Genomic DNA, 115,343 nt, shown 5'->3' on the forward strand with positions numbered 1-115,343 from the left:
ATAGTTCAACGCAGTAAAACCGGCTGCAACCGCACCGGACGAAATCAGCACCACTTCATGGCCTTGTTGTTTTAATTTAGCTAATGCCCGAACATGGTCCGCCAGTTTTTCCCGGCAAATACCGCCCATCGCGTTCGTTAATGAACTGCTTCCGATTTTCACCACAATCCGTTTTTTTCGCACGAGTTCTCCCTCCAATCCGCAAAAATCAAAAAGCCATTCTGTCCTCTAAAAGGACGGAATGGCTCGATTCCGCGGTACCACCTTTATTGGCAGGATCAAAATGATCAATGCCCGCTTTGAAACCTGTAACGAAGGTTAACGCTTGGTTTTATGACAAGAGCTCCCGGGCAGGTTCAACAGCCTCTAAGACGAGGAATCTTCCAGCCTGCGGATTCCACTCTCTATCGCCTGAGCATCTGTTTACTAGTCCCTTTCATCGCCGTTGACATTTGTTTTTTTAAAATTATGCACCACATTTAAACGGGCTGTCAAGAAAATCTTTTCTAATCATAATGAGGGCGCTAAAACCGATGATGACCAATGCAACTGTAAATCCTTAAAAAGTGAGGCAATCTTAGCAATTCTCCGTCTTTAACTCGGTTTTAACCAAGTTCACTACTTTATACGGATATGGCGATCCTCATCCGGCCTCACTCATTGCCATAAACTTGTCCCTTTCGTAAAACCGTTCATTCTAAGATCGGTAGATTAAAGCAAGTCATCTACAGAAACATATTTATAATTTAAATCGCGCGCTACGGACGCATAAGTCACTTGCCCTTTAAATGTATTCACTCCGGCCTTTAAAGCGGGATTGTCCAAAATTGCTTGTTTAAAACCTTTATTGGCCAATTGCAATGCGTAAGGGATCGTAACGTTCGTTAAGGCGATTGTCGAAGTTCGGGGAACAGCACCCGGCATATTGGCAACAGCGTAATGAACAACTCCAAATTTTTCATAAGTTGGGTTGTCATGTGTCGTGACTCGATCCACTGTTTCAAAAATTCCACCTTGATCGACGGCGACATCGACCACTACCGCTCCGTTGGACATTTCCTTGACCATTTCTTCTGTGACAAGTTTTGGTGCTTTGGCTCCCGGAATAAGTACCGCTCCTATCACTAAATCAGATTCTTTTACAGATTCCGCAATATTATAAGAATTCGACATTAACGTTTGAATATTGCCGCCAAACATCACTTCCAATTCCCGTAAACGATCCGGATTCAAATCAATCACGGTTACATCCGCACCGAGACCTATCGCAATTTTTGCAGCATTCGATCCTACCATACCCCCGCCAATAATCGTGACTTTGCTTTTCTTGACTCCCGGAACTCCCCCAAGCAGCACTCCTTTTCCACCATATTGTTTTTCAAGAAACTGTGCTCCGATCTGCGCTGCCATCCGTCCAGCCACTTCGCTCATAGGAGAAAGAAGCGGCAAAGTCTTATTGACAGAGACCGTTTCATACGCAATTCCCGTTACGCCGCTTTTCACCAATTCTTTTGTCAGTTTTGGTTCCGCAGCTAAATGAAGATATGTAAAAAGAAGCAAATCTTTTCGAAAATACTGATATTCACTTTCAACAGGTTCTTTGACTTTGAGAATGAGTTCGGAATTTTCCCAAACTTCGGATGCGTTTTTCTCGATATTTGCCCCTACATTTTTATATTCTTCATCAGTAAAGCCGCTTCCAAAACCGGCGTTTGTTTCAACCAACACTTTGTGGCCGGCTTTTACCAGTTGAAGAACACCCGCAGGAGTAATCGCCACTCGATTTTCATTGTTTTTGACTTCTTTTGGTACACCTATGATCATCATTACATCTCCCATCCATTATTTTGTCATAATTCACGCTGTAGATGTGAACGATTGAAACGAAGGAAAAATGAACCTGAAAATACTTTTTCTGTAATTCAATAGTATCAATTGTAGAAAAAAGGTGCAAGCCAAGAAAAAAGCAGGCATTTCTGATAGGTACTTACTCAGAATCAGCCTGCGATACAAGATGGGATATTTATTCTCTATGCGTGGCATCCATTTACATGGGGATCTTCTAACGAAATGAACAAACAATGGGATAGATTTGAAAAGACAGGAAAATATCGCAGAACATGGGAAAAGGGATCTAGCAAACTGAATTTAATACTTTCTGGTGGAGCAGTTTGGACAAACATAAATATCTTCCGCATCCAAAACATCGCCGCGTTTCGTTTGTTCCAAGATTACAATTTGCTGACGAAGGTCTGCCCGTAAACCTTCCCAACCACAATCGCACTTAATGACGTTAAAAGATCCAAACTTATAAACACCATACTTCAATAAAACCACCTCTTTTAAATTTTTTTGAAAAATTACTACAATTGTATTTTACTATATTTTCAGTAAATTGCCCATAACAAAATTGTGAATTCTCACCATTTACCTATAAAAAAACAGAAATTGCTGCCCATTCCCCCATTAAATGCGCCTTTTTCCACATTCATTTTTTGACCCCGCGAATAAGATGATGAAAAGGCAGGTTGACGATCGCGATTCGTTCAAACGATAGTCTGCTTGTTTCAGAGCCAATATGCCTTTTCCCTACATTTTGTTTAACGTCTTTATATCCTTCACAATTTCATTAAAAGGAACGTCTTGATTTCCGCTATAACTTTTTACCACAGTCCCTTTCTTATCCACAAGATAAAAGCTAGTCCCATGCATGATTTGATCACTATTCGGTTGAGGAACAGCAATGGTTTTAAACGACTTTTCCGCTAATTTTTGAATTTCTTTTTGGTTATAACCTGTTAAAAGCTGCCAATGAGATTCATCCGCATCAAACTTATGAATATATTCTTTTAATTTTTGAGGAGTATCTTTTGTAGGATCCACACTGAAAGAGACAATCAAATAATCTTGAACACCTGCTTTTTTTAATTTTTTTTGCAGCTGCGTCAAATTATAGGTCATAGGAGGACAGACCGTTTTGCAGTTCGTAAAAATAAAATCTGCTATCCATACTTTCCCTTTTAAATCTTTTAAATTTACTTTTTGATTATTTTGGTTCACATAAGAAAAATTTTGTACCTTGTCATTCATGTTTCCTCTAAAATCATCATTGCTGCAGCCAGTCATAGTAAAGAAAAGAATGAAAAAAATAACGGCAAACTTTTTTTTGGTGTACAAATTGTATCCTCCTCTTTTAACATCATTTCGATATTTTATCCAAGTAATTCTGATAATGAAGCGCTTATTTTTCAATCTGTTTTTAGGCAAACATCTGCAGAAGCAATTTTCAATATCATGGATCTTTTCAATGCTGCTGGTTCTCTAAAACGATGATGCCTTTATGTGGAATGAATGAACCGGAAGAATCATTTTTTCGTGTTGTGTGGAGATAAAGTTCCGCGAAGCAGATCTTTCCATTGGATTTAAGTTATGTTTCTTACTTAATGTAACAGAAGGGGGATCTAAAGGAATCCCCATCAGCCAATTTCTAGTTGTTTTTCTTTCTTTGTTTCCATTAAGATGCTTAAACTTATGAGGGTAATGATGATGGTAGCTCCCATGTCGGACATGATGGCGATCCACAGTGTCAGCCAGCCGGGAATCGTAAGCAGCAGTGCCACCAATTTTAAGCCGAGCGCCAATCCAATATTCAATTGAATGGTTCGATTGACTCTTTTGGAAATCGCAATCGCAGACGGCAACTTCCCGAGATGATCTTGCATTAAGACGACATCTGCCGTTTCAATGGCACTATCAGAACCTTTTCCCATCGCAATACCGAGATCCGCAGCTGCCAGAGCAGGAGCATCATTGATTCCGTCTCCAATCATAGCTGTTTTTTCATGTTTAGATAGTTCTTGGATCACGGCTAGTTTCTCGTCCGGCAAAAGCCCGGCGTAAACTTCTTGAATTCCAGTTTGTTTTGCGACTTTTTCTGCCGTTCCTTTATGGTCCCCTGTTAACATCACAACCTGTTTGATGCCGGCTTGGTGCAGTTTGGAAACAAGAGTGTGACTTTCCGGACGAATTTGGTCGGTAACACCCATCATCCCAAATACTTTGGATTCATCAGAGACCATGACGATGGTATAACCATGTTTTTTCAAATCCTCAAGATCTTTTTGGATAGATTCCGATAGCTGAAGGTGACCGGCGCTTTTTTCATTGCCGACAAAATAAGATTTTCCGGTTATGACCGCTTTCACGCCTTTTCCAGGCAGCGTAATGACTTGTTCAGGCTGTGCCTTTTGAGTTGTTTGTTTGCACGCCGCTTCGTAAACAGCTTTAGCTAAAGGGTGTCCAGATAATGATTCAACGGATGCTGCAATGAAGTAAAATTGGTCATCATATACTATTGTTTTTTCGACAACCGGTTTTCCTGCTGTCAATGTCCCCGTTTTATCCAATGCAATCGTTTTGATTTTACCTAGTTGTTCTAGAAACACGCCGCCTTTCATTAAAATTCCGTTTCGAGCATTTCTCGTAATCCCTGAGATTAATGCGATTGGAGAAGCCAACAAAAGAGCACATGGGCATCCTACAATTAAGACGGCTAATCCTTGATATAGCGAGAATTTCCATTCCCAATTCAAAAAGAGAGGAGGAAAAAGGATCACGAACAAAGAAATGAGCAAAATCAGCGGAGTATAATATTGAGCAAAACGATCCATAAATGTTTCAATCGGCGTTTTCTTAGACTGAGCCTCTTCTACTAAACGGAGGATTTTCGCTATAGAGGAATCGTTATATAACTTAGTCACTTTTACTTTTAATACGCCCTCGTTGTTGATGCTTCCTCCAAATATTGGATCGTTTGTTGATTTTTCAATTGGCAGAGATTCTCCTGTAACAGCAGCTTCATTCACCGAGCTTTTTCCTTCAATGACCACTCCATCGGAAGGAATCTTTTCTCCCGATTTCACCAAAACGATATCTCCAATCTTCAGTTGATCGATCGGGATCACCCGTTCTTCTCCGTTCACCAACAATACGGCTTCTTTTGGAGCGGCACGCAGCAGCGATTCCATGGAGCGGCGTGCCTTTTCCATTCCCAGCCCTTCCAAATATTCATTTAATCCGAATAAAATGGCGACAAATGCAGCTTCTTTCCACTGACCAATACAATAGGCACCGATCAAGGCAATGGTCATGAGAGTATTCATGTTAAATTTGAAATGGAATAAATTTTTCATCCCTTTTATAAACGTCTCATGTCCACTAACGGCAGCTGCGGCTAAATAAAACAGTACAGGCATGTAGCTGGGAGATTTGTTTTCTGCTAACAACGCCAAAACATACAGGACAGTTGAAATAAAAAGGAGAAGCTTCCAATTAGAATCGCTGTCCTGATGATCATGTTCTTTTTCTTTATCATTTTGAATGATGGAAGCCCCATCTGAGGCCAAAATTTTTTCCACTTTGGATATATCGATTTGGTCCGATATCTGTAGTTTTCCAGTATGATATAAAATTTTTGCATCTTCCCCATGGGGGAGTTTTTGAATTTCTTCTTCCAATTCTTGTGCACAACTGGCGCAAGAAAGGCCCTTTATTCGGTACTCCGCCATTATGCGGCACCCCCATCTATTCGTTCCAAATTTTTCTTTTATTTTAGCATACCATGATATGCTCATATAGAATGATATGCTTCTATCTTAAAATCATTTTTTAAACTTTCTCCTGATCAAAATGGGTTGAATGCATACTAATCGAAACGTAACACAGCGAATCAAACTCGGTTATTTTGAATGGATGAACGGTGTTGATCCATTCATTCTAAACAGGAATGATCGTTCTATCAATGGAGCCTTACTGAAAAGAACTTCAATTCAACAGCAAGGCTCTTTTTGGAGATTTTAATAGAAAATATGAAACTTTGTATGACTTCCGTTTTGTGTTGAAATCACTTCTAATCTTGCATCGATTCGTTCTTTTAATTCAGGCACATGGGAAATAATTCCAACCAGACGTCCACTGTCTTGAATATCCATCAAAGCTTCGATCGCTTGATCTAAAGATTCAGGATCCAGTGTTCCAAATCCTTCGTCAATAAACATCGTTTCAAGAGAAATTCCGCCGGCATAGCTTTGAACAACATCCGCCATGCCTAATGCAAGTGATAAAGACGCTTTAAAACTTTCACCTCCTGATAGCGTCTTTACATGGCGCGTCTGCCCTGTATATTGATCGTAAATCAATAATTCCAATCCACTTTGGACATTGCCTTTTGATCGATCTCTTTTCCGCAGCATCCGGTACCTTCCACCCGTCATTTTTGCCAGTCTTTCATTGGCTGACAGCAAAATATCATCAAGAAATGCAGCTAATACATACCGTTCAAATGTGAGCCTGTGCGGATTTTGTCCCTTTGTTATTTCATAAAGATGGCCAAATGTTTTATATTGTTCTTCCAGTTGCTCCAGTTCTTTGTTAATGTCCGTCACGTTTTGATAAATCATCTCATTATTTTGGATCGTTAAAAGAGTGGAAGTTCTTTTTTCATCCAGTTGGGCTAGTTCTTCCATTATTTCGTTTAATTTTTGATTGAAACGATTCAAATCGGGAATTTGGATACCTGCTAACACTCGTTCAAGTTCATCCATACGAGAAGAGACATAGCGATAACGTTCCCAAAATTCCTGGATGGTATTTTCCAGCATTTTGATTTCCTCTTCTGTTCGTTTGGCCTTTTCGTAATGCCGATAATCGGGAAATCCTTCTTCTTTCAGCATCTGTTTAAATGTATTTCTTTCCAAGTCCATCTGTTTCATTTTTTCTAATAATATATTGGTAACTTCCTCCACACGGGATTGTAATTTTACCATACTCATGTTCAGTTCTTGATATCGTTTTTGAGCCTCGTCATAAGACTTTTGCAAAGATTCCTGATACTGGATCCGCTTTTGTAAAGCTTTTTGAAACGACGACTTTGAACGCAAATTCTCTGGTATTTGTGTGTTCATTCGTTCAATATTGGCTCGTTTCATCATCATTTGCTTTTCGATTTCATCTACAGTTTCCAAGCATTTTTCCAGAGCATTTTCCACTTGTTGTTTTTCGACTGTCAATTGCTCCGCTTCGGTTTTCAGCTCTTGTTCTTTTCGTAGAGCTTTTTTATCCTGCTGCTGCCGAAGTTTCAACTCTTGCAAACTAGATTGCTGCGAACGGATATCGGATGATAAAGACTCCTCCGAGAAATTCGGAAAAAGGTTTTCTAGTTCCTTTTGAATTTCTTCTTTTGAGTTTTCGATCGTTTTCATTTCGAGTTGTAGTTGAAGGAATCTTCTTTCCACTTCTTGTTTGCGCCGTTCTACCTCGGCAGCCTTTTCTTTCGCGGAGTTTAGATCTTCTTCGGAAGGTAATTCCTGTTTATATTGCGCCGGAGCAGGGTGGTGAACAGATCCGCAAACAGGGCAAGGCTCATGTTCTTGCAGTTTTTGAGCCAATATTCCCGCTTGTCCATCAAACCACTCTTTTTCTAAATGCCGAACGGTCGCTTTTGCATCGAGAAGCGCTCTTTCGGTTGCCTGAAGCTGCTCATTAGCCACCGCTAATGCTGAAAGGATACGCTCTTTTCGATGTTGTTCATCTTGATATTTTAACAGCCGATTGACAATCCTTTCTGTTTTTTCGATCAAACGTTCACGCTGTAATAGGGCTAATTTCGTTTGTTCGAGTTCACTCAGCAAAGTATTTTTTTGTTCTAACCTTTCTTCGATTTTTTCCAATTGATCTGAATAGGTTTGTTTCTCTTGTTGCAGCTCTTTCCATTGGGCCTCCATCTTATCGAGAGCAATCGTTTCTTCTTCATACGATTGGATATCGTTTTCAAGGGCTTTTAAACGACTCACTGCTTCTACCGCTCTTTTTCTCTCTTCTTCTTTCGCTTGTTCTTCTTCCCAATTCTTTTGAGCTGCTGCCAGCTTAGGCTCTATTTTCGATAGTTGGTTCTGAAATATTTGTTTTCGCTTTTCAAATTCTTGAATTTCAGCATGCAAGCGTCGACACTGATTTTCTTGTTGATCCAGTTTGGCCGCTTTTTTCGCTCTTTCGACTTCCAATTGCTGTTTTTCCACTTCTTCGATTTGACGTTCAAGCTTTGTTTTTTCTTCTTCCAACTGGCGCTTTAAAGTAAATTGATCAAGGATCGCTTTTCCTTGCGTGATTTGTTCTTTCAGCTGATCACGTTGCACTTGCTTTTCCGAAATTTCACTTTTAATCGACTCATATTGGCTTCTCCACTCTTTTAACTCCGATGAAAGCAGGTCTAATATGCGTTGTGGATCCACTATTTCCTGATGAAGTGCTTCAAGAAGTTCGCTGTTTTGAGTGCGAATGCTTTTTAACAGCCGTTCTTGTTCCTGTTTTCTCTGCTGAACGATTGATTTTAGCTGGTCCGCTTCTTCTTTTAATTTTTCTTCAATTTTTTTATACAGTTCTGTATGAAACAATTTCTGCAAAATCGCTTCTTTCTCTTTGCTGTCCGAAACAAGCAGCTTGCGAAATTCTCCTTGGGGAATCATCAAAATTTGTCGAAACTGATGGGCATCCAGCTGGATTAATTCTTTGATCTTCTCCTCCGTTTCCCGAACATTGGAAGCAATGATTTGTTTCTCCCCTTGATCTGTTATACGGTAAAGCTCTGCCTTAGCATTTACTGTCGTCATACCGTCTCCTCTTGCTTTCTTCTTTTCTTGCTGAGGCGATCGGACAATGTAATAAGTTTGTCCACGCAGCGAAAACAATAAAGAAACTTCCGTCAAAGTCTCTGGATCGGCAAAATGGCTGCGAAGATCGGTTCCGCTCCGATCTTCTCCGCTCGCCTTTCCATAAATAGCAAAACAAATGCCGTCAAAAATCGTTGTTTTCCCTGCTCCTGTTTTCCCGGTTATTACAAACATGGTTCTGTTTCCCAATTTCGTGAAATCAATCACTTCTTTTCCCGCGTACGGTCCAAACGCTTGTAAAGTGAGCCGAAGAGGCCTCATGGTCACAGCACCTCCTTTTTGACGCTTTCTATGATGGTTTTCATTATGGATCTTTTCTCATCTGTAAACGGTCTAGTAGTCATCTGTTCATAAAAGCGCTGAAACAACTCTAATTCTGATACTTCTTTTTCTTTCATAATAAAATATTGTTCTTTCCTTCTTTCGTCCAAAAAATCTACTTTTCTCTCTAAATGGAGAACATTAGGATATATTTTTCGCAATTTCCCAATTGGGTCAATTAATGCTCCTTCATCCAACAGGGTAATTTTTAAGAAATCATCCGTTTTTTGCTGTTGATAAAAAGCAGGATCAAGCAGTTCATCGAGATATCCTTCCAATTCTCTTAAATCGAATTTTGGAGTCAGTTTTTCTTCTCTGATCTCAAACTGTCCGTTGTCATCCAATTCGATGATCGTTACACTTTTCTTTTGATTCGCTTCTGAAAACGAATATTTCAACAATGAACCAGAATAACGAATGGTAGGATGAGAAAGAGCGTTTGGACTGTGCAAATGTCCAAGAGCGGTATAATGGAACGGAGAAAATACATCTGCAGAAATACAACCAGAGCCGCCGACAGCTAACGTCCTTTCTGAGTCCGTCGTTTTCCCTCCAAGAACGAAAGCATGACCTATTAAAATATTGATCTCATTCGGATTTAATTGTTTTTCAATTTCTCCGATGATCGCTTTCATGGCGTCTTCATGCGTATGTATCGAATCATCACCCAATAATTCCCTCACGATTCCAGGTTCGCTGTAAGGAATTAAATAAAAATTAACCCCTTCTATCCGAACAGGCGTAAAATCCGTTGTGAGTTTTCCCTTTAAATAAAACTGACTGCGCCGGAACCAAGATGAACCAAATGAAAGACGTTCAGCGCTGTCATGATTACCGGAAATAGCGAGTACCGGCACTTTTAATTCAACATTGAGTTGGTATAACACTTCGTTTAACAGTTCGACCGCCTCTGTCGGTGGAACGGATCGGTCATATAAATCGCCAGCGATCAATACGGCATCCGGCTGTTCTCTTTCTACTAATTGAACAAATTGCCTTAACACTTCTCTCTGCTGTTCTGTCATATAAATTCCGTGAACAAGCTTTCCTAAGTGCCAATCGGCAGTATGAATCAATTTCATGATATCGATCACCTTTTCCTCGTTATAACTCCAAAGAAATAAAAACGTCCGCTCTTAATTGTGTTTGATAGCGGGTAAAAATGTTTCTTTCTCACAGTCGTTTTTGCCTCTAATATTCATACGAGTTTCATTGATTTCATTATAACAAAATTTCTTTCCGCCATTCTCTCACAAGGAGTGAACGAACTCTCTTAATGGAGGAGAAAAGTTGTAGTTTTTCCATTCTTTGTCTATAATGATATCAATCAATGTTCGAATGTTGGAGGTAGTCTATGCTTGTCGGCTGGTTTTCTTATTTTATTTTGCTGTGGGGAATCTTTTTGATTATAACCATTTCCATCGGCGGTTTTTTCATGTTTCGCAAATTTTTGAAACGGCTTCCGAAAGCGGACGGTAAATCCGACATGGACTGGGAAGAATATTATGTAGAGAAGACACGCCATTTATGGGATGACACCCATAAAGCCATTTTGGAAGAGCTTGTCAGTCCGGTTCCTGAACTGTTTCGAGATGTCGCCCGTCATAAAATTGCCGGCAAAATCGGAGAACTTGCTTTAAATGAACAAGCCGAACGGATGAACATGGACTTAATTATTCGGGGTTATATCATGGCCACTCCAAAAAGAGATCACAAATTTTTAAGAAAAAAGCTGACGGCAATGAATGTGGATTTATCAAAGTACGAACATTTCTTTTGAACATAGAGGAAAGGCTGGCTCTATCAGGATTGAATCCTATGAGCCAGCCTCTTTTTTGTAAAACTTTAACAGAAAAATTCATCGAACAAAATTCTCTTTTTACAGGCTATTCGTTTGAATGGGGCCATCGTTTAATTGATTCAGCATCTTTTTATACTGAATGTACATCGCAATTCTCCAAGGAACAATCATCGAAAATGCCAGCAAGAAGAACATTCCGCTCAGCTGACCTACATGAATAGTAGTACTTAAAATGGCTTTTACGATCAATCGAACAATTAAAAGCGTCACTAAAATATAAACGAAAGCTTTTGATCGTTTTAAATAAATTTCATTATCACGAATTTCAAATCTCGACGTTTTAATTAAAATAATGGAACAAAGCATTCCAAGCATAATGGATTCCATCATTTCCATTGGTGTTATCCGAAATTGCGGAAACAAATACATCAAACTGCCAGTGCTCATAAAAATCGGCGGCAAAATGATTTTCTTAACGGATGTTGGCTTTTTAGCTGCTTTTAATCGAATCATGATGACGGAAACACCCATCACTACAGCAAAGATAGATGAAGCGATTAACCACATCTGAATCACCTTTTTTCAAATTTTTAAAACGTTTTTTTCGTACAAACTATATGAACAATGATCGGTTTTGATTCACACGCTACATTTCTTTCAGTTTGTCGATAAGAAATTTTTTTATGAATGGAGATTTGCACGAACTATTATATAACATTTTGATGATGAAAACAAAAAATTACCTTATTTTTCAATTCATTCTTTTTTTATAGGTACCGTCAAGAATTTTGTGTAAGAGAGTATTCTCAGATACGTTTTTTTAATCTTGGAGGAGGTGTTTAGTTGTCTTATATGAGACTGAATATTCAGTCTCATATAAGACAACTTAGTCTCCCTAGACTCTGTTCTTCATGAACAAAATTTGGTCTTTCAGTATCTTTCTTCAAACATATCTTGAAGTGCCTTGTATGCCGTAGAAAACCCTTTAAGTTTTCTAGTGGACCATTTTTCATTCAAGTCCTGTACCGTTAAGAACGTGATTTTTTCTGCTGCTTCAATACTGGTTAAGCTGTTCATCGTTTTGAGTCGTTTACGTATATCTTTAATCGTTCGTTCAATAGCATTGGTCGTGTAGATGACACTACGAATACTGGTCGGATATTTCATGAATGTTAGGAGGACATCTAAATCTTGTTCCCAAGATTGGACTTCTCTAGGATACTTTTTAGACCACTTGTCTTTAAACTCATGAAAGGCTTGAATGGCTGCGGATAGATCAGCTTTAGGTCTTCAGCCACTTCAAATTGGTCTTTTTTCCTTACCTTGTTTAACGTATTTCTTACTTTGTGGACCACACATCGTTGAACATCGGCTTTCGGATAGACGGCTTTAAAGGCTTCTTCAAGACCTGGGAGTCCATCAAAAACACCAAGTAAGACTTCATGAGCACCGCGTGTATAAAGGTCTTGGAGAATCTCTTGCCAGCCATGCGCGCTTTCTTGACCTCCAACGTAAAAGCCAAGAATTTCACGATAACCTTCTTCATTGACACCAAGAACAACGTAAATGACTTCTTTGGCATACGTATCACGACGAACTTTTATATAAAACCCATCAAGATACAACACAGAATACCGTTTGTTTAATGGACGTTGTTGCCATTTTTGAATATCCTCCAACGCGGCATCTGTAATATGACTAATCGTGGTAGGAGAGTAGGTTGAACCAAGAATTCTTTCGATAAACTTCCCAATTTCTCGAGTGCTCATCCCACTTTGATACATTTTAATAATCGCCTGTTCCAGCCAGCCGTCTTGACGTTGATAAGGCTCAAACAGTTGAGTCTGGAAATCCCCGTTGCGATCTCTTGGAACCGTAAGAGCTTCTATTTTCCCGTACTTTGTATCAAGAGTACGGTGATAATAACCATTTCTTGAGTTTTGAACGTGTTCCTGTTCCACTTGGAGGAAATTTTTGATTTCTTCTCTCATGATGAATTCAAGCTTTTCTTGAACAAAATCTTTTATCATATTTTCCAGTTGATTTGCGAAATCTGAGTTGAGTATACTATTACTCATAAGGTAGGGTATCTCCTTTCAGTTTTGTTTGGTCGCAAATCTGAGAATACCCTGCCTTTTTCTTTTTTTCTAGTAGAAAAATTTGCTTACACAAAATAATTTACATCATCTTTTTATACCTCTTTTCAAGAACGATGAATCGTTTTTTCAAATGATAGCTATTAAAATTAGCACCATTTTTTGGCTAAAATCCTTGAAACGTACCAAAAAGCTGATTAAACACCATGATGATTTTCGTCAACCAGTCAAAAAACAAGAGCACCCCCATCAAAATCATCAAATGTCCACCCACTTTGACGATCCATCCACTATGTGTCCGCATCCATTTCAATCTGCCGATAAAGAATGACAAAATAAAAAACGGAATAGCGAAACCAAGCGTATAGGCAGACATATAAAGGAATCCAGATTCCGGATTGGAGGCTGCTAAAGCGATGACAGACATTAAAATGGGGCCCGTACATGGCGTCCAGCCGGCGGCAAAGGCCATCCCTATCAAGATGGAGCCTAAGTAGCCAGAAGGCCGGTTTTTAAATTGAAAGCGCCGCTCCTTCATGAAAAATTCGGGTTTCAATAGGCCGGCTACGATCAAACCAAAAAAAATAATGCATAAAGCGCCAATTTGTCGGATGAGATCTTGATAGTTGCGAAAAAAGGATCCAACAAAGGAAGTGGCAAATCCAAGTGAAATAAAAATAGCAGAAAATCCGACTAAAAAAAAGAAAGTATGGAGCAAACTTCTCTTTTGCAACATCGCGTTTTCTGTTTTTAACTCATTGACACTCATTCCTGTTATATAGGATAAAAAAGCAGGATATAAAGGCAGACAGCAGGGAGAAATAAAACTTAAAAACCCCGCTCCAAAAGCCAGCAGCCCATTTACATCGGTCAATCGTTCCACTCCCTTTCTTTCGTTCTTCCATTTTAGCAGAGACGCAGACGAAATTTCCGCCTGAAAATTTGAACATTTTGTGGCAAGCTGATCGAGTTTCAAGAAACTATTAAGAAAACTTTTCGCATCCTAACATCCATTTTTTTCTTTCTTCCGGATTATATCATCAGCAAAATGTTTGCTTAAACAAAAAGAAATTATTCACAATCACACTGATTCATTAGCGGGATGATAGATTTCTTCACTAGTTCAATAAAGGCACGTACTGTCGGGGATAGATTGCCGCTTTTCCAAGCAAGAGCGGTCGTAGTATATGGATGATTCCGAATGTTACGATAAATGACTTTATTTTTAAAAATGCTTTGTATGGAAGCTGGTACAAGAGCAACGCCCATTCCCGATGAAACAAGCGATAGAACCGTAGATAATTCTTTTGTTTCTTGCACTACCTTTGGACTAAATCCTGCCTGATAACATAATTTTATCAATGTATCATAATGTCTCTGATTTGCCTTTCTTCCCGTCACTATGAATGGATCATTGGATAAATCGTTAAGATTGATCGAAGATGTTTCGCGTGCTAGTGGATGATCCTTTGGTAAAGCGATCACCATAGGCTCTTGTCGAATGACTTCAAAAAGTACGTTGTCATTTTCAATAGGATGACATAGTATGCCCACATCAATACGTCCTTCGTGTAAAGCTTTCACTTGTTCTTCTGTCGTTAACTGTAGTAAATCAATATGAATATTAGGGTATTTTTTTCGATAATGCTGAATAATGGCTGGAAGAATATCATAGGATGCGGATGAGATGAAACCGATTGCTATTTCTCCGATCTCACCACGGTTCACCATTCTGACTGTTTCAATTGCGTCCTCTAAATTCTTCAAAATCAGATAAACTTTTTCTAAAAACACCTGCCCTTCTTTTGTTAACTCTACCTTCCTTTTCGTTCGATGGAAAAGCGGCACTCCTATTTCTTCTTCTAATTGGCGAATTTGAGAACTTAGCGGGGGCTGTGCCATATTTAAACGAGCAGCAGCTTTTCCAAAATGTAATTCTTCAGCAACTGTTACGAAATATTTTAAATGTCGTAGTTCCAACACTTTCCTCTCCTTATTAATACTTATTATGTATTAATGTATCCTTAAATATATATTAGACGTATAAAAATGATTCTTGTAAAGTGAAATTACGAAGGTTCCATTCAAAAAGAATGATTCAATGAAAATGGAGGTTAGTATGCGACAAATTCTTCTCCTCACAATAGGTATGTTCACTCTTGGATTTGACGCCTATGTAATAGCTGGTTTGTTGCCGGATATCGGGAAAACGCTTAGAATAAGCGCATCACAAACGGGACAAGCGGTAAGTGTCTTCACACTTTGTTATGCATTAGCTGCACCCATTTTTGCAACATTGTTGTCCGGAAAATCAATACGCAGAATCTTAGTATGGGCACTAGCAGTTTTCTCATTAGGAAATGGGGCTAGTGCAATAGCTTCGAGTTTCTCCATGCTGCTTATAGCTCGTGCAGTTGCAGGAATTGGAGCTGGTCTTTATTCCCCTTTGGCCGCAACTGCTGCTGCTTCCCTCGTTTCCAAAAAGAAACGCGGTCGAGCTCTGGGTATGATGCTAGGCGGCATGAGCACAGGAACCGTTGTAGGAGTTCCGCTTGGATTGATCATTGCTGAACATCTCGATTGGCATGCAACTCTTTGGTTTATTACTGTTTTAGGTCTTGTTGCCATGTTTGGAATCATGATATGGTTTCCAAGTTTTCCAGCTTCGTCTCCACCATCACTTCGTCAACGTGTTGCCATGATAGCAAATGGACGGAATGCGGCAATTATTAGTATCACTTTTTTGACCAGCACTGCCAGCTTAGGTCTCTACACGTATACTGCATCCATATTGCAAAATGTGGCAGACATTCAATTCATCACACCCTATCTTTGGGCATGGGGGATCGGCGGCGTTGTTGGGAGCTTTTCCATTGGTGCTCTAATCGATCGAACAGGACGGCCAGACATACTTATGATCTGTATTCTAGCCACTATGGCTTTCGCCATGTTCAGTCTGCCATTTGGTCTGAAACTTCCTTCACTTTCTTACCTTTCTTTCATTCTCTGGGGAGCGATGGGGTGGGCTTCACAATCGCCACAGCAACATGCATTACTTCAATTGCATCCGAATCATGGTGCCGCTTCTGTTGCATTAAATAGTTCCGCCAATTATTTAGGTAGCGCTGTAGGTTCCGCTCTTTTTGGATTTGCAATGCTATCAGGATTGACACCTTCTCAAATTCCGTTTGCTGCCGGTTGTCTTGTGTTAGTCACTTTACTAGGGCAATGGGGAATTATATCAAGTAATAAAAAATATAGGAAATATGCGAAAAGAAAGAATAACCACCTAGATTTGTAACAAATATGGATTAATAAAAAAGAATCTCTGTTTGCACTTTTCAGGAAACGGAAAAAATATTCTTATAGCAAGATGTCGTAAAATCAAAGTATAGAAAGAAGCTTTTCAAATCAAACGAATAGCCACCGGATGTTCCTGGGTGGCTTACTTTGAATGTTTTCAACTATTCATTTCCGATTGTTCCTCAAAAATGATGTTTGTTAAAACATTAGTCGCTCGAACGTCCTAGGCAATCGGTGTACCATTTTTAACAGGTTCATCCGGTTTTAAGAGTACCACATCCCCTTCTTCCGGAATACCGCCAAGCACCAAAACCTCCGATTTAAAACCTGCAATTCGTCTGGCGGGAAAGTTTACTACTGCGACTACTTGACGTCCAATAAGCTGTTCCGGTTCATATCTCTTTGTAATTTGGGCTGATGAACGTTTAATACCCAATTCCCCAAAATCAATTTCTAATTTTATAGCGGGTTTTCGTGCCTCTGGAAAAGATTCTGCCTTAATGATCGTACCAATACGAATATCTAACTTCAAAAAATCCTCTATTGCCGCCATGATAAGACCTCCCATTTTTTATAAAAAAGTGATTAGAGACTTTTCTTAAATAGGAACGATCAAAACCACAAAAGTCGAAGGAAAAACGAGAGCGATAAGTCGAAATAATCTGATAACAAAAAGAGTAGCATAGCTGTCTCGCCCTGTCTAGGAAAACGTAAAATCTGCGGTAAAGACCCGAACGAATCAAAACACCATTCACATTTGAAAGAATCATGATTTATCCGGAAATGCGACCGATTGCAGCTTGCTAGACAGTTTACAATCTATGGGTTTGCTTATACCAAATAAATAAAAAAGACTACTCCTTTCTTTGGTCACGTTTCCATAGAAAAGAATAGTCTTTACTTAAATAGGAAAAATTAATCTGATAAAAATGGAAAATTCCGATGAAAAATTAACCAATTGATGCTCTTAAGTTTTGAAATTCACTTGAACGTGAACTCAATAATACAGAAATCCTTTAGATGTCCAAAGCATTTATTGTTTAAACTGTTTGTTCATCGCGTTCATCATTTGATTAATTTTCTTTTGGGAAAAAATAATAGATAATATATCAACATCATTTAAAAACATTGATATATCAACGTTTTTAATATAATCCAAAACCACTTTTCCCGTTAAGAAGAATATACATTATGTAAGACTATTTTTCAAGGAAGATTTAAATGTTTGATAAAAAAATGATTAATCTTTCTTTATATTTTTATGGATTTGTCTTTTGTCAAAAGATTAATAGACATAAAAAGAACCCTACCATACATGGTTGGTAGGGTTGAGAAAAGTTTAAAAGCTCATAGTGGTCAGTATTTAATCTTGAAATGAAGTCACTTCTCCATTCTCAACATAAACGTAAATATCTGGATAAACCCATTGTTCGCTTGAGCCGTTTGATGTAACTGTACGGTTAATTTCGATTGGCACTCCACAAGAAATTAATAAATCTTTTTCAGACATTCCTATGTCAACTTCATTGGAATGCCATAAATTTAATAATGGATTTATTTTTTTGTCTATTAAACGATCTAAATATTTATACTTTCCATTTGCATTGACTTTATTATTAATTATATTCTGGATTCTCATTGAAATGGCTGAACTTATATTATCATTAACACTGATTTCATTATTTTCAACGATTCTATCTAAGTAGTTGTTTAATTCTCCATAATTAAAAAGTAAATCACTTTCGTCTTTCGGAAGATTCTTGTCAGTGACAAGTTCAGTAGTATCAGTGTCCCCTTCTAACATATTTTTGGCAATCTGATCAATCTTGCTAAGTTTTTCTTCTTTATGTTTTGTTTCAGAATTTTGTTGAGTAGTAACTTTATCACTACTGCAACCTATTAATAAAATAGAAAAAATGATAACAATTAAACCAATCTTATTCACTAATTAAACCATCCTTCCTAGTTCTTTTGATACAATACTATCACAAAAAACTAGAAAATTGCCCTAATTATGGTAAAATCCATTTAATAAAAAGGCATAAAAAAGCCCCATCCAGACTGTCGGCAAATCCGAAACCGGGATTTGCCGACAGCTTTTTTCTGTGAAAATAATTTCCTAGGTTTCCTCGTATATTACGGGCGGAAGCAGGCAAACCTAAACAAAGACCGAAAAAAGTCAATAAGAAAGCAGAGCTACCTGTGGGAGGTAACTTTGTATAAATCTTTTTGACTTTGGTTATACTAGTTAATTTGCTTTTCTTTAAAAGCCTCCTTGTTGATAAGCATGGAGTAAATGATCCGAAGCATTCGATGCGATGTGGCAACGAGTGCTTTTTTCTTTCCTCTTCGTGCTGCCAATGACCAATATTTTGCTGCTAACCATCTGTTTCGGCATCTTGACACTGCCCAAGCCGCCTCGCACATGGCGGATTTGATATGTGGATTCCCTTTTACCGTCCTTGTACTATACCGTTTTCCTGCACTTTCTTTGTTCCCTGGACACACTCCCGCCCATGATGCTAAATGTTGTGATGTAGGAAACTGACTCATATCTACACCCATTTCGGCGATAATGACGGCTGCTGTGTCTTTCTTAATGCCGGGTATCGTTAGAAGTAATTGAAGTTCTTCCTGATATTTCTGTAATAAAACATCAATTCTTTGTTCAATTTCGGTGATGAGGGATTCCAAATATTCAATGTGCTGCCAGGACTGACGAATCAGAAAAAGCTGATGCTCGTTTATTGTTCCAAATAAGGAATCCGCAATCTGCTGCTTTTTCGAAGCCATTTTCCCATGAATTCTTTCTTCAACATCCTTTACATCTACATATCCTTTTTCGATGAGGCGATTGAGCAGCTTTCTTCCTGAAACCCCAAACACATCTGAAATGACCGTACTTAATTTAACATTTGAGGCTTCCAATACTTTCTGAATCCTGTTCTTCTCAGAAGTTACGTGGCCAATCCATTTCTTTCTCAGCCTTGTTAAATCACGCAGCTCCCGAATATCTACCGGAGGGACAAAACTCTTTTCAATTAATCCATGGCGCAATAATTTTGCAATCCATTCAGCGTCAGAAACATCCGTCTTCCTTCCAGGTACGTTTTTAATCCTCTGGGCGTTCGCCAGGGTTATATCGAAGAAGTCCTCTAAGATATTGAACACGGGTTTCCAGTAGACTCCCGTACTTTCCATCGCAATGTGGGTCACATCATGGTCTTCGAGCCATTTTAACAACCGGAATAAATCTTTGGTCAAAGTCGGAAAGGTTTCTGTTTCCTTAATTAGTTCATCATCCTTTGAACCAATCAGAACACAAGCCACTATGGTTTCTGAATGAACATCCAATCCTGCACATCTTTCAATAAATACTTCCATCCAATCACTCCATAAAGATAGGATCACAAACAGTGAGTGAATTTGAAAATAAGCATTTTTCTGTACGTAGTCATCCTTCCATTTGGAAAGAGCTAACAAAGGGTTGAACACCAAATTCACTCAAACAGTTTTGTGTTCAGGGTCGAACCACCAAAAAAAGCCACGTATTATGAACTGTTTGTGTCTTTACCAATATGGACGGGAAGGAACTATTTTCATGCACGGGTTGGGAGAGAGACGATCATGAATGTTTTGTGTGTCATTAAAAAATAGAGATGGATGAAATGCTGGCAAAGATACTTTTGCTGCAATGAATTTGAAAAAGATGGCTTGCTGGACATGGAAAAGTCCAGCAATAACATAAAATAGACCCCTGGAGGGGTCTATTCCAAACATTTGAAAGCATAAAAGTGACAAAAGGCATCCGAAAGCGCACATTCGGATACCTTTTGTCTACACTCTGGCCCCATCCTCAATTGGATGGGGTAAAAAAAGAGAATCTAAAAATATGCTAAAATCACTTACCTTGAATAAGCCCACGATCTAACGCCACATAAAGCAACCCAATTAAATCATCTAGTGAAATTTCACCGTTTTGAGCCTTTTTGTACCAATCTGGACTAATCCCATTTGGGTCTTTCTTAGACAATCTTCCTAATACTCTCAAAGTTGCTTCCATCATTTCGTTATTTGAAGGCTGATACATCTTTGTCGCTCCATTCTTTGTATTATTTTTTTGTGTGGTTGTTGCTGTTGCTTGCGCTTGCTTACCAGTAAACCATTCTAATGGCTTAGAACCGTTCAGTAAGTTCAAATCAACAAAACCATCATACCAAGCTACCTTGCATTTCTGGCTGTATTGCCAAAGGTCACAAGGATAAGCAGGTTTTGTTTGTGGTGTACCGTTATCACTTCCATATCTCGGTAACCATAAGAAGTCAGCTTTAACTTTATCCATTCCATACTGCTTGTATAGTTCATGGCTTACATAAAGACCGACTTTAAACCCAGCTTTTTTACATGTATCAATAAATGCTTGGCTGGCTTGTGCAAGGTTTTTAGTTCCACATGCTTTAACCGTATCCTTTTCCACATCTAATACTAAGAATTTAGCTTCTTTATCTGCACGTTTTAAAAAGTCATTTGCTTCAACAATTGCATCATTTACACTTACGAAACAACCATAAGCGTAATGCCCGAATGGAATACCGTACTTTTTAGCATTTGCCACATGGTTTTTGTGTTCTGTATCTTCATCCTTAGAACCGTATTGCACACGAATTATAGCCAGATCAATGTCTTTAGAAGCCAAAGACCAATTTATTTTATTAGAAGGCTGATGGTGCGATAAATCTACAATCTTGCCCATTCTTATTACTCCTTTTACTCTTTGTTTTCGTCAGATTCTTTTAATGTCTGCCCCTTATCTTTTAAAACGAGAAGATATTTCTTAACAAAAGCAGGAAGTGGAACGCCCATCTGCCCTAAGTTTTCTAATATGCTCAAGCCTTCCATACCTATGTAAAACGATAATACTGCTGATTTCACAACAGGCATTCCGCCAAACATTGCAATGTCAATCATGTTTGCAATGATCAAAACAACAAAAATCATTGCTTTTCTGATCATGCCCTGCGACATTTTTCTGCTTCTTAATGCCTTGTCATAAAAGCCTTTTGTGATTCCTGTAATGATGTCAAGGGCAATAAAAACTAATAAAACACCCATTAGTGGCGTCCATGTGCCGAATAAAAAAGCTAATGGAACACCTATGAGTGTTGTAATAAGTCCAAGTTTAAACATTTTCTTTATCTCTCCTTTACGACAAAAAAGAAGGTGTTGTACATTCACCTTCTTTCACCCCCTTTTTTATTCATTTAATAGAAGTTCTTTTAGCTTTCTAACGTTTGTTCTATTAATTTGCTCATCCAGTGGCATTAGTTCTAGTGGATAATCTTCTTGTTCATCTGGAAGATTCATGTTAAAAATTTCGATAACGGAACAGTTTGGGCATATAACAGCATAATTCTCATATTGTTGAAATTCTTCTACATAGTTTAGCTTTTTGCCTGTAATGTTGTCTTGATATTTATGGTTGCAATTATTACATACGATAGTGATTGTTGTGTCATTAACTTCTTTAAGCACTGTATGTCCCCCTCCAATATCTAAAAGCACTTGTTGCCTGCTGATTTGTAATATATAACCAAAAGCCATAAATTGTTATGCTGGTGGTCAGAATACCTGTTGAATTTGTTAGGTTGCTGTCTCCTGTTGTCAGATTGATAGCCGATGGCGTATAGGTTTTTTTCACTCTGAATGGTTGCCATGTACCTGCAAAAACGCCAGAAACAGCAGGATTCCAGCCACTAACACCGCAATTTCCGATTTCAACCATGTTAGTTACAAGTTTGTTAGGGTCAACATAGACGTTGTTGCTTGATGCTGTGACAGTTCCGTTTATGGTGGCATTACCAGAAACATTTATTCCGCCATCTACATTTACTTTGCCATGTGTACCTTGATTTGGTGTAATCCAAATATCGTCAGCACCTATTGTTAACCCCATTCTGCTTAAATTGTCATCTCGGCTTGTGTTAATTCCGTCAGAATTAAATTTAATAAAGCCAATACTTTTCCCATTTTCGTATGTTTCAATTTCCACACGCCCATCAGTCAATCTTGCAACGTGTTGCACACCATCCGCATTAACTGGGCTTGTTGCAACGACATCACCGTTGAAGTTGCCATTTGCACCGTTTAAATTTCCTTTAAAGGTTACGTTGCCACTTGAGTCAACAACGAATTGATTATTAATGTTCAAACCGTTTAAAGATTTGATGGAACTAGCAGTAAGATTTTTAACTGTTACTTTATCTGCATCTAACGTGCCTGTTGTCATTTTGGATGCACTAACACTTTGAATCATTGCATCTTTAATGACTGCATTATCAATGGTTGTTTGACCAGTAATATGCACCTTTTTACCGTCAATCAATATACCTTCTGTTGATACATTGATTTGATTAATAACATCATTTTTTTGTACTCTCAAGTTAATATCATTAGAAAGCTGACTGATTTGGGAATTGGTTGAAGATTCAAAGTCGTTTAAATCCTCTTGAACACTATTAATTGTACTTGTTAAGCTATCAGCCGTTTGGGTTAGCTGTGATTGGGTAGCATATTTAGCATCTGCATCTGTTTTACTTACTTTTGTATCTACTACACTAGCCAATTGTGTAACGGTTGATTGATCTGCTTTATTTGCAACGGTGCTTTGTAAGCCTTGTACGGTTTGTGATAGAGTGGAAACTTGATTTGTTGCTTCATCTGCTTTTGTAGAAGCATCTTGAGCCATATCAAAGACAGATTGTGCTTGATTAATGGCTTCTTGGGCGTTGCTGTTCGCATTATTTGCTTGATTTACCGCATTATTTGCTTGTGTTAATGCATTTTCAGCGTCCGATTGTGCTTGTTCAATAATGGAATTATCAACATCCAACACCCACTGGCTACCGTCATAATGTTTTATAGCCGTTACATTACCTTCAGCATCTTCAACAAACCAAACATCCCCGTTTTTAGGGTTAGACGGCTCATTTTGACCATAGTAGTTGGTGTTCTTACCGTTTGCAGATTCTAAAGCTGTGTTAGCCTTTTCTTTAGCTTCATTTGCCGTTTCTAAAGCACTATTGGCTGTATTTTCCGCATTTTCGGCTGTCTCTTGAGCATTATTTGCTGTACTTTGTGCGTCTGTAGCTGTTTGTTGTGCTTGTTGTGCTACTTCTTGTGCATTATTAGCAACAGATTTAGCACTATCCCAATACGCTTGTCTTTGTTTAACCGTATTCATTAAATCTTCTAATTGTTGTTCAACAGTGATTTCCATTTCAACAAAGTTTGAAAGCTTCACATAATTTTGATTGGGGTCAGCTTGGCTAATACCCATTTCTGTTATTCTTGCTTCTAACACTAAAGGCTGATCAAATTCAAGGTCTTCAACGATCAATGTATCTCCTAGCCTTACCTTCTCATGTTCATAACCAGAAATTTGTTCGAGAAGTGCAACTTCCACTTCGTAAGTCATTTTCGGTTCTGTATGCTGTTGTAGAAATTCCCATGTCTTTTGCAAAATTACAAATGGTACTGTTTCTTCTGTTTTTAAAACACCCATTAAATGCTGACCATCATCAGACCAACGAGCCAATGCATCGGGGTCACCAATATAGTCTTGTCCAGCGTATTTAGTGACGGTTGTGCCATTTTTGTTTGTGAAAGTACCTGTTACATCTTTAATAGTTGGTACAACTCCATTTTCATCGGCCTTCCCCAATCCAATGACAGCAGTGTAAAGTTCGCTTGTATCTTCGGTTCTAGTAATGGATTTAATGTCCTTGCTATACGTAAACCGTTTCCCTGTATATTGACCGCGATGTTGTAACAGGTCAATATTTCTCTTATAAATTTGTCCGCCATTAAGCTCAACCCTATACCTTATTTCTCCACCATACGTGTCCTTTATATTTTGAATGGCTTCAATTGCGGTAATGTAGTCCGTAAATTCAATATTATTCACATCGGTTATTTCAACGATTCCAACTTGCCACAATGTGCCTTGAAGAATATCAGTTAAAACTTGTGTGGCTGTAACACCGCTAAACGATCGGGGACGGACAATTGTTTTTAAAAGTTCAAGTGCAGCATTTTCGGCAAAGACTTGTTTATATAGCTTTCCATCCGAGTCTCGAAATGTTTGGATTTCTCGAATTTTAAACAACACTAACTGACCATCTAAGTCTTGAATGGCTACATAATTTTCAACTTTGATAGATTCCGTTCCATCGGCTGGACATTTAAACTCATAAGTTGATTGTGCATCTTCGATATTTTCTACATACATATCTTCCCAAAAAGGTATAGAAGAAGGGAGTTCATTTGAAAGAACTCCCTGTACTTTCCCATCAAAATCAATGATATAGATCATATTATTACTCATTTCTCACCACCTACAAATACCTGCTGTCATACTGAATATCAACTTCAACAGCACCAGCTGGTATTACTCCAATTGTTTCTGTACCAGGACTCAAACCAAAAAATTGCGATCCTGGAACCATGTATTGAATAGCATTCACACTATTTAGGTATATACTTCCTTTTTCCATGTCGATTGTAAGAACATCACCTGCATTAAACACTAGATCAACATCCGCATCATCATCCAGTTGATTGATTTTCCACAGTTTCAAATCCTCAATATACATGGTGCTTGCAGGGCTTGTTCCATGAACTGATAAAGCAATGACAATGGATGCTATCTTATCGGTGAATTCATTTTTTGAATCAATAATACGAGTGGAAGTAGACCATTCTTCTTTGCCATTGCGAATTTGACCAAAATAAACATTGATGGCTTTCCCTTCTCTTCTCATACGAATCAACCCATCAAAATCATTTAAGTTTTTCACTTTTCGATCAAAGATAATATCTCTTCTTCCGTAGTATCCAAGCCCTGCTTGGGCATTATTTAGATATGCAACTGGACTATCATCTTTAAGCGTGAGTTTTGCAATTGACTCACCGGCTACGTTGCGGAAATAAATATCTATTTTACCCATCTGCTTTTCAAGATTAGAGCCAGTTGAACGATGTTGCACTTTTGCTTGAAAAACAAAATCTTGTACAGGTTCGGACAGCCCTTTGGCTAATGCGGCTCCATGCCACGCCGAACCTTCACCAACATTTAATAGACTAAAAGAATATCCATTGGAATTAATTTGACCACTAAGTGTAATTTCTTCAAAAGTTCCGTTTAAGGCTGTCCATCCACTTAAAGATTCACATGCTTCAAAAAATATTAATTGCTCTTTAGGAACAGGTGTAGTTTCTACCGTTTGAAAATTCCCCAATTGCAAATATTTTTCACCGCATGCGATCGCAAAAGCTGGTGTATCTTCCAAAAACGTGGCTGTTACGACAGGGAATGTTTCCACTCCGCTATAAACAGAAATATCTTGTACATTAGTATCTGCTGGAATATGTGCTATATAACTTTCACCTTTTCCGTATGGATACGGAATGAAAAACTGTAAGGTTGCTGTTCCTTCTCGATAATTTAATTTTGAAATATCCGATGAACCCGTAAAAATTCCTTCATAAACAATACCAGGATGATCAGTGAATTCGATTGGTACCAAAGAATCGGATTCTAAAACATTCGCTAATGCCTGTCGATTTTCTTCAAATGGATCAGGTATAAAAATATCCACGCTAAATGTGCGTGGATTCAGAGTGTAGACAAAAGGCATCCGAATGTGCGCTTTCGGATGCCTTTTGTCACTTTTATGCTTTCAAATGTTTGGAATAGACCCCTCCAGGGGTCTATTTTATGTTATTGCTGGACTTTTCCATGTCCAGCAAGCCATCTTTTTCAAATTCATTGCAGCAAAAGTTAGCATCGCCTGCATGGACAATTTTTTTAAACCTCTTAAAGTTGTCCAACGCATACCATGCTTTTCCTTTGCATCAGCAAAAACACGTTCAATGGTTTCTTTCCGTCTTGCATAAATGCTCTTATTCTCTTGTGTATGCCGAAGATGATCAGCTTCCTCTAAATAAAATTCCCATACATGTCGCTGAATCAGTTTTTTATGCTCCTTACTTTGGGTGCACTTCGAAAGGAATGGACAATCTTTACACTGGACTGGATCAGAAAAATATTGACGATAGCCTTCCTTCGTCGTAGTTGCATATTTTAACACTTGTCCTTGCGGACAAAGATAACAATCGTAGTATTCATCGTAAACATACTCATGTTTTTTGAAATAACCATCCTTTGTACGAGGGCGAGTATAAGGTAAAGCAGGGGTCATATCATTTTCAAATATGTATTGGGCAACGGCGGGAGTTTTATATCCAGCGTCAGCAGCAACCACAGCCGGTTTTCCATGTTTTTCTATGACTTTTTCAAGAAGTGGCTCCAATACGGAACTGTCATGAATATTCCCTGGCGTTACAATAGCCCCCAAAACAAAGCCATTTCGATCCGCAGCAGCATGGAATGAGTAAGCAAACTGTTTTGTTCGCTCGTCTTTTACGTAGTAACCACTTTCCGGATCAGTGGTACTTTCTTTTATTTCTTTATATTCTTCTTTCCCAAATTTATCTGGAGGAAATGGCTTTTTTCCATGTGCTTCTCGATCAGCATTTATCTCATCTTGTAGACGTGCTTGATAGGCTTTCGTTTCTTTTCGAACCACTTTCTTCACAAATTTATGCTTATTCGCACTCGCTTTGACATGAGTAGAATCAATAAAGACATGCTCACTGCTTATCAGCTTCTTATCTGCAGCTTCTTTCAAAATGCGATAGAATATCTGTTCAAATAAGTCTGTATCCTTAAAGCGTCGCTCGTAGTTTTTCCCAAACGTTGAAAAGTGAGGTACCTTATCATAAAAACCAAATCCAAGAAACCAACGGTAAGCCAGATTCGTTTCGATTTCCTCTATAGTTTTTCGCATGGAACGAATACCGAAGGTATATTGGATGAAAGCCATTTTAATCAATACAACTGGATCAATACTTGGTCGACCTCTTTCCGATGAATACATGTCTTGAACAAGCGAATAGATAAATGAAAAATCAATAGCAGCGTCGATTTTACGAACCAAATGATCTGCAGGTACAAGTTGGTCTAAAGCTATCATTTCTATTTGATCACGATTCATCTGTGTATTTTTTGTTAGCACTTCATCCACCTCAATTCATTACGGTATCTTAATTATACAAAAAAAGACTGTCGGCAAATCCGGTTTTTTCGGATTTGTCGACAGTCTGTATCCACGCTAAATGTGCGTGGATTGACTTTTCGTCTATAAAAATAGGTTCCTATTTTATCAGGAATATCCATCGTGACATTTTCGAGAGGGGGCATTACGTCACGATGGATTTCCGTAATAAAACAGTAATTAGACAATCTTATACCTTTGTAAATAACATCAAGTAAGTATGATGTCGTCATGCAAAGCTCACCCTCCCAGATGCTCTTGTTTTATTTAATTTCTGTCTCTTTAGCTCTTCGTCCATGTATTTGGATGTTGTTCGTGCTAACGCTCTACCATCCACTTCTATTGTTTGATTCTTCAACAATAACTGTGTTAAAAGGTCAATTTGTTGTTGCATTAGGTTTATTTGTGCATCTTGTCGTGCAATAATTTCATCATAATCATTATTTACAACAACTTGGCTACCATTTGGTACATCCAAAATTTGTTGTGTTTTAGCAAGAAGCTGTAATGCTCTTGCTCTTTTTGTTAATGGAATAACAACTTCCGGCTTATTTCCTTCGCCAATTCTTGCAATTTGTTCTGTCGTGACGAATCCACCATTTGCATAACCATGCCCCTGACCTAATGCGCTCAGTGATGGGCCGTATCTATGTTTTGCATAGTTTAAGGCAGCTAATAGGTTATCAAAGCCGTTGAAAATGTTGTCATGTCCAGGGAATTTATAAGCGTTAAATGTTGCGCTAATGGTTTGCATTAAACCTTTAGCTAAATCCCCACGAATGGTGTTGATATCAGTATAGCCGTGCTGGACTGCTCTAGGATTACCGCCTGATTCAGTGGCTATTTGTCTTAAAACCTTTTGAATCATACTTTCAGATGTAGAAAGACCGTTCATTTCTAAGGCTCTAATGACATATGGACGCCATCTTTGAACGCCAGAACCAGGAGGATTACCGCCACCAAAATCTAACTGTTTTTTAATCCAATTGACAGCACCATTTTTAACAAGGTTAATCATACCTTTAACAATGCCTAATGTTGGATTTACGATTCCAGACAGATTAGTAAACTTGTTAATTGCAATTTCAATTAGCTTTTTAGGATTAGAAGCATATTCCCAAACATCTTTAACAACATCTTTTGTTTTGGATGCAACACCTTTGACCTTATCCCATGTAGATTGTAGCCAGCCTTTACCACTAGCATATTTTGGTAACATGTTTAATAGTTGTGCTGTTGCGTCACCATTTAAAACAGATGAACCTTTTGGAAGATTTAAGATAGTTTCTTTCTCTGGTGAAAGGAACATTTGACCGTTTGGCAACGCAATTAACTCACGTTTGTTCTTACCGACACCATCAGATACAACAGCTAAACCGCCTTCATGGTTGTCAGTACCGTTTGCGTACTTAGGAATGTGCCATTCTGGTATTCTTAGCTTTTTAGGTGCGTGTACTTTATCCAAAATCCAGTTAATTCCAGATGAAACACCATTTACACCTTTTGCAAGTCCTTCAAGCATAAGTTTAGAAACAGTTTTCATGGCGTTTCCGATGGATTTAGCACCTTTTTTCAATGCATCTGCCATTTTTAAAGGTAATTTTTTGAATGTTTCTATCATGTTATTCCAAATCTTACCTGCACCGTCTTTTAAACCGTTAAAAATGTCTAATGCTCTTGTTCTCAAATTAGACAATGTGCTTGTTACTGTTTTAAATGCTGATTTAATAGGGTCAATGATGTGATTTTTGATGGCATTCCAAATAGTTTTAATGGAGTTTTTCATTCCATTGAAGATTGTTGTGGAATTTTTACTAATGTTGGAGAAATAAGTTTTGGTGTAGTTAACAATCCACTTAATAGGTGCGGAAAAGATATTTTTCATTGCGTTCCATAGGTTTTTAAACGCATTTTTAAACAGTCCAATAAAGGATAATGCACCTTTAAGCATCTTTCCAAACCATAATAATTGCATACCATTCCAAATAAACTGAAATGCACCTTTGAATAACTGTTTAATACCTTCCCACATCTTGTGCCAGTTACCAGTAAACAATCCAGAAAACACTTTAACAATGCCCATGATGACATTTAAAGCACCAGTTATTACACCTTTAATGTTATCCCATACGCCTACAATGATTGATTTAATCAGTGTCATTGCCACTTTAATAATTGGCGTTATTACTGTCATTGCAACTTTGACAGCATTGGTTAACATTTCAAATGCTGGCTTTACTTTTTCCTTGATTGTTGAAGCCAGATTATTAACAAAATCATGGAATGGTTTACTTTTGTTGTATGCTAAGACAAATGCACCAACTAGCAGTCCGATACTTGTAACCACTAATCCTATTGGATTTGCCAAGAATGCTAGGTTCATCAATCTGACAGCACCAGTAATGAGTTTAATGCCACTTACAATTTTTGGGGCAATCATTAAAATGTTACCTAATGAACCTGCAACCATGCCCATAACCATTGTTATCGGGGCTAATGAAGCTAGGAATGCACCAATTCCAACAGTTACACCTTGCATAGTTGGAGACATATTTTTAAATACTTCACCAAATTTCTTAATTTCGTTAGTAATTGGTGTTAATATTTTTGTTCCAATGTTAAGTAGAGTGTCACCAACTGGCTTTAATGCTAGTTGCAGTTCTCTCCACGCTTTATTAAATTTAGCAACTGGTGTGTTGTTTAATGCTTTTGATGCTTTATCTGTTGCACCTGCAACGTTATCAAAAGCATGATTGGTATTATTTAAGGATTCGATAACTTTTATAGAGTTATCTTCGCCAAGTGCTGACCAAAGATTAGACGCTAAAGTCAGCTTATCCTGCTGATTTTTCATGTTTTTCAGGTCATTAATGGCAGAGTTAAATACATCTTTTGTTGTTGCTTTGCCATCTTTAAACTTTTGGAACAATTCTTGTGTTCCTTTCGAGAATTGACCTATATTTTTTTCAAAACGTCCATCAGTCAAGCTAATTCCAAATTCTTTGACAAACCTTTATACCGCCACTTTCGTGGTACTTTAACACTCTTTATTTCAAGAGTCGGAGTAGACTATCTCTTCAACCCAATGGGTTGCCCTGCACTTCGCTATAAGGAATTTCACCTTAAAGCTACTTCCGTATGGAATAGTCGTTACACCTTCCGATTACTCGGCTTGGCACGATGTTACCATATCCTTTCGGACTTAGGCTTTCATCGTTAGCAGTCAATATGACCACACCCTAGATTTCTAGGTTCACAGGGTTTTCATCACATAGTTGCCTATGTGAGCGACTAATCATAAATCGTTAATTTTGTCAAAATTGTACGCCCCCGATTTTAGACCGTTATCTAAAATGGCGAACATTTCTTTTGCTGAAAAGCCATTTTGCGCCCATAATTGGCTGTATTCAGCAATGTTATCCTCTAATTCACCTGATTTATTAAGCCCTCGTTGTGCGCCAACAACCATATAGTCAAATGCTTCATTGGCTGACATGCCAAAGTTGGTCATCAGTCCGTTAATACCACGTAAAGATTCTTCTAAATCAGCACCTGTTATCTTAGAGAGTGTTAATGCTTTCTCTGTCACACTCTTTAACTGACTGTCATCGATTCCTTTTAAGTTTTGTTTAATCTTTACTACTGCTTCGCCAACTTGCTCTGTACTTTCACCGAATCCTTCTGCCCAAACTTGACCAGCAATGTTGCCTTGTTTTCTGGCTTCTCCTGCTGTAGCGCCTGTCATGGCTTGTATGCTGGCTGAAATATTAGATATTTCCGAACCAATCTTTGCACCTAAAGCAGAAATAGCAACAATAGGGGCTGTAAAGGCTTTGGTTAATGCGCCAGACCATTCACTTGCTTTTGATTGACTGTCTTTTAAACTACTGCCAATTGTGGATAGATGATTAGCAAAGGATTTATTACTGTTGTTTAATTCTTCTAATCTACTTTTAGTTTGTTGTAATTGACGTTCCCACGCACTCTGTTTTCTTACAGCGTCATTTAACTGTTTTGCAAGGTTAGTTAATTCTTTATCACCTGCTTTATAGGTTTTAGCTGCTTCAGCATATTTTTTTCTCAAAATTTCGATTTGTTTTTGATTTACAGCCATGACACTGTTTAAATCGTCTACTTGTTGTTCTAATTTGCCATACTCGTCTCCAGCATTTTTAAATACTTCAAGATTAGCCTTCATCGCGCTTTGAGCTTGTTTTATTTGATTTCTAATACCTTTTAAAGAATTAGCAAACTGCGTTCCTTCGAGCGAGATTCCTATGACCATGTTCCCTAAAGGTTTATTTCCTGCCAAAAAGACTCACCTCCCCATTAAATAGAGTTGTAAAATGCTTCTATATCGTCATATCTTGCTTTACTATTTGAATTATCATCCATTAAATTCAAAAAGCCGTGAATATCCATATTTTCGATGTCATTATACGTCCATCCATTTTCTATAAGATTTCTATAAACTTTATTTAAATTAGACAAGTATTCTTCAAAAGAGATTTCTTCTATTTTGTCGCCTGTTTTACTTGTTCCATCGCTTGCTTTTTTTTCGCTTCTCCACCCATTACTTGAGTAATGATTTCATTTAATACATCACCGATTTTATCTGCAGCAATTCCATCAAAAATGGAATCATAATTCACTTCTTCATTTCTAAATAAACTTGCTACAAGTGCAACCAATTCATCTAACTGTTCAAGTTCGTTCAATTCGCCTTTTTCCGTTTTCATTCCAAATTCGATTACTTTTCTCAAAGATCTTGCAGACACAAAGTTTTCAGTATATGTTTTTGTTTCGTCAGTTTCTGGATTATATAATTCAATTTTTAGCATGTTATTAACCACCTTTATTATTTTTTGTACAATAATAAAAGCTAGACACCGTTTAAGTGCCTAGCTTAAATCATTACGCTCCTGTAGTACCTGTATATCCGTTAAACACGAACGATTTAAATTGTTCAAAGTCAAAACCCGTATTCGATGTACGCCCTTTTGCGTAGACTAAACCATCCAGTTTTCTGCTTACAAAGGAACCACTCAAAGAACCATCTGTAGTATCGGCTTCTTGTCCTTTATCTTCCGCAGTTTTAAGGTCTGCACCGTCAGGATGTCCGAATACTCCTTTTAGTAATCCGATGTAGATATTATCATTTTTAAGTCCCTTTGTTTTCAAGATAACCGAAACGTATGGTGCAACAGTATCAGCACCCAATTGAATAACACCATTTTCAAATTTAGCACCAGAAATAGCTGCAATCACTTCGTCAGATAAATCAGCAGTATCTAAATCCAACTTAGGCGTTCCTGTACCAACTGCTGATACAAAGAATGGCACATTAGAAGCATATAATGTATTAGCTTGTGCTTGTAACCCACTTAGTTTTGCTTCAATTGTGCCACCTTCTTGTGCATTAATTGTATATACTGTTTTAATTGTCTCTGTATCTCCATCGTGAATTCCAATCATTACTTCTTCAAATCCAAGTGTAGCCATGTATTATCAATCTCCTTTTCAAATTTTTAAAATAAAAAACACTCAAAATGAGAGTTTATCCAAATTCAATATGTTGTGTTGTTCGATAACGTCTTAGCAATCTAAATAAATCAATGTCAGGATCTTTATCTAATGCCCCATTGTATTGACTCCAATAATTATTAGACATTAGAGTATCTAATGCAGTTTGAATATTGTCTAATGTCTTTAAATCTTTTGCCCAAACATCGACCTGAACACTAAAAACGAGAGAAAAAGGTTTATTTGATGCAAAATCTTGTTGATAATCACTAATTTCATTGATTCTTACAATCGGTGCATTTTCTACTTTTTGATAATCTTCCGGCACATCAATTGTAAAAATCATGTCTGGATTTATAAGGCTTGTGATATTTTCATCATTTATTAACAAGTCATAGACTACTTTAACAGGGAGTGTCACAATCCTAACCCCCTTTTAAATTCTTCTGCCATAATTCTCATAATTTCTTCTTGCATTTCTTTTTCTGTTCGCTCAATAAAATGTTGAGGGCGTTGTTTGATTGTTCCCATTTCAATAAAATGAGCGCGCCAAGCCGTTTCTTTTCCGTATCCGACATAAATTTCACCATATTGGTCAACACCGGAAATAGCAATGTCGTCTTTCATGTGCTTTTCATTGCCATCTGTCGTGTCAATAGGTGTATTTTTTCTTAATCTTTCAGCAACGGCTTTTGCTGCTTCTTTTAAACCTTTATTTCTAACTTTATTTTCTTGTACAACCATCCTTTTTAATGCTTGATCAATTGTTTTAGTATCAATTTTAACACCCAATTAAGACACCGCCTTGCAGATAATCACATCAAATTCTTTGTTTTGTAAGTCAGGATTAATACTTACAATCTCGTATCTAATGCCATTATGTTTAACTGTCATGTCATTCTTAATTTCTGCTGGTTGTTTATGTCTAATCACAAATGTGATAGTGTTTTCCAGTGCAGTACCAACTGTTACTTGAATTTCTTTTAAATACTGGATTCTAACACTAGCCCAACATGAAAAGACTGGTTCGTCATCAATCTTTGGTGTTCCATAATCATCTTTCGTCTGTACTTTTTTATAAAATGTAATACGTTCATTCATTTTCCCTGCAGACGTTATTTTTTTAGGCATTGTTAATCAGCCCTCTTAATTGTTGGATAATTGCTTGTACACCAAATGGTATATCCTGTAAATTAATATCAGAGGTTGCAGATCTGTTTTCATACCAGTGAGAAACGAGAAGTGCTGTGGCATAATCAAAACGTGGATCAATTTTATAGGAATCGTCTGTGCTATCAATAGAACCTTGTATGTATGATTCTGCTACCGATTTAAGATATGTGAGAAGATCATCGTCTAAATCATGATCTATTCTTAAATAATTCTTTAGTTGTGTTAATTCCAATATCATCACCTACAATTCAAAAAGGAAGATGAATTGAATCATCTTCCCTTAGATTATCCTTCGGTTGGTAATTGTAGAGTTACAAAATACCCCGCATTTGCATCGGCTTGTTTAACGTCAAAACGAATAAATGATGCAAGTATTTGTCCATAAATATAGTTATCGACCCACTGCACAGATGCTTGTTTACGATCTGCAAAGAATACACCTGCTCCAACATCGCCGATAAATGCTTTCATGTCTCCTGCTACACCTAGTAATTCGTCTTTTACAACGAAAACATTACGACCAAATAATTTATAGCCTGATGGTGCTGTGATGTCCTGCTGCAAAAGATATTTTCCATCATTGGATTTCATCGTATCGATAGCATTTAGGAAACTTTGTGTACAAACAATAGACACATTGTAAGCAGGATCAATATCAACATTTAAAATGTGTTTAATATCGTCTAAATTCGTAACTGTTTTTGCTGTAAAAGATTTTAAAACTTCGGCAATTTTGGCGTTAGAAGTATTTAAAACTTGTTTTTGGATGTGTTTTGATACCAAACTAGCTAAATTAATACCTGAATCCTCTAACGCTTCTTGAGAAATCGGAATTGCGCCACGATAAGTGACAATTTTATAATCAATTTCCGTAAAATTAGGTTTTGCCAATTCTGGATTCTCTGCTAACTCTTCTACACTTAGTAATACATCAGATGGATTAGCTAACACTGGATAAGAACCACTACCACGATTTACAGATACAACATTAGCCAATTTGCGTAAATCAACTACCGTTTCTGGAGTTTCTTGCGGAGCAATTTGAATATCTTCTGGAATAACAGCTTGTGCATCAACTGTTTTTACTCCTGCGCGTTCTTCTCCTTTTGTACGAATATATTGCTCGAATGCTCGTACTTCTTCGTTTTCAGGTTTCAAAATTTCTTTTTCTTTTGGCATACTTCTCATTTCTCCTTTTTTTTGATTTGATTTTTGTTCTTGTTGTGGTTGAGGATCTTGCGATGTGTCCTCTGGTTGCAATCCAGCTAAATCTTCAAGCTGTTTCAATTCATCTTGGAGACTAGTAATCTTTTGTTTCAATTCATCAATCTGTGCTTTTAAATCAGTAGCGCCCTGCAAATCTCCATTTGCTGCTCTTTCTTGCGCTTCATTAATTTTTGCGTTGACTTCTTCACGTTTTTCATTTAACTGAGAACGTAATTCCTTAATTTTTTCATCCAACATTTAACATCCATCCTTTCTTTGCATTAAAAAAAAGCCACTGTTAATCAGCGACTTCCAAAAAATCCTTATCTAGTTTTAGTTGAAAAAGTAATAACTCTTTTCGTTTTTCAAACTCTTGTTTTACTTGATTTAAATTTCTTGTTGCAACAGCAACTGAACTTGCTTCATAAGCCGGATAAGTAACAACTGAAACATCAAATAAACTTTTAATCTTCTTGATCGTCCTTTGATACATTCCTGTTTTCGGATCTTGTCTAAACTCGTCGCCATTATCATCAATAATGAATCCAAAAGAACACTGATTGATGTTACCTGCTTTGATATTCTCATATAAGTCATTAGCGTAAGACGTATTAGGTAACTCACATCTAAAATGCAATCCAACATCATCCACTTTAAGCTGTAATGTTCCTGCTGTTGTTCGACCAATCACCTTACTGGAGTCATGATCAATTAATGCTCTTACATCACTCATATCAGTATCTTTTAATGCTTCTGGCTTAATTGTCTCGATAAAACCGCCTAAATCATTTGACCAAGTGTTAAATTTTAATGCATAACCCTCAATAATCTTCTTGGATTCATCTGCTCTTGTCTCCAAATCGGTGACATCTAAATACCGTTTTTCCAATTCATCCATTAGTATCACCACCTTTTACGTTATCTCCTAGCGATTCAGCATACGTATAATTAAGCGAAACAATACGTTTATCAATATTCGGATCACCGATAGAAGGTATGTAACCTAATTTTTCTTGAGCTTGTCTAAATGAAATAATACCTGCTTGCAATTGTTTAATAATGGTTTCAGACAATTGCTGTGGATCTAATTTCAATAAACTATCCACGTTAAAAGTAAATGTTTTACCCATTCTAATATCTTGATAATCTAACAATTTTACGTTTAACTCATTAATCCAATTGGAAAATAACGGTTGAAGTGTGTATTTGAGGAAGGTTGATTCTGCCTGTGTATTTGATGTGTGCGCTTCGTCAATTTGGAACATTGACAATGGAATATTAAAAGCTTTTGCAACACTTGCTGTGTTTATATTGTTGGTGGAAGCAATATATTGGAGAATGGAATTATCTACTGTTAACTGTGTGTAGTCCATTGTATCATCCATGACAAGCGTTCTTCCTGCATTATCGCCCGTATTGGATGATTCAAAGGCATCTCGAATATTGTCCTTTGCTTTCTTGTCCAATTGACCACCGTGGACTTTTAAGATACCAGATGGATTTAACGCACCTTTATAGAACGATGTAATTAATTTACGTGTAGATTCTTGTGACTTTAACTCATTGACCAAAGAATGTAACGGAGATATACCAATTAATCCGTCTGATGTAACATTGTATCTAAAATGCAGAACATCATCTGGTTTTAAATTAATTGAACCACCACTTTCTGGATTAAATGTATAGTTAATATTTACACCATCAGTCGTTATTGACATCTGACCATACGGCAAATACTGCAATTCTACTGGTATTCCGTTTGCTCTTTTTATTTGTGCAAATGAGTTACCTGTTAACAACATTTGCACAGCCATTATTTTTTTAAACTGAAACGCTGTCATATTACGATTTGGTTTGATGTTTAATAAATAATATAAGTCACTTTGATTATCTGCGATGTTGTTCTGTTTTAACTCAATGGGATAGGTTGCTAATCCATTTGAAATCACTTGTATAGCAGTGTAAACATCAGAATGTCTCAAAGCTCTGATACCGCCAAATGAGTCATTTTCTATAGATGCTGCTACGATGGAATCCAAAACGAATTGATAATTATATGAGCGTGTTTCTCTTCGTTTTCCGAACAACATTTCTATTTATCACCACCTTTATCAAGCAATAAGGCGATGATAATAAGAAATACACCTGTAATCACTAATCCTACAATTGTATTAAATAAAAACGCTGCAGTTGATATTAAAACCAATCCTAACAAAAATAAAATAGTGTGAATATTCAATAATATTAAATTAAAAAAGGTCAATAATGATTTTAATTGCATCTTATCACCGCCCTTTAGAATGAGATGTTATTTATATCGTGATAAAATTCGTTTAGATCAGTTGTGTCTTCTTGATGGTACATGGATTGTGTCCATGCGTTTATTAGTGCTGCAATCGGATCTATCTTGTTCCTATTTTTTTCTTTATCAATTTGAACAGTATCATTCACTTTTTTCAAAATGGCATTGTTTACTGCAATGGTTAATAAAGGATTATCATTATGTATAATTTTCTGATCGTAAACTTTTAATTGGAAATCCCTTGTAGCTGGAGAAAGAGTTTTTGCACCTTGTCTTACTTCAATGAGAGGATATTTTTCTTCTAAATCTGTAATAAATGGCGGGGAAGTATAAGGGTCATACATGATACCTTTGACATTCCAATTATATTTCTCCACAATGTCATCAATAAATTGGATAATATCTTTGTAATCAATGATTCCAGATTCTTTTGTTGTGATTGTACAATAACCTTGTTGTTCCAATTTCTTGTAATCTATCTTATCACGCTTGATTTTATTCTCTAATCCACCTTTAGTACCGACAAAGGAATGTGAGTCAATAAAGAATTTACCATCAACTGGAACAACCCAACTAATAGCTGATAAGTCATTTGTCCTACTTAAATCAGCACCAATATAGACATCTTTACCATATAAATTAGGCTGATAATCTATAGCACAATCCTTCCATTCAGCGCCTTTTAAAAATGATTCTTCTGAAGCTGATTGCCACATATTAAAGTTTTTAACCAAAGTTAATTGTAAATTATCTTTTGTTCTTGCTTCTTCTAACTTTTTACGCAAAAATTTAAGCATCCTATTACGGATGCTATCAACTTCTAATAATGGATTTGATTTAATCCAAAGCGACTCATCATTTATTTCTTCTTCACTTTCTTGTTCATAGCAAATGGCAAAATAATTATCGTTCTTAACTTCACCATTTAATAATTTTGTTATATACGGGTATTCAATCGAATACATAACACCATTCAGCTTTTCACCTGCTGTGCTAATTATAATAATTAATGGTTGTTCTTGTTGAGTTTGTGACGATTCCAAAACTTCCATCATTCTGTTGTCAATAGAAGTATGATATTCATCAAGGATTCCAAGTAAAACATTCAAACCATCCAAGTTATCGACATCTCGTGATAATGGCCTTAATACACTATTTGTTTCATCATATCGAATTTCATTTCGTACAATTTTTGTGAGTTTTCTTATAGTTGATGATTTTGAACGAATCTTTTTAAGCTGAGCAACAACCATGTTGAAAACAGCCCTTGCCTGTTCTTTAGAATTGGCTGTACAATAAATTTGTCTATCTAATTTAGGATACTCGCCATATAACAACTCAAACAAAGCAATTCCAGCAATTATCATGGATTTACCCTGTTTTCTTGCCATACTTATGTATGCTTTAGTAAATCTCCTATAACCTGTTTCTTTATTTCTCCAGCCCTGTAAGCTACCAATAAGAAATTTTTGAAATAAAGCAAGTTTTGTTGGCTTACCAGTGCTAACATCTGGCAATAATTCTATAAATCTAATGATCTTATCAGCTTTTTTAATGTCAAAATAATAGGGATAATTAGGATCATCTTTTGATTTCTCTAAATCATCCAAATGCCTTTGACATGCTTGTTTAACTTTTTTGCCTGCAATAATTTCACCATTGACTATTTTTTTTGCATAAATTGTTGTATAATCAATCATCAGACATCAATTCAGCAAATGGATCGCTGACTTCTTCCTTATCATCTTTACTTTGAGCAATAATACGCATCCGGCTATCTAAAGATAAACCTAAACTACTGGCAATGGACTTTATTTCCTTCGAGATTTGTAACATCGCACGAAAATTTTCGTTTTGCTTGGTGACGGGTTGACCCTGAGAGCCTTCTGTTGTGATTACTACACCTTCTTTTTTAACTCTTTTAGAAGTCTCAACAAATAAGGCGTAATAGTTACAGTACATTGCAACCATTGCTAAGTCGAGATTAGCGATAGGTAACTGTTCTAATAACGGAACGATTCTTTTCCATTCTTTTTTTGCCGCTGCAGATAAATAAGATGGAATATCGTCAACATCTAATTTTTTAAATTCGGCTAACATCTTTTCTCTTTCTAATCTTTCTTCGAGTTCTTCCTTTGTAAAATGTTTTGAGGTGGTTTTAGTTAGTTTTGGCTTTCTGCCCGGCATAATTTGATCATCTCCTTTCGTGGGGGTAGAATAGGGGATTAAATTGGGGAAATGGAAAATTGAAGGAATTGCAAAAAGGGAATTTTCCGCGAAGAAAAGGGGGCGCCGATTAATTATTCACAATTTTACCAAGCCCCACACAATATATGGGGTCTTATCGACTTAACAACACAATATATATTGTTATTAATTCTAACAAATGAATGTTTATACATTATATTGTATATTTATTCATTATAATGTATAACTAATCATCTTTAACAAAATAAAAAGGTTAACAGAACATTCCTGCTAACCCTTATCCTTCTTTTCTGCTACCAAACAACAATTCAAATAATGATGGTTTCTTTTTATTCTTACCTATCTTATGTGTATGAGTATAACTTACGCTTCCATTACCCACACTTGTATTAATGTAACCCTTACTACTAACACTTGCCCTTACACCTTTTGTTCCTGCACTGATACCTACAGACTTCCTGCTCACATTTAATCTTACATTCTTTGTTATTGGTATCCTAACCCTGAATCCCAATACACAATCATCCCTTTGTTTTAATATTTAATTAAATGTTAATTGATTTAATTTTACAATAAATTTTATGTGATATCAATTTTATTATGAATGCCATTATGACATTCTCGACATACCGCCTGTAAGTTATCGTAATCCAATCTTTTATTCCAGTCATCCCTGACCTCAATCTTATGATGGACGATTTTAGCCTGCTTAACTATTCCATTAACCAAACACCTTTCACATAATGGATGAGCTGAAATATAAGCATTCCGTAAATCACGCCATTCCTTGCTTGCATAAAACTTAGCATACTTCTCGTTATCTCTATTCCATCTGACCTGCTTATTATATTCCTTATCTCCATAACCTTTATGCTTCTCGCAATACTTCTGTTCATAATCAATTAACTCTCTACAACCTGGCTTATTACATCGTTTCTTTGGTTTCATTTTTCCACTACTTCTTTATCTTTTTTGATTTCTTTAATAATTGGTTCCACTTCTTTATCTAAACCTGCAACATATTTAATAAAAATCTCTGGCAGCCTACTAAATTCGTCATCAGTTTCCCAATCAAATCTGACTCTTATTAACCCTTTTGTATCCAATCTTTCGCCTTTGTAATAAACTCTTGGTACACTCGTATATTCGTCTAATTCAATTTTTAACAATGGTTCATTCATTTTTTAACTAACTCCTCTCCCATTAACACAAAAGAAAAAGCACCGCAATGGGTGCTTATTTTTCATCATACTTTAAACTATTTATTAGAGCATTAAAAAATACCGCTGTTGAACGCAATTGTATAGCTTTAGTGTATACCATTGCTGAATATGTTGTTATCCCCACAATTAACATAATACTCGAAATTATTCCTACCATTCTGTTTATTTCTTTTAGTAAGGAATACATACTTATTAAAAACCCGAAAATCCCAAAAAGAGGAGGGAAATGCTTCGAGGGATCGTATGATTCCTCAAATTCTTTTGCTCTTGCTTTAACAATTGATCGTTGAGTTTTATCCATTCTTTCTAAAGCTTTAATATTATTGTTAATAGCTTCAAAACTTAATGGTGATTTTTTAGGGAACAAATGATAGTCAATAAATTTTTTTAATTCTTTATTATTTTTCCTAGTTATTTCAATTAAATCATTAATGAAAATATTATTTTCGATAGACACATTTGATTGAGACGACTCTGTCATTAATTTTACCTCCCTCATCTACTTCATTTCGACAAAAGGAGACTATTTTCCTTCTATTTGATAGAAAAAGGAGGAATTTAGTACTATTTTGTCAAATTATTAATTCGGAAGAAGTAGTAAAATAGTCAGATTTAAGGAGGGAATTATATTGTACAATTGTATTAATCAAGAAACCCTAATTACTGTTATCCCTACTTCTAGACATGGCAAACCTTACGATATTGCCAGAGTAGAAGCATTGTTTCAGTTAAAAGAATCAATTACACAAAATGATCCTTTATTAGTTCCTCAGATGGAACTAATTCCAAAAGAAGTTCTTGAAATGTTAAAACTGTCTCGTGTCAATCTCGCTCCAATGCCAGAATCGTATGTTACTCAGGCATTAAGTGATTTTGCAAATGAATCTGGTGATCCCAACAGAGAACAGGAAACAAGAGAAGATGCGATGTTAGGTTTGGTAAGAAAATACCTAAGTAAAGTAACTCCTCAACAAATTGGTAATGATTATTATTACAGAGTTAGTTACGAGTATACTGTATATCCAAACGAAAAAGGGTCGTTTTTGTTATATGCTGCTGTACCTTTCAAGGGGTTTACTGTGCCTACAGGAAGTCAAATAAGATTTGTTTCTATACTTCCAACAGGATCAACTGTTGTTTCTACCACTGGGACTGATTTAAATAAGCAAAATATAAAAGTTGACCAAGACGATGTTGCTCAAGGTAAGCCTGTCATTAGTTATTTTTGGCAAAATGATCCTGAGTTTACAGTAGAATATAAATACTAATTAAAATCACACTACTTCTTCCTGCCGAGATTTTAGATCTCGGCATCCTTATTAAAAATATAAATCATCTTCAATTATATTAAACATACATCACATTAAGCTCATAAGCTTTTTCAATATTTACTTTAACTACACCAAAACCTTTACGTTTATATTCTTGATAGATTTCTTCTGCTTCTTTTTCTGTATAAAAACGGAGAAAATCAATGGTTTTACCACCATTAAAGTTATCTGTTAAAACAACACCATATTGTTTCAACTTAAGCACTCCTTTTCTTAAATACTATAAAATTAAAATGTACAGTATTTACTGTCCGAAATGTAACTCCTTGTCGGCACAAGTGGCGCACGTATAAACGCCTGAAAGTTACATCAGCATTCCTGCACCCACTGGTATCTACTTAATCCTATCGACCCTCCTGCACAACCCATTAATTTAATGGCGGGCGGGGAACACTTTACAATAGGCGACCAAGCTATCCTCGATCCTTCATTAAGTAGACACCAATCGATACAGGAAAAACGTAATTATAAATAGAGTCGAGACACATCCCGACTCTATACATGCATATCCGCAGACATACGTGCTCACCCTTCTTAATTACTGGAAACATATCTTAGTATATTTGGCGCTTCTTCTGTGTCCCAATTTAAATTGAGTGATTTAAGGTCGATCCATTCGCCATCTTTTGTTGTTGTACCCATATTAAATTTTTCGTCTTTATTTTTGTTGATAAATTCAAGAACGTCTTTATTTGTAATGCCCATTTCTTTTGCAGTATTTAAGAGCGTAAATAAAACTAGTTCTTTCGAATATTTTTCGTTTGATTCATAGTAAAATTTATTTTGTTTTGAACTTTTATCAATATTTACTCCAACAAAAAAGTTTTCTTCCATGCTTACCACTCCTTTATTTAACGGGTTCATCTTATTTTAATTTCCTACAATCTTCATAAATTTTTTTAAATTCATTAGACAAATTAATCATTAAAATTAAATCGTTAAGTTTATCTAAATCAATTTCCGAGTAAAGTTCCTCGATTTTTAACAAATACATTTTAATAAGATTTATTTTACTCAAATTTTTTTCAAGAATTTTAACTTTTTCTTTGGTTTCCATTTCGATTGCGAGATCAATTGTTTTATCTAATAATTCTATTACACTATCTAAATTTTCCATATTTTCTTTAAATTCATTCATCATTATCTTCCTCCTATTTATGCGTATGTATAACCTAAACACACATTCTGTATCGTTCTTGCACTTACTCCCAGTTCTTTAGCCTTTTGCTTATACCAGTCACACTTTTTGTATTGTACATCTTTAAACTCGTCACGTAACTTTTCTGCAACCTCATGTCCTAATCGAATAGTATCCGTCCACATATTTCTATTTTTTTTGTTTGCTTCGCTTGTTACCAATCTCAAATTTTCGATTCGATTATCGTTTGGATTTTTATTAATGTGATCGACTTCTAGTCCCATTGCTCTCCAATCCTGCTTTGTAATACCCATATAACTACTCATCACAATTTCGTGTATGTATAAACGTTTGTAATGACCTTCATCATTTTTTAAAGTGGTCATCAAATAATTACTATTATCTCCTGTTCCCTTAGCATCAACGCAGAGCCACTGGTTTCTAATCAAACTATATACATTCCCACTTGGACAATGGACAAGATAATTTTTAAACCCGATCAAAGGTGTCATCTCATCCCTTACATCATTAAAATTTGGTACTTCTTTCATCTATCTTCCCCCTGTTTTTTATTGACTTATTATGTATTGACTGTTATTATATAATTGAATTATTATGTACATTTTTAATAAAAAACACGTTTAACGTCATAAACGATTCCGTCTTTATCAACCTTATATTCCAACGTGACTTTCTTATTTTTTAAATTTTTATCCTCTTTCTTATCCATCTTTTTGCCCTCCACAAACAAAAAGAGAGCTACGATTATGTAACTCTCTGTCATCCGATTTTCGCATATCTTAACTTTTGTCCATATGACCTATTATTAATCTCGTCAATATCCCTTAAAATTTGTTCCGTTAATTCGATAATGTTTTCACGTTCCGCACGGTAACCACGCTTTTTAGTTTTATAAAGATTATCTTCACGTATTTTTAATGTTTCAATAATTTTATGTAAACGTTTAATTCTCATATCTTTATCCATTGCTTTACGACTGTAATTTAAAAATCGCTCATAATCCTTGAATATATCTTGACTTTGTAAAAATGTTTTTGTAACTCTTTGAGATGTTGAAAATTTGACTTTTGCATAATCTTCCTCATCCAACTCACTTTTTTGATTCATCACCAAATCAATTTCTTTGAGTTGAGCTTCCATTTCATTAAATTGATTGATATAATCAATTTTAAACTTTAATGCTTTTGCTCCAGTAAATCCCATAGCAAGTAATGTAAATCCATCTTTTGTTAATTTAAATTGTGGGTAAACTTTTCCTCTTGAAGTATAAGAATCTTCAATAAAATAATTTTTAAAACTCACAGCCGAATTTTCGTCCGTCAAATTTCTGATTATTTCTCTTATACTTTCTAGTACATGCTTATGTTCTTTTCCAAAATCCTTCGCTACTTGTCTGCTTGTTGTAAAAACTTCTCCATTTTCTATAAACACTAAATTCGCCATAACATATCACGTCCTTTTTATTATTTTTTTATAGGGGTACATGGCAAATACCCTTTCAGCAGGGCTAAAGCCCCTATTCTCTAGCCCTACTGGATATGTTATGGCTAGAGCAGGATTTTACCCACTCCTGAAAGAGTATTTTAAATAGTATTATTAATTTAATGGACAGTACCCATTAATTTGAGGGCATCTCACCCCTCCATTTCCTCACTGTTGTTAGAGCATCTCACCTCTAACCAATTCACTGTTTGAAGGTTTTTTAGTCCGACATAGCAGACATTGGATGATAATGCTATCCCTGCAGAATATTTAATTGTTAATGAGCCCCTTTTAGACTCTAATTATCGGGCAAACAAAAAAAGTTAGGAGAGATTTTAAGGGAGAAGATAATATTGGAGGAATTTTAACAGAAAAACTCGTTTACCCGATAATTACAATCCAAAAAACCGTTGATTAATTATTATTTGTATGATACTGTATAATTGGATTATATTGTGCATTTTTAATAAAAAATTAAGAGGGGAAAAAGTCATCTACTATGGGTTAATCCCATTCGATGCCACGACAAAATGACTAGCCTTCGTGTTCCAGTTCCCCCTCCATATAGTCACTTAAAAAAATAACTAAAATCCCCATAAATTAGGGATTTTAGCCATATAGGGTGTACGATTTTAGTAGTTTTATTTTTTAAAAGCGTTTAAGAAAACATCTCGTTGAGTTCGAAATAAAAGATTCATCAATCTTAAAGCCCCTTTATTATCTTCTAACTGGTCACTAACCATTTTTAAAATGGAATACATCGTATTCTCATTCACCTTTAATTTTTTTAATTTTTGAATTGCTTCATCTGTTTCTTCCTCAATTCTATTGTACATCTCATCTTCATTGCCACCAGCCGTCTTAATGGCTGCAATATTATTTTCTAAATCACAAGCTATTTCTTTCGCTCTTTTTCTTTGTCCACGATGTGCTTTATTATTATCTTTTTTAACCAACAAATCAATCAATTTTATTGGTTCTTTTCTGTCTGCTCTCTTTAAATTGGACATAATATCGTAAAGATAATCCATCGGGCAATCGTAATGTGTAAATTTTGTATTATCGTTTTGAGTAACATTTCTCCAAAAGTCAGGCTTTAATGTAACTCCATCTTTATTAGTCTTTAAGTCTAATTTGTTTCTAACTATTTTGATTTGCTCGCTAATATCAATGTCGTACTGACGCTTTGCATTATCGATAGCACAGCCTGATAATATTGTCATGACATCCACTGTTTTTAACAATTCTTTTATTTGCTTATCTTCAGGTTTTAATCCATTGCTTAACTTATCCCAATACAAACTCATCGCTAACTGGCCAGTGTTTACTACCTCACCGATCCAATTTTGTGACTTGCTTAATTTATTATCGATTTCAGCCATATCCTCTAGTGTTAAACGATATTCTGTCTTATCTGATGGAATCCCATTTACACAAACATTATAATTGCCAAAACACTTATCTGCTAATTTTAACAACGTCTCATCGTCAAACAAAACAACCGTATCACTATCAAAATCGCTGCCACTAAGGATATTAGGTAAATTAAAGTTTATTGTATTAACGACAACAATGTTAGGTGTTAAGTTAAAGTATGTATCAATATCTTTGTTATATGTATTCTTTACTTTAATCACATTGGACTGACTTGTATGTGGGTTACGGAATCCAACTAATTCTTTATCAAAATCAAACAACGTTGTATATATTTCGTTTCCTTTAAGTGCTAATGGTTTTGTTATCTGTTCCCCTACCGCGTAATACAAATATTCAACAAGGTTTCCTGCCATCACACAGTAGTCACCAACTAAACGAATTTTACCTTTTTTAACATGATTCACATAATTTTTAATAGTTGATTTCCTAAAGTCCCTAAATATCTTATTCCTAACTATGTTTTTATTAATCTTATACAGCTCAATAAACATTTCATTAGCATTGACAGCATTAGCATTTTCTTTTATGTATTTAATAAACGTTTCATCATCATTTTTTAATTTCATTATGTAATCACGTTCAAATTCGCTTAATTTTTTAATATCTTCCCTTGTGGCTGGTAAACTGTTTAACATTTGATACGACATTTGTTGCAACGGTTTACCATCTTTATACCCGTGCTTCGTTGGTTTTTCGTGTTTAACAATGCCGAATATTGACCCATCTTCTTTAACTCTGTCTTTCCACCATTTCCACATATCCTTTTTGTCACCAATCAGATGACTAAATTTTAATGCCTTTAAGCAGGTCGGATTTATAACCATCTTCACATTGCTTGCTTTAATTTGGTTTCCAAACATGTCTTTTATGTACCAAGTATCATAATCAATATTGTTTTCTTTCGCATAATCCTTTAAAAATTGTTGTATATTCGTATTAAAAACCGCGGCTTTAAAGAAGTGATGTCGTAATAGCATCATCCCTTTGCCTTCCATTCGACCAGTAAACAAACTGGTATCTAACAGCCCTTCTCCATCGAAAATATTGTTTTTAATCTCAATCGTTCTCTCGAAGCTATCTAAGTTTCCATCATCATTTTTCTTAATGACATTGACTTTTTCTTTAAATTTACTAATTACTTCATCCACAATCAAAATTGAATCAGGATCAATCTTAACTGTGTCCTCAATGCTACTAGCAATCAATGATTCATAAGCGAGTAATCCAGCTAAATCAATAGACTGTCCTTCTTTCAAAGGAAGATTCATTCTGCTCCATTTGGTCATCTTATCGTGTAACTCTTCCTTAATAAACCATGCTTGCCCTTGACGACTCTTAGAAGATGACCGTTTGTAAAATAAGTATTTTATTTGTTCTACCTCGCCTGTTTTCTTATTGATTTTGTTAATCGTGAATCCTTCTTTATACAATAGCTTTCTCAATTCTTTACTACTCACTTCTTGCCAATCATCTGGATTAGATTCGATTTGTTTAACATAATCAATTAATTTTTGTTTGTATTCCTTATCGGTTGTTGATTCAATTTTTTTATTAAAAATTTTGATCAACTCTTTGGCTGATTTGACTTTTTGTTTAAATTTAACGTTGATGACATCATTACTTAATTCCTTATCTTTGTTGTATTTTGACTTAAATGTTGTAAATTCTTTTTGCTTGCGTAATTTACGTAATTCTAAGGAATCTGGTATCATTCCAACATAGTCAAAACGGATTTTTTGATCATGAGTCATATGGTTATAGATATCACTTGCTTCTAATGATGGAATGTAAATATTGTTATTAGTTTTGATTTGATTATTCATTAAGTATCTTCTCCCTTACAATTAAAATTTTTGATTGAGTCGAAGGCGCCAAGCCTGAGACGAAAAGGGCTTCGCAACTCGTTTGCGAAGTCCTATTTAATTGTTAGTTAGCTATCGTCATTTTCATAACAATTTAATTAATATTGATTAGATAATTGTGGGGCTTCCGGTCAATGGGATTGACCTGCAGCCAGCCCCACACCCCGGCTGGATAGATCTTTTTGTAGATTAATCGAGAAATAAACCACCCTAATTTTGTATTAGATATATATAAGAAATTAGGGCGCTTTATTTTTAAACCTGCACGATTTCTTATTAGATATATATAAGAATTTGTGCAAATTTAACTAATCACTCACTTAACTAATCATTCACTCAAACAATTAATCAATTATGTACATTTTCATACTGTATCTTAACTTGTATCTTAACTTGTATATTTATATGTATCTTATATCTTAACTTGCTTTATATATACAGTACCCCCAATGCTGCATTCAGAGTACTCCAGCTCTGCATTACGAGTACTTACCTCTGCATATACAGTACTCACCTCTGCATTCAGAGTACCGACCTCTGCATCCAGAGTACTTAGGTGAAATACGCTTAAAATCAACCATTTAGAACAATGCATTAGCAACGTAATAATGATTGTTAAATTTGTTGAAAATCAATTCGTCAAGCTCGTTATACTCATAGTTTGTTTCCAGTTCATGGACATCAATCTTGATGAGATTCGCTTTTTCTAACTGTCTGTTAGCCTCAATCACCTTTGATTTAGAAATTTTTAATCTTTTTGAAAGAGTATCATAACTAACAAAACAAAAACTCCTGTCACGTTCTTCATCATTCATGTTGATGTGACTTTTGTAATAAAATACTTGTCTAAACGCATATTCGTCGATTTGCTCTTTTATAAAATAAGAAAACAACTCGCTGGACAACATGGTAAAGTGTTTGTCCTTGTAATAAATATCATCATTAAAAATGATTTTAAGACTTCCTTTAGTGGGCAATTTATTGATCTCGTTTTCGACCAATCCTACTTCATACAATTTCTTTAGTCGATTTTTAAATGTCCGTGTATCAGAAATTTTTAAGAACCTCATAAATCGTTTGTGATCTATTTCGATCTCTTTCTTTTTATAATTTCTAAAATAAAGAAAACAGAGTCGAGCATACATTATAAACTCTTGGTTAGATAAGAAATAATTTTCGTTTCTCACAATACTAGTAGGTACTTTTATGTATAGCTTTTTCTTTTGATTTTCCATGATTAACTACTCCTTTTTGATTAAAGTTGATTAAAATAACTGACTTATTGGTTTAATTTTTATGTATTGTTCTTAAAGCATTAAATTCGTCAACGGATTTTTGTAATTCTTTATTAATACTAAATAACCAAAATTCTCGATTGTCTTTAACAGTTCTGGCATGCGTTATGTATTCGTGACCTTTAAGAATCAAGTAGTTAGATAATCTTTGGTCATAAACAAAAAATAAATCTGATTTATTCATTTTCGATTACCTCCACATCAATATAATTTCCTTTTGGTAAATAAGCTTCCATCTCTTTACACCATTCTTTAACCAAATGGATAATATCGCGCAGATTATCCATAACAATTTCACTATCTCGTCTTTCCGTCAAAGCTCTTGAATATTTAACAGGGGCTAATTTCGTTTTAAGCAAATGTTCAATTTCTACTACCAACCCACTCAGCTCAGTGGCAGATTCGATTTGTCTATGGAAGTCATCTTTTTCGCTATTTAAGTAATACATTGTTTTCTTTAATTCTCTATATTCTTCAACTTCCTTTTCTTCCTGCCTTAATCTTGTTTCTAAAAGATCTCTTTGTCTTTCTAATGATTCCATTTTTCTTTGCAGTGACTCGTTTTGTCTTTGCATAGTCTTTATTTGATTATTTAATTTACTAATAGTTTTATAATCAGTATAATCCACTTCTTTTTCGATTATTTTCGTTTCAATTTTTGGTGGTTTGTTACGTTCTCTTTCTAATTCTTGCTCAAGTTTTTTCTTTTCTTCTTTTGTTTGTTTTAGTGCCTTTTTGACTTCCTGCAACTCCCGCGTAGTCATTTCGTTTACCATTTTGGTTTCGCCTGTGGACAGGATGACATGCGGTTTGTCGCGTTCGTCAGGTGGGAGCGTTGCAATTTCGTATAGTGCTTTAATTCCTAAATGCGACACCGGTGTCGTTTTTCTGCCAAGTTCTTCGTAAACTTTCATAAAGCGCTGTGCATGTCGTGGTGTCATATCAATAGATTCAAGCCATTTTCCAAACTGTCCATGTGCTAAGTCGTTGTCCTTAACGTGCTTTAATCGTCTTCCTATCTCGAAAATCGCTTCGCCTGCTAGATTCTTATATGTGTTAATTTCTGCTGTAATTACGTTTAAATCATTTGACAACTGTAACTCGTTACTCATTTTTACCCTCTCCCTTTAATTTTTTTAAATTTTTTGTTGACACCTATTGGTTTATTGCTTATAATATGAACATAAGAATCATAATAAATATAATGGTATTCTTATGCACAAAAATAGGTGTCATTACTTATTATATCGGTTATTTTAATAATTTGTAAATAGGTCTTTTGTACTATTTTTTAATTTTTTTAGAAAAAACATTAGCAGCTACCAAAAAATCTGATAGTTGCTAATGTTTTAAATATTAAAGATACTTTTTAGATCAGTGCAGGTTCAAAGCCCATTATATTAAATTCCACCAAATCAGGTGCTACTAAAAATGGTTCATTGTTAAGAGAGTATAGAAGGATATATTTGATATCTAATGTCATTTCGTTAAGCTGGCTGTTAAATTCTAAAATGGCCGTTTTTTCATCTTCACTTTCCACCTCAAAATAGCCAGCTTCCTCAAAAAAGATCAAATTGTTATCAAAATCAAATCTCATCTCGCTATTGTCCAATTTGTTAAAAATAAAAGTTTGATTTGATCGTGTGTAAAATAATTGAGTATCTTCTCGATATAGAAAATTGTTTGCATATTCCATAATTGGTTGATTGACAGGAACACAGGAGTATTTTACAGTGACATAAAGTTTTGATTTTTTGGCTGATTGATTTGCGATTGATTGCATAATTAATTCCCCCTATTTTTGGATTAATGGTTTGATTAAAGCTGTAAATAATTAATATATCTTGGGGGTTGATTCTAAGTTGTATGTATCGACTACGTTATTAAGTATATAATGACTAAATAACAAAGTCAACTGTTTTTGACAATTTTATTTAGTCAACTTTTGTGTTAGAATGAAAATAAAATAATATTAAAAATTAAAGGTGATTAAGCAGATGCGCGTAAAATCAAATTTAAAGCAAATATTAGAAAGCCGAAAGATGTCAATCCGATCTCTTTCAGAACAGACTGGGATTCCATTTGAAACTGTCAGACGGCTTTATAATGATACGACTGTAAGATACGAAAGAAATACTTTAGGGAAGATATGTGAAACGTTGAATATTGATATAAGTGATCTTTTGGTATTGATTAAAGAAGAGGATACAGAATAAAGTATCCTCTTTAAACGTTTTTCCAGAAACTTAAATACGCTTTAACCTTATATTCATCCGTTCCAGTTACAATTTCATCATCATATCCGGGTTTTTTATATTTTCCTCCATCTAATGTTAGAGCAAGTAAGGGTTTATATCTACTTTCCATGTCTCTTATTTCTTTGCATAATTCCTTTGGAACATATCCTATATGGAATTTATTTCCATTTAAATCTTCAACCAAAATTTTTATGGCATTTGGATCATAAGGATTTGTATCCTCATGTTCCAAATAAGCTGGAGGAAGCTCCCTACCACTATATTCGTACACTTTTTCATATAATTCTTCAATGATTTCTCTGTCTGTATAGCCTTCGTATTTGTCCCAATAATTAAAGTTTTTATAATCAGTTTTTTTCATTTCCTTAACTAATTTGGTCAAAAATTTTTGACGTTCATCAACAAATGTCCCTTTAACGTAAAATTGATAGCGTTTAATTGCATCTTTCTTTGGCTGTTCTTCCTGTTCTTCTTTTATTAGTTCTTCATCATTAATCGGTTGTTCATCCTCAGTTTTTTTAATAATGACTGAATTGTTTTCTACTTCCTTTTCAATAATTTGTGTATTATTAACCCTCTTCTTAAACCAATTAAACATCTAATTCCCCCTTTGAAATAAATATAACATTTAAACATTTTATACTAATCCTAATTTTTGATCCAGCTCATACAATTCATCAAAATATTTATGATCTAGGATATTGTTTAAGACACGGTTGTAATATCCAAAGACATTTTTAATCTTTCGTTTACCAAGCTTAATATTGCGAATTACCTGTTTAAATGCATCAATACTCAACTGTAACTTTTCTTCTTCGGAATAATAAGAAGTGTGCTTTGTCACTTGCTGAGTTACCCTGAAAAATTCTTCAATTTGTTGACTTTTTGGAAAGAAACAAGATACTAACTCTTTAAATCTTTTTGGAACTCTATTACTTGTAAATTCTGCTTCTGTACCGTCATAACGTTTATTATTATGTATGCTAGTTTTAGATAGATTGCTAGTTTTATGGGTTGTCATTTGTGCTTCACTTACATTATCGTCAACGCCTTGATTTTGTTTAGTTTCTGACTCTTTAACATCATTAATAGGGGTGTCATTTGTAAAACGATTAAACACCCACACATTTGATGATTGTGAACCGTTCTTACGTGTCGTATAATGAATGGATAAAATCCCAATTTTAACTGCCTTTCTTTTCATCCTGTGAAACGTGGATTCACTTACACCAATACCATCTTTTTCTGTTGCATTAAGAATAGTGTTAATAGATGCTGTGGAAACACCATATACCTTTGCAGAAAAGCGTATTAACCGTTTGAGTGCGATCAATTCGGATTTGGTGAATTGGCTTTTGTATTCTGCAAGCCACATTTCTATATGGTTGTTAAAGTCTTTAAGAGTAGCAAACTGTGAAAGATGCTTAAATTGTTTAATATTTCCCATTAACATAAATAATCCTCCTACCGAATATATGTTCGATAGGATAGACGCACATAAATAAGAGTATATACTTGTCTATTTTTTTAAATTAGTATATACTGTAATTACTTGGGTTTTATATGTGTGTCTATCCACACTTGGGAATGAGTATTTGCGGTACTCGTTCCCTTTTTTATTTACTTACAAATGGCTGTACCTATCTTCAATTTCCACTTTCTTTTTCTCAATCATGGACATAACATCTTTTAATTCCCATATTCGTGTTGTATATTTGTCAATTTGAAACTCATATTTGTCTACTTGGCTTTGCAAATCGTCTAAAATCTCATCCAGCACCATATGAATGTCAACAACACTGGAATAGTTAATGATTGATCGGTAAAACTTTCGTTCTAATTCCAACAGAATCACCTCCTATTTTCTTCCTAAATTCATTAGTGGGCTTGTCCTAATCGCTTTATCTAATAGCTGTGTATCTTTCATTGATTGTAAATAGCGTTGTGTTACTGTTATATCAGAGTGCCCCAATAACCTTGATAAAGAATAAACATCTATCCCTTGTTGTAAACATTGCACTGCATAGAAATGTCTAAAGGTGTGTGGAGATACACGTTTCCCTTTAACTCCTGCCCTTTTTCCTGCTTCTTTGATGATATTGTGTAAAGCCACATGCGATATACCAGAACCCATATAGGAAAGAAAATAATGATCTGATGTTTCCACGTTTTCAAAGTGTTGTCTTTTTATTCTTTCATACTTAATCAAAATTCTTTTTAATGCAGGGCTGATAAAGACAATTCTTTGCTTATCCCCTTTTCCATTCACTAAAATGGTTGTATCCTTCACATCATCATTCTTTAACCCTCTTATTTCCATTGCTCTAAGCCCACAATCAGCCAACATAGCGATTATCGTTTTGTTTCTGGCTTCCAGATAGTTTTTATAAGAAAAAGCATCGATCATGGCTTTAACCTCTTCAATGGCGAACCCTTCTAATACCGCTTTAGGAACTTTCGGCAATTCCACCTTTGATGCTACGTTTTCTTTTAAGTAACCTTCTTTCTCACACCAACTAAAAAATGCTTTGATCATTTTAAACATGGATACGATACTTTGGGGTTTTAGCCCTTGTTTATGCTTTGTTCTGACATATGCTCTTAAATCATAAACTGTAATATTTTCTAATTCGGTTATTCCTCTCTTATCCTTCAGGAATTTTTTTAATTGTTTGTATTCTTGGCGTTTATTTTTCATAGTTTTTTCAGAAAACCCTTTGGCTTGACAGTGATATAGATATTCTTCGAGAACGTCTTCTAACAACAACAAAAAAACCACTCTCCTACGCTTAATTTTTCAGCAGGATAAGTGGTTTTAGATTGGTTTGATGAAAGATTAATCAAAAATCACGCTAAAACTTGATGATGGATTAAGTAAAACGAAAAATAAAGTCCAAAGTTTGTGAAATGTGAACTCAACAAAGTTGTAATCCCCTAGAGCCACAAGCATTTATTGTTTAAACTGTTTGTTCATCGCGTTCATCATTTGATTAATTTTCTTTTGGGACGGCTTCATGCCCATTTGCATCATCATCATTCGAAGCATTTGTTCATTGATAGGTGGGTTTTTCTTTAAATAATCCATCATGTATTTGCGTGCAATAAAAAATCCTAGCGCAACTCCGGCGAGCAACGCCAGAACTCCAACTAGCACATACCACATAGTACTTCCTCCTTCATGTTGTCTAATAAGAGTGTACTAAAGGATACCCGATTATACAATATTTTCTTTCACTTTTTCTTTTTTAAACATATTTTCTTTCTTTTAATGGCTTCACCCATCCAAAGCGTCCATTATTAAAATCTAAAGCAAGCAACCGACCGTTAAAATTTTTCAAAGATTCGAAAAATAACATTTCTGAATCATAGCTGCCGGAGGCCTTTAAAAGCATTTTGGTCGATTGAATTTCAAGTGTACTCCCATTCTTTTCTGTAGATTCCATCCGATACGTGTTGCCTTCGACGGTAAATCCTTTTTGCCGTGAAAGATTTTGGCGAATCAACCGATACAATTGCATGACGGGAAGTTCTTCCGTAATATATTGAACTTGCAAATCCAATATACTTCTATATTCTCCTTTTGAATGCATCCAATCATAAAACAAGTGGTAAAATACTTTTTCCCGTCCATAAAAATAAAAGGCAAATTCATCTTTTATCCAATAAATATGATAGAAGCGCAAACCCATCCCCCCGTTTGTCCAATTTTGATCCGTTTTAGTTGGTTATGGCTCATTATAACAAAATGGAACGGCATGTCCTGTAGAATTCTCGTAAAAGGATTTTCTTTTTTTGTCGCTTCCTGTTTATTTCCAAAACGGCTCACGAAAACCAACGTTGTTTTATCAACGAAACAGTCCACACCAGCTTTTTACAAAAACAGCATAAAAAAGCTGCCAGCTTAATGCCAGCAGCTTAAACAAGCTTATTTATTTAATAACTGTTTTACGCGATTTACCACATTTTCTGCCGTAAAACCGTACTCTTTCATGACAATTTCTCCTGGGGCTGATGCTCCAAAACGGTCAATTGCCAAAATTTCTCCTTCGTCTCCAACATATCGTTCCCAGCCGAAAGAGGAAGCCATTTCGATCGCAAGCCGTTTTTTAACGGTTGACGGAATGACTGATTCTTTGTATTCATCTGATTGTTTTTCAAAACGATCCCAAGAAGGCAAGCTGACAACGGAAACGTCAATTCCATCTTCCAAAAGCTGTTTTTGGGCTTCAACTGCTAGATGGACTTCAGAACCGGACGCTAACAAGAGGGCATCTGGAGTTTCTTTAGTAGAAGGAGAAACGACATATCCTCCCTTTTCTACTCCTTCTTGAGCTGTTTCTGCGGTTCCTTTTAACGTCGGTAAATTTTGACGCGATAATACTAATGCAGTTGGTTTATCTTTTGAAGTAAGCGCCATTCTCCACGCAGCTGCGGTTTCATTAGCATCTGCAGGACGGATAACCGATAAATTAGGCATTGCCCGTAAAGACGCCAGCTGTTCAACCGGTTCATGCGTTGGGCCATCTTCACCAACAGCGATGCTGTCATGGGTAAGCACATAAGTAACAGGCAGTCCCATTAGAGCGGCCAAACGAATAGCCGGACGCAAATAATCGGAGAATACGAAGAATGTACCACCAAATACTTTTACTCCACCATGTAGGGCCATTCCATTCATAGCGGCACCCATTGCAAATTCGCGAACACCGAACCAAATGTTACGGCCATCATAAGAATTTGGTCCAAAATCTTTTTCTTCTTTAATGGTCGTTTTGTTAGAACCAGCTAAATCAGCAGATCCGCCGATAAAAGTTGGAACGCGTTTTGCGATCGCATTCAGCACTTCTCCAGAAGATGATCTGCTAGCGATGCTTTTTCCTTCTTCATAAACCGGTATTTCTGCATCCCAATCTTCAGGCAGGTCTCCGTTAATAGCTTGTTCCAATTGTTTTCCTAATTCTGGGTAATCCTTTTTATATTGTGCAAAAAGGTTCAGCCATTCTTTTTCTTTTTCGCTTCCTTTTTCAACCGTTAATTGATGGAAACGTTCATAAACTTCATCCGGAACATAGAAGTCTTCTTCAAAAGTCCATTTGTATGCTTCTTTCGTTTTCTTTAATTCATCTGCTCCAAGAGGTGAGCCATGAACAGACGATGTACCTGCTTTATTAGGAGATCCATAACCGATTACTGTTTTGACTTCGATGATTGTTGGACGCATTTCATCGTTTCGGGCTTCTTCAATGGCTTTGGCAATTTCTTCTAAATTATTGCCGTCTTCTACACGAAGATATTGCCATCCATATGCTTTAAAGCGTTGTTCTACACTTTCTGAAAACGCTTTGTTCAATTCACCGTCCAACGAAATGTCATTGGAGTCATACAGCACGATTAAACGACCAAGTTTTAGATGACCAGCTAAAGAAGCAGCTTCTGCAGAAACCCCTTCCATTAAGTCACCGTCACCGCAAATTGCGTATGTATAATGGTCGACAATTGGATAGTTTTCTTTATTATAAACTGATGCTAAATGACGCTCAGCCATTGCCATTCCGACTGCCATGGCTATTCCTTGTCCGAGTGGTCCGGTTGTAGCTTCAACACCTGGAGTATGGCCATATTCCGGATGTCCAGGAGTTTTGCTTCCCCATTGACGGAAGTTTTTAATATCATCCATTGTCACTCCGTAACCGGAAAGATGAAGCAAACTATAAAGAAGCATCGATCCATGTCCGGCGGAAAGAACAAATCGGTCTCGATTAAACCAATCTGGGTTCTTCGGATTATGATTCATAAAACGGGTCCAGAGGGTATAGGCCATCGGAGCTGTTCCCATTGGCATACCTGGATGCCCGGATTTTGCTTTTTCAATTGCATCAATCGACAATGTTCGAATTGTCGTAATTGCAAGCTGGTCTGTATGGTCAAACATGACTAGCACCCTTTCCAATTCATTTTCTTACATATTTTATATTATATGTCTGTGAGCAATTATACAACAAAATGATATGGTTTGTGAAAAATTACTCAGATTTTCAAACTACCTGATTGAATTTCCCAATTTGAATACTTAAAAGTTGCCATTCGATTGAAAAGAAAAAAAGCTTCCCATCAACATGATGTTAAGGGAAGCAATAATTGGTTGTCAATGAAGCTTTTTCCTCATTTGGATATTTCTTAATTTCTTTGGTGTGACTTCTTGACCAGTTGAATCGAAAACCCGGACCTTTTCAATGGTTTCTTTCATAGAAGAACGAAATGCAGTTAAATATTCAGCGCGCAAACGAGATTGCTCTTTCGCTTCTTCTTGAGTTAATCCAACTGTTTTAGATTTTTTTGCCAGTTCATTGATTCTAGCAATCTTATCACTTGAAAGCATACCGTTGCTCCTTTTCATTTGATATCCCTATTTTAATGGAAATCATACTAGAAATAGAACAAAAAAACAAGAATTCAGTCTTGTTCATTCAACTGTTTCGATTCATTCTTCTGTCTGTCCATATATTCTTGGTAGCGGCGATGGACGGTTGCTTTTGAGACATCGTAGCCGAATCCTCTTAATGTAGCTGCAATTTCCGCAAATGTAAGATCGTTGTTGCGCAATCGAATGATTTCTTCTATTGGGAGTGTTTTGCGTTCTCTGCCTAAAGGATTTCCGGATCCTTTTAAATTCTTTTCAGGCCGATATCCCTTTTCAACTGCTCTTATCATTCCTCTTTTGATTTTTAGATTATGTATTTTTCGCTGATATTCTTCCACCATGCTTACGATTTTAAGAACCATCGAATCCGACTCTGAAAGCTGAAGTTCTCCTTTGTCAGATATGCTAAAAACTTTAGCCCCTTCTTTATAAATGCAATGCAAAAGAGCAATTTTGGCATTGCCTCTTCCAATTCTAGTTTCATCTTGAATCAATACTGCGCCAGCTTTTTTGTCTTTTAACATATCTAACATCTCCAGCACGCCGGGACGATCCAAATCATAACCGCTTGCTTGGTCACGAATAACAGCTGCCAGTTCAAATCCAAACTCTGAAGCGAGCCGTCGAAGTTCCTCTTCTTGCCTTTCCAATGATGTTTCCTGAGTTTCTTTTGTCGTGCTCACTCGGCAATAGATAATGGCCTTCGTGTTTCATCACTCCTCTTTATAAGCAACTTGATGTTTTTTATTCACGGCTGTAACCGGAATAATAATTTTATCACCTGGCTTAATGACAGGGCTGGCAAGATGATTCTTCTGTTCCACCCATTTGACAAATTCATTATAATCCATGTTGTGATGGTCCCCATATTTCATGGCGATCGACCATAACGAATCTCCTTCATGCACTACGATTTTCTGATAATTTGGCTCCTTTGTCATTTGACCGATGATAAATAAACCGGACAGAACGGAAACAATCACTAAAATGATGGCGAAACGGTAGTTTTTCCACACCCATTTTATCATAAAAATTACCTCCGAACGAATGTTTGTTCTTTTACGAAAGATTGTAATACGAACATTTGTTTGAGTCAACTCTTTTTTCGAACTTATGTTTGTATTCCAACTCTTGGCATGCTATAATACCTTTAACAGAAAGAGATACGGGGGGCTGCCTTAAAATGACTAAGTTATCAAAGAGGCAACAAGAAATCCTTGATTTTATTAAGAACGAAGTGAAAACGAAAGGATATCCACCATCTGTGCGTGAAATTGGCGAAGCAGTAGGGCTAGCTTCCAGTTCGACTGTCCATGGCCATTTGGCGCGTCTTGAGAAAAAAGGGTTGATTAGAAGAGACCCTACAAAGCCTAGAGCGATTGAAATACTCGATGCCGAAGATGATATCATTCCGCGCCAAAATGTGATCAATGTACCAATTGTTGGGAAAGTAACAGCCGGGATTCCCATTACGGCCATTGAAAATATTGAAGAATATTTTCCTCTTCCAGAGAGGCTGGCACCCAGCGATGAACAGATATTTATGCTGGAAGTTATGGGTGACAGCATGATTGAAGCTGGAATTCTTGATGGAGACTACGTCATCGTCCGCCAACAGCAATCCGCACTAAATGGGGAAATTGTTGTCGCTATGACAGACGAAAATGAAGCCACTGTCAAAAGATTTTTTAAAGAAAAAGATTACATAAGGCTTCAGCCTGAAAACTCATCAATGGAACCAATCATTTTGCGTGATGTGAAAATTCTTGGAAAAGTGATTGGAATTTACAGAGAAATTCATTAATGGATGTATACCATAAACGGAAAAAGCTTGTCTTACTTTCTTATATATGTACAGTTGCAATACGTTATGACGCATTACGGAAAAAAGCGCTCATCGCCTGAAGATGAACGCTTTTTTCTTTCTACATTTAATAAATAAAAATATATACAATATTCTTTTGCGATTTTGCTAATTTTTGCTTAGATATAAAGAAAACGATTTCTCATACCAAATTCTTTTCTATCATAGAATGCTGTACCATATTTTTATTGCTGTCAATGAAATTAACACCATTAGTCCATATCTCAACATATTCACATTCATTCTTCTACTCATGAAAGAACCTAATGGAGCACCTAAAAGACTCCCCGCAACAGCAAAAAAAGTTGCCCAAAATGGAATTTCTCCCGTAGTCAATTTTCCGAAAGCCCCTCCGATTGCAGAAAGAAAAACAACAGCTAAGGAAGAAGCAATCGTGATACGCATTGGGATTTTCAAAACGGTTAACATGATAGGAATCAATATAAAAGCCCCTCCAGCGCCGACAATTCCAGATACAATTCCGACTACGAAAGATATTACCATTGCCAAAACTCGGTTGAAAGTGATCTCATTCACCTGCATTCGATCACAGCTTTTATGTTGTGGAATGATCATCAATAGGACGGCAAGAACTGCGAGAACGCCATAGACAATATTAATACTTTCACTTGGTAAAAATTTAGAGCACACTCCTCCTATCAAACTTCCGATCAGTATACTGCCTCCCATATAAAGTACAAGTCCTTTGTGGACGAAAGAAACATCTTTTTTACTCATCTTCCAATAGGCAATCACGCCAGAGAGAGAAGAAAAAAGCACTTGAAACATGCTGATGGAGGATACTTGTTTTGCTGTAAAATGACTGACGTTCAACCAGTCTGGTACATATAATAAAAGAGGATAATTGATAATAGAACCTCCTATACCAAGCATTCCGGAAAAAAATGAACCGATGAACCCAATGAAGAACATCACAAGATACATAAATATACTGATTCCTTCTTTCTGGAGACGAATTTTGGTTTAGTTTATTCACATAAAATCAATGTAAATTCGATATAAATTCGTATACTAATCCCGATTCACAATGTATAATATAACCAATTAAATTTATAGGAATAGAGAGGTTATTTGATGATTCGATTTATTCGATCACTATTCATCGACTATTGTCCGAAATGCAATGAAAGGTTAACATGCTCTAATGATCTTCTCTGCTGCACAAAAGCTTGCCCTTATGGACATTATTCAGAAGAAATTTATGGTCTTCTCGGTGTTCGTTTCGTTTATAAGGATGAAGGAACACCCCAATAAATGGGGTGTTCCTACTTATCGTTTTTGAATCCAAAACTTGATGACTCCATCCTCTTCTTTGCATTCTAACAATTTATGTCCGGTCGTATTGGTCCAGCCAACGAAGTCATTTTTAGCGCCTTGGTCTGTTGCATGGACTTCTAAAATTTGACCGGATTGAAGTTCATCTATAGTTTTTTTTGTTTTGACAATCGGCATAGGACAAGCGAACCCTTTTGCATCTAAAATTTTATCGCTTTTCATATATTGTACACTCCTTTTATTGATCATGAACGGCACAGCGATTTGGACCGATTTCCATTTCTCTTTCTTCATCTTTTGAAGGGGTGATTTTCCCCATATTGGTTTGACGGATTTCCAGATAAGAATTAGGTTGTGGCGGTAAGTTTCCTGTCACTAATTTTCGAAATTCGACTTCTTCTCGGATATTCAACCCTGGATTTGTCTTGAATAATTCACCGAGTCTAGCGGAAACTTTTCCTCCTTCTCCCAACTCACTTATTCGACCAAAATGAGCAGGCAGAACAACTAGATCATCAGAGAACGTTGGAAATAATGTATACAAAGTTTGCCGAAGATCATTCACCCATTCTTCTGCTTTACCCGCCAAGTCAGGTCGACCAATTGATTTCAGAAATAAAATATCTCCTGTAAAAAGATAACGTTGATCTACAATTAGTGACGTGCTGCCAATAGTATGTCCTGGAGAATGGACAGGTTGAATGATGATGGGGATGTTCCCAACCGTAAGATTTTCTCCTTCTACTAATGGATGATATCGAAAAGTGACTTCCGTTGCATCTTTTGGCGGAAGCCAATAGCTTGCCCCAGTCTTTTCAGCTAATCGTCTACCGCCCGAGATATGATCGGCATGAAGGTGGGTATCAATCGTATATTTAATTTGAACGTTGTTTTCTTTGGCAAACTGTTCAAACACTTCAATAGTTCGGACAGCATCTATAACAGCAGCTTCTCCGTTTGAAATGATCATGTAGGAAAGGCAACCTTTTCCTGGACGAACAAATTGATAAACGGAACCGCCATCGGATAAGTCCCCCACTTTAATAGGTTCCAAATGTTCACTCCACGCCCTCATTCCTCCTTGAAGGTAATACACGTTGTTTCTTCCTGCTTCCAGCATTTGCTTTGCTACAAATTTGGACGATCCCTCTTTTGCACATACAACCAGCACTTTTTTCTCTTCAGGAGTTTTATGCAATGCCGGTTCTATCCCATCCAGCAAGTCAAAATAAGGAATATTGATAATATCGATGTTTTCCCCTTCAATTCTCCAATCCTGGAATTCGCTTTGATTTCGAACGTCCAAAATAAATAGCTCTTCTTTATGAAAAATGATTTCGGTTAATTCATGAGGAGTCATTTCTTTTAATTGAGTTGATCTTTCTTCTTTCAATTTTCTTCTACTCCTTTTTTAGAAAGTTAGAGTAACGTTCGCATCCTTCGCAAATTCTAAAAAAGTAACTGCTCCGCCGACATCGATTCCGTCAATGAAATCTTCTTTTTTTAATTTCAAGACATCCATTGTCATTTGACAGGCAATGAATTTCACGCCCATTTCTTTGGCCATCTCCACTAATTCAGGAATCGAAGGTGCATTGGATTCCTTAAATCCTTCCGCATAATGTTCTTTTCCTTCAGGCATTGGCAGTTTTTGATAAGCGTCTTTATGAATGATATTCAATCCTTCAAATGTAAAGAAAATCGCGACTTCGGAATCTGTGGCCGCTGCCGCAGTTGCAATGTTAAACACTTTATATGCGTCAAAAAGTCCTCCGTTGCTTGCAATAATTGCTACTTTATTTTTGGTCATTTACCTTTCTCCTTTCGACTTACTTATCCGTTTCAATAGTCCCTTTCCATTCAGACATACCGGGGATGACATTTTTTACATGTTGAAATCCATTTTCGGCCAATAATTGACTAGCCCTATCACTTCGATTTCCAGTCCGGCATATGACATAAATTTCTTCCTCTCTATTCAATTCCTCCATTCGCGAATTTAATTCACCTAACGGGATATTTTTTGCCCCAGGAATTCTTGCAATAGCATATTCTTCCTGTTCTCTCACATCCAGAATGGTGATTTTTTCATTTCGTTCTATTCGTTTTTCTAATTCCTCATTGGAAACGACATTTGGAAATTTGCTGTCTGATTTCACATCTTCATCGGCGTTTGCTTTTCTAAGATAATGTATCAATACATCTCCTTCTACTTCAGTACCCAGGTATTGATGCCCGGTGGATTTCGCCCATGCTTGGATGTCAGCAACCGATCCCTTATCAGTAGCTTGAATTTCTAATACTTTGCCTGGTTCCAGTTCATCCATTGCTTTTTTTGTTTTGACAACGGGCATCGGGCAAGTTAGTCCTTTCGCGTCCACTATTTTATCTGACAAAATTTTCACTTTAGACCCTCCTTTACTTTTAAAATTTCAGTTCGTAGGGGGATTGAACTTTTATAATACCCATAGGGGTATAATAAAAACATAAAAAATAAAACCCTTCTCATTTAATACCCTCCAGGGTATATATTAAGGGTTCTAAATTAGATTGTCAACTTTAAAATTCAATTACCATTTTTCTTGGTGTCATCCTGATTTAAATGAGAAGCTATTGTGATAGAATTTTCCAATTCATATACTGTCTCTCATTGAAAAAGGTGTCATTACGCACAAAATAATCAAATACATGTTTATAGATCGAAAAATGCAGAATTACGTTGGCGTGGGCAATTGAATTTTGCTTGTTGAAAAGGTTTATAAGTTGATGGAAACTCCATCGAACTTTCTCTTAGATGATATCAAAATGGATTTGTCTCTGAAGGATGATTTGATCTAGACTATTCTCCGAATCGCATTGGACTGTTCCCAGTTCATGAATAAAGCATTTAGCTTTCGTACAAAATTTGGCTGTTGTTAAAGATAGATACCTCTCATATATTTCTGGCTAATCGAGTAGGAGGAGGTGGTGAACCTCCGTCCTCTCACACCACCGTACGTAACGTTCGGTATACGGCGGTTCAATCAAATAAATGACGCTTTTCGCCATATTTACTGTACAGACTTTTCAGCCCTTGGCTACTCCAATAAGAGTTGCCAAGGGTTTTGTGTAATATGGGACTTTTAGAGATTCTCCAATATGATTTCCTCGAATTTCCCCATTCATATGCTTTATATGGTTGAACTCCGAGTTGTATAAGTTTCTTTATTTTCGTTTTCGGCTTCTTCCACTGTTTCCAGATCATCATTCGGAGCCTTCTTCTTATCCATTTATCCAGATTCTTAAAGACAGTAGGGGTGTCAGCTAGTGAAAAATATCCACACCATCCCATTAGGTACTGGTTTAGCCTTTTGATTCTTTCTTCCATTGAGATAGAGTGAGAACGGCTGGTTAGTTTCCTGATTCTATGTTTCATCTTCTGAATGCTCTTCGGAGCGATTCTTATCTTTGGTTCTTTATGATAAATAAAACTGAAACCTAGATAATCCCTTTTCCAAGGGCGGTCTAATGCCGTCTTTTCCCTGTTGACCTTGAGTGCTAGACCCTTCTCTATGAAGTTTGTCATGTTCTCCATTACTCTCTTTCCGGCTTTTCTACTTTTGACAAAGATATTACAATCATCTGCGTATCTATTTGTACTATGACTTCTGCTGAATTCTAACTGTTCAGCAATCTATCGTTAAATTGGTTGCCAACTCAGTTGGCGTGTCCGTCAGACCTCCCCGGGTAAGGGTGCAATCTTTCCTTCCATCCATCTGCTTCATTTACTCTGTATCACCTTCGGCAGAAAGGGCTTTGTTTTGTTTTGCAAACTCACCCAATGATACTTGGCCTTATATGAAGTTCGTGTTCCGAGAGACCCTAAGTTTGCCGCTCGCTTCCTTCGGATTCCGTGTCACCACGGACACCCTTGCGTTAAGCTAGCCGCTACTACTGCCTTCGTGGCTCAGGACTTTCACCCTATAGACTGCACCCATGCCAGGCGCACAAATAAAGCTGGTCCCCAATTTTTGGGGCCAGCTTCTTCTTTATTTCCGAACTCCGTTATTCTTGGTTCATCGTAAACGTTTATTCAATGCCTGGAAACCATCCTGGTGTCGAGATGATTGCTTGCCAAAGTGGATCAGGAATCATTAAGCGTTTCTGATCATTTTTGTTTAACTTTGTGGCAATCTCGCTTTCTCTGCCTTGTTTCACTTTCTCTACCCAATCTGGTTCTATAATCAGACCTCTACCCAAAGCAATCAACGGAATGCCCGTTTGCAGAGCCTTTAACGCATCATTAGCTGTGTAAATCGATCCTACACCGATGACAGGCACCCGATCTCCTGCTTGTTCTTTGATCAGTTCTATTCTCGGCCGCTTGTCCTCCACCCCGCGTCTCGGTGTCGACCAGAAATCTGTAAGCGAAACGTGAAGATAATCCAAATGTTTATCAGCCAACGCATCCACTAATTTCAAGGTGTCTGCCATCGTGATTCCAGGTGTTTCAGGTTCTTCTGGCGAAAAGCGATATCCAACGATGAAAGGATCTTTTGCATACGTTTGGACGATTCTTTTTACTTCATCCACAACTGCAAGCGGAAACGCAAGGCGTTTTTCTAAGCTTCCTCCCCAGCGGTCCTCGCGACGATTGGAATGCGGTGAGAAAAATTGTTGAATAAGGTAGCCATTGGCTCCGTGTATTTCCACACCATCAAATCCAGACTCAATTGCCCGTCGAGTCGTTTCTCCAAAATCTCGGATAATCGATTCGATTTCAGCATCCGACAACTCTCTAGGTACGGGCTGTCCAGCAGGTGCCGCACCTCGTTCTGCCGGGACAGCGCTCGCACTTACAACGTCCCCATTCGGAACGAGCTCCGGAGGACATAAGCGACCGCCATGGAAAATTTGCAAAACGGCTTTTGCTCCAGTTTCTTTAATTGCCGTCGCCAATCTTCGCAAGCTTGGAATCATGTCGTCGCTATTTCCGGCGAATTGGCCAGGAAATCCTTTCCCATTCGCTGTCACGTATGTACAAGCCGTTATAACCATACCCACACCTTTTGAACGGCGAACATAATATTCCACTTCCTGATCCGAAACAGTTCCATCCGGATTCGAAGAGAAATTGGTCATGGGCGCCATTACAATTCGATTATCCAACTTTATTCCGTTCGAAAAAGTAAAGGGTTCGAATAATGGTGTATATTTAGAATTCATCTATACTGTTCCTCCAATCATCTACTAAACTAAGATTGTAAAATGATTGAAAGGAAACAACTCAACTACCGCTAGCTGTTTCCTTTATCATAAATTCCAATCATTATGATTTTTTTATCATGAGCAATTGAACTAAATTGGTTGAAATTCAGCACCTGCTTGGATAGCTTCACACAAGACGATCTCAATTCAAGGTCGATAAAATCTGATTATTGGCATTTCTACATGATCATTCAATTGTAGTCTTTCATATCACCATATTATTTCTTATATGAGCGTCCTTCATTCAGTCGTTCCATACCCGAATTGTTCTTCTATTGTCAGCCTCTTGAATCAGTTCTCTTCAGTCCGTTTCTATCCTTTGGACAAACGGAATTTTTCATATCCGATTTTTGATTGTCGCTTTTTAATGTTGACAGTTTCGCAGACAATTCCATGAACCATTCTTCATCTTTTGTCAAAAGAGCCAAATCGATTAAATAGAGAATTTCCTCTTCGCTCATCGTATCGGAGAGAGCTAATTTTTCAACGTTTTTTTCCAACATTCCGATCGTTTTTCCGACCAATTTTTCATTGTCGGACTTTACAACGGTTACTTTGACCACCCCCCTCAAAGGATCCGTCATATCTATATAACCTTGTAGCAATTCTCCATTACGGGTCTTCCCTTTTATCCAATCTCCTATTTCCAATCTGAAATTGCTGGCCATTCAGATCCCCTCCTCTTTTTTGTTCACGAAATGCCTTTTATTTTCATCGTTCTAGGCGAAAAATCTGTAACAATAAAATTTACAGTATGATGAAAAAAGAAAAAATTAAATCAATATCACGGATATTGTTTAATTTTTGTCAAGTTTAGAATCATTCGCTATCTTGTCTGAACAAGTCTGTTTTCTTCTTAGGGGCTCATTCATAGTATACCATAACCAATGCTTATTTCTTTAAAACAACTCCATTTTCATAAGCAACTTCTCTGTAAAATCATTCTCACAAAAACCATCACTTGCTTGTAGGTGTTCAACCAACAGTCCTATTACCGTCAAAGTAACGACAGAGATTGTCGCCTGCCCTGAAACCTACTAAATCGATCCTCATTAAGAAGATTACTGCAATTCTAATGGATACAGTGATGGATGTCAAACAATTGAACTTCGTAAAACTTTTAGAATCTGATGATCTAATGAACCTCCCGCCACTTATAGAAATGGGGGTTTCTTCTCTGCCAAACATAGAAACTTCCACGAAACACCTTTCGGCGTTTCTCTTCTTCGAAAGATGGGAATCTTCCACGTTCTAAAAGAAGCTACACCTTGCGGTGGGTGGGGTCGCACCATCTACTACTCCCCGTTTATGCGGGTCGTAGATACGTTGGAATCTTCTCCTGTCCCCAAGGTTCAAAGGAACCGTATAACGCTTGGCTCAAGATATTCTTTGCTCCATGAATATCCCGATGAGAAGTGTATCCACAATGGCAATGATACATTCGGGTGCGCACTTTCTTTTTTCGTTGGCAAACAGGACATGTTTGACTGCTGTACGCTTCATTCACAAACGTTACCTTGATACCTTTGCTTTGGCATTTGTATTCCAGATATTGCTTTACTTTGCCAAAGCTCCAGTTGGAGAGTTTCTGATTGACGTTTTTCCGTCTTTTCTTTTTCGTGTGTCTCTGTACCCCTTCGGGATTGCCGACATACACATCCGAAACGCTTTGTTGGATGCACCAATCTACAAACGCTTTGGTGGTTTTGTGAAAGGCATCTCGCAACTGTCGTTCACTTTTCGAAAGGATATACCGCTTCGCCCGTTGGTATTTCTTCCACCTCCGAGAGCCTTTTTTGCATTGGCTCTGAAGTTTTTGCAATTCTCGAAGTTTCTTGTTGCGAAGACGGTGGGTACTGCGAAGTTTCCGACCTGACAGAAGAACACTTTCCCCATTGTCGCAAAACAAAGCAATGGTATGAATTTCGCCCATATCGACTGCTGCGGAGTGTTGAGGCGTATAAGGAAGAGTTTCTTGCCCATCGTCATACGATACCGAAAGGTATAAACCATGGTCATAACACAATTCGATTTCTTTAATGGTTCCTTTCGGCAAATTTTTGGCATAGACCACCAGCGGTGGAATGCGTTTACCGCCATGTGTACCTAACGACAAAGTTATTTTCCCATTATCAGAAATGGTGAAGGCTTTGTCTACCCACTTCGTATTGAAGTATTTCTTTTGTTTATAGGGATACTTAGCGGTTTTGATACCCTTTTGGATAGCTTTGTGAGTGCTGTCTCTGGCAAAAAGATATTTATGAGCCACCGCTTGGATACTTTGACTGTGTAAGCGATATTTTCCTTTGAGAAGGGCTTGCAATTCCGTTTTGCCAATCCATTTTTTGTGTTGAAGGTAGTAATTTCTAGCTTCGGTGAGACAATCATTCCAAATTTGAGCGGAAATTCGATTACATTCCATTAGTTGCTGGATGGTGTCTTTCGAAGCGGAAAAATACACTTTCTGTCCTCGATACATGGTGAGATTCACCTCCTTTTTTTTATGTTTTTGTTATTATAGTAGGATAGAAGAGAAAATAAAATAGCGATTCATCCCCCACCTAAAGAGGAAGGGGATGAATCACTATTCTTGTTAAAATGGTATCCTTTGAGCCGAGAACTGACGAATCCATACATTTGGCGTTTTTCATCCATTTTCTGTGCAAAAAAGAATCAGAACCTCTTCATGATATGATATTTTGCGGTTTAAAAAGAACAGTTATGGATCTAATCCAAAGAGAAAATGTTCCTATTGAATCTTATTCTTTATGGAAGGTTTTTGATTGTATATGAACCCACCATCGTTTCCATAATAAGATTATCCGTGAATGAAAAGGAGGTTTTATATATGAATATACAGAGGGCTAAAGAAATTGCTGCATCCCCCGTTATGGCAAATGTGACATACGAAGGAACGCCTGTCTATATCCAACAGGTAGATGAACAAAACGAAAAGGCCAGAATCTATCCCCTCGATCAACCGGAACATGAACAAACAGTTCCCTTATCCGAATTAACAGAACATGAAAACCATTAGGTTGGTAAAGCTATTTAAAACGCTTAGCTTCTATTTAAATTCCTGTTTTTAAAAATATCCCCCTCATATAACGGAGGGGGATAATGATGGACGGGTAAAGGAATTACCGGTAAATTTCGCCGCCGGTTTTTCTAAATTCATCTGCTTTTTCTTTCAACCCTTTATCAATCACAGCTTTCAACTCAAGGTTTTGTCCTTGCGCCATTTCACGGATGTCATGAGAAATTCTCATGCTGCAGAATTTCGGACCGCACATAGAACAAAAATGGGCTGTTTTCGCGCCTTCCGCCGGCAAAGTTTCATCATGGTATTCCATGGCTCTTTCCGGATCGAGAGAAAGATGAAATTGATCCCGCCAACGAAATTCAAACCGCGCTTTCGAAAGAGCATCGTCCCGTTCTTGAGCCCCTGGATGTCCTTTTGCTAAATCCGCTGCATGCGCGGCGATCTTGTAAGCGATGACGCCTTCTCTTACATCGTCTTTATTTGGCAAACCTAAATGCTCCTTTGGTGTTACGTAACAGAGCATGGCTGTTCCGTACCAACCAATCATGGCTGCACCGATCGCTGATGTAATATGATCATAGCCCGGTGCTATATCCGTCGTTAAAGGTCCTAATGTATAGAATGGCGCTTCATGACAAATTTCCATTTGTTTATCCACATTTTCTTTGATTTTGTGCATAGGGATATGCCCCGGTCCTTCAATCATCACTTGAACATCATGCTTCCAAGCGATTTTTGTAAGTTCTCCTAATGTTTCCAGTTCCGCAAACTGTGCTTCATCATTAGCATCGGCAATGGATCCCGGACGAAGCCCGTCTCCTAACGAAAATGAAACATCATACGATTTCATGATCTCACAAATTTCTTCAAAATGAGTATATAAGAAGTTTTCTTCATGATGAGCAAGGCACCATTGAGCCATGATGGAGCCGCCTCGAGACACAATACCTGTTACACGCTTTGTTGTTAACGGTATGTAGCGCAGCAGAACGCCGGCATGAATTGTAAAATAATCCACTCCTTGTTCCGCCTGTTCAATTAACGTATCGCGGAACACCTCCCAGCTTAAATCTTCCGCGACCCCATTTACTTTTTCCAAAGCTTGATAAATCGGCACCGTCCCGACAGGAACCGGACAGTTTCGAATAATCCATTCACGAGTGGAGTGAATATTTTTCCCGGTGGAAAGATCCATCAACGTATCCGCTCCCCAACGAGTAGCCCAAGTCATTTTTTCCACTTCTTCATCAATGGAAGACGTAACAGCTGAATTCCCAATATTCGCATTAATTTTCACATGAAAATTTCTTCCGATGATCATGGGTTCACTTTCTGGATGATTAATGTTAGCCGGTATAATGGCACGCCCCTTAGCCACTTCTTCTCGTACAAATTCAGGGCTGACATTTTCTCTTATAGCGATAAACTCCATTTCCGGAGTAATGATTCCATTGCGGGCATAATGCAATTGAGTCACATTTTTTCCTTTTTTGGCACGTAAAGGTTTTCGTTTTAATCCTGGAAAAACAAATTGTTCGGCTCTCGGGTCCTTTTTTTGATAACCGTTATCTTCCGGTTTCACTTGACGGCCTTCATATTCTTCCACATCATTACGTTCCAAAACCCATTTCCGACGTAATGGAGGCAATCCTTTGCGAATATCAATCGACACATTTGGATCTGTATAGGGCCCGCTGGTGTCGTAAACACGCACTGGGCGATTTTCTTCTTTGCCAAACGATCCGTTCGTTGGGCTTAATGCAATTTCGCGCATAGGCACTCGAATATCGGGCCTAGACCCTTCCACATAGACTTTTTTGCTTCCCGGAAAGCCGGACATAATAGAAATCGCATCGTTGCTTGAATGGTTGACCATTAGACAATTCGCTCCTTTTTAATAGTTTAAAAAGGACAAAATCTAGAGTCCACCCACAGCATGAAAAACCCGGGCCTTTATGGCAGACCCGGGAAATGTTAGTATGAAGCATCCGCAAAAATAGGTTTTCATCTTAAAATACTAACTTCCCCACGCTGGTATGAACCAGATCAGGTCCTGAGGGTTAAGAAACTTCATCGTGTTTCTTTCTCAGCCCAACTCATTGGACACCCCTAGTTTGAATTCCATATTCACTTACAAAAAGAATATATACGAAACTACAAAATTTGTAAAGAATAATTTGAAATTTTTTTCGTTTCATTCGAGATTGAAAATACAACAAGATTTAGACTTTTATCCTACTCCATTTCGCGTTAAAAAATAGGCCTTTTAGACTGGATTATTCTTAAATGGATCCCATTTTGTTAAGAAAATGTAAAGATTTGATTATATATAGTAATATTTTCCTTTTATTGTTATAATTTTCATGACAAAAATTCGACAAATATAATACTCGGAGGAGAAAAACAACCATGTTGAGACTAACAATTAAACAAAGATTAGTAATGCTAGTGTCTATTTTTATACTTTGTCTAGCAGCATTCGGAGTATACTTTATTTCCTATCAAAAAAAGAATTCTGAAGAAGTCGTTCGTATAGAAAAAATGAAAGAAATACAAAAATTACTTACTCAACTTTCGCAGTGAAAAATTTATGAATAATCCTTGATTTGATAGGTTTCTTTGGGTATCTCATATTCACTTGACACTGAAAAAATTCGTCTAAAAAACAAAAAGACACCTCTTTCTTTTGGTAAACTATTGGTGACCAAACCAAAAACCAAAGAAAGAAAGGTGTCACCATTATGATAACGAAAAAAGAGTATTTTGCGCAATTACCAAAAGAAATAAAAGACGGATTTTCTGAATTACAAATTGGTAATCATTTAAGAAAAGCAGGAATTATCAAGGCTTGTGGTTATTCTTGTTTATCGATTTTTCAACTATTATTTCTTCTTGTTTTTCAATACAGAAACTGGTACCACGCCTTACAAAGCAAAAAGGCTGCCGATTTACCAGGAAAAGATACCATTTATCGTTTTTTGAACTCGTCTACGTATAACTGGAGAACCTTTTTACTATCTCTGAGCTCCGAAGTGATTCGTCGTGTGAAACAAACGATTTCGAAGCGCCGTGTTACCGTGTTTATTGTAGACGATTCGATTTATTCTCGTAACCGTAGTAAATCGGTTGAGCTTCTAGCTAAAGTATTCGATCATTCCACTCGTCAGTTTGTCAATGGTTTTCAACTATTAACGCTCGGATGGTCCGATGGCTTTACATTTGTACCTATCGATTTCGCTCTTTTGAGTTCAGCGAACCAAAAGAATCGCTTGAACGAAATCCATTCGTCCATTGATAAACGAACCACAGGCTACAAACGACGGCTCGAGGCATTGGAAGCAAAACCAAACATGGTGTTGAAATTAGTAGAACATGCATTGGATAAAGGAATTTTCGCTGATTATGTGCTCATGGATACATGGTTTACTCATGCCCCGTTGGTGGAGAAGATTCACTCCAAAGGCCTTTTTGTCATTGGTATGGTCAAACAGCTGAAACAACGGTATCTTTTCAACGGAGAACGTTTAACCTTGGAACAACTGTATCGAAAAGCGAAACGAGACATTGGCAAAAAAGAAACACTCGGCTCGATTCACGCAACCCTTCATACGGGTTTACCAGTGAAAATCGTGTTTGTGCGGAATCGAAACAACCAAAGTGAATGGCTAGCCATTTTGAGTACAGATACCACGCTGTCTAATGAAGAAATCGTTCGAATCTATGGGATGCGTTGGGACATTGAAACCTTTTTTAAATTCAGTAAATCGTTTTTACATTTAGCCAAAGAGTTTCAAGGTCGTTCCTATGACATGATGATTAGCCATACTACCATTGTCTTCACTCGGTATATCTTGATTGCTTGGCAACTTCGGAAAGAAGAGGATCCGAAGACCATGGGCAACTTATTCTTGTTTCTATGTGACGAAGTAAAGGAGATGGACTTTAAAACGGCTTTACTACAATTGATTTCTCTTTTCCAAACTTTGGCTGAAGCTAAGGTTTATTTGAGTATGGACATTTTTCAGTGTCAACTGTCCAATTGGATTACTTCTTTACCTCGTTATATCAAGGACTGTCTTCATATTTCTGTGTGCGAAAGTTGAGTTACTTACACATATCCAATATAGATTAGCAGGAATTTCAAACGATGAACGAGGCTATTTACTGACGGGCGACAAGTCATTTGAGTCAGAGACGGAGCAAAAAAAAGCAGAAATACAAAAAGATCTGTCTGCCATACGAAAATTATCTAACGACAATGATCTGAATCATCTTTTATCCAATGTCAATAATACTTTACAACAATATTATCAGTTAAAAGATGCGATGTTTTCTGCAAAAAATCTAAATGAAGCAAAAAATATTCATTTTAATGAAGAAAGAACGTTACGAAAGCAAAATTTAGACCCTCAAGTAGAAAAGCTAGTAGAATCAATGAATAGTCATGTTCATTCGGAATTGACGTCTATCAAAAAATCAAATCAAATGTATCAATGGATCCTGATCACTGTTTTCATCATTGTGTCGGTCATTTCGATCTTTATAGGGGCCTTTTTCATTTCTTCCATCATTCGTCCATTGACGAAAATTCAAAAACAGTTAGATGAAATTTCCAAAGGAAAAGGAGATCTTACGAAAGAACTTAAGATCAAGTCAAAAGATGAAATTGGTCTTTTAGCCAACTCATTTAATCAATTTCTGTATAGTTTACGATACTTAATAACGAATGTCGGGGAGAGTGCCAATAAAGTAAATCAATCTTCTGAAACGCTGCAAAAAACATCGGCTGAAGTATTAGAAGCAACGAAAGAAATGAATAGACATATTCAAGAAGTTTCAGCTAACGCAGAAAACCATAGTGAAATGTCTAATCAAAGCACGATAGCAGTGGAAGAGATGGTAACGGGAATTAATCATATTGCCGATAGCGCTTCCAACGTCTCAGAATTAGCTACAAGTGCATCACAAAAAGCCAGTGAAGGGAAAACTGAACTGGATAATATGGTGAAGAATATCGAGTCTCTTCGTTCCGTTGTGGATGAATCGGTCAATAGCATCTATCGTCTCCAAGACCAATCAAGTAAAATTGGAGAGATATTGAAAATGATACAAAGCATTTCAGATCAAACCAATCTTTTAGCATTAAATGCATCGATCGAAGCAGCAAGGGATGGAGAAGCTGGAAGAGGGTTTGCAGTTGTTGCCAATGAAGTCCGCAAATTAGCTGAACAATCCTTACAATCAGTGAATCATATTGCCGATATCATCACGAAGGTTCAAGATGAAACAGAACGTACCGTCCAGCTAATAGGCGATGTGAAAGATCATATAGTGGTCGGAAGCACTTCTGCTAAACAAACTCAATCAAAAATTCATGAAATTATACTCTCTTTCGAAGAAATATCTTCTAAAATACAAGAGATTTCTGCTACAACGGAAGAATTATCTTCCAGTTCAGAAGAAGTTTCCGCAGCTGTTAATGAAATGAATGAACTTTCACAAAATGTCAGTGCCATTATAAGTAAAATTGCGAAATTCTCTCAAAACCACACTCAAAACATTTTGAGCGTCCAAGAAGATGCCGATCATTTATCAGACATGTCTGTTCAATTAACAAGTTTGGTTTTTAAATTTAAAGTGAACTAAAATTTCCTAACAAAAAAAGGCGTGGAAAGAGCCCTTCTTTATGTTTGAAGGGCTCTTTTAATGTCTTATCCCTCATTTCAACCATCATTTTTTCAAAACAGTCTCTTCAAATTAAAAAAGTAATACAACTAAATGGTTCCATCTTTATTGTAAGCAGGTTTCAAAGCTATGAGAGTATAATGGAACTTACTAGAAACTGAAAAGTTGGTTAGGGTTTAATCTTCTGTTTTTTCGTTCCATATTTCAGATAAAATCTCATAGGAACGCAGTCGTGCTGAATGATCATATATGTGAGATACCACCATTAATTCATCCACTTGTGTTTTATCTAAAAATTCTTGGAGTTCTTCTTTTACCGTCTTTTTCGATCCAACAAAAGTATAATACACTTGATGGCGGACGGCTTCTTTTTCAAATTCATTCCACATTCCATCCATACTTTCAACAGGCGGTTGCAAAGGCTTGGAAGTCCCGCGTGTCACACCTAAGAAGAATTGATATAAAGAGGTGGCTAGACGTTTCGCTTCTTCATCCGTGTCTGCAGCGATCACGTTCACACATGCTAACGCATACGGTTCTTTTAGATTTTCAGATGGTTGAAATCGATCTCGATATATCTTGAGAGCGTCGAAAATATGTGTTGGAGCGAAATGACTCGCGAAAGCAAAAGGCAAACCGAGCAAAGCCGCAAGCTGAGCGCTGTAAGTACTTGAACCAAGCAACCAAATAGGAACATTTAAGCCTTCGCCAGGAATCGCTCGAACATAAGATTTGCGATTACTTTTAGACGAAAAATAATGGAGTAATTCCTGTACATTTTTTGGAAACTCCGAATCAGATCCTTTTAAATGACGTCTTAACGCCATCGCCGTCATTTGATCTGTTCCGGGTGCGCGTCCTAATCCTAAATCAATTCGGCCGGGATACAAAGACTCTAATGTGCCAAATTGCTCAGCAACAACAAGAGGAGCGTGATTTGGCAGCATGACTCCGCCAGATCCTACTCTAATTGTAGATGTTCCTCCAGCAATGTAACCGATTAAGACAGAAGTAGCGGAACTTGCAATCCCTTCCATATTATGATGTTCTGCCAGCCAATAACGCTTAAATCCCCATTGTTCCACATGTTGAGCAAGATCTAAACTATTCCGAAAAGAATCAGCTGGTGTTTTCCCCGATAGTACCGGAGCTAAGTCCAAAACAGAAATTTCAATGTCATGCAATCTTTTTTTGTTCGTTTTCATATCCATACCAATTTTCCTCTCATAAAAATTCTATATATCTATATATTTAGATATACTAATTATAATGATATAGGCAAAATTTTTTTGCCTATAAGTCCTTATCCAATTGTTCAATAAATTCCCGAATCATTTTTTCATTGCGTCGGTAATACGTCCATTTTCCAATCCGTTTTGACTCCAAAAGCCCTGCTTTCTGCATCATCAACAAATAATTTGAAACGACAGATTGAGCCAAGCCAGCCTTTTCTTGTATATCTCCTACACAAACTCCCCCTTTAAAATCGTCATGATTCGGTACATGCAAATGAGGGCCAAAATGTTGTTCAGGATGTTTTAACCATTTTAAAATATTATATCTTGTTTCATTGGAAAGAGCTTTTAACATCATCATGGTATCCATAGTTTTATTATAACCATATTTTTCGAGATATCAAATCACCTACTGCTTATCATCTTTTTCAACGGAAAACTTTCGAACACCCACCCCTTACAAAAATCAATGGAAATGGAACGCTATATATATATTGGACTAATACAAAAGGAAAGCGAATGAAAATATCATTCGTACTCCATTTTGGATTTCTTTTGACTGAAAAATAAAATGGCATCCTTTTTTAAGTATTTATTTTAAAAATGATGTGAATATTTTTGTTAAATAAGCTAAAATGATGACGATTGCAATTGACAATCAGTTTCCATTCGCGGATAATTTAGAAACAAGAACATACATTCCCTTATTTCTTATAACGAAGCTGAGGGTTGTTCTTTTATGTAGAAAAGGAGTTGATTTAATTGGAAAATCAAAAAATTACTACGTGTTTCATGTTCAATGGCAAAGCTGAAGAGGCAATGAATTTTTACACCTCTGTATTTCACCCATCAGAAATCAACAGTGTTTTCCATCATGAAGATGGGTCGGTATTACATGCGACATTCACGTTAAAAGGACAAACATTTATGGCGATCGATAACAATAAACAAGAACACCCTTTTACACCTGCAATGTCACTGTTTGTAAATTGCGATAATGAAGAAGAAATCAACAAAGCATTTGAGCAGTTGTCTCAAAACGGCAAAGTTTTAATGCCTTTATCTTCTTATCCTTTTAGTGAAAAGTTTGGTTGGGTGGAAGATCAATATGGTGTATCGTGGCAATTAAACCTTGCAAAAAGCTAACTGCTCAATGGTTGCTCTTAAAGGATAAAATTAGACCATTTTTTTTACCACCGTTTACATAATGAATGGTGGTATTTGTGTTTTTTAGAGTATGACAATATTTTGCTTTTTACAGTTCCGCAAATATTTAAATAATAAAATCATAAAAGGCACTCAATTGGACTGCCTTATGGTCATTAATAAGATTGAATTTTATTTAATATGTCATTTGAATTTGTTGTGAATAGGATATATGTCTCTTTTTTCGTTTTAATGACTACTCTATCCGTCGTAGCAAAAGGAGTGCCGATTCTTATCTTCCCCGGCGTACGTGTTATCAAGTGATATCCCTTCGATGTCGGAAATGGGGATTCCACCTTCGTTAACTGCCATGTGATCACAATATGATTACTTCCTTTTTACGTTTATTCCTAACATGATCTTCACCGCCATTTTTAAATTATTTACAAATATTACCTATCATGTCACGCCATGAAAATTTGATACTCTCACAGAGTCCCCATTCCCTTACAATCTCCAAATGAGTCTACATTTTCGTCGGTCACTTTTTCAATTATCGTTTGATGAAAAATGAGGGCAGCTATTTACCGGCCGCTTGCATTTTTGGTTTAGAAGGCTGTGTCCGAGCTCAAGCACAGTGTTCTTCTTTTTTTCTTCCAGATTAATCTCGCTTATGCTTTGTGGCTAAGAAAAAATCATAGATAAACCAATATACGATTGGAAAAAGGACAATAGAAATAAATTTATATTCAGTCGGGACAAATTTATAAATCAAAATCATAATGATCACAAAAATAATAAATGCTTTCCATCTATTAGTTTTAGACAAATGAGCCAATTCCTCCTACATATAATCAATAATATCTTCAAAAATGGTGGTTTTATTGGTTCATGACATTCTAATCCAAACGATCTATTCTTGTATTAAATGAAAACCAATATAATATGGTTTTTATCTTTAAACAGCTCTACCATCATTCTTTCACGAACCAAGCAACCAACGAATATTCATATCTAAACTACTTGTATAGTAGTTATTCATTTATTGAGCTTTTTTAGAACCTCCGGGTTGGCAATTCTTATTGGATGATTATGGATAAAATAAGAGACAATATTTTCTATCGACACAGTCAAGAACTTATTAAACATGTTATCTGTTTTCCACCCAATATGAGGAGATAGGATGACATTATCCAATTTTAATAATGGACTATCCGGACTAAGGGGTTCTTGAGAAAATACGTCAAGTCCTGCTCCACCAATTTGTTTTTCTTTTAAAGCGTGCACTAATGCTTCTTCATCCAATACATCTCCTCTAGATGTATTAATAAGGAAAGCATCTTTCCTCATCAGGTTAAAATGACTTTTAGTAAGTAATTTTCTAGTTTCAGGTACCAATCTTATAGCTATCACAACAAAATGTGATTGTTGTAAGAGATTTTCAAGAGAAGTATAAGCAACGCCTTGTTCCGAGGCCCTTTCCTGTGTTAATCGCGGTCCCCAAGCTAAAACGTTCATATTGAAAGCTTTTGCCACTTTAGCAACCCCTGAACCAATTTTTCCTAAACCAATGATTCCAATGGTCTTACCTTCCAAACCAAATCCAACCGAACAGGGCCAATTCCCGCTTTTCATTTCTTGATGAATTGTGATTAATTGTCTTGAATAAGCAATCATAAATCCAAAAATTAATTCAACTACCGCAGCAGAGCCGCCTGGAGTTGTAGATACAGGAATATTTAAACGATTTGCTTCTTCCATATCAATATGAGCTAGACCTGCACCCGTTTGGGCAATAAGTTTTACTTTTTTTAGTTGTTGTAAGATTTCCTTTGTAAATTTCGTTCTTTCTCTAATAGGGATAATTATGTCTGCATCTGAAATGCGATTGATCAGTATTTCATTTGTTGGCTTATCATGGTATATCTCTACTTCAAAATGTTTTTTTAAAATCTCTAACTGTGGATTGCAGAAAAAAGACTTCTCCCAATCATCTAAGATAACGACTTTCATACTATTCCCTTCCCTCTTCCCTCAATGGACTCTAATACACTGTTTTGTTGAAAAAGAACCTTTACCACTGATACAAAAAGAGTAATAACGGACACTAGCAATAGAGGCATCATATCGGTTGATAGACTTTCTCCTCCAAACGTCAAAGTGTAGTACCCGTTAGCAACATAAGAAGCAGGTAAAAACGAACCTATAGTTTGATAAAAGTTAGATAGCATTTCTTTTGGAACGATCACTCCAAACGTGACCAATTGCAGTGAAAGGGATAAAATATTGAATACCATACCGGCGAAACCAAATAAAACGACAAACATTTGTGTGAAGCTTAAGAAAGAGAAAAAAACTAATATTTGAAATATACTAGCTTTAAATATAGTTTCATTTAAATGAATATTAAAAATATTTAAAAACAACAAAGTAATAACCGCTAATAGAATGGAAGCATCAATGTTAATAACCTGTCTTGTTAAAAAGATAGACCATTTACTGTAAGAATTTTTTAATTTTTTGCAACAATATGAAGATTAAGACTCATAATCATAGCCCCTACCCATGAAGAAAGAACTACTAATAAAGGAACCATCGTTACCGCAAAACCTTTTACATTGTTCACTTTTTCAATAGATGCTTGAACAGAATGAACTTTTAACGACTGAAAGACTTCTGAAATGTTGCTAGATAAATGTTGGGCTACCTCTTTAGATGGAATTTCATTCTTTATTTGATTAGACAAATTGGAAACAATCACCTTCTGTTTATAAGTATATATCTTTTCATTCATTTTTTCCGTAATATCCTTTGATGTGTTCCATCCATGATTTGTTTAGCTAAGGAAGAATTAGCTTGATTAATCAAATACTTTATCTCCGTTTCATCATTCTTCTGCAGTTGACTTGTGAAATTCTCAGGAATTTGAATCACCATATCCAATTTTCGTTTATTCATTTCTTTTTTTGCTGAATCAACCGAATGGTAAACTTTCGTTTTAAACGGTAAATTTTCAATGAGAGTCTTTTCCATAGTTAATCCAAGTTGGTCGTCTTGGTTAACTAATCCCACTTTCAATTGATGAACCCGATCGGTGACGCCGTCATACGCAGTCATCCATACGCAGAAAAAAATAAGCAGAAAAACAAATGCAGTTAAAATCCCAATAATAGTTTCGGAATGTTTAAAAAATCCTTTTAATGTTTTCATGTTCATCCTCTTTATTATTAAAGCAAGTACATACTTGCAATTTATTTAAAAATTTTTCTAGAGAGATAACCCTCTAGAAAAAAGTTGAACACTATGTTTCAAAAAATCATGGTTCGAATCGGAAATGAGGCTATCGCCAAAACGAGCTTTAGAAAGAAAGTATCCAAAATTCAGCCAAATAAAATTCATGGCCTGAAATTCAATGTTTGTATCAATTATTTTTCCCCTTCTTTTCATTTCCGTAAAATAAGAAACTAAATTTGTTTTTAATTGTTTTGGAATGATCACGATAGTATTATTGAGCTCTGGAAACAATCCAGCCTCTCGAAAACTAATTAAAATTAAATCTTTTATTTTTTCCATATACGTTTGATATCCTTCGGCGATTACCCACAAATCATGCTCTAGGTCCCAAGTCATTTCCTCATTTATTATCTTTTCCAAAAACGGACTATATGAAATGGATTGAAGCGCTGCTTCCATAATACCTTTTTTATTACCGAAATGTCGGAAGATTGTCACTTCATTAACACCCGCTCGTTCTGCAATAGCACGAGTTGTCGCACCTTTATATCCATAATCGCGAAATAATTCGATAAAGGCTTCAATAATTCGTTCGGATGTCGTTTTTTTATCATTTAATTCATTCATGTTCATCCAACTTTCTGAAATGAATGTAAGTATTTGCTTGCAATTATTACAATAAATGATGTCATTGGAAAAATCAACCATAAAATGAATGAATTTATTTCTTTACATAGAGAAACTGAACCAGAACAAATCCTTCTAATCAGAAACATATTCATCTCCGTGTTCATTCTCCTTTTTTGGGATCATGAGATGTTTTTTCATTTCGAGACTGGATCACATCTGTTGATTTCCGTTTCTGATGAATACCGACCAGAAAGGTATCGATGAGAAACCGGAGGGTCTCGTTACGATCAAGTGGAAGTCCAAAGCCTCCTTTCCGTTCAAGGGATGAAAAACCATGGAACATGCTTCGCAAACTACGTACAGCATGCAAGGCTGTTTCGTCTTCCAATTTATATACGTGAAGCACTCGCAGAGTTAGTTTCACAATCTCATCTCCCGCTCGTTGTATTTCAGGATCGAGTGGATCAGGCGATTGCAAGGTTGCTTCATATAAGCCGGGATGGGCTCGGACAAAAGACACATAAGCTTTTCCCAACGTATGCACCGCATCATCGCCAGACCGTCCGACAGCCGCATCTGCCAGCGTGCTATATAGTTGTTTGAGACCGTAAACTGCGAGTTGCTTTCTCAAGCCGTGCAATCCTTCGATGTGGTTGTACAAAGACGGGGGGCGGATGCCAAGTTTTTTCGCCAACGTCGCCAAAGTGACAGCTTCAAGTCCCTCTTTGTCGGCAATTTCTGCTGCCGTTTGTAAAATCGTGTATAAGTCTAGACCCATTCTAGGAGACAATTGCGTCACTCCTTCCCGGCTTGGATCGATTTGAAATTACGTTCTGCATTGGCTATGGCACGGTCGATAGCTGTTCCTGGTTGCTCCAACATATTCCCATGCCCTGCTCCTAGTAAGGATGGTCGATATTCACGTATTTTATATGCGCTTTTAAGAGCAACTTCTTTATTCCAAGTAGCCATTGCCGGAAATGGAAACAACGGCTGTAAGCGCCCCGATACAGCGATGCCTCCTCTCGTTTGGAACGCGTCGCCTACAATACAAGCGTCATTTCGTGTATCGAGAAATGACATGGAACCGGGCGTATGTCCCGGCGTGGCAATTGCTATCAACGAGCCGATTCGATCGCCCTCTTTTAGTAAGACATCTGCCCGTGTCTGTAGTTTTTTCGGTACTCCCCCACGAATCGGTGTATTAGGTTCGTTCGGATCCAACGACCTGTCTCCGGACATCAGGCGGTTGTCGCGCTCTGAAACATAGACGGACACATTCGGAAGATTCTGTTTTAACGCATCCAGCGCTCCCACATGATCCTCGTGTGCATGAGTGAGAAGGATACGTGTGATGGGTTTTCCGATATCTTCCGCCGCTTTCAAAATTCCTTTCGCACTATAAGGCAAGGCAGCATCAATCAATGTTAATTCCTCATCCTCCTCAATCAGGTAGCAATTTACAGGGAAAAAACGCGGCAAGAATGTCAATTGATAAACGGTATTTTCGCGGATGAATCGCATATATTCCACCCTACCTTCTTAAAATTAAGAATATTCACTTTATTATAACTAATGATATTAGTTTTTGCGACCAAAAAGTTCTTCTGATGTGAATCAATCTTTCAGTAAATACTTTTTCTCTATCCGTCATTTTCCAAAACAACACTTCAGACATCCAAATAAGAATGTTCATCCAGTTCGTCCATAAAGAAAAAATCAGATTTCGGTGCATTATAATCAGTTTCATTGGATTTTTCTGAGCTATTTAAAGTTTATTATAGTTTAAACATAAGAGAAAACCGATTCATTCATTGGAAGAAGGAGTGCTTTTCGTCCGGGAGGAATGGCCTACATAGTCGATCAGTATTTCTCTGAATCGTTCTGCTGTTTTGGACATATGCCGATCTTTCATCCAAATGAGTGCAGTCTCTGATTTTAATAGCGGAACAATCTCTGAACTTGACAATGTTCCTTCAGGTCTTAATTGAATGGCTGATTTAGGAACGATGGCAATTCCTACACCGGAGTCTACTAATGTTAGCAAAGTCGCGACATCTGGACTTTCACAAATAATGTTAGGATTAAATCCAAAACTCTGACATGACTCAACAAACAATTCGAAGAGTCCTTTTCCGCCTTGGCCATGCAAGATCATAAGGGGATATTCTTTCAGCTTCTTTATATGAATGGTATCTCTTTGAAAACCTGTCCAATCACTAGGATAAACCGCTACAAGAGGTTCCGTATTCAAACGGACGATATTCAAGTTTTTAGATTCAATCGGCAGCCTTGTGATTCCCAAATCAATGACTTTTGTTTGTAAAAGTTCTTCTACTCTATGAGAATCCCCCTCCCATAATTGAAAATTCACACGAGGATACTTCTTCTTAAAAATTTGAATGGGTTTTGGCAGATAAGATACGCATGACATAACAGTGCCTATAGAAAGTTTTCCCGCAATTCCCATCCCCTGTTCTTTTACTTCCGATATCATTCCATCGACAGAATTTAATATTTCTTTCGCTCGATGGAAAAAAGTCCATCCTGCTTGCGTCAGCTCAATACTTTTTGTATTACGCTGAATCAATGTAACACCAAGTTCTTCTTCTAACGCCTTCAATTGGAGACTAAGCGGAGGTTGGGCCATATGGAGCCTTTTGGCGGCTCGTGTTATTTGTCCTTCTTCCACGATAGTTACAAAGTAGAGAAGCTTCCTTAACTCCATGGTAAATCACTCCTATTTATACATAAAATATATATTTATCATTTATTATATATATTTTACATATAAAACCAAAGGTGATAGTGTCAATATTGTCAACAATATCCAAAATGACTCGGATGAATTTCGTGTAGATACGTTCATCTAGGCCATTAAAGAAATATTTTTAAGAGGTGATCATGATATGGTATACAGAGATTTACGCTCTTTTCTAGAAAAACTAGAATCTGAAGGGCAGCTGCTTCGAGTCACACAAAAAGTTAATCTGGAACCGGACCTCGGCTCGGCTGCACGTGCAATCAATAATCTAGGAGATCAATCTCCGGCATTGCTTTTTAATAACATTCATGGATATAAAAATGGCCGAGTGGCACTAAATGTCATTGGTTCATGGCCCAATCATGCGCTGATGATGGGACTTCCAAAAGATACTCCCGTTAAAGAGCAGTTTCTAGAATTTGCACGTCGATGGAGCCATTATCCCGTTCCGGTTGAAAGAGTGGACAGTGCACCTTTTCAAGCGAATGTAATAACAGAAAATATCAACTTATTCGACATCTTGCCGTTGTTTCGTTTAAATCGTGAGGACTCCGGCTGTTTCATCGACAAGGCTTGTGTGATTAGCCGCGACTTAGACGATCCGGATCATTTTGGAAAGCAAAATACAGGGATCTATAGACTGCAAGTTAAAGGGAAAGATCGTCTTGGCATCCAACCCATTCCAACGCATGATATTGGCATTCATTTAAGAATTGCAGAAGAACGCGGAGAAAATCTTCCTGTTGCCATCGCTATTGGATGTGACCCTGTCATCACTACAATTGCAGGTTCACCTTTAACTTATGAGCAGTCCGAGTATGAAATGGCTGGTGCCATACAAGGCGCACCATACCGGATTGTACGTTTGAAAAATACAAACCTAGATATTCCGTGGGGTGCTGAAGTCGTACTCGAAGGGGAAATTATTGCAGGTAAACGCGAATTAGAAGGACCGTTTGGAGAATTCACCGGCAGCTATTCAGATGCCCGCCTGCAGCCAATCGTTCAAGTGAAAAAAGTTTATTTTCGTGATCATCCGATATTTGAGCATTTGTATTTGGGAATGTCGTGGACTGAAATGGACTACATGACAAGCATTAACACATGCGTCCCTCTCTATCATCAACTAAAAGAAGCATTCCCCGAAGTAGAGGCAGTGAATGCTATGTACAATCAAGGATTAGTTGCTATTATCTCTACCAAGACTCGATTTGGAGGATTCGCTAAAGCTGTAGGAATGCGTGCCATGACGACTCCGCACGGATTGGGATATTGTAAAATTGTCATTGTCGTCGATGATTTTGTCGACCCGTTTAACCTCCCGCAAGTGATGTGGGCATTGGCTACTCGTGTAGCACCGGACAAGGATTTGGTGGTTATACCTAACGCATCCGTGTTGTCATTGGATCCAAGTTCCGAACCGCCGGGTATTACCCACAAACTCATTATTGACGCAACCACACCGAAAGCGCCAGAGAGCCGAAGCCAATTTGCTCCATCGGTTGAAGCGCCACGCGATACGGTAAAATGGGAAAAAATCTTAAAAGAACTTATGAATAAACAAGGAGTCGATTTACATTGAATAGATGCCCTCGTTGTAATTCAAACGAAACAAAGATTTTGTGCGAGTCACCGGTAAAAGGATGCTGGATTATGTACTCATGTCCGGTCTGTACATTTACATGGAGATCCACTGAGCCCGAAACGATTACTAATCCAGATTTGTACAACCCGCTATTTAAAGTTGACCCGAATGATTTAAGTAAATATCAGATACATCCTGAAATCGCCAAAAGAAGAAAGTAGTACCCGTGGAAGGTGGATTATATGAAATTAATTGTTGCGATGACCGGGGCAACTGGAAGCATATTAGGAATCAGATTGCTGGAGGCGCTGAAAGAGGCCCATGTTGAGACGCATTTAGTCATGTCAGAATGGGCAGAAAAAACGATGTTGATCGAAACGCCTTACCATCCCGACGATGTCAAACGTTTAGCTTCATATGTATATGAATCTAGCAATCAAGCGGCCCGAATTTCAAGCGGCTCCTTCCGTGTGGATGGAATGATCATTTCGCCTTGCAGTATGAAAACACTCGCAGCCATCCGGATAGGGTTCGCAGATAATTTAATTTCAAGAGCAGCAGATGTCATTTTAAAGGAGCGTAAAAAGCTGGTGATTCTTCCCAGGGAACTTCCTTTAAACAGCATTCATCTGGAAAATATGTTAAGTCTCTCAAATGCCGGAGCCGTCATTTTACCTCCGATGCTTACGTTTTATAATAAACCAGCCACACTCGATGATGCGATCAATCATATTGTGGCGCGCACGATGGATCAATTCGAAATTGCGAACGATTTAACCAAAAGATGGCTCTCTCGTTAACGATCATGAACAGATGAATGCCACTCTTTCGCCAAAAAAACGTTTCGTTGTATAAGGGCACAAAAATGACGCTTTTCTGTCTGTTCGCTTGGATAAGACCTATATATGTAACTGCCATATGGAATTTTTAAAATTACGAAGATTATGGAAACCACAATAAAATAAAATGATGATACATGTTGGGCTAGTCTTTAGGTAAAGACTAGCCTTATCTACAGGATTTTCATTTGAAAGAGGATGATCGTATGTCTCGAGAAAGAAGAAAAGATGAACATATACAATTGGCCGCGCTCCCAGAATCCGTTTCGTCCGTTTCGCATTTTGATGATCTATCTTTCGTCCATTACTCTTTTCCTGAAATGGCATGGAATGAAGTGGACCTCAAGTCTGAATTTGCCGGCAACGTGATGAATCTTCCCATCTATATTAACGCCATGACAGGCGGCAGCGAAAAGACGGGTAAAATCAATGAAGCTCTAGCCGATATTGCATCGATCACAGGTGTTGCTATGGCTGTTGGCTCGCAACATGCGGGGCTGCGAAATGATTCTCTTATAGACACGTTTCGGATCGTACGAAAACGTAATCCTAAGGGAATCATTTTTGCCAACATTGGAGCCGATGCACCGATCGATTTTGCACGACGGGCAGTTGAGATGCTTGAAGCGAACGCCCTGCAAATCCACGTTAACGCTCCCCAAGAATTAGTCATGCCGGAAGGAGAGCGAAATTTTAAGGGATGGCTCCATCGCATTGAACAAGTGATACAAACCGTCCCTGTCCCGGTGATTATAAAGGAAGTAGGATTTGGGATGTGTTCAGAAACATTTCATCTATTGAATAAAATTGGCGTTCGCCATATAGACATCAGCGGTCGTGGCGGTACAAATTTTGTTTGGATCGAAAATCAACGAAGGAAAAACAAAGAATACAGCTACCTGCAAAACTGGGGACAATCGACCATCATCTCTTTATTGGAAGCACAAGAATTTCTAGAAAATGAAAACTGGACGATATTTGCATCCGGAGGCATTAGAAATCCTTTAGATATTGTAAAGTGTTTATCTCTTGGGGCAAAAGCAGTTGGCGTCGCCGGGCCCGTTTTGCGTCTCCTTCAACGGGAAGGAGAAGAAAGAGTGATTGAGGAGATTCATGAATGGACTATTCAATTAAAATCGATTTTTACCATGCTTGGCGCTAAGACGGTTCAGGATTTAAAAAAGTGCTCCCTTATCATAGCCAATGAAGTTCGTGAATGGTGTGAACTACGCGGGATCGATGTTACGCACTATGCACGCCGAAGCCGTTTTTCAATATAAGGGAAAAAGGAGATAAACACGAAAATGAATACCCAAGAAATATCCACCAATCTATTCCAACTATTAAACGGTAAAGACCTTGGGTCGAAACAACAGGAAGCAATGATGTTGTTGACGTTGAGTCAAGACCTGTGGCCTCATGTGGCAATGATTAGCGTTGGTGAAGTCATTGCCATTCGTTCTACCGAATTAAAATTAAGCCTGTGGCCAAACACTATCACAACGTCCAACATTATCCGAACCGGCAAAGCCACGCTTGTGATCATTTTCAATGGGATTGCTCATTATATAAAACTTTCATTGCGCAAACTTCCAGAATTGGCCGATGCCAAACATAAGCGTGAACGATTTTCAGCCAAGGTTGTTTCCTATCGGGAAGACATCGCAAAATACGCCGAAATCACTTCAGGCATCCAGATCCAATTAAAGGACCCCGCTTCTGTCTTAAAGCGTTGGAATGAAACCATCGAAGATTTATTAACTCAGCTTTCGCAGTCCAAAATCTTGTTTAAATGCTTGATGTAAATGGTTTTGGGAAGTACAAAATTATCATTTGACATTTTTTAAAACATAAAGAAAGACACCTATTCTTTTGGTAAAATATTGGTGACGAAACCAAATCCAAAAGAAAGGTGTCACCACTATGATAACGAATAAAGACTACTTTGCGCAATTACCAAAAGAAATTAAACAAGGATTTTCCGAATTAAATATTGGATATCATTTAAGAAAAGCGAATATTACGAAACTTTCCGGGTATTCTTGTCTTACTGTTTTCAAACTGATTTTTCTTTTAGTCTTCCAATATAAGAACTGGTTTCGTGCTTTTATGAGTAAACGATCTCAGGATCTGCCCGGAAAGGATACAGTCTATCGCTTTTTAAATACACCAACCTATCATTGGAGAAAGTTTCTGCTTTCATTAAGCAGTGAAATGATCCGTCTGCTTCAACCATTAACTTCAAAAGATCGTGTCACAGCTTTTGTGATTGATGATTCTGTCTTTTCAAGAAACCGTAGTAAGTCGGTTGAACTGTTGGCTAAGGTTTTTGATCACTCTACCCATCAGTACTTGAAAGGGTTTCAAATGCTTACCCTTGGCTGGACCGATAGTTTTACTTTTATTCCCGTTGATTTTGCTCTTCTAAGTTCACCGAAAAAGGAAAATCGCCTGCAAGAAATCAATACCAATATTGATAAACGAACATCTGGCTATAAGCGTCGCCAGGAAGCTCTGAAATCAAAACCGGACGTGGCTTCAGCTTTACTTGATCATGCGCTTGAAAAAGGGATTATAGCTGACTATGTTCTCATGGATTCCTGGTTTACACAAGCGCCTTTAATTGAGAAGATTACGAACAAAGGGTTATTTGTCATTGGCTTGGTGAAGCAATTAAAGCAGCGATACGTTTACAATGGTGAACGTTTCACACTGAATCAACTTTACAAATTGGCAAAACCTCACATGGGTAAAAAAGACATTCGCGGATCCGTTTATGCTACTTTAGACAATGGAATTCCAGTAAAAATTCTATTTGTACGAAACCGTAATAAACGGAGCGAATGGCTTGCCATTCTCAGCACAGATACAACATTAGAAAATGAAGAGATCATTCGTATTTACGGCATGCGTTGGGACATTGAAGTCTTCTTCAAATGCAATAAATCCCTTTTAAATTTAGAGAAAGAATTCCAGGGACGTTCCTACGACATGTTAATTAGCCATACAACCATTGTTTTTACACGATATATTCTCATTGCTTGGCAAATGCGAAAAGAGGAGGATCCTAAGACGATTGGCAACCTTTTTTACATCCTTTGCGAAGATGTAAAAGACATAGATTTTATTACTGCCCTTCAATCACTTATTGACCTTTTCCAAACTTTGGCGGAAGCCGAGGTTTCTTTGAACATGGACATCTTTAAAAATCAAATGAATAAATGGTTGGCCACTATACCTAATTATATCAAGCAATGCTTAAATATTTCTGTGTGCGAAAGTTGAGTTATTAAGATAAGTCAATCACAAATTTTACAGAATATAAAAATAGAGAGACAAATCGCCTTTGAAAATCCTCCCATCCCCTCTTGCGAATGGCTATTATTTAGTGAAGAAAGTGTATGCGCCGCTTTCCCGTTGAGTGTGGCGGAGCCATCTCACACTCTAAAGGTCCCCTTTCTGATAGAGGGGGAGCCAAGTGTTTTCCATTATTAAACTAACTCTTGACACTGTTCAAATTGCACCTAACCCAACGAGAGATTATTTTGATGTAATCGAAAGTTGTCGTCTAAATTTAAATATTTCATCTGCCGCTTTTTTAAAGCCTCCAGCTTCCTTCAAAGAATCTCCAATTTTCCGGCTATTTTCTGCGAACGAAGGATTATGCAACACGCGTTCTGCTGCAGCACGCAATTGATCGGCCGTAAGCTGTCGACGATCCAGCTGTATACCGGCCCCTAGCTCTTCTACTCGTTTTGCCACGATCGGCTGATCTCCCGCAACTGGAATGACGACAAGTGGAACACCAAAATATAGCCCCTCACTAGAGCTATTCATTCCTCCATGTGTAATAAAAACATCAGCCTGCTGCAGCACTTCTAACTGTGGCACATAGTTAAAGACCATAAAGTTAGAGGGAATTTCATGAAATTGATTTATATCTGTATTTTTTCCTACAGATAATACAACAGTAGCTTGACTGTCTCGAAAAGCTTCAAAGCACATGTGATAAAATTCCGGCCGTTGGTTAAACACCGTTCCCATTGAAATAAAAATGAGTTTGTCTGTTTGAATTTTTTCAAACGGAAAATGTTCAACATCTTTTCGTTGAGCAATAGAAGGACCAACGAATATGAATGAGTCATCAAACTGTTCTGCATGAGGCTGATACAGTTTGGATGTAAATACGATCGTCATATCTCCAGGATGGTTTATCATATCGAGAATCCCATTGCAATCAATACCGTATTGATCCTTCCACTTCTTATACATAGCCATAATTTCTTGATACATTGGCGATTCTTTATCTATTTGATTTTTCATATTCATTACACCAGCGTATACAAGCTCATTCATAGCAAAAGTCGTACAAGAAGAAATCTTCGGTAAATTTAATATATCAGCGATGATCCATCCTGCAGGAAAGTTATTATCATAAATGACATAATCATACTCTTCTTCTCGTATTTCTTCTAAAATATCAGCCACAATTTCATCTGTTGCTTTCGTTATACGTAACGCCATTTCAAGGGGATTCGTCTTTTCGTTCATCCTTTTCATAATGTCTACTCTTGACATAAAATTTTCGTAAGCACGAAAGGTTGCTTTCGTTTTCTCGATCTTCTTTCTATATTCTTCGACACAATAGTAAATGACCTCTTCCCCTCTTTGTATTAACTCTTCCACAAGTGCGATTGTGGGATTAATATGCCCTTCTCCCGGAAAATTGAAAACAAGAACTTTTAACATAACTCTCTCTCCCTCTAACCATATTACAGACATTTTTTCTTGTCTTGCCAAATTCATTATGAATTCAATTGGAATTTTTTTCAAATTAAAAATATATTACAATTTATTACATTTTGAAAAATATCTTACTTATTTTACGAAATTCAAAAAAATTTGCAAATAATTCTTCGTCACGATGGAAATGGCAAAAGGGGTATGGGTATGTTCACGAAAAAGCGAACTTTTCTGAACAAAACAGGCTATTTAAGAATATAAGGATGAATATGAGTGCTGTGTATTTATCATATCTTGAAGAATTTTATGATCAGCAATCATTCAAAAATTGACAAAACAGTGGTTTGAGTCAAACCACCCTTTTTTATAACGAGGAGACATCCTGCCAAACAGAAAGAAAACTCAAAATATCTTCTTATTTATAATAAAAAAGGCTGACACTGATGATGGCTCATTGTCATATCAAGATAAAGCCTTAAGGTTTCATCTCCTCATTGCACTATCTTTCCTTCAATCCGATGATTGGCATCATTTCACTTCTTCCTATTTTATCCAACGTTTTTTGATGAATTCCTCTATCACCATATTTGCACCACTAAGCTCGAAGCTCCCTTTCTCTTATACTGGATCTTCAGCAACAATTGACTTATCGTGATAATTCTCATAAATGGTTAAACAACTAGTACAACCAAACACCCTCTTTCATATACTGCTACTGTCAAATAAATCAAAAACGGAGGTATTAAAATGCACGCACACAAAAAATGGGGCCACCACCCTTCTTTTGGATGTCCCCCGCAATTCTGTCCGCCACAAGTGTATCCAACTATGTACGATTCGCCATTAGTCTCGCCGCCACAGCAATACGTAAAAACCAATTTAACCAATACTGTAGTACCACATATTCACCCATCTCATACCACTAATGTTAACAAGCATATGATTACTCATGAGCATTATTTCCCACACACTGAATCTGTAGTAAATGAATGCTGCGAACAACATGTGATGTGTGGAGTACCGCATGATCCTTGTTGTCCGAGACCATTTGGCTTTTAACTTTCAAAGCCCCACATACGGGGCTTTACTTTTTCCTTAACAGGCTCCGTATGGATATCAATTAAATCTTATCTAACGGAATCAGTCTGATTAATCCGAAACTGTTCAACATGGGTATCCATCAAAACTTAATAAAGCAATCTCCATAAATAAAAAGTGGCATAAGCTTCCCAATTTTTCCATCTTGAAAATAACTTTAAGATTTCTGCTTTAGAAGGTTTATTCTCGAAACCAAGAAGATGTTTCATAGCATTGTGCAGACCGACATCATCAATGGGTAAAGCACTGGGCATTCTCAGACAAAACATTAAAGTATAGTTTGCCGTCCACGGTCCTATTCCCCGAATTTTGACTAAGGCTTTTTCCGCTTCCTTATAGTCTCCCGTGCCTCTCAATCGCTCTTTCGTTAATTTTCCTTCCGCCATGAGTCGAGCGACTCCAATGAGATATTCACCTTTTCTGGCAGACATTTGTAATTCGGTTAAATCGTTGATCGTCAATTCCGCGACGACTTGAGGAGATGGAAAGATCCAATATGGTTCTCCATTCCAGTTTACGTGCCGACCAAAGGTTTCCACGAAACGCCTTTTTAAAGTACGCGCAAAACTTAGATTGATTTGCTGTCCGATAATCCCCCAACAGATAGCCTCAAATAAGTCGGGAATTCCGATGAGACGAAGTCCATAAAATTGGCTGGTGACTTTTTGCAGTAACGGATCATTTTCCGCTAAACGGTAAAATGGGCGTAAATCGGTCTCCAAATCAAACCATTCTCTTACGAATCGTGCTGCCGCTGCCCGGACCCATTTATGAGAAGGAATGGTGTGACCAACAAAACGTATGATAAGAGAATCATCATGGTCCGTACTAATTTCCATTAATACTGTTTCCTGCTCGATCGGAACCGCTTTGTAAATTCTATTGTCTTTGATACGATACATACTTTCGTTTGGAGCGATAGACAAATATTTCATGTTTTCGGCAAAGCTGAATTCTTTCGGCACCATCAACCTGATTTCATCCTTGTGATCTTCCCAGGAACCATGCGGAAGATGAGAACAACATGTTTTACAAGGACGATAGCCGGCTTGCTCTGCTTCTATTCTAGACGCAAATCGAATGATGTTTTCTGTCTTTTTATTCTCTTCGCACCAGGGGAAACAATAAATCTTCGTTGTTTTGTCGCCCACAAAATAAGCGGCATCCCACTCATGATTAAACAAACTGTTTTTCATATAAATCTCCCACTCCTATATAACAATACAATCTTAGTTTTAACATAAAATGACTTAAAGTCATTTTGAAATCTTGCTTTTCTATTCGTGGAGACATACTTGATATCTTCATCCAGTGTATACTGAAAATGGAGGGAATCCAAATGAAGAATCAAAAACAAAAAGAATACGAGATGATACAATTCATCTCGCAAAACGATCATGAAGTAAAACCAGTTATGGAAAAGATGACGGACGAAATTTGGCAAGCAATTATAATGAATAAATCGTCCTACGACGATCAATTTTTGTACGGTGTAAAAACAACCGGCATTTTTTGCCTCCCTTCTTGCAAATCCCGCCCCCCTAAAAAGGAAAACGTACGCGTCTTTCAAAATGCCAAGCAAGCTCTATCGGAAAACTATCGTCCATGCAAACGATGCAAACCGACCGAACAACGACTGCCGGATGAAGATTGGGTGGCACAAATCACCCATTTTATAGACACGAATTTCAGTAAAACTTTAACGCTTGAAATATTGGCGAATTTTTGTCACGGCAGTCCTTACCATTTGCACCGTACTTTTAAAAAAATCAAAGGGTTAACACCGGCCGAATATATCCGGCAAACGAGAATATCTAAAGCTATTCAGTATTTGACTTATTCCGATAAAAGCATGACAGAAATTTCCTTCGCAGTAGGCATTCCGAATGTATCCTACTTTATCACGTTGTTTAAGAAGGAAACAGGATATACCCCCGCAGAATATCGTCAATTACATCGTTGTGGAGATGAAAGGCAATGAATACAAATAATGATCTATTCGTTTATTGGACTTTGTTTGATAATAAACAATGGAAAATGCATATAGCAGCGACAACAAACGGACTTTGTTACATCGGCTCTCCAAATGGATCACTTGCCGATTTATCCCGTTGGCTGAAGAAGCGCTTACCGAACAGCGTATTGGTGCAAGATGATCAGAAATTGCAGCCGTATATCGACGAATTATCCCAGTATTTTGAAGGCCAGCGCCAAACTTTTACGGTACCCGTTGATTTATACGGCACCCCGTTTCAATTATCCGTATGGAACGCATTGTGCGAAATTCCATACGGACAGACAAAATCTTACTCCGAAATTGCGGATTATCTTCAAAAACCGACTTCGATTCGTGCTGTTGGAACCGCTATTGGCGCCAATCCAGTATTAATAGTGGTGCCTTGTCATCGGGTGATCGGCAAAAATGGAACTCTTACAGGCTACCGAGGCGGTCTGGAGATGAAAAAACAACTGCTGGAGCTGGAAAATAAAAATGCCCTTTTCGATGGAAAGTTCTTGCATGTGTAATAGAATTTTGATCACATTGCCTCTTTCGGCTGCAATTCAGTGCAACAATCGTTGGACAAGTAAGTCATCCTTTGTTCGGAAATTGATTAGACAAAGATTCGTAGCATGAAATCATCAATATGTATGATCAAGAATCTTTCTTTCGCATTATGATGGACGATTCATAATATCGATTTGGAAGAGGAAAAATACTTTATTTGCAATCACCTCTTCCTCCGACTTTATTAAAGTTTATTTCTTTATATCAAGAAAGCACTTTTCACAAAATATTTTCCCTTCGTTTTGTAAAAATGCTTTAATTTCAACCATCCCTCTTCTTTCAGGATAACGCATTTTCACATAAACCTCTTCATTGCCATGAATTTCTTTTCCACATTTTGAACATTTCGATATTACCTTAAACATCATAATTCCTCCTATTCTCTATCAGTCATTTATTCTAAATATTCGTTACTTTGACAATCGCTTTAAGGAAGAGTATTACTATATTCAACTATGATTCCGCAGACTATAAATAGATTTTCATCCATTTCTTACATTCACTGAAAACAAAAGATCCTTTTCCAACTAACGTTGCAGGTTTGTTTAAGTAAAACAGGAATGGTTAGGCAGTTTGTCGAATTAGTTCACAAAAACAATCACATAAGGTGTATTTTAACTTGAAGAAGATACATATATTTATTGGGGTGATGGCTTTGGTGATTAGTGAATTAAAAATTGAACAATTAATTTCTATTGAAGAACACATTAATGAACTTTCGGAACTTCTGATGCAGGTAGTAGATGATGGTGCATCGATAGGCTTTTTGCCACCACTGTCATTTTCGGATGCCAAAACATATTAGAAAAATGTATTAAATCCAGAGGTGCTTCTATTTGTCGCTAAAATAAACCATCAGATCGCTGGAACTGTACAATTACATCTATGTACTAAGCAGAACGGTAGTCATAGAGCTGAAATCGCAAAATTAATGACACACCCTAAATATCGACGTAATGGTATTGGTCGTTTACTTATGAATAAAGCTGAAGAGGAAGCCAAAAAGGTGGGGAGGTCCTTATTAGTTCTCGAAACAAGAGAAGGAGACCCTTCCAACCTTCTTTATTCTTCAATTGGTTATATTCAGGCTGGCAAAATCCCTTATTACGCAAAATCTGCAAACGGAGAACTACACTCTACCGTTTTTTATTATAAAGTGATCTCTGATTGAAATAAGGAATTTCTAATGGGCAATCCATTATTACCGTCTTACATTTTATATAAAAAGATAGAACAAAAGAGAACGACACTAAGCCATCCTCTCTATTTCCTTCATCGAAGGCCAAAACATTAGATTACCAACTCTAAAAAATTTGAGCTTTCAACCAAAGGTTATTTTTTACCCTATATTTTATATAATTTTATATAAAAAAGGAAAAGTTAAGATGCAGGATTTTTTAAAAGTATTTTTAATAAACTTGATATGTGACATTGATAACATGCTGATTTTAGGAAGTATTTTGCGAAAACATGCTTATTTAAACATAACCTTTTCTGCAGTCATAGTTCTTACATTCACGCGAAGTCTTTACATAGTCTTAATTGATGCACTTTCAAATTTTCCAATGTTTCAGTTAACCACTGGAGTCATTTTGCTTTTAATAGCATTTAGAATTACAACAAAGTCCATATGGGAAAAGGAGCTTCGTAGACATTCAACCCCATCTATTTATTTAAAGGTAAAAGTTTTGTCGCTTCTTGTGATCACGGATTTTTTAATTTATTTAGATAGTTCCATTGTCATTTCCAGAATTTAGCAACATATAGGGCCAGTCATAGTAGGAATTTTTTGCAGCCTTTTCATTTCCCTTTCTTTTTTGACATTTATTATAAAACTGACAAGAACGAAAACATTTTTTTGGTTGAATATTGTTGCTGCAAGTTTTATTGCTCAAAATGCCATTATTACCATAGGTCGTGATCCGTATTTAGTCAATTGGATTGATTCCATCGATAAAATGTTTCCAAAAGTAAATATTATAAACATAGCTGCTAATGTGACAGTCATACTGATTGTAGTGATAGGGTCATTTTCTTATATCAGGCATCATCGTATGACCATCCATAAGTAATGCAAGATTTTTTGAACGTCGATACACATATGTATTCAAACCACTTATTTACTTTTTTTAAAAAACGTACAAAAAATCCTTTTTTGCGTCTCTTAATTTGGAACTGTCTGTTCCATCATCATTCTTCTTTGTTCCAAGTTTTGTTTGAATGATTCCACCACCCATTTATTTCTTTCTTCAAGTCGCTTAATCATATATTGGTTTTTGCTTTGAGATCGGTTCCAACAACTGTTTAATGAACCTCCCGCCACTTATGGAAGTGGGGGTTTCTTCTCTGCCAAACATAGAAACTTCCACGAAACACCTTTCGGCGTTTCTCTTCTTCGAAAGAAGGGAATCTTCCACGTTCTAAAAGAAGCGACACCTTGCGGTGGGTGGGTTCGCACCATCTACTACTCCCCGTTTATGCGGGTCGTAGATACGTTGGAATCTTCTCCTGTCCCCAAGGTTCAAAGGAACCGTATAACACTTGGCTCAAGATATTCTTCGCTCCATGAATATCCCGATGAGAAGTGTATCCACAATGGCAATGATACATTCGGGTGCGTACTTTCTTTTTTCGTTTGCAAACAGGACATGTTTGACTGCTGTACGCTTCCTTCACAAACGTTACCTGGATACCTTTGTTTTGGCATTTGTATTCCAAATATTTCTTTATTTTGCCAAATCTCCAATTGAATAGTTTTTGATTGACGTTTTTCCGTCTTTTCTTTTTCGTGTGTCTCTGTACCCCTTCGGGATTGCCGACATATACATCCGAAACGCCTTGTTGGATGCACCAATCCACAAACGCTTTGGTGGTTTTGTGTAAAGCGTCCCGCAACTGTCGTTCACTTTTCGAAAGGATATACCGCTTCGCCCGTTGGTATTTTTTCCACCTCCGAGAGCCTTTTTTGCATTGGCTCTGAAGTTTTTGCAATTCTCGAAGTTTCTTGTTGCGAAGACGGTGGATACTGCGAAGTTTCCGACCTGACAGAAGAACACTTTCCCCATTGTCGCAAAACGAAGCGGTGGAATGCGTTTACCGCCATGTGTACCTAACGACAAAGTTATTTTCCCATTATCAGAAATGGTGAAGGCTTTGTCTACCCACTTGGTATTGAAGTATTTCTTTTGTTTATAGGGATACTTAGCGGTTTTGATACCTTTCTGGATAGCTTTGTGAGTGCTGTCTCTGGCAAAAAGATATTTGTGAGCCACCGCTTGGATACTTTGACTGTGTAAGCGATATTTTCCTTTGAGAAGGGCTTGCAATTCCGTTTTGCCAATCCATTTTTTGTGTTGAAGGTAGTAATTTCGGGCTTCGGTGAGACAATCATTCCAAATTTGAGCGGAAATTCGATTACATTCCATTAGTTGCTGGATGGTGTCTTTCGAAGCGGAAAAATACACTCTCTGTCCTCGATACATGGTGAGATTCACCTTTTTTTATGTTTTTGTTATTATAGTAGGATAGAAGAAAAAATAAAATAGCGATTCATCCCCCACCTAAAGAGGAAGGGGACTTCTCGCTATTCTTGTTAAATAGTTTCTACTCCTCCAGTACTTTCTTAATACCCTTTGTAAAAGTTAGAGATTAAGAAAAGTTTAACATCCGTTATCTTAATAAATGATTTGAAATATTCTTTACCCAGTCGTGTTGATGTTCCCAGCAGCGCCACACATCATACATCCATTCTCTAAGCATAACGTCTCGATTTTTCCCTGGTTTCTCTTTTAATACGTCTTGAACAGTTATTAAATATGAATTTTCGGGGAGTGGCAATGACGGCCAGTTATATGGGCGTTGACTAAGCAGCATTTGCACACTCTGTACTTGTTTTCCGGTAAATCCAAGTTCAATCGCATAATATAAGCCAATTAATGAAAAGGCAACTGTGATATTTTTCATACCAGCTCCCGCGTGCTGTGCGCTGTATGTATCAATAGCGTGCTGATGCACAAAATGGAGGTCTTGTTGACTCATCGTGTAAAAGCTCAGTTCGTTGTATTTTTGGTAACATTCTCCGGTGGCATTGTAGCGATGAGGCCTTTCTCTTTGCTGATCAGGCAGCCTTAACCCGCAGCCGGGGCATTCCATCATCTTTTCTCTCCTTTTCATCTCTCTTTCACCTTTTCAGACCTGACATCCTCAAAACCTTCATTTTTTTATATTCATCATAAAGGCCATTCTTTTTTGCAAATTTCTCTGCCTTTTATCCCATAATAAAGTTAAATCACCGTAGAAAAAGGAGGATATGTGTGAAAATCCGTACATTTTTATTGCCTTTTATTTTTTTGTCCTCCATTGTTTTCCCGTCTTTCGGAAAAACCGCAACATCGTCTCTGTATGTCCACTACATAGACGTTGGACAGGGCGACAGTATTTATATCAAAACCTCAGACGGGGAAGATATTTTAATTGACGGCGGCAATAATGACAAAGGCGATGATGTCGTAGCATATCTCCAACAACAACATGTCGACGATATTGAGATTATGATCGCGACTCATCCGGACATTGATCACATTGGGGGATTGGACACTGTCTTAAAATCCTTTAAAGTAGAACAAGTATACGCTCCAAGAGTTTCTCATACGACTCAATCGTATTTAGATTTTTTGAACGCCGTAAAAAATGAAGGATTAACCATTCAAACCGCCCAAAAAGGGACTGCTCTTGGTTTAAATGATGTTTCCGCCATATTCGTAGGCCCGGTTAAATCCTACAGCACAGACGATACAAACGACTGGAGCGCTGTTCTTAAACTAACATATGGAAAAAGATCTTTCCTGTTTACGGGGGACGTCGAAACAACTGCGGAATCTGATATGATCGCTTCTAAGCAAAATTTGAGAGCTGACGTGATCAAGATTGGACATCATGGGGCGAAAACATCTACAAGTGAAGCATTCTTGAATGGAGTAAAGCCAACCTATGCCGTTATCAGCGTTGGAAAAGAAAATACGTATGGGCATCCAACCGCTGAAGTAATAAATCGCTTAAAAATCCACAAAATCAATATTTTTCGAACGGATCAGCAAGGTACGATTATAGCCAAAACGGATGGAACCCATTTATCTTTTAACGTTAGACCTATATCAAGTGATAGCAACATTGCTCACTAAGCCCCATCGTATCATTTAATAGCTAGTGTGAATATTTATTAACAGAACAAGCATGGTCGTACAACATCACAATTTACCGGTCATTTAGAGAAGAGAAGCACGTCTTGCACTCCCAGACCCAATAAAGAGGATGTGACCATAAAAGTGGAGTATATTATTGATTATTTTGAAGGCGGTTTAGCAGTTTGCGAAACTAAAGACAGAAAAAGGGTAACGATAGAAAAAAGCAAGCTTCCTAAGAATTGTAAAGTTGGTGATGTGATGAAATTAGAAAATGGCCGTTTTCGTCTGGACAAAAAAGAAACGGAAAGACAAAGAAAAGAAATAGAAAATTTAATGAAAGGATTGTTTAAGGATTAAAAGGCCAAAAGCCCCTCTCAGCAGGGGCTTTTAAACGCATAGCTCGCTGAAAAGTTAGGTGTTACTTTATGATATCGTTCAAAATAAAAGTAATGAACATCCTCTAATGGTTAAAGAAAAGAGAATATTTTGCTTCCGGTCGAACGGTTGATGATCTCTTTCATGATGGTTTGAAGATTATCGTTGGCGTTTAAAACTCCCAACAGAATGGTTGAAAACAAAAAATTCCCGCCTAAACAACAAGATTGCTTTCATTTCATCTTCTAACCGAATAAAGCTTCTTTATTTAGATGTTTTTTCTGGTGAAACACTTCTTACTTCATTAAATGCACAAGAAAAAAGGACAACAAAAAATGCTTTACGTCCTACTCTGTATCTAGCAGTTGCTGGTAGAACATTGATTTTTATTTTTGGCCATGTTAAATTTTTACTATAGATATGTTTATCAATCAATAGACCGCTTATTTACTGGTTCCATTGTTGTGATACGACGAGTCATTCCATCATTGTACTTTTAGGTTCTTTCCTGTAAAGTTCACAAGCATTGAACGTATTTGTCTACGTAGGAGACAAATACGTTCTAGTAGCCGCTCACATCGGGATAGGTCACTAATGCTGATATCATTTTTCGCAAAATTCCATTATTTCCGAAAGGATTTGAATTGTATGTTGTCAAAAAATAAAATGGTCATTGAATTGGATGAAAGATATTTTAATCAGGAAGAATTAAGCAACGCTGTCGTCCAACATCTAATTAGCAAAGGAAACAGCTGTGAAAAAATCGATCATTACACCATTATTTTAAATAACAAAAAGTACACACTGACTGAAAAGACTATCAATATAGGTGTGCCGCTTCAACGGGTGATATTAAAGGAAACGAAATAACAAATTCACTTTATTATGATTATTTTTGGTGCCTATTGTCGCTATTTGCGGGAAAGTCCATTTAAAAAACAGTATGAGCCCTTCTCAATGGTATATCTGGATAAATGATAAGAATTTTATAGAGTCAGTCAAGACTTTGTGGGAATTTTTTTGGTTCGCTGAAAATAGATGTAAGTCATAGGTTAGCGAACCATTTTTTTGAATTTCATCCGTAAGCGCTTTCGGACTCTCATCCCTTGCCATGACAGACGAATATGTATACCTTTTTTTACCATCCCTTGAATTCAGACAGGGCATGATAGATCGGAGTCCCGGACGATTGCTGTAAATATGGCACGTTATTCCGCGTTACCTCTGGAAGAAGACGGCGGATGCGTTGTTTCGCCTTGTTCACGATCGTCTGTTTGGTAGATGCCGTTTCCTCCGCCGGATGCGACGATTCTTCTCCTAAACGATGTCCGAAAAGACGAATCCCATCCATCCGGGCAATCATTGCCTTGAAAAACGCCCTGAGTCCCTTGTCTGTCCAACTGCGGCGGTATTTCACCCGATACGCCAGCTGGCTCATCACGCTTTCAGCCCTCCCCATCGGATACATGCCCGTTGTGTCCACTCCTTGCTCCTTCAGCCATTCCCGGTAATCACGGATGCATCCCGGCATCGATTCGATCCGGTGGATCAAGGCAGCCAGCTGTTGTTCTTTCGCTTCGTCCCCCAGCGTGCCGAGGGCGCTGTTCAGTTCCACAAGCAGCTTCTCTTCATCCTGCTTCGCCAGCTTTTGCCGAATCGCCTGCCACCGTGGATGGCCCGAGAGGCATTGGCGCAACTCACGCGCCACGTGGAATCGATCCAATTGGAAGCAGACCCGTCCTTTGAAATACTCCCGGCACGCGGTAATCCATGGAGCGCCGTCCCCGTTGATGACAAGAAGATCCCGACACGGATCATAGGCATATTCGTTCATCAAAAATTCCTCGAAGCCTTCCCACACCTCCCCCTTGCCTTCATGGACGTAATGGCGCTGATTCACGAATTCGATCCGTGAGCCGTTGCGCTTCCATCCTTCGTGAACGGTCAGGATTTTGTCTTCCTTGGCCCGTTTTCCCTTCCCTTGGAGAGAGACAAACAGTCCATCGGCCTCCACAAACAGCACCCGTCCATATCGCTGGTCAACCGGGCAGTGCAGCGGAACTTCAGCCTCGAGCACCAACTGGCGGATCGTCTCATGGCTCATCACCGGATACCCGACCATCTGGGCAAGCGTATGAGCCGCTTTGCGATAGGAAGAGCACTCCACAGCCAATCCCATCGCCGTTTCTTCTAGACAAGGGCTGATTGACTGCGATCCATCAAACGCTAAAAAGGAATCAAGCAAAAACGTGTAACGGTTTTGTTCTCGGTCTAAATAGTAGTTTCGCTCAAAGGTAACTTCGCCAAACAAGGTTTGAATCGTGGTGCGTCGTTTGTCTTTCAAGTGGTACCGGCGCTTGTCCCGGGTTTCCGCCAATTGTCGGTCGATGTCCTCCAACAGAGCCGTAAACAGCTCGGTGAAGGCGTTTTGCAAGGCTCGAAACAAATCAAGTTCGATCTCTTTCCATGTCAACGAATTTGTGGTAAGATGTTGTTGAATATTCATGGGACTCTCTCCTCCTGTTTGATGGTGTGAACAATGATCATCTTACCAGGGAGAGAGTCCTTTTTTCATGTTTCCTGCTTGGGATCCTACCGCGCTTTGCTTGGTGGCCCCGATGAGGGGGATTGCGAACCTACGTTCCCAACCCCCTCATCGGGGAATTCTAAGAATTTCTCCCACAAACATTTTACTCACACAATTTTATATAAGATATTGAATGAAAAAGGCATTAAGTATATAATAATTTTCAGCTGAATAGGCGATGGAGTTCGCCGTATAACCGTCCATGCGACTAATGACTCCTACCAGTAATGCACATTTGCTGGTAGGAGTCTATTTTTTATGACAACAATAAAGTTGAGGAGGCTGATAGGATGAACTTATTGGCAATTGGAATAGGAGGATTCTTTGGTGCGATACTCCGTTATTCAGTAGGAAAATGGATTCCTGCAACCAACGGGTTTCCAGTTGGCACTTTGCTGATTAATCTTGCAGGATGCTTATTCCTTGCTTGGTTTTTCACTATAACTGCGAAACGATGGATGATAAACCCGCAATTAAAGCTGGCCATAGGAACTGGTTTCACGGGGGCATTCACGACATTTTCAACTTTCTCCGTCGAAACGCTCAATCTTATAGAACATCAACAATTTTTCATCGCTCTTATTTACCTTCTTTTGAGTGTTGGCGGCGGCATTGGATTCGCGATCATTGGGGCTAAATTGGCTACCTTCAATATTCAGCAATCGAAAGGGGGAGCAGAAGAATGATTTGGGTAGGCATCGGAGGAATATTTGGAGCCATTTCGCGGTATCTTCTAGGGAAATGGATTACCGGCAAAACATCTTCTGTCTTTCCATTTGGCACTTGGTTTATCAACCTAACGGGTTCATTCATGCTTGGTATTCTTGCAGTTCTGCATTCAAATAAAATCATACCTGAATGGTCATGGCTTTTAATTGGCATTGGTTTTATTGGAGCCTACACAACCTTTTCAACATTCGGATATGAAACGATCCAAATGTTGCAGAAAAAAGATGCGAGGAACGCAATCATTTATGTTTCGACGTCAGTGCTATTAGGGGTTCTTTTCGCTTGGATCGGAGGATTGATGGCAGCCGCACTTTTCTAGTGTTGGAGTATCAATAAAATACATCATGAATGTTTCGCTATTGGGTTGGGAAAAATCGGTACCTGATAAAGCTTGGCAAAATGCCAAGCTTTAAAATGCCAAGCTTTATTGTTTTAAACTCGTAATTTCTCAAAGGATTTAGCAAAACCGATGTCATGTTCGATGTTAAACCTCAAAAGCGAATCGAGTGTAAAAGGATGCTCGACACTGGTTTTTCATGTTAAAAGATTTTCATTATCTTCATCGGCCATTGTTTATTCACGCGGTTCCGGATCTTTTCTAAACAACCTAGTTTAGAATGAATGCGAATAAAAGTAATTGGAATAATTTTTAAAAATAAAAACAGACTAAATGTAAAGATTCCAAAATGAGTGAAGGATGTGATGGGTTTTGCGACTAGCAAATAAATCTGGAAGTCTTACCTATTTAGGATATACTGCAATTATTTTAACAACGGTCTACACTGTAATCATTACAATATTAGGGTTAAATACAATGCAAAAGGTTAAATATATTTATAAATCAACTAAGATGAGAAACAGAGGATAACGAAATCCTTCCAACTTTTCTAAGGTTTAGTTTAAGTTGAATGGACTTACCAAAAACAGGACGAAAGAGATAAAGTGATCCAACTAGAAATTAGCCGCTATCGAAAAAAGGATTTTACCATAATTTTATGGTTGTGATGGTCGCTTTGGGCATCGCTATTTTCATGAATACGTTTCTCCTCAACCACTTTTAGAGAATTTTGTCAGCAAGATCTAAATTTGGTTTTACAAAAAAAGACGGAATTTAATGAAAAAAACAGAACCCGTATGTACCTGTTGAATCATTCTCTAAATGTCCTCCCCTCAAGTTACAATATAGACCCTGTACTAATTTTGGATGCACCAATGGTTTCATATATGCTCCATAATTTTTTATTCTGACAAAGTGTTTGATCATAGTCTTTAGTACACCTATGTATTATGTAACCTTTAGCACAATTAGAAGAATGAAACCTCGTTATTTGAAGGCCATAATAACTTATATGTGTAAAACCATCTCATCAGTTCCCTTAAAACCTATGATTCATATAGTTTTCTGGCGTTATCACTTGCTAGTAATCGAATGGTTTTTATCTCCTGTTCCGTTAACCATTTTATCACTGAATCGGTCAATATCCTTGCATACCCTTTCTTTCTAAAATCGGGTTCTACATATACATCGCCAATAAAACCATACTTGCGTTCTTTAAAAAAGCAATATGGTATATCTTCTTTTATAAAGGCACCAGCACAAGCAATTACCTTATATCGTTTTTTATGATAAAATGTTTGGCTTTACCACTTGAATAAAAACCATCTAAGAGCATATGTTCCATCCCAACTTCTCTAAACATTTTTAATTTCAGTAAAGTAATGGCAGGTATATCGTCTATTGTTGCAGCTTTTATTATCGTCTAATCCTCCAACAATTGCAATTACCCATTGTAAAATTCCATCTTTAACTGCCCGTCCATTATATTGCCTTGCACGTGATCATACAACTGCTCTTTTGATATCCCGAACCATTGGAAGACGCTATCTAACGTTTTCCATGAAGAAAGTTATTTTTTTATTCTTTATTCATTTTTCGATTAAAAACTACTCTTGACCAAAAATAAACAGCACAACCTATCAATAAAATAGTCATTTGCCATCCAGAGTCGCCATTGGTAAAAAAACTGTATAATGACCAAATCAACAGTGCAACGGTATAAAAAATAAACCCATATTTCGCAGACTGATCGCTCTGATATTTTTCCATTTCATCGGCTTTTCGCCACTTCATTTATTCTCCTCCTCGTAAAAAAATAATTTTTCAAGTTGTGTATTTAGATGTATGGATAACTTAAACGCTAATGATAATGAAGGGTCATATTTATTATTTTCGATGGCATTTATGGTTTGTCTTGTTACACCACATTTATTTGCAAGTTCTTCTTGTGAAAGGTTCATACTTTTTCGTACATTTCTAATGTTATTTTTCAATTCACCCACCTAAACTTCTTAAAATGTAAAAAATGTTTTACATTTATTATACGAAAAGAGAATGAATTGTCAAATTATTTTTACATTTCATCCGACAACATAGTCATGTAAGATCCCATAGTCCTTCATCTGTAGATTACAACGAACAATCATCCTATAGTTTCATTGTTAAATTCGATCTTTTACTCTTATCTATTTTCGCCCAAAAAATCCTTAAAATAAAGAGCTTTAATAAATGACTAAAATTTGCTGAAAAGAGTAAAATATTCTGATTTTCTCGTTGAAATCATAAAATTTATTTTTTCCGCAATCATACAAAGGATTCCATAAAGAAACCCCTCTCAAATGAGAAGGGCTTTTGTAAACATGAAAAGTTGAGAATACCTATATCCATGATTTTTTACCTTTCCTTACGGGTTTCCTGAACAGGCATAATTGTTGTTGAGTTTTAGGCTTTTCGCAATTTCATTTATTCTTCTCCAATCTGCTTTAATTAAAGTTTATTTACTAAACGACTTATTAGATGCGTACTCTTCCGCTGCAATGCAAAGATAATAAGAAAGACCAGTCTGTTGGGATTCAAGCATGTTTCTGTGGAAATCATCGTTTAAAAAGAATCGTGCTTGTGCCGCAAAATCCGATGCTTTCGTTACATGTCCATGATGATTTAAGAAATGAATATGTTGGCTTATAAGAAGCTGTACTTTTTTGTCATCAAACTTTAATCCATTCTTCAGTGCATCAGCCATACCATCAATAAAACGCTTTGCTTCCAAAGCGAATTCATTCATCGATTGAACATCAATTGGATTGTTTTCAAGTAAATCATAGTTATATTTCTCTTTTAAGTATTGATTTTGCTCGGTCAATGCTTCAGCCCACTCTTCTTCACTATTAAATCCTTTGAACATCTCTTTTTTATCCATACTTTCTCCTTTCATAGTGCAACGAATCGATTCATCAATTGTCTCAACCAATTGCTCCATTCTTTGTATACGAGAAAGAAGGAGCTTTTTTTGATCCGACAAGATCGATAATCGATCTGGTTCACCATCTAATATTTTTTTAATTTTTTTGAGAGGGAAATCTAAGGAGGGAAATCTAATTCACGATAAAATAAGATTTGTTGTAAACGTTCTAGCTCTTTTTTTCCATAAAGGCGATAGCCAGCTTCACTTACCTTACACGGTAATAGCAGCCCTATTTTGTGATAGTGATGTAGGGTTTTTACACTTACTTTCGCGAATTCTGAAATTTCTTTTACCGTGTATAACATTTTCAACCACCTCGTATGTGATTCTAAGGGCTTACCTAAGGTAAGAGTCAACAGGCAAAAACATTTATTTTCTAAAATAATGGTTCAAACCTTTTAACATAAGTATTTACCATAAGATAAATACCTTTGAACCAATTTTATGTGGATTCTCAAGCTCTCAACTGTTTTGCAAAAAATGTCCTGCCAAATTGGACCGAGCGATATACTGAAATATTTAAAAGCATTTATATTATGCCGCCGTTACACTAAATGATTATCTCGAGCCATATGGTATGGTACCGTCAAGAATTTTGTGTTATGTAAGATAGATAGGGTATCTCTGAAATGGATTTGGAATGGATAGGGGTTCGATTTCCTCCACACAGGAGACTGAATATTCAGTCTCCTGTGTGGAAAGGGAGAATCCCTTTATTTTGTTCGTTTACAATATTTGGTTAGTTATAACGTTTTTCAAACATTTGTTGAAGGGTTTCATAGGCTTCAGCAAATCCTCGTAATTTTCGTCCTGCCCATTTCTCATTAAAATCTTGGATGGTCAAATACACGACTTTTTCAGCGGCTTCTAAACTACTCAAACTGTTCATCGGCTTTAGACGTTTCCGAATCTCTTTGATCGTTCGTTCAATGGCATTGGTCGTGTAAATCACACTTCGAATACTGCTTGGATAATCCATAAATGTAAGGAGGACATCCAACTCATTGGCCCAAGATTGAACTTCTCTCGGATACTTGTTCGACCATTTCGACTCAAACTGTTGAAACATCTGTAACGCAATCTCCTTATTCGGTGCGCGATAAATCAGTTTGAGATCCTCTGCCACTTCAAATTGATCTTTTTTCCGAACACGATTTAAGGTATTACGTACTTTGTGAACGACACAGCGCTGCACATCGGCTTTCGGATAAACAGCCTTAAAGGCTTCCTCTAGCCCCGGAAGGCCATCAAATACGCCCAGAAGCACTTCCTGTACGCCTCTTTTGTAGAGCTGTTGAAGAATCTCTTGCCATCCATAGGCACTCTCCTGTCCTCCTACGAAAAAATCAAGAATTTCGCGATATCCTTCTTCGTTGACCCCCAACACCACATAAATCACTTCTTTCTCCACGGTATCGCGACGAAGTTTTACATACAATCCGTCTAAATATAAGACAGAATAACGTTTGTTCAGGGGACGTTTGTGCCATTTCTCAATGTCTTCTTTCACGATATCGGTCATACGACTGATCGTTGAAGGAGAATAGGCCTTGCCTAAAATTCGTTCAATAAACTTGCCAATTTCACGCGTACTCATACCACTTTGATGCATCTTGATGATGGCTTCCTCGAGCCAGCCCGTATGGCGTTGGTAAGGGGTGAACAGCTGCGTTTGAAATTCCCCCTTTCGGTCTCTTGGAACAGAAAGTCCTTCGATACGACCATACTGCGTGTCTAGGTTTCGATGGTAATAGCCGTTTCTTCTATTCGACGTTCCCTCTTGTTCCATTTCGAGGAAAGTCTGGATTTCTTCCTTCATGATCAGCTCTAATTTTTCCTTTACAAACTCACGAATAACGTTTTCCAGTTGATTCATCCAATCTATATTCGATATACTCTTAGACATAGGTAGGGTACTCCTTTCTCTAGATGATTGGTCAAATCAGAGAATACCCTACCTTTTTCTTTTGGTCTAACTAAATGCTTGACACAAAATTTTATACATCATCAAGGATGTACTCGAATAACTTTTTTATGATTTTTTGGTCATATTTTGGTCATAATCAATTATTAACGAAAAGTTAATGATAAGACCAAAAATGAAAAATACCCCTGACGCCAAAGCGCCAAGGGTTAAAATGATTAATACATTTGCATATATTGTTCGCGTTCCCACGGATGAACTTGTGTTCTAAACATATCCCATTCGATTTCTTTTGCTTCTAAGAAGTGTTCAAGGATATGGTCACCCAATGCTTCTTTGATCACTTCATCGTTTTTCAAGTTTTGAAGTGCTTCCAACAGTGTAGCTGGGAGATCAATAATGCCAGCTTCCAAGCGTTCTTGTTTGTTCATGATATAGATGTTGCGGTCTACAGGAGCAGGCGGAGTCAATTTATTTTTGATTCCGTCCAATCCGGCACTTAATAATGCGGCCATTGCCAAATATGGGTTGGCAGACGGATCCACGCTGCGAACTTCAATACGTGTACTTAATCCACGAGAAGCAGGAATCCGGATCAACGGACTGCGGTTTTTAGCAGACCAAGCGACATAGCATGGTGCTTCGTAACCCGGTACAAGACGTTTATAAGAGTTGACAGTTGGGTTCGTAATCGCCGTGAAATTCGTAGCATGTTTGATAACTCCGGCAATAAATTGATAAGCTGTTTCGCTCAATTCTAAACGGCCGTTTGGATCATAGAAAGCATTTTCGTTGCCTTTAAACAAAGACAAGTTGGAGTGCATTCCGGATCCATTGACACCGAATAATGGTTTCGGCATGAATGTCGCATGAAGGCCATGTTTTCTTGCGATGGTTTTAACCACAAGTTTAAAGGTTTGAATGTTGTCGCAAGCCGTAACGGCATCCGCATATTTGAAATCAATTTCGTGTTGTCCCGGTGCCACTTCATGGTGAGATGCTTCAATTTCGAATCCCATTTCTTCCAGTTCCAACACGATATCACGACGACAGTTTTCACCAAGATCTGTAGGAGCTAAATCGAAGTAACCGCCGTTATCGTTTAATTCTAAAGTTGGTTCACGTTTTTCGTCCAGTTTAAACAGGAAGAATTCCGGTTCCGGTCCAAGGTTGAAGCTTGTAAAGCCGAGTTCGCGCATTTCTTGTAATACCCGTTTTAAGTTTGCACGTGGATCACCTGCAAAAGGAGTTCCGTCCGGGTTATAAATGTCGCAGATTAAGCGGGCGACTTTTCCTTTTTCTGCTGTCCAAGGAAAAATAACCCATGTATCAAGATCCGGATAGAGGTACATATCAGATTCCTCGATCCGAACAAATCCTTCTATAGAGGAACCATCAAACATCATTTTATTGTCCAACGCTTTTGGCAGCTGGCTGATCGGAATTTCCACATTTTTAATGGTTCCCAAAATATCCGTGAATTGCAGCCGGATAAATTTTACGTTTTCTTCTTTTGCCATTCTCAGAATGTCTTCTTTTGTGTATTTCCCCATTCGTCCAACTTCCTCTCTCTAAAAATTCAATTTATTTAAAGCATTAGCTTTAATAACGAATTCAGTGATCGCCTTTCTTAATGAAAAAACCGGGAAATATCTCCTTGGCGGATCGACGAACGATTAAAGCGGCCGGCATGCAAAATTTCATTGCGCAAAAGTTCTCGCAATTCTGAATCGGAAAGTTCTTTCTTCGCGTGAACGTCCGTTTTTGCGAATGATTGATCTGTTTGTTCTTGTTTCACGGCAAATATCTTTTTGATGCCTGCCATATTCACGCCTTGATCAAGTAAATCTTTGATCTCCAGCAGCTTGTCGATGTCATTCAAAGAAAAAAGGCGATGATTTCCTTCAGTTCTTGCGGGAGAAATCAATTGGTGTTCTTCATAATATCGAATTTGACGAGCTGTTAAATCGGTCAGCTTCATCACGATTCCAATTGGAAACAACGGCATCGAACGGCGAATTTCACTACCCCCCATCGATATTCCCCCTTTCTTTTCGTTTCCTTGATTTTATTATAATTTATGTAATTTTATTTTTCAATAGATGTTATTTATTCTTACATAATTTTTTATCAAGAATTTTCTTTTTAGTCAAAACAAATGATTTATCAGCCGATCGTTTTTGTCTTAATCCATAAACGACCGGCTGATTATACTCCGACTATATCCTATTATGATGGCAATAAACCCTTTTCCAGTAAATGATCGATAGCGCTGCAAATGGCGACTTTTACATGAGAATACGTTAAGCCGCCTTGAACGTATGCAACATACGGAGGTCTTAAAGGCCCGTCTGCTGTTAATTCAATGCTGGAACCTTGGACAAATGTTCCCGCTGCCATAATCACATCATCCTCGTATCCCGGCATATAGCTCGGATAAGGGGTAGCGAAAGAATTGACAGGCGAAGCGAACTGGATCGCTTGGCAAAAAGTGATCATTTTTTCTCGGTCTTCAAATTGCACCGTTTGGATCAAATCGGTTCTATGAGAGTCCCATTTAGGGGTTGTGTTCATTCCGAATCGTTCCAGCAAAGCTGCTGTAAATACCGCTCCTTTTAAAGCTTGTCCGACAATATGCGGCGCCAAAAAGAACCCTTGATACATTTCATGAAGCGCGTTTAAAGTAGCTCCCGCTTCAGCTCCGATTCCAGGCGAAGTCATTCGATAAGAGCAAGCTTCCACATAATGTTTTTTTCCGCAAAGATACCCGCCGGTTTTTGCCAGTCCGCCCCCCGGGTTTTTGATAAGCGAACCGGCCATTAAATCCGCTCCGACATGGCATGGTTCCAGTTCTTCTACAAATTCGCCGTAACAATTATCAACAAAAACAACCGCATCCGGCTTGATTTTTTTGACAAATTCGATCATTTCCTGGATCTCTTCTATAGTAAAGGACGGTCTTACATCATATCCTCTCGACCGTTGGATCGCAATCATTTTTGTACGCTCATTGATGGCCGCTTTCACTTTTTCGAAATCGACCTTTCCCTCTTGTGTCAAAGGGACGCAATTATAGCCAATGCCAAATTCGCGCAGCGAACCGTTCCCTTTCCCTCTGATTCCGACAATTTCTTCTAATGTGTCGTACGGTTTCCCGGTAATATATAATAGTTCATCACCAGGGCGCAATATGCCGAACAGAGCGATCGTAATGGCATGCGTTCCTGATATTATCTGCGGACGAACAAGTGCTGCTTCTCCACCGAAAACATCCGCGTAAATTTTCTCCAGCGTATCTCGGCCTGAATCATCATAGCCATAACCTGTGGAGGACTGTAAATGAAAGTCCCCGACCTGATGCTTTTGAAAACTTTTCAATACTTTAAATTGATTTGAATCCACGATTTGATCGATCTTTTTATGAATTGGCTTAATTTGTTCTTCAATTTCTTCTACTATTGGTTGGATTCTTTTACCGTGTTTTAATAATTCAAACATGCTGTTCTCCCTCTATTGTTGCTGATATTTTTTTAAAATCCCGGATAACGGATGATCCTCCATCATGTATCCTTTGACTAAGTAGGAAAAGGTTTCGTCATGAAACGACAAATGATGCAGCATCGTTTCGGTCTTGATTCTTGCCAGTAATTTTCCTTCATCAGCGGGAATTTCAGCCCGAAACGGGATCATGAGGTTTTTCATCACTTGTTCAATTTTGATTTTTAAACGTGTGCGATCTTCCTCTTTTAAAGCACTGATCATGATGTGGTCATCTTTCGAAACTGGCACAAAACCCGAACATTTTTGATCGATTTTATTATAGACTAAAAGCCTTGGCAATTCATCCATGTCTAGTTGCGCCAATAGTTGATTGACTGTTTCTTCGTGTTGGAGGTAATCGGGATTGGAGCTATCCACAACATGCAGCAGAAGATCTGCTTCCCGGACTTCTTCCAACGTTGAACGAAACGCTGCCACCAGTGTGGTGGGAAGATCTTGTATAAAACCTACCGTATCTGATAGCAATGCGGTAAATCCGCTTGGAAGTGTCATCTTTTTGGTTAAGGGGTCCAATGTCGCAAACAATTGATTTTCCTCAAGCGAACCACCAGTCGTTAACCTATTAAATAAAGTGGATTTACCAGCGTTCGTATAGCCGACTAGTGCTATTCGAAAGGTGTGATTCTTTTTACGCCGCGACCGATACCGTTCGCGATGGTGAACCACTGACTGCAATTGTTCTTTAATATCATGAATACGGCGCCGAATATGCCGACGGTCGCTTTCCAATTTTGTTTCCCCCGGCCCTCTTGTACCGATTCCGCCGCCAAGTCTTGAAAGTTCAGTTCCTCGTCCGCTAAGCCGAGGTAATAAATATTCCAGCTGAGCCAGTTCAACTTGAAGCTTTCCTTCTTTTGAACGGGCTCGCCTTGCAAAAATATCCAAAATTAATTGGGTACGGTCAATAATTCGAATTCGGAGAGTGTCCGTTAAATGCCGAATTTGGCTTGGTGTTAATTCATCATTAAATATAACGACATCAGGCTCCAATTCTTCCACTAAATGTTTGAGCTCTTCCAGCTTACCTTTGCCAATATATGTACTCGGATCAATCCGATCTCGTTTTTGCGTGATGGTACAAACTACTTCCCCTTCAGCGGTATGGGTTAAAGATGCAAGTTCTTCGAGCGAATAATAAAAGGACTCTTCATCGCCATCTAAAAGGCAGCCGACCAAAATCGCTTTTTCTTTCTGATTCGTCAATACAAAACCCTCTTTCTCTGATTCCAACAAGTTTCCTCTCTAATAAAAAGACTCTTCTATGGAACACCCTCCGTATTTCCCAGAAAATTCAGTGTACATGTCCATGCACAACGACTTATTATTGGTGGTCTTTCATTAACTACAATGATAACAAATACCATGTAAACTTCCAATCAAGAATAAAAATGGTTGCAAAAAAGTTCTCCATTATGATCGAAGGTTGATCCAATAATAATTTTATTAATGAACAGCAATCATCATGAATAAGATGATAATAAGAGGAGTATTATTTCTCGGGAAAGCGCAAATTTTGACAAGAAGCCTGACAATCCTAGAAATTGGAGCGCAAGCTGTCGAAAAGGGAAACAACATGTCTTAAACTTGAAAACTGTGTTTTTGACCATCCAATCGAAATGATGCTGGTTAAAAACTCTTTTTCTTGTCACCAACAAAAGTAAACAAAAAGAACGAAGGCCGGAGATAAGAGCCTGCTAAAGGAGTTTTGCCGAATGATCCACGTTTGATATTGTGAGGTGAAAGCTTTGGATCAACCTATTCGTTTAAAAAATAATGGTCAAATAAACATCGTTTTTAATTCCAAATTGAAGCAAAAAGAATCGGAGCATCTTCATAAAGATTTATTGCCGGAATCCTTTGCCCAAGAGCATACAATCTTAAAGGAAATAGAAGAAGAAATGAATTCGCTAGTCGGTCTTGAGGAAATGAAAAAAATGATCAAAGAAATCTATGCTTGGATCTATATTAATAAAAAAAGAGAAATGTATGGCTTAAAAACAGGCAAACAGGTTCTTCACATGATGTTTAAAGGAAATCCCGGAACAGGAAAAACAACGGCTGCCAGATTGATCGGAAAACTTTTTCATAAAATGAATGTCCTTTCAAAAGGCCATCTGATCGAAGCGGAACGAGCCGATCTGGTCGGTGAATATATTGGCCACACAGCTCAAAAAACACGCGATCTCATCAAAAAAGCAATGGGCGGAATATTATTTATCGATGAAGCTTATTCTTTAGGCAGGGGCGGGGAAAAAGATTTTGGCAAGGAAGCGATTGATACACTGGTTAAACATATGGAAGACAAACAGCATGATTTTATTTTAATATTAGCCGGCTACTCTAGAGAAATGGATTATTTTTTGACACTCAACCCCGGACTTGAATCCCGATTTCCGCTCGTTTTTC

Annotated in this window: 117 protein-coding genes, 5 pseudogenes and 2 riboswitches (2 of these 124 running past the window's edge); of the genes and pseudogenes, 26 read left to right on the top strand and 96 right to left on the bottom strand. The window is 37.3% G+C overall.

Going from position 1 to position 115,343, the window contains the following annotated elements:
• From proB to NST81_RS09180, 7 genes are all read right to left on the bottom strand, one after another.
• A protein-coding gene (proB, locus tag NST81_RS09150) for a glutamate 5-kinase (RefSeq protein ID WP_327797511.1) crosses the window boundary here: on the bottom strand, window positions 1-183 show its 5' portion. It extends 942 nt beyond the left edge of the window; only the first 183 of its 1,125 coding nucleotides appear in the window; the start codon lies at window positions 181-183; its stop codon lies beyond the left edge, outside the window.
• Between the two features lie 528 nt (window positions 184-711).
• Complete coding sequence (gene ald / locus NST81_RS09155) at window positions 712-1,824, bottom strand: alanine dehydrogenase (protein ID WP_048623376.1); 1,113 nt, start codon at window positions 1,822-1,824, stop codon at window positions 712-714.
• Between the two features lie 324 nt (window positions 1,825-2,148).
• Window positions 2,149-2,328 carry a hypothetical protein gene (locus tag NST81_RS09160; RefSeq protein ID WP_040340888.1) on the bottom strand — a complete coding sequence of 60 codons (180 nt, stop codon included), beginning with the start codon at window positions 2,326-2,328 and terminating at the stop codon, window positions 2,149-2,151.
• A gap of 261 nt (window positions 2,329-2,589) precedes the next feature.
• Window positions 2,590-3,177, bottom strand: coding sequence for an SCO family protein (locus tag NST81_RS09165; protein WP_341029493.1), 588 nt, complete (start codon window positions 3,175-3,177; stop codon window positions 2,590-2,592).
• A gap of 299 nt (window positions 3,178-3,476) precedes the next feature.
• Complete coding sequence (locus NST81_RS09170; protein WP_341029496.1) at window positions 3,477-5,567, bottom strand: heavy metal translocating P-type ATPase; 2,091 nt, start codon at window positions 5,565-5,567, stop codon at window positions 3,477-3,479.
• A gap of 288 nt (window positions 5,568-5,855) precedes the next feature.
• Window positions 5,856-8,987, bottom strand: coding sequence for an SMC family ATPase (locus NST81_RS09175; RefSeq protein WP_341029498.1), 3,132 nt, complete (start codon window positions 8,985-8,987; stop codon window positions 5,856-5,858).
• Window positions 8,988-8,989: 2 nt separating this feature from the next.
• Window positions 8,990-10,129, bottom strand: coding sequence for an exonuclease SbcCD subunit D (locus NST81_RS09180; RefSeq protein WP_048623379.1), 1,140 nt, complete (start codon window positions 10,127-10,129; stop codon window positions 8,990-8,992).
• A gap of 272 nt (window positions 10,130-10,401) precedes the next feature.
• On the opposite strand from NST81_RS09180, the gene NST81_RS09185 reads away from it, so the two are divergent.
• A complete protein-coding gene (locus NST81_RS09185; protein ID WP_003352947.1) occupies window positions 10,402-10,827 on the top strand; it encodes a DUF2621 domain-containing protein in 426 nt (141 codons plus the stop codon).
• A gap of 99 nt (window positions 10,828-10,926) precedes the next feature.
• Here NST81_RS09185 and NST81_RS09190 read toward each other — a convergent pair whose 3' ends face one another.
• The 4 genes and pseudogenes from NST81_RS09190 to NST81_RS09205 all read right to left on the bottom strand — a co-directional run bounded on the left by NST81_RS09190 (window position 10,927) and on the right by NST81_RS09205 (window position 14,927).
• Window positions 10,927-11,415 carry a CcdC family protein gene (locus NST81_RS09190; protein ID WP_048623380.1) on the bottom strand — a complete coding sequence of 163 codons (489 nt, stop codon included), beginning with the start codon at window positions 11,413-11,415 and terminating at the stop codon, window positions 10,927-10,929.
• A gap of 363 nt (window positions 11,416-11,778) precedes the next feature.
• A pseudogene (locus tag NST81_RS09195) lies at window positions 11,779-12,926 on the bottom strand (IS256 family transposase).
• Between the two features lie 184 nt (window positions 12,927-13,110).
• The gene (locus NST81_RS09200) at window positions 13,111-13,818 is read right to left on the bottom strand and encodes a cytochrome c biogenesis protein CcdA (protein ID WP_341029502.1); all 708 of its coding nucleotides are present in this window, start codon (window positions 13,816-13,818) and stop codon (window positions 13,111-13,113) included.
• A gap of 197 nt (window positions 13,819-14,015) precedes the next feature.
• Window positions 14,016-14,927, bottom strand: coding sequence for a LysR substrate-binding domain-containing protein (locus tag NST81_RS09205; RefSeq protein WP_341029504.1), 912 nt, complete (start codon window positions 14,925-14,927; stop codon window positions 14,016-14,018).
• A gap of 136 nt (window positions 14,928-15,063) precedes the next feature.
• Here NST81_RS09205 and NST81_RS09210 point away from each other — a divergent pair, with 136 nt between their 5' ends.
• Entirely contained in the window at window positions 15,064-16,245 is a 1,182-nt protein-coding gene (locus NST81_RS09210; RefSeq protein WP_341029507.1) for an MFS transporter, read from the top strand.
• 225 nt (window positions 16,246-16,470) lie between these two features.
• On the opposite strand, the gene csaA is transcribed toward NST81_RS09210, so the two are convergent.
• The 28 genes from csaA to NST81_RS09340 form a co-directional block, all read right to left on the bottom strand.
• Window positions 16,471-16,800, bottom strand: coding sequence for a chaperone CsaA (gene csaA, locus NST81_RS09215; RefSeq protein ID WP_048623383.1), 330 nt, complete (start codon window positions 16,798-16,800; stop codon window positions 16,471-16,473).
• 810 nt (window positions 16,801-17,610) lie between these two features.
• Window positions 17,611-18,192 carry a hypothetical protein gene (locus NST81_RS09220; RefSeq protein ID WP_341029511.1) on the bottom strand — a complete coding sequence of 194 codons (582 nt, stop codon included), beginning with the start codon at window positions 18,190-18,192 and terminating at the stop codon, window positions 17,611-17,613.
• Between the two features lie 299 nt (window positions 18,193-18,491).
• A complete protein-coding gene (locus NST81_RS09225; RefSeq protein ID WP_327805871.1) occupies window positions 18,492-19,631 on the bottom strand; it encodes an IS110 family transposase in 1,140 nt (379 codons plus the stop codon).
• Between the two features lie 517 nt (window positions 19,632-20,148).
• Window positions 20,149-21,000, bottom strand: coding sequence for a GH25 family lysozyme (locus NST81_RS09230; protein WP_341029514.1), 852 nt, complete (start codon window positions 20,998-21,000; stop codon window positions 20,149-20,151).
• A 14-nt stretch (window positions 21,001-21,014) separates the two neighbouring features.
• A complete protein-coding gene (locus NST81_RS09235; protein ID WP_341029516.1) occupies window positions 21,015-21,434 on the bottom strand; it encodes a phage holin family protein in 420 nt (139 codons plus the stop codon).
• Window positions 21,435-21,500: 66 nt separating this feature from the next.
• Complete coding sequence (locus tag NST81_RS09240; RefSeq protein WP_341029519.1) at window positions 21,501-21,779, bottom strand: hypothetical protein; 279 nt, start codon at window positions 21,777-21,779, stop codon at window positions 21,501-21,503.
• Entirely contained in the window at window positions 21,772-24,630 is a 2,859-nt protein-coding gene (locus NST81_RS09245; RefSeq protein WP_341029522.1) for a phage tail spike protein, read from the bottom strand. The genes NST81_RS09240 and NST81_RS09245 overlap by 8 nt, the downstream gene beginning before the upstream one ends.
• A gap of 10 nt (window positions 24,631-24,640) precedes the next feature.
• Window positions 24,641-25,942 (bottom strand): phage distal tail protein, encoded by a 1,302-nt coding sequence (locus NST81_RS09250; RefSeq protein WP_341029524.1) that lies wholly within the window; start codon window positions 25,940-25,942, stop codon window positions 24,641-24,643.
• A gap of 78 nt (window positions 25,943-26,020) precedes the next feature.
• Window positions 26,021-27,382: an IS1182 family transposase gene (locus NST81_RS09255; protein WP_341027798.1), complete on the bottom strand. Its 1,362-nt coding sequence runs from the start codon at window positions 27,380-27,382 to the stop codon at window positions 26,021-26,023.
• A gap of 32 nt (window positions 27,383-27,414) precedes the next feature.
• A complete protein-coding gene (locus NST81_RS17630) occupies window positions 27,415-27,654 on the bottom strand; it encodes a distal tail protein Dit (protein WP_445662359.1) in 240 nt (79 codons plus the stop codon).
• Window positions 27,651-30,407: a transglycosylase SLT domain-containing protein gene (locus tag NST81_RS09260; protein ID WP_341029527.1), complete on the bottom strand. Its 2,757-nt coding sequence runs from the start codon at window positions 30,405-30,407 to the stop codon at window positions 27,651-27,653. The genes NST81_RS17630 and NST81_RS09260 overlap by 4 nt, the downstream gene beginning before the upstream one ends.
• Window positions 30,408-30,716: 309 nt before the next feature.
• Window positions 30,717-31,733, bottom strand: a complete 1,017-nt coding sequence (locus NST81_RS09265) for a phage tail tape measure protein (protein WP_341029532.1) — start codon at window positions 31,731-31,733, stop codon at window positions 30,717-30,719.
• 202 nt (window positions 31,734-31,935) lie between these two features.
• Window positions 31,936-32,262, bottom strand: a complete 327-nt coding sequence (gene gpG, locus NST81_RS09270; RefSeq protein ID WP_341029534.1) for a phage tail assembly chaperone G — start codon at window positions 32,260-32,262, stop codon at window positions 31,936-31,938.
• 73 nt (window positions 32,263-32,335) lie between these two features.
• Window positions 32,336-32,923, bottom strand: a complete 588-nt coding sequence (locus tag NST81_RS09275) for a major tail protein (RefSeq protein ID WP_341029535.1) — start codon at window positions 32,921-32,923, stop codon at window positions 32,336-32,338.
• A 55-nt stretch (window positions 32,924-32,978) separates the two neighbouring features.
• The gene (locus NST81_RS09280) at window positions 32,979-33,365 is read right to left on the bottom strand and encodes a hypothetical protein (RefSeq protein ID WP_341029536.1); all 387 of its coding nucleotides are present in this window, start codon (window positions 33,363-33,365) and stop codon (window positions 32,979-32,981) included.
• Window positions 33,362-33,736 carry an HK97-gp10 family putative phage morphogenesis protein gene (locus NST81_RS09285; RefSeq protein ID WP_341029538.1) on the bottom strand — a complete coding sequence of 125 codons (375 nt, stop codon included), beginning with the start codon at window positions 33,734-33,736 and terminating at the stop codon, window positions 33,362-33,364. Before NST81_RS09285 ends, NST81_RS09280 begins: the two co-directional genes overlap by 4 nt.
• Complete coding sequence (locus NST81_RS09290) at window positions 33,737-34,075, bottom strand: phage head closure protein (protein WP_341029539.1); 339 nt, start codon at window positions 34,073-34,075, stop codon at window positions 33,737-33,739.
• Window positions 34,068-34,349, bottom strand: coding sequence for a head-tail connector protein (locus NST81_RS09295; protein WP_341029540.1), 282 nt, complete (start codon window positions 34,347-34,349; stop codon window positions 34,068-34,070). Before NST81_RS09295 ends, NST81_RS09290 begins: the two co-directional genes overlap by 8 nt.
• Window positions 34,350-34,402: 53 nt before the next feature.
• Complete coding sequence (locus NST81_RS09300) at window positions 34,403-35,581, bottom strand: phage major capsid protein (protein WP_341029542.1); 1,179 nt, start codon at window positions 35,579-35,581, stop codon at window positions 34,403-34,405.
• 40 nt (window positions 35,582-35,621) lie between these two features.
• Window positions 35,622-36,221, bottom strand: coding sequence for an HK97 family phage prohead protease (locus tag NST81_RS09305; protein WP_341029543.1), 600 nt, complete (start codon window positions 36,219-36,221; stop codon window positions 35,622-35,624).
• Window positions 36,214-37,413, bottom strand: a complete 1,200-nt coding sequence (locus NST81_RS09310; protein ID WP_341029544.1) for a phage portal protein — start codon at window positions 37,411-37,413, stop codon at window positions 36,214-36,216. The genes NST81_RS09305 and NST81_RS09310 overlap by 8 nt, the downstream gene beginning before the upstream one ends.
• A 2-nt stretch (window positions 37,414-37,415) precedes the next feature.
• Window positions 37,416-37,604 (bottom strand): hypothetical protein, encoded by a 189-nt coding sequence (locus NST81_RS09315; RefSeq protein ID WP_341029545.1) that lies wholly within the window; start codon window positions 37,602-37,604, stop codon window positions 37,416-37,418.
• A 14-nt stretch (window positions 37,605-37,618) separates the two neighbouring features.
• The gene (locus NST81_RS09320; RefSeq protein ID WP_341029546.1) at window positions 37,619-39,325 is read right to left on the bottom strand and encodes a terminase large subunit; all 1,707 of its coding nucleotides are present in this window, start codon (window positions 39,323-39,325) and stop codon (window positions 37,619-37,621) included.
• A complete protein-coding gene (locus NST81_RS09325) occupies window positions 39,318-39,812 on the bottom strand; it encodes a phage terminase small subunit P27 family (protein WP_341029547.1) in 495 nt (164 codons plus the stop codon). Before NST81_RS09325 ends, NST81_RS09320 begins: the two co-directional genes overlap by 8 nt.
• Before the next feature lie 298 nt (window positions 39,813-40,110).
• Window positions 40,111-40,347, bottom strand: a complete 237-nt coding sequence (locus tag NST81_RS17635; RefSeq protein ID WP_445662360.1) for a DUF4236 domain-containing protein — start codon at window positions 40,345-40,347, stop codon at window positions 40,111-40,113.
• Window positions 40,348-40,412: 65 nt separating this feature from the next.
• Window positions 40,413-40,781 (bottom strand): HNH endonuclease signature motif containing protein, encoded by a 369-nt coding sequence (locus NST81_RS09330; protein WP_341029549.1) that lies wholly within the window; start codon window positions 40,779-40,781, stop codon window positions 40,413-40,415.
• Window positions 40,778-41,014 carry a hypothetical protein gene (locus NST81_RS09335; protein ID WP_341029550.1) on the bottom strand — a complete coding sequence of 79 codons (237 nt, stop codon included), beginning with the start codon at window positions 41,012-41,014 and terminating at the stop codon, window positions 40,778-40,780. Before NST81_RS09335 ends, NST81_RS09330 begins: the two co-directional genes overlap by 4 nt.
• 55 nt (window positions 41,015-41,069) lie before the next feature.
• Entirely contained in the window at window positions 41,070-41,537 is a 468-nt protein-coding gene (locus tag NST81_RS09340; protein ID WP_341029552.1) for a hypothetical protein, read from the bottom strand.
• A gap of 148 nt (window positions 41,538-41,685) precedes the next feature.
• Here NST81_RS09340 and NST81_RS09345 point away from each other — a divergent pair, with 148 nt between their 5' ends.
• Window positions 41,686-42,324 carry a hypothetical protein gene (locus NST81_RS09345; RefSeq protein ID WP_341029554.1) on the top strand — a complete coding sequence of 213 codons (639 nt, stop codon included), beginning with the start codon at window positions 41,686-41,688 and terminating at the stop codon, window positions 42,322-42,324.
• A 79-nt stretch (window positions 42,325-42,403) separates the two neighbouring features.
• Here the strand turns inward: NST81_RS09345 and NST81_RS09350 are convergent, their stop codons facing one another.
• The 10 genes from NST81_RS09350 to NST81_RS09395 all read right to left on the bottom strand — a co-directional run bounded on the left by NST81_RS09350 (window position 42,404) and on the right by NST81_RS09395 (window position 51,405).
• Entirely contained in the window at window positions 42,404-42,583 is a 180-nt protein-coding gene (locus tag NST81_RS09350; RefSeq protein ID WP_341029556.1) for a hypothetical protein, read from the bottom strand.
• Between the two features lie 338 nt (window positions 42,584-42,921).
• Complete coding sequence (locus tag NST81_RS09355; protein ID WP_341029557.1) at window positions 42,922-43,221, bottom strand: hypothetical protein; 300 nt, start codon at window positions 43,219-43,221, stop codon at window positions 42,922-42,924.
• A 31-nt stretch (window positions 43,222-43,252) separates the two neighbouring features.
• Complete coding sequence (locus NST81_RS09360) at window positions 43,253-43,525, bottom strand: hypothetical protein (protein ID WP_341029559.1); 273 nt, start codon at window positions 43,523-43,525, stop codon at window positions 43,253-43,255.
• Between the two features lie 17 nt (window positions 43,526-43,542).
• Complete coding sequence (locus NST81_RS09365) at window positions 43,543-44,076, bottom strand: HNH endonuclease (protein WP_341029560.1); 534 nt, start codon at window positions 44,074-44,076, stop codon at window positions 43,543-43,545.
• Window positions 44,077-44,305: 229 nt separating this feature from the next.
• A complete protein-coding gene (locus NST81_RS09370) occupies window positions 44,306-44,989 on the bottom strand; it encodes a Rha family transcriptional regulator (RefSeq protein ID WP_341029563.1) in 684 nt (227 codons plus the stop codon).
• Window positions 44,990-45,669: 680 nt separating this feature from the next.
• Entirely contained in the window at window positions 45,670-48,288 is a 2,619-nt protein-coding gene (locus tag NST81_RS09375) for a hypothetical protein (protein ID WP_341029564.1), read from the bottom strand.
• Between the two features lie 620 nt (window positions 48,289-48,908).
• The gene (locus tag NST81_RS09380; protein WP_341029567.1) at window positions 48,909-49,562 is read right to left on the bottom strand and encodes a helix-turn-helix domain-containing protein; all 654 of its coding nucleotides are present in this window, start codon (window positions 49,560-49,562) and stop codon (window positions 48,909-48,911) included.
• A gap of 52 nt (window positions 49,563-49,614) precedes the next feature.
• The gene (locus NST81_RS09385; RefSeq protein WP_341029568.1) at window positions 49,615-49,806 is read right to left on the bottom strand and encodes a hypothetical protein; all 192 of its coding nucleotides are present in this window, start codon (window positions 49,804-49,806) and stop codon (window positions 49,615-49,617) included.
• Complete coding sequence (locus NST81_RS09390; RefSeq protein WP_341029569.1) at window positions 49,799-50,734, bottom strand: DUF3102 domain-containing protein; 936 nt, start codon at window positions 50,732-50,734, stop codon at window positions 49,799-49,801. Before NST81_RS09390 ends, NST81_RS09385 begins: the two co-directional genes overlap by 8 nt.
• Before the next feature lie 257 nt (window positions 50,735-50,991).
• Window positions 50,992-51,405, bottom strand: a complete 414-nt coding sequence (locus tag NST81_RS09395) for a hypothetical protein (protein ID WP_341029571.1) — start codon at window positions 51,403-51,405, stop codon at window positions 50,992-50,994.
• Between the two features lie 214 nt (window positions 51,406-51,619).
• Between NST81_RS09395 and NST81_RS09400 the strand changes: the two genes are divergently transcribed.
• Window positions 51,620-51,838 carry a helix-turn-helix domain-containing protein gene (locus tag NST81_RS09400; protein WP_341029572.1) on the top strand — a complete coding sequence of 73 codons (219 nt, stop codon included), beginning with the start codon at window positions 51,620-51,622 and terminating at the stop codon, window positions 51,836-51,838.
• Window positions 51,839-51,848: 10 nt separating this feature from the next.
• Here NST81_RS09400 and NST81_RS09405 read toward each other — a convergent pair whose 3' ends face one another.
• From NST81_RS09405 to yneA, 10 genes are all read right to left on the bottom strand, one after another.
• A complete protein-coding gene (locus NST81_RS09405; RefSeq protein WP_341029573.1) occupies window positions 51,849-52,478 on the bottom strand; it encodes an HIRAN domain-containing protein in 630 nt (209 codons plus the stop codon).
• Between the two features lie 39 nt (window positions 52,479-52,517).
• Window positions 52,518-53,333 carry a hypothetical protein gene (locus NST81_RS09410; protein WP_341029574.1) on the bottom strand — a complete coding sequence of 272 codons (816 nt, stop codon included), beginning with the start codon at window positions 53,331-53,333 and terminating at the stop codon, window positions 52,518-52,520.
• Between the two features lie 171 nt (window positions 53,334-53,504).
• Window positions 53,505-53,726, bottom strand: a complete 222-nt coding sequence (locus tag NST81_RS09415; protein WP_341029575.1) for a hypothetical protein — start codon at window positions 53,724-53,726, stop codon at window positions 53,505-53,507.
• Between the two features lie 12 nt (window positions 53,727-53,738).
• Window positions 53,739-54,650 carry a tyrosine-type recombinase/integrase gene (locus NST81_RS09420; protein ID WP_341029576.1) on the bottom strand — a complete coding sequence of 304 codons (912 nt, stop codon included), beginning with the start codon at window positions 54,648-54,650 and terminating at the stop codon, window positions 53,739-53,741.
• A 180-nt stretch (window positions 54,651-54,830) separates the two neighbouring features.
• Window positions 54,831-55,043 (bottom strand): YneF family protein, encoded by a 213-nt coding sequence (locus tag NST81_RS09425; RefSeq protein WP_003352953.1) that lies wholly within the window; start codon window positions 55,041-55,043, stop codon window positions 54,831-54,833.
• A gap of 82 nt (window positions 55,044-55,125) precedes the next feature.
• Window positions 55,126-55,563, bottom strand: a complete 438-nt coding sequence (sirA, locus tag NST81_RS09430) for a sporulation inhibitor of replication protein SirA (RefSeq protein ID WP_048623384.1) — start codon at window positions 55,561-55,563, stop codon at window positions 55,126-55,128.
• A 242-nt stretch (window positions 55,564-55,805) separates the two neighbouring features.
• Window positions 55,806-57,812 carry a transketolase gene (gene tkt, locus NST81_RS09435; protein WP_341029579.1) on the bottom strand — a complete coding sequence of 669 codons (2,007 nt, stop codon included), beginning with the start codon at window positions 57,810-57,812 and terminating at the stop codon, window positions 55,806-55,808.
• A 213-nt stretch (window positions 57,813-58,025) separates the two neighbouring features.
• Window positions 58,026-58,259 carry a DUF896 domain-containing protein gene (locus tag NST81_RS09440; protein ID WP_003352957.1) on the bottom strand — a complete coding sequence of 78 codons (234 nt, stop codon included), beginning with the start codon at window positions 58,257-58,259 and terminating at the stop codon, window positions 58,026-58,028.
• Between the two features lie 74 nt (window positions 58,260-58,333).
• The gene (locus NST81_RS09445; protein WP_040340893.1) at window positions 58,334-58,999 is read right to left on the bottom strand and encodes a YneB family resolvase-like protein; all 666 of its coding nucleotides are present in this window, start codon (window positions 58,997-58,999) and stop codon (window positions 58,334-58,336) included.
• 15 nt (window positions 59,000-59,014) lie between these two features.
• Window positions 59,015-59,329 carry a cell division suppressor protein YneA gene (yneA, locus tag NST81_RS09450; RefSeq protein ID WP_003352959.1) on the bottom strand — a complete coding sequence of 105 codons (315 nt, stop codon included), beginning with the start codon at window positions 59,327-59,329 and terminating at the stop codon, window positions 59,015-59,017.
• Window positions 59,330-59,484: 155 nt separating this feature from the next.
• Between yneA and lexA the strand changes: the two genes are divergently transcribed.
• Entirely contained in the window at window positions 59,485-60,105 is a 621-nt protein-coding gene (gene lexA, locus NST81_RS09455; protein ID WP_003352960.1) for a transcriptional repressor LexA, read from the top strand.
• Window positions 60,106-60,327: 222 nt separating this feature from the next.
• On the opposite strand, the gene NST81_RS09460 is transcribed toward lexA, so the two are convergent.
• From NST81_RS09460 to NST81_RS09500, 9 genes and pseudogenes are all read right to left on the bottom strand, one after another.
• Complete coding sequence (locus tag NST81_RS09460) at window positions 60,328-61,122, bottom strand: sulfite exporter TauE/SafE family protein (RefSeq protein WP_412677360.1); 795 nt, start codon at window positions 61,120-61,122, stop codon at window positions 60,328-60,330.
• A 333-nt stretch (window positions 61,123-61,455) separates the two neighbouring features.
• Complete coding sequence (locus NST81_RS09465; RefSeq protein WP_327803855.1) at window positions 61,456-61,683, bottom strand: sulfurtransferase TusA family protein; 228 nt, start codon at window positions 61,681-61,683, stop codon at window positions 61,456-61,458.
• Window positions 61,684-61,699: 16 nt separating this feature from the next.
• Window positions 61,700-62,821, bottom strand: coding sequence for an MBL fold metallo-hydrolase (locus NST81_RS09470; protein WP_327803890.1), 1,122 nt, complete (start codon window positions 62,819-62,821; stop codon window positions 61,700-61,702).
• 51 nt (window positions 62,822-62,872) lie between these two features.
• Window positions 62,873-63,271, bottom strand: coding sequence for a DsrE/DsrF/DrsH-like family protein (locus NST81_RS09475; RefSeq protein ID WP_327803853.1), 399 nt, complete (start codon window positions 63,269-63,271; stop codon window positions 62,873-62,875).
• A 19-nt stretch (window positions 63,272-63,290) separates the two neighbouring features.
• Window positions 63,291-63,866, bottom strand: coding sequence for a sulfurtransferase TusA family protein (locus NST81_RS09480; RefSeq protein ID WP_327803851.1), 576 nt, complete (start codon window positions 63,864-63,866; stop codon window positions 63,291-63,293).
• A 614-nt stretch (window positions 63,867-64,480) separates the two neighbouring features.
• Window positions 64,481-65,110: pseudogene (locus NST81_RS09485) on the bottom strand (group II intron maturase-specific domain-containing protein); the annotation flags it as partial.
• 419 nt (window positions 65,111-65,529) lie between these two features.
• The gene (locus NST81_RS09490; RefSeq protein ID WP_270584704.1) at window positions 65,530-66,666 is read right to left on the bottom strand and encodes an NADH-dependent flavin oxidoreductase; all 1,137 of its coding nucleotides are present in this window, start codon (window positions 66,664-66,666) and stop codon (window positions 65,530-65,532) included.
• Window positions 66,667-66,986: 320 nt separating this feature from the next.
• Window positions 66,987-67,376 (bottom strand): IDEAL domain-containing protein, encoded by a 390-nt coding sequence (locus NST81_RS09495; protein WP_341029582.1) that lies wholly within the window; start codon window positions 67,374-67,376, stop codon window positions 66,987-66,989.
• Window positions 67,377-68,014: 638 nt separating this feature from the next.
• Window positions 68,015-69,187, bottom strand: a complete 1,173-nt coding sequence (locus tag NST81_RS09500) for an RNA-guided endonuclease InsQ/TnpB family protein (protein WP_341029584.1) — start codon at window positions 69,185-69,187, stop codon at window positions 68,015-68,017.
• 369 nt (window positions 69,188-69,556) lie between these two features.
• Between NST81_RS09500 and NST81_RS09505 the strand changes: the two genes are divergently transcribed.
• Window positions 69,557-69,745, top strand: coding sequence for a small acid-soluble spore protein H (locus NST81_RS09505; protein ID WP_270584668.1), 189 nt, complete (start codon window positions 69,557-69,559; stop codon window positions 69,743-69,745).
• 103 nt (window positions 69,746-69,848) lie between these two features.
• Here the strand turns inward: NST81_RS09505 and thiC are convergent, their stop codons facing one another.
• Entirely contained in the window at window positions 69,849-71,627 is a 1,779-nt protein-coding gene (gene thiC / locus NST81_RS09510) for a phosphomethylpyrimidine synthase ThiC (protein ID WP_327798289.1), read from the bottom strand.
• Between the two features lie 130 nt (window positions 71,628-71,757).
• Window positions 71,758-71,872: riboswitch (TPP riboswitch) on the bottom strand.
• A 620-nt stretch (window positions 71,873-72,492) separates the two neighbouring features.
• Between thiC and NST81_RS09515 the strand changes: the two genes are divergently transcribed.
• On the top strand, window positions 72,493-73,854 hold the full coding sequence (locus NST81_RS09515) for an IS4 family transposase (RefSeq protein WP_003353499.1): 1,362 nt from the start codon (window positions 72,493-72,495) through the stop codon (window positions 73,852-73,854).
• Between the two features lie 382 nt (window positions 73,855-74,236).
• Window positions 74,237-75,397, top strand: coding sequence for a methyl-accepting chemotaxis protein (locus NST81_RS09520; protein ID WP_445662370.1), 1,161 nt, complete (start codon window positions 74,237-74,239; stop codon window positions 75,395-75,397).
• A 215-nt stretch (window positions 75,398-75,612) separates the two neighbouring features.
• Here the strand turns inward: NST81_RS09520 and NST81_RS09525 are convergent, their stop codons facing one another.
• Both NST81_RS09525 and NST81_RS09530 read right to left on the bottom strand, forming a co-directional pair.
• The gene (locus NST81_RS09525) at window positions 75,613-76,647 is read right to left on the bottom strand and encodes an LLM class flavin-dependent oxidoreductase (protein ID WP_327798288.1); all 1,035 of its coding nucleotides are present in this window, start codon (window positions 76,645-76,647) and stop codon (window positions 75,613-75,615) included.
• Between the two features lie 82 nt (window positions 76,648-76,729).
• Window positions 76,730-77,041: an ArsR/SmtB family transcription factor gene (locus NST81_RS09530; protein ID WP_270584671.1), complete on the bottom strand. Its 312-nt coding sequence runs from the start codon at window positions 77,039-77,041 to the stop codon at window positions 76,730-76,732.
• A gap of 392 nt (window positions 77,042-77,433) precedes the next feature.
• Between NST81_RS09530 and NST81_RS09535 the strand changes: the two genes are divergently transcribed.
• Window positions 77,434-77,817 (top strand): VOC family protein, encoded by a 384-nt coding sequence (locus NST81_RS09535; RefSeq protein WP_270584783.1) that lies wholly within the window; start codon window positions 77,434-77,436, stop codon window positions 77,815-77,817.
• A gap of 176 nt (window positions 77,818-77,993) precedes the next feature.
• On the opposite strand, the gene NST81_RS17640 is transcribed toward NST81_RS09535, so the two are convergent.
• From NST81_RS17640 to NST81_RS09580, 10 genes are all read right to left on the bottom strand, one after another.
• On the bottom strand, window positions 77,994-78,197 hold the full coding sequence (locus NST81_RS17640; RefSeq protein ID WP_445662326.1) for a SunI/YnzG family protein: 204 nt from the start codon (window positions 78,195-78,197) through the stop codon (window positions 77,994-77,996).
• A 281-nt stretch (window positions 78,198-78,478) separates the two neighbouring features.
• Complete coding sequence (locus NST81_RS09540) at window positions 78,479-78,646, bottom strand: hypothetical protein (protein ID WP_327825046.1); 168 nt, start codon at window positions 78,644-78,646, stop codon at window positions 78,479-78,481.
• Between the two features lie 209 nt (window positions 78,647-78,855).
• Window positions 78,856-79,830 carry a D-2-hydroxyacid dehydrogenase family protein gene (locus tag NST81_RS09545; RefSeq protein ID WP_270584094.1) on the bottom strand — a complete coding sequence of 325 codons (975 nt, stop codon included), beginning with the start codon at window positions 79,828-79,830 and terminating at the stop codon, window positions 78,856-78,858.
• The gene (locus tag NST81_RS09550) at window positions 79,827-80,114 is read right to left on the bottom strand and encodes a hypothetical protein (protein ID WP_341029589.1); all 288 of its coding nucleotides are present in this window, start codon (window positions 80,112-80,114) and stop codon (window positions 79,827-79,829) included. Before NST81_RS09550 ends, NST81_RS09545 begins: the two co-directional genes overlap by 4 nt.
• A gap of 215 nt (window positions 80,115-80,329) precedes the next feature.
• On the bottom strand, window positions 80,330-80,611 hold the full coding sequence (locus tag NST81_RS09555; protein ID WP_341029590.1) for a hypothetical protein: 282 nt from the start codon (window positions 80,609-80,611) through the stop codon (window positions 80,330-80,332).
• Window positions 80,608-81,027 carry a YhgE/Pip domain-containing protein gene (locus tag NST81_RS09560; protein ID WP_341029592.1) on the bottom strand — a complete coding sequence of 140 codons (420 nt, stop codon included), beginning with the start codon at window positions 81,025-81,027 and terminating at the stop codon, window positions 80,608-80,610. The genes NST81_RS09555 and NST81_RS09560 overlap by 4 nt, the downstream gene beginning before the upstream one ends.
• A gap of 57 nt (window positions 81,028-81,084) precedes the next feature.
• Window positions 81,085-81,678, bottom strand: a complete 594-nt coding sequence (locus tag NST81_RS09565; RefSeq protein ID WP_327825044.1) for a TetR/AcrR family transcriptional regulator — start codon at window positions 81,676-81,678, stop codon at window positions 81,085-81,087.
• 163 nt (window positions 81,679-81,841) lie between these two features.
• Window positions 81,842-82,471 carry a TetR/AcrR family transcriptional regulator gene (locus NST81_RS09570; RefSeq protein WP_270584091.1) on the bottom strand — a complete coding sequence of 210 codons (630 nt, stop codon included), beginning with the start codon at window positions 82,469-82,471 and terminating at the stop codon, window positions 81,842-81,844.
• A 5-nt stretch (window positions 82,472-82,476) separates the two neighbouring features.
• Window positions 82,477-83,205, bottom strand: a complete 729-nt coding sequence (locus NST81_RS09575; RefSeq protein WP_340396656.1) for an MBL fold metallo-hydrolase — start codon at window positions 83,203-83,205, stop codon at window positions 82,477-82,479.
• Window positions 83,206-83,488: 283 nt separating this feature from the next.
• Window positions 83,489-84,409: a LysR family transcriptional regulator gene (locus tag NST81_RS09580; RefSeq protein ID WP_327825041.1), complete on the bottom strand. Its 921-nt coding sequence runs from the start codon at window positions 84,407-84,409 to the stop codon at window positions 83,489-83,491.
• 181 nt (window positions 84,410-84,590) lie between these two features.
• Here NST81_RS09580 and NST81_RS09585 point away from each other — a divergent pair, with 181 nt between their 5' ends.
• The 6 genes from NST81_RS09585 (at window position 84,591) to NST81_RS09610 (ending at window position 90,154) form a co-directional block, all read left to right on the top strand.
• The gene (locus NST81_RS09585) at window positions 84,591-86,027 is read left to right on the top strand and encodes a non-oxidative hydroxyarylic acid decarboxylases subunit C (RefSeq protein ID WP_341029595.1); all 1,437 of its coding nucleotides are present in this window, start codon (window positions 84,591-84,593) and stop codon (window positions 86,025-86,027) included.
• The gene (locus NST81_RS09590) at window positions 86,024-86,251 is read left to right on the top strand and encodes a non-oxidative hydroxyarylic acid decarboxylases subunit D (protein WP_327798284.1); all 228 of its coding nucleotides are present in this window, start codon (window positions 86,024-86,026) and stop codon (window positions 86,249-86,251) included. The genes NST81_RS09585 and NST81_RS09590 overlap by 4 nt, the downstream gene beginning before the upstream one ends.
• A 21-nt stretch (window positions 86,252-86,272) precedes the next feature.
• Window positions 86,273-86,830, top strand: coding sequence for a UbiX family flavin prenyltransferase (locus tag NST81_RS09595; RefSeq protein WP_327798283.1), 558 nt, complete (start codon window positions 86,273-86,275; stop codon window positions 86,828-86,830).
• Between the two features lie 245 nt (window positions 86,831-87,075).
• Window positions 87,076-88,149, top strand: coding sequence for a type 2 isopentenyl-diphosphate Delta-isomerase (fni, locus tag NST81_RS09600; RefSeq protein WP_341029598.1), 1,074 nt, complete (start codon window positions 87,076-87,078; stop codon window positions 88,147-88,149).
• A gap of 24 nt (window positions 88,150-88,173) precedes the next feature.
• Window positions 88,174-88,674, top strand: a complete 501-nt coding sequence (locus NST81_RS09605) for a pyridoxamine 5'-phosphate oxidase family protein (protein ID WP_341029600.1) — start codon at window positions 88,174-88,176, stop codon at window positions 88,672-88,674.
• 118 nt (window positions 88,675-88,792) lie between these two features.
• Window positions 88,793-90,154 (top strand): IS4 family transposase, encoded by a 1,362-nt coding sequence (locus NST81_RS09610; protein WP_087960047.1) that lies wholly within the window; start codon window positions 88,793-88,795, stop codon window positions 90,152-90,154.
• Between the two features lie 255 nt (window positions 90,155-90,409).
• On the opposite strand, the gene NST81_RS09615 is transcribed toward NST81_RS09610, so the two are convergent.
• Window positions 90,410-91,618 (bottom strand): macrolide family glycosyltransferase, encoded by a 1,209-nt coding sequence (locus tag NST81_RS09615; protein ID WP_341029604.1) that lies wholly within the window; start codon window positions 91,616-91,618, stop codon window positions 90,410-90,412.
• Window positions 91,619-92,359: 741 nt separating this feature from the next.
• On the opposite strand from NST81_RS09615, the gene NST81_RS09620 reads away from it, so the two are divergent.
• The gene (locus NST81_RS09620; RefSeq protein WP_445662327.1) at window positions 92,360-92,671 is read left to right on the top strand and encodes a CotD family spore coat protein; all 312 of its coding nucleotides are present in this window, start codon (window positions 92,360-92,362) and stop codon (window positions 92,669-92,671) included.
• Between the two features lie 128 nt (window positions 92,672-92,799).
• Here the strand turns inward: NST81_RS09620 and NST81_RS09625 are convergent, their stop codons facing one another.
• Window positions 92,800-93,906 carry an Ada metal-binding domain-containing protein gene (locus NST81_RS09625; RefSeq protein ID WP_341029608.1) on the bottom strand — a complete coding sequence of 369 codons (1,107 nt, stop codon included), beginning with the start codon at window positions 93,904-93,906 and terminating at the stop codon, window positions 92,800-92,802.
• Window positions 93,907-94,049: 143 nt separating this feature from the next.
• On the opposite strand from NST81_RS09625, the gene NST81_RS09630 reads away from it, so the two are divergent.
• The gene (locus tag NST81_RS09630) at window positions 94,050-94,691 is read left to right on the top strand and encodes a bifunctional transcriptional activator/DNA repair enzyme AdaA (RefSeq protein ID WP_341029610.1); all 642 of its coding nucleotides are present in this window, start codon (window positions 94,050-94,052) and stop codon (window positions 94,689-94,691) included.
• Window positions 94,688-95,236 carry a methylated-DNA--[protein]-cysteine S-methyltransferase gene (locus NST81_RS09635; protein WP_048623390.1) on the top strand — a complete coding sequence of 183 codons (549 nt, stop codon included), beginning with the start codon at window positions 94,688-94,690 and terminating at the stop codon, window positions 95,234-95,236. Before NST81_RS09630 ends, NST81_RS09635 begins: the two co-directional genes overlap by 4 nt.
• A 231-nt stretch (window positions 95,237-95,467) precedes the next feature.
• On the opposite strand, the gene NST81_RS09640 is transcribed toward NST81_RS09635, so the two are convergent.
• Window positions 95,468-95,641: a hypothetical protein gene (locus tag NST81_RS09640; protein WP_048623391.1), complete on the bottom strand. Its 174-nt coding sequence runs from the start codon at window positions 95,639-95,641 to the stop codon at window positions 95,468-95,470.
• Window positions 95,642-95,925: 284 nt separating this feature from the next.
• Here NST81_RS09640 and NST81_RS09645 point away from each other — a divergent pair.
• Together NST81_RS09645 and NST81_RS09650 are read left to right on the top strand one after the other, a co-directional pair.
• Window positions 95,926-96,447: pseudogene (locus NST81_RS09645) on the top strand (GNAT family N-acetyltransferase).
• 691 nt (window positions 96,448-97,138) lie between these two features.
• Window positions 97,139-97,348 carry a hypothetical protein gene (locus tag NST81_RS09650; protein WP_341029612.1) on the top strand — a complete coding sequence of 70 codons (210 nt, stop codon included), beginning with the start codon at window positions 97,139-97,141 and terminating at the stop codon, window positions 97,346-97,348.
• 403 nt (window positions 97,349-97,751) lie between these two features.
• On the opposite strand, the gene NST81_RS09655 is transcribed toward NST81_RS09650, so the two are convergent.
• Both NST81_RS09655 and NST81_RS09660 read right to left on the bottom strand, forming a co-directional pair.
• On the bottom strand, window positions 97,752-98,324 hold the full coding sequence (locus NST81_RS09655) for an RNA-guided endonuclease InsQ/TnpB family protein (RefSeq protein WP_341030481.1): 573 nt from the start codon (window positions 98,322-98,324) through the stop codon (window positions 97,752-97,754).
• Between the two features lie 621 nt (window positions 98,325-98,945).
• Window positions 98,946-99,449 (bottom strand): DUF5946 family protein, encoded by a 504-nt coding sequence (locus NST81_RS09660; protein WP_341029613.1) that lies wholly within the window; start codon window positions 99,447-99,449, stop codon window positions 98,946-98,948.
• Window positions 99,450-99,589: 140 nt separating this feature from the next.
• On the opposite strand from NST81_RS09660, the gene NST81_RS09665 reads away from it, so the two are divergent.
• The 3 genes from NST81_RS09665 (at window position 99,590) to NST81_RS09675 (ending at window position 101,704) form a co-directional block, all read left to right on the top strand.
• Window positions 99,590-100,456, top strand: coding sequence for a ComEC/Rec2 family competence protein (locus tag NST81_RS09665; protein ID WP_445662361.1), 867 nt, complete (start codon window positions 99,590-99,592; stop codon window positions 100,454-100,456).
• Window positions 100,457-100,600: 144 nt separating this feature from the next.
• The gene (locus NST81_RS09670) at window positions 100,601-100,816 is read left to right on the top strand and encodes a DUF3006 domain-containing protein (RefSeq protein ID WP_341029615.1); all 216 of its coding nucleotides are present in this window, start codon (window positions 100,601-100,603) and stop codon (window positions 100,814-100,816) included.
• A 666-nt stretch (window positions 100,817-101,482) separates the two neighbouring features.
• Window positions 101,483-101,704, top strand: coding sequence for a hypothetical protein (locus NST81_RS09675; protein WP_003352371.1), 222 nt, complete (start codon window positions 101,483-101,485; stop codon window positions 101,702-101,704).
• Between the two features lie 268 nt (window positions 101,705-101,972).
• Here the strand turns inward: NST81_RS09675 and NST81_RS09680 are convergent, their stop codons facing one another.
• The gene (locus NST81_RS09680; RefSeq protein ID WP_003355652.1) at window positions 101,973-103,340 is read right to left on the bottom strand and encodes an ISLre2 family transposase; all 1,368 of its coding nucleotides are present in this window, start codon (window positions 103,338-103,340) and stop codon (window positions 101,973-101,975) included.
• 246 nt (window positions 103,341-103,586) lie between these two features.
• Window positions 103,587-103,649: riboswitch (Fluoride riboswitch) on the top strand.
• Between the two features lie 62 nt (window positions 103,650-103,711).
• Between NST81_RS09680 and crcB (NST81_RS09685) the strand changes: the two genes are divergently transcribed.
• Window positions 103,712-104,107 (top strand): fluoride efflux transporter CrcB, encoded by a 396-nt coding sequence (gene crcB / locus NST81_RS09685; protein WP_003352372.1) that lies wholly within the window; start codon window positions 103,712-103,714, stop codon window positions 104,105-104,107.
• Window positions 104,104-104,469, top strand: coding sequence for a fluoride efflux transporter CrcB (gene crcB, locus NST81_RS09690; RefSeq protein ID WP_341029617.1), 366 nt, complete (start codon window positions 104,104-104,106; stop codon window positions 104,467-104,469). The genes crcB (NST81_RS09685) and crcB (NST81_RS09690) overlap by 4 nt, the downstream gene beginning before the upstream one ends.
• 1,064 nt (window positions 104,470-105,533) lie before the next feature.
• Here the strand turns inward: crcB (NST81_RS09690) and NST81_RS17645 are convergent.
• The 9 genes and pseudogenes from NST81_RS17645 to hflX all read right to left on the bottom strand — a co-directional run.
• Window positions 105,534-105,764 (bottom strand): annotated as a pseudogene (locus NST81_RS17645) (GNAT family N-acetyltransferase); the annotation flags it as partial.
• Window positions 105,765-106,065: 301 nt separating this feature from the next.
• Window positions 106,066-106,281: a hypothetical protein gene (locus tag NST81_RS09695; protein ID WP_003352380.1), complete on the bottom strand. Its 216-nt coding sequence runs from the start codon at window positions 106,279-106,281 to the stop codon at window positions 106,066-106,068.
• On the bottom strand, window positions 106,278-106,481 hold the full coding sequence (locus NST81_RS09700) for a helix-turn-helix transcriptional regulator (protein ID WP_048623394.1): 204 nt from the start codon (window positions 106,479-106,481) through the stop codon (window positions 106,278-106,280). Before NST81_RS09700 ends, NST81_RS09695 begins: the two co-directional genes overlap by 4 nt.
• Before the next feature lie 500 nt (window positions 106,482-106,981).
• Window positions 106,982-107,757, bottom strand: a pseudogene (locus NST81_RS09705) (MerR family transcriptional regulator).
• 434 nt (window positions 107,758-108,191) lie between these two features.
• Window positions 108,192-109,358, bottom strand: a complete 1,167-nt coding sequence (locus NST81_RS09710) for an IS256 family transposase (protein WP_341029620.1) — start codon at window positions 109,356-109,358, stop codon at window positions 108,192-108,194.
• Between the two features lie 236 nt (window positions 109,359-109,594).
• Entirely contained in the window at window positions 109,595-110,929 is a 1,335-nt protein-coding gene (glnA, locus tag NST81_RS09715) for a type I glutamate--ammonia ligase (protein ID WP_270584276.1), read from the bottom strand.
• Window positions 110,930-111,006: 77 nt separating this feature from the next.
• Window positions 111,007-111,411, bottom strand: coding sequence for a MerR family transcriptional regulator (locus NST81_RS09720; RefSeq protein ID WP_003352389.1), 405 nt, complete (start codon window positions 111,409-111,411; stop codon window positions 111,007-111,009).
• Window positions 111,412-111,605: 194 nt separating this feature from the next.
• Window positions 111,606-112,874, bottom strand: coding sequence for a methionine gamma-lyase family protein (locus NST81_RS09725; protein WP_341029622.1), 1,269 nt, complete (start codon window positions 112,872-112,874; stop codon window positions 111,606-111,608).
• A 12-nt stretch (window positions 112,875-112,886) separates the two neighbouring features.
• On the bottom strand, window positions 112,887-114,140 hold the full coding sequence (hflX, locus tag NST81_RS09730) for a GTPase HflX (protein ID WP_341029623.1): 1,254 nt from the start codon (window positions 114,138-114,140) through the stop codon (window positions 112,887-112,889).
• Window positions 114,141-114,742: 602 nt separating this feature from the next.
• On the opposite strand from hflX, the gene spoVK reads away from it, so the two are divergent.
• Window positions 114,743-115,343: the 5' portion of a stage V sporulation protein K gene (gene spoVK, locus NST81_RS09735; protein WP_390895359.1), read on the top strand. It continues 296 nt past the right edge of the window; 601 of the gene's 897 nt are visible here — the first part of the coding sequence; it begins with the start codon at window positions 114,743-114,745; its stop codon lies beyond the right edge, outside the window.

It is taken from the genome of Bacillus sp. FSL W8-0223, assembly GCF_038006805.1.
GTDB classification, from domain to species: domain Bacteria; phylum Bacillota; class Bacilli; order Bacillales; family DSM-4216; genus Bacillus_O; species Bacillus_O smithii.

What these genes read in the sequence shown, in the direction of transcription:
- NST81_RS09235 (WP_341029516.1), bottom strand. Translation starts at nt 21,434, where the DNA reads ATGTTTAAACTTGGACTTATTACAACACTCATAGGTGTTCCATTAGCT.
- NST81_RS09580 (WP_327825041.1), bottom strand. Translation starts at nt 84,409, where the DNA reads ATGGAGTTAAGGAAGCTTCTCTACTTTGTAACTATCGTGGAAGAAGGA.
- NST81_RS09595 (WP_327798283.1), top strand. Translation starts at nt 86,273, where the DNA reads ATGAAATTAATTGTTGCGATGACCGGGGCAACTGGAAGCATATTAGGA.
- NST81_RS09710 (WP_341029620.1), bottom strand. Translation starts at nt 109,358, where the DNA reads ATGTCTAAGAGTATATCGAATATAGATTGGATGAATCAACTGGAAAAC.
- NST81_RS09330 (WP_341029549.1), bottom strand. Translation starts at nt 40,781, where the DNA reads ATGAAACCAAAGAAACGATGTAATAAGCCAGGTTGTAGAGAGTTAATT.
- NST81_RS09410 (WP_341029574.1), bottom strand. Translation starts at nt 53,333, where the DNA reads ATGTTAATGGGAAATATTAAACAATTTAAGCATCTTTCACAGTTTGCT.
- NST81_RS09290 (WP_341029539.1), bottom strand. Translation starts at nt 34,075, where the DNA reads ATGCCTAAAAAAATAACGTCTGCAGGGAAAATGAATGAACGTATTACA.
- NST81_RS09675 (WP_003352371.1), top strand. Translation starts at nt 101,483, where the DNA reads ATGTTGTCAAAAAATAAAATGGTCATTGAATTGGATGAAAGATATTTT.
- NST81_RS09605 (WP_341029600.1), top strand. Translation starts at nt 88,174, where the DNA reads ATGAATACCCAAGAAATATCCACCAATCTATTCCAACTATTAAACGGT.
- NST81_RS09230 (WP_341029514.1), bottom strand. Translation starts at nt 21,000, where the DNA reads ATGGGCAAGATTGTAGATTTATCGCACCATCAGCCTTCTAATAAAATA.
- NST81_RS09190 (WP_048623380.1), bottom strand. Translation starts at nt 11,415, where the DNA reads ATGTGGTTAATCGCTTCATCTATCTTTGCTGTAGTGATGGGTGTTTCC.
- NST81_RS09185 (WP_003352947.1), top strand. Translation starts at nt 10,402, where the DNA reads ATGCTTGTCGGCTGGTTTTCTTATTTTATTTTGCTGTGGGGAATCTTT.
- NST81_RS09335 (WP_341029550.1), bottom strand. Translation starts at nt 41,014, where the DNA reads ATGAATGAACCATTGTTAAAAATTGAATTAGACGAATATACGAGTGTA.
- NST81_RS09325 (WP_341029547.1), bottom strand. Translation starts at nt 39,812, where the DNA reads ATGCCGGGCAGAAAGCCAAAACTAACTAAAACCACCTCAAAACATTTT.
- NST81_RS09375 (WP_341029564.1), bottom strand. Translation starts at nt 48,288, where the DNA reads ATGAATAATCAAATCAAAACTAATAACAATATTTACATTCCATCATTA.
- NST81_RS09660 (WP_341029613.1), bottom strand. Translation starts at nt 99,449, where the DNA reads ATGAAAAGGAGAGAAAAGATGATGGAATGCCCCGGCTGCGGGTTAAGG.
- NST81_RS09310 (WP_341029544.1), bottom strand. Translation starts at nt 37,413, where the DNA reads ATGTTGTTCGGAAAACGAAGAGAAACACGCTCATATAATTATCAATTC.
- NST81_RS09275 (WP_341029535.1), bottom strand. Translation starts at nt 32,923, where the DNA reads ATGGCTACACTTGGATTTGAAGAAGTAATGATTGGAATTCACGATGGA.
- NST81_RS09680 (WP_003355652.1), bottom strand. Translation starts at nt 103,340, where the DNA reads ATGAATATTCAACAACATCTTACCACAAATTCGTTGACATGGAAAGAG.
- NST81_RS09365 (WP_341029560.1), bottom strand. Translation starts at nt 44,076, where the DNA reads ATGAAAGAAGTACCAAATTTTAATGATGTAAGGGATGAGATGACACCT.
- NST81_RS09520 (WP_445662370.1), top strand. Translation starts at nt 74,237, where the DNA reads ATGTATCAATGGATCCTGATCACTGTTTTCATCATTGTGTCGGTCATT.
- NST81_RS09630 (WP_341029610.1), top strand. Translation starts at nt 94,050, where the DNA reads ATGAAGAATCAAAAACAAAAAGAATACGAGATGATACAATTCATCTCG.
- NST81_RS09320 (WP_341029546.1), bottom strand. Translation starts at nt 39,325, where the DNA reads ATGATTGATTATACAACAATTTATGCAAAAAAAATAGTCAATGGTGAA.
- glnA (WP_270584276.1), bottom strand. Translation starts at nt 110,929, where the DNA reads ATGGGGAAATACACAAAAGAAGACATTCTGAGAATGGCAAAAGAAGAA.
- NST81_RS09250 (WP_341029524.1), bottom strand. Translation starts at nt 25,942, where the DNA reads ATGCCTTTTGTCTACACTCTGAATCCACGCACATTTAGCGTGGATATT.
- NST81_RS09525 (WP_327798288.1), bottom strand. Translation starts at nt 76,647, where the DNA reads ATGGATATGAAAACGAACAAAAAAAGATTGCATGACATTGAAATTTCT.
- NST81_RS09720 (WP_003352389.1), bottom strand. Translation starts at nt 111,411, where the DNA reads ATGGGGGGTAGTGAAATTCGCCGTTCGATGCCGTTGTTTCCAATTGGA.
- csaA (WP_048623383.1), bottom strand. Translation starts at nt 16,800, where the DNA reads ATGGCGGCAATAGAGGATTTTTTGAAGTTAGATATTCGTATTGGTACG.
- NST81_RS09390 (WP_341029569.1), bottom strand. Translation starts at nt 50,734, where the DNA reads ATGAGTAACGAGTTACAGTTGTCAAATGATTTAAACGTAATTACAGCA.
- NST81_RS09380 (WP_341029567.1), bottom strand. Translation starts at nt 49,562, where the DNA reads ATGGAAAATCAAAAGAAAAAGCTATACATAAAAGTACCTACTAGTATT.
- NST81_RS09550 (WP_341029589.1), bottom strand. Translation starts at nt 80,114, where the DNA reads ATGGTATTCAATATTTTATCCCTTTCACTGCAATTGGTCACGTTTGGA.
- NST81_RS09530 (WP_270584671.1), bottom strand. Translation starts at nt 77,041, where the DNA reads ATGGATACCATGATGATGTTAAAAGCTCTTTCCAATGAAACAAGATAT.
- NST81_RS09405 (WP_341029573.1), bottom strand. Translation starts at nt 52,478, where the DNA reads ATGTTTAATTGGTTTAAGAAGAGGGTTAATAATACACAAATTATTGAA.
- NST81_RS09340 (WP_341029552.1), bottom strand. Translation starts at nt 41,537, where the DNA reads ATGACAGAGTCGTCTCAATCAAATGTGTCTATCGAAAATAATATTTTC.
- NST81_RS09495 (WP_341029582.1), bottom strand. Translation starts at nt 67,376, where the DNA reads ATGGCCAGCAATTTCAGATTGGAAATAGGAGATTGGATAAAAGGGAAG.
- NST81_RS09620 (WP_445662327.1), top strand. Translation starts at nt 92,360, where the DNA reads ATGCACGCACACAAAAAATGGGGCCACCACCCTTCTTTTGGATGTCCC.
- NST81_RS09575 (WP_340396656.1), bottom strand. Translation starts at nt 83,205, where the DNA reads ATGCGATTCATCCGCGAAAATACCGTTTATCAATTGACATTCTTGCCG.
- NST81_RS09225 (WP_327805871.1), bottom strand. Translation starts at nt 19,631, where the DNA reads ATGGAAGTATTTATTGAAAGATGTGCAGGATTGGATGTTCATTCAGAA.
- NST81_RS09400 (WP_341029572.1), top strand. Translation starts at nt 51,620, where the DNA reads ATGCGCGTAAAATCAAATTTAAAGCAAATATTAGAAAGCCGAAAGATG.
- ald (WP_048623376.1), bottom strand. Translation starts at nt 1,824, where the DNA reads ATGATCATAGGTGTACCAAAAGAAGTCAAAAACAATGAAAATCGAGTG.
- NST81_RS09425 (WP_003352953.1), bottom strand. Translation starts at nt 55,043, where the DNA reads ATGTGGTATGTGCTAGTTGGAGTTCTGGCGTTGCTCGCCGGAGTTGCG.
- NST81_RS09635 (WP_048623390.1), top strand. Translation starts at nt 94,688, where the DNA reads ATGAATACAAATAATGATCTATTCGTTTATTGGACTTTGTTTGATAAT.
- fni (WP_341029598.1), top strand. Translation starts at nt 87,076, where the DNA reads ATGTCTCGAGAAAGAAGAAAAGATGAACATATACAATTGGCCGCGCTC.
- thiC (WP_327798289.1), bottom strand. Translation starts at nt 71,627, where the DNA reads ATGGTCAACCATTCAAGCAACGATGCGATTTCTATTATGTCCGGCTTT.
- NST81_RS09625 (WP_341029608.1), bottom strand. Translation starts at nt 93,906, where the DNA reads ATGAAAAACAGTTTGTTTAATCATGAGTGGGATGCCGCTTATTTTGTG.
- NST81_RS09560 (WP_341029592.1), bottom strand. Translation starts at nt 81,027, where the DNA reads ATGAAAACATTAAAAGGATTTTTTAAACATTCCGAAACTATTATTGGG.
- NST81_RS09695 (WP_003352380.1), bottom strand. Translation starts at nt 106,281, where the DNA reads ATGAAGTGGCGAAAAGCCGATGAAATGGAAAAATATCAGAGCGATCAG.
- NST81_RS09355 (WP_341029557.1), bottom strand. Translation starts at nt 43,221, where the DNA reads ATGGAAGAAAACTTTTTTGTTGGAGTAAATATTGATAAAAGTTCAAAA.
- gpG (WP_341029534.1), bottom strand. Translation starts at nt 32,262, where the DNA reads ATGCTAAAAATTGAATTATATAATCCAGAAACTGACGAAACAAAAACA.
- NST81_RS09440 (WP_003352957.1), bottom strand. Translation starts at nt 58,259, where the DNA reads ATGCTTTCAAGTGATAAGATTGCTAGAATCAATGAACTGGCAAAAAAA.
- NST81_RS09470 (WP_327803890.1), bottom strand. Translation starts at nt 62,821, where the DNA reads ATGACTCCTCATGAATTAACCGAAATCATTTTTCATAAAGAAGAGCTA.
- NST81_RS09465 (WP_327803855.1), bottom strand. Translation starts at nt 61,683, where the DNA reads ATGAAAAGCGATAAAATTTTAGATGCAAAAGGGTTCGCTTGTCCTATG.
- NST81_RS09180 (WP_048623379.1), bottom strand. Translation starts at nt 10,129, where the DNA reads ATGAAATTGATTCATACTGCCGATTGGCACTTAGGAAAGCTTGTTCAC.
- NST81_RS09545 (WP_270584094.1), bottom strand. Translation starts at nt 79,830, where the DNA reads ATGAAAGTCGTTATCTTAGATGATTGGGAGAAGTCTTTTTTCTGCAAT.
- NST81_RS09370 (WP_341029563.1), bottom strand. Translation starts at nt 44,989, where the DNA reads ATGGCGAATTTAGTGTTTATAGAAAATGGAGAAGTTTTTACAACAAGC.
- NST81_RS09490 (WP_270584704.1), bottom strand. Translation starts at nt 66,666, where the DNA reads ATGAATTCTAAATATACACCATTATTCGAACCCTTTACTTTTTCGAAC.
- NST81_RS17630 (WP_445662359.1), bottom strand. Translation starts at nt 27,654, where the DNA reads ATGACGACATCATACTTACTTGATGTTATTTACAAAGGTATAAGATTG.
- NST81_RS09515 (WP_003353499.1), top strand. Translation starts at nt 72,493, where the DNA reads ATGATAACGAAAAAAGAGTATTTTGCGCAATTACCAAAAGAAATAAAA.
- NST81_RS09555 (WP_341029590.1), bottom strand. Translation starts at nt 80,611, where the DNA reads ATGAATGAAAAGATATATACTTATAAACAGAAGGTGATTGTTTCCAAT.
- NST81_RS09500 (WP_341029584.1), bottom strand. Translation starts at nt 69,187, where the DNA reads ATGTATCGAGGACAGAAAGTGTATTTTTCCGCTTCGAAAGACACCATC.
- NST81_RS09385 (WP_341029568.1), bottom strand. Translation starts at nt 49,806, where the DNA reads ATGAATAAATCAGATTTATTTTTTGTTTATGACCAAAGATTATCTAAC.
- NST81_RS09640 (WP_048623391.1), bottom strand. Translation starts at nt 95,641, where the DNA reads ATGTTTAAGGTAATATCGAAATGTTCAAAATGTGGAAAAGAAATTCAT.
- tkt (WP_341029579.1), bottom strand. Translation starts at nt 57,812, where the DNA reads ATGTTTGACCATACAGACCAGCTTGCAATTACGACAATTCGAACATTG.
- NST81_RS09615 (WP_341029604.1), bottom strand. Translation starts at nt 91,618, where the DNA reads ATGTTAAAAGTTCTTGTTTTCAATTTTCCGGGAGAAGGGCATATTAAT.
- NST81_RS09395 (WP_341029571.1), bottom strand. Translation starts at nt 51,405, where the DNA reads ATGCAATCAATCGCAAATCAATCAGCCAAAAAATCAAAACTTTATGTC.
- crcB (WP_341029617.1), top strand. Translation starts at nt 104,104, where the DNA reads ATGATTTGGGTAGGCATCGGAGGAATATTTGGAGCCATTTCGCGGTAT.
- NST81_RS09245 (WP_341029522.1), bottom strand. Translation starts at nt 24,630, where the DNA reads ATGAGTAATAATATGATCTATATCATTGATTTTGATGGGAAAGTACAG.
- NST81_RS09360 (WP_341029559.1), bottom strand. Translation starts at nt 43,525, where the DNA reads ATGAATGAATTTAAAGAAAATATGGAAAATTTAGATAGTGTAATAGAA.
- NST81_RS09565 (WP_327825044.1), bottom strand. Translation starts at nt 81,678, where the DNA reads ATGAATGAATTAAATGATAAAAAAACGACATCCGAACGAATTATTGAA.
- NST81_RS09300 (WP_341029542.1), bottom strand. Translation starts at nt 35,581, where the DNA reads ATGTTGGATGAAAAAATTAAGGAATTACGTTCTCAGTTAAATGAAAAA.
- lexA (WP_003352960.1), top strand. Translation starts at nt 59,485, where the DNA reads ATGACTAAGTTATCAAAGAGGCAACAAGAAATCCTTGATTTTATTAAG.
- NST81_RS09505 (WP_270584668.1), top strand. Translation starts at nt 69,557, where the DNA reads ATGAATATACAGAGGGCTAAAGAAATTGCTGCATCCCCCGTTATGGCA.
- NST81_RS09305 (WP_341029543.1), bottom strand. Translation starts at nt 36,221, where the DNA reads ATGGATGAATTGGAAAAACGGTATTTAGATGTCACCGATTTGGAGACA.
- crcB (WP_003352372.1), top strand. Translation starts at nt 103,712, where the DNA reads ATGAACTTATTGGCAATTGGAATAGGAGGATTCTTTGGTGCGATACTC.
- NST81_RS09475 (WP_327803853.1), bottom strand. Translation starts at nt 63,271, where the DNA reads ATGACCAAAAATAAAGTAGCAATTATTGCAAGCAACGGAGGACTTTTT.
- NST81_RS09170 (WP_341029496.1), bottom strand. Translation starts at nt 5,567, where the DNA reads ATGGCGGAGTACCGAATAAAGGGCCTTTCTTGCGCCAGTTGTGCACAA.
- NST81_RS09610 (WP_087960047.1), top strand. Translation starts at nt 88,793, where the DNA reads ATGATAACGAATAAAGACTACTTTGCGCAATTACCAAAAGAAATTAAA.
- NST81_RS09725 (WP_341029622.1), bottom strand. Translation starts at nt 112,874, where the DNA reads ATGTTTGAATTATTAAAACACGGTAAAAGAATCCAACCAATAGTAGAA.
- yneA (WP_003352959.1), bottom strand. Translation starts at nt 59,329, where the DNA reads ATGATAAAATGGGTGTGGAAAAACTACCGTTTCGCCATCATTTTAGTG.
- NST81_RS09210 (WP_341029507.1), top strand. Translation starts at nt 15,064, where the DNA reads ATGCGACAAATTCTTCTCCTCACAATAGGTATGTTCACTCTTGGATTT.
- NST81_RS09585 (WP_341029595.1), top strand. Translation starts at nt 84,591, where the DNA reads ATGGTATACAGAGATTTACGCTCTTTTCTAGAAAAACTAGAATCTGAA.
- NST81_RS09315 (WP_341029545.1), bottom strand. Translation starts at nt 37,604, where the DNA reads ATGCAATTAAAATCATTATTGACCTTTTTTAATTTAATATTATTGAAT.
- NST81_RS09175 (WP_341029498.1), bottom strand. Translation starts at nt 8,987, where the DNA reads ATGAGGCCTCTTCGGCTCACTTTACAAGCGTTTGGACCGTACGCGGGA.